This window comes from Peterkaempfera bronchialis (genome assembly GCF_003258605.2).
In the GTDB taxonomy this organism is placed as follows: Bacteria; Actinomycetota; Actinomycetes; order Streptomycetales; family Streptomycetaceae; genus Peterkaempfera; species Peterkaempfera bronchialis.
Genome location: NZ_CP031264.1, coordinates 6,101,701 through 6,217,043 on the forward strand (window position 1 = coordinate 6,101,701; position 115,343 = coordinate 6,217,043).

At 74.4% G+C, this 115,343-nt stretch carries 87 protein-coding genes and 2 pseudogenes (2 of these 89 only partly in view); 35 read left to right on the plus strand and 54 right to left on the minus strand.

From position 1 onward, the window contains the following. Nucleotides 1-448: the 5' portion of a FadR/GntR family transcriptional regulator gene (locus C7M71_RS26220; RefSeq protein WP_229758919.1), read on the minus strand. 341 nt of this gene lie to the left of the window's left edge; only the first 448 of its 789 coding nucleotides appear in the window; the start codon lies at nucleotides 446-448; its stop codon lies beyond the left edge, outside the window. 226 nt (nucleotides 449-674) lie between these two features. Here C7M71_RS26220 and C7M71_RS26225 point away from each other — a divergent pair, with 226 nt between their 5' ends. Continuing rightward, nucleotides 675-2,186 (plus strand): APC family permease, encoded by a 1,512-nt coding sequence (locus C7M71_RS26225; protein ID WP_111494497.1) that lies wholly within the window; start codon nucleotides 675-677, stop codon nucleotides 2,184-2,186. 79 nt (nucleotides 2,187-2,265) lie between these two features. Here C7M71_RS26225 and C7M71_RS26230 read toward each other — a convergent pair whose 3' ends face one another. The 4 genes from C7M71_RS26230 to gabT are packed head-to-tail and all read right to left on the minus strand — an operon-like array spanning nucleotide 2,266 to nucleotide 7,524. After that, the gene (locus C7M71_RS26230; protein WP_111494495.1) at nucleotides 2,266-3,456 is read right to left on the minus strand and encodes an acyl-CoA dehydrogenase family protein; all 1,191 of its coding nucleotides are present in this window, start codon (nucleotides 3,454-3,456) and stop codon (nucleotides 2,266-2,268) included. Beyond that, nucleotides 3,456-4,691, minus strand: coding sequence for a CaiB/BaiF CoA transferase family protein (locus tag C7M71_RS26235; protein WP_111494493.1), 1,236 nt, complete (start codon nucleotides 4,689-4,691; stop codon nucleotides 3,456-3,458). The genes C7M71_RS26230 and C7M71_RS26235 overlap by 1 nt, the downstream gene beginning before the upstream one ends. Then, nucleotides 4,688-6,220 (minus strand): aldehyde dehydrogenase family protein, encoded by a 1,533-nt coding sequence (locus C7M71_RS26240; protein WP_114914583.1) that lies wholly within the window; start codon nucleotides 6,218-6,220, stop codon nucleotides 4,688-4,690. Before C7M71_RS26240 ends, C7M71_RS26235 begins: the two co-directional genes overlap by 4 nt. Next, nucleotides 6,217-7,524, minus strand: a complete 1,308-nt coding sequence (gene gabT / locus C7M71_RS26245) for a 4-aminobutyrate--2-oxoglutarate transaminase (protein WP_111495589.1) — start codon at nucleotides 7,522-7,524, stop codon at nucleotides 6,217-6,219. Before gabT ends, C7M71_RS26240 begins: the two co-directional genes overlap by 4 nt. Nucleotides 7,525-7,776: 252 nt before the next feature. Between gabT and C7M71_RS26250 the strand changes: the two genes are divergently transcribed. Together C7M71_RS26250 and C7M71_RS26255 are read left to right on the plus strand one after the other, a co-directional pair. After that, nucleotides 7,777-9,255, plus strand: a complete 1,479-nt coding sequence (locus C7M71_RS26250) for a PucR family transcriptional regulator (RefSeq protein ID WP_162824386.1) — start codon at nucleotides 7,777-7,779, stop codon at nucleotides 9,253-9,255. Nucleotides 9,256-9,302: 47 nt separating this feature from the next. Next, nucleotides 9,303-10,547 carry a DUF4032 domain-containing protein gene (locus tag C7M71_RS26255; RefSeq protein ID WP_111492639.1) on the plus strand — a complete coding sequence of 415 codons (1,245 nt, stop codon included), beginning with the start codon at nucleotides 9,303-9,305 and terminating at the stop codon, nucleotides 10,545-10,547. Between the two features lie 67 nt (nucleotides 10,548-10,614). On the opposite strand, the gene C7M71_RS26260 is transcribed toward C7M71_RS26255, so the two are convergent. After that, nucleotides 10,615-12,960 carry a glycoside hydrolase family 65 protein gene (locus C7M71_RS26260; RefSeq protein WP_111492637.1) on the minus strand — a complete coding sequence of 782 codons (2,346 nt, stop codon included), beginning with the start codon at nucleotides 12,958-12,960 and terminating at the stop codon, nucleotides 10,615-10,617. Beyond that, nucleotides 12,957-13,700 (minus strand): HAD family hydrolase, encoded by a 744-nt coding sequence (locus C7M71_RS26265; RefSeq protein WP_111492636.1) that lies wholly within the window; start codon nucleotides 13,698-13,700, stop codon nucleotides 12,957-12,959. Before C7M71_RS26265 ends, C7M71_RS26260 begins: the two co-directional genes overlap by 4 nt. A gap of 137 nt (nucleotides 13,701-13,837) precedes the next feature. Between C7M71_RS26265 and C7M71_RS26270 the strand changes: the two genes are divergently transcribed. Genes C7M71_RS26270 through C7M71_RS26280 form a run of 3 tightly spaced genes read left to right on the plus strand, consistent with a single transcriptional unit; the run spans nucleotide 13,838 to nucleotide 18,184 of the window. Beyond that, entirely contained in the window at nucleotides 13,838-14,236 is a 399-nt protein-coding gene (locus C7M71_RS26270; protein WP_111492635.1) for an effector-associated constant component EACC1, read from the plus strand. Between the two features lie 10 nt (nucleotides 14,237-14,246). Then, nucleotides 14,247-16,814: a caspase, EACC1-associated type gene (locus C7M71_RS26275; protein WP_111492634.1), complete on the plus strand. Its 2,568-nt coding sequence runs from the start codon at nucleotides 14,247-14,249 to the stop codon at nucleotides 16,812-16,814. Beyond that, the gene (locus C7M71_RS26280) at nucleotides 16,811-18,184 is read left to right on the plus strand and encodes an extracellular solute-binding protein (protein ID WP_111492633.1); all 1,374 of its coding nucleotides are present in this window, start codon (nucleotides 16,811-16,813) and stop codon (nucleotides 18,182-18,184) included. The genes C7M71_RS26275 and C7M71_RS26280 overlap by 4 nt, the downstream gene beginning before the upstream one ends. A gap of 130 nt (nucleotides 18,185-18,314) precedes the next feature. On the opposite strand, the gene C7M71_RS26285 is transcribed toward C7M71_RS26280, so the two are convergent. The 4 genes from C7M71_RS26285 to C7M71_RS26300 all read right to left on the minus strand — a co-directional run bounded on the left by C7M71_RS26285 (nucleotide 18,315) and on the right by C7M71_RS26300 (nucleotide 22,631). Beyond that, entirely contained in the window at nucleotides 18,315-18,707 is a 393-nt protein-coding gene (locus C7M71_RS26285; protein WP_162824387.1) for a hypothetical protein, read from the minus strand. Nucleotides 18,708-18,737: 30 nt separating this feature from the next. Next, nucleotides 18,738-19,712, minus strand: a complete 975-nt coding sequence (locus C7M71_RS26290) for an RluA family pseudouridine synthase (RefSeq protein WP_111492631.1) — start codon at nucleotides 19,710-19,712, stop codon at nucleotides 18,738-18,740. A 70-nt stretch (nucleotides 19,713-19,782) separates the two neighbouring features. Beyond that, nucleotides 19,783-21,795: a sigma-70 family RNA polymerase sigma factor gene (locus C7M71_RS26295; protein WP_114914586.1), complete on the minus strand. Its 2,013-nt coding sequence runs from the start codon at nucleotides 21,793-21,795 to the stop codon at nucleotides 19,783-19,785. Nucleotides 21,796-21,896: 101 nt separating this feature from the next. After that, nucleotides 21,897-22,631: a TetR/AcrR family transcriptional regulator gene (locus C7M71_RS26300; protein ID WP_111493918.1), complete on the minus strand. Its 735-nt coding sequence runs from the start codon at nucleotides 22,629-22,631 to the stop codon at nucleotides 21,897-21,899. Nucleotides 22,632-22,805: 174 nt separating this feature from the next. Between C7M71_RS26300 and C7M71_RS26305 the strand changes: the two genes are divergently transcribed. The 4 genes from C7M71_RS26305 (at nucleotide 22,806) to C7M71_RS26320 (ending at nucleotide 27,904) form a co-directional block, all read left to right on the plus strand. Beyond that, nucleotides 22,806-24,521 carry an MFS transporter gene (locus C7M71_RS26305; RefSeq protein ID WP_111493916.1) on the plus strand — a complete coding sequence of 572 codons (1,716 nt, stop codon included), beginning with the start codon at nucleotides 22,806-22,808 and terminating at the stop codon, nucleotides 24,519-24,521. A 109-nt stretch (nucleotides 24,522-24,630) separates the two neighbouring features. Then, on the plus strand, nucleotides 24,631-25,575 hold the full coding sequence (locus C7M71_RS26310; protein WP_111493922.1) for a deoxyribonuclease IV: 945 nt from the start codon (nucleotides 24,631-24,633) through the stop codon (nucleotides 25,573-25,575). 75 nt (nucleotides 25,576-25,650) lie between these two features. Next, entirely contained in the window at nucleotides 25,651-26,775 is a 1,125-nt protein-coding gene (locus C7M71_RS26315) for an SPFH domain-containing protein (protein WP_111493914.1), read from the plus strand. Nucleotides 26,776-26,791: 16 nt separating this feature from the next. Further along, on the plus strand, nucleotides 26,792-27,904 hold the full coding sequence (locus tag C7M71_RS26320) for a hypothetical protein (protein ID WP_111493920.1): 1,113 nt from the start codon (nucleotides 26,792-26,794) through the stop codon (nucleotides 27,902-27,904). 78 nt (nucleotides 27,905-27,982) lie between these two features. On the opposite strand, the gene C7M71_RS26325 is transcribed toward C7M71_RS26320, so the two are convergent. The 8 genes and pseudogenes from C7M71_RS26325 to C7M71_RS26355 all read right to left on the minus strand — a co-directional run bounded on the left by C7M71_RS26325 (nucleotide 27,983) and on the right by C7M71_RS26355 (nucleotide 45,151). Then, nucleotides 27,983-29,446 (minus strand): hypothetical protein, encoded by a 1,464-nt coding sequence (locus C7M71_RS26325; RefSeq protein WP_322975202.1) that lies wholly within the window; start codon nucleotides 29,444-29,446, stop codon nucleotides 27,983-27,985. Nucleotides 29,447-29,885: 439 nt separating this feature from the next. Next, nucleotides 29,886-33,320: a DUF5682 family protein gene (locus tag C7M71_RS26330; RefSeq protein ID WP_229758920.1), complete on the minus strand. Its 3,435-nt coding sequence runs from the start codon at nucleotides 33,318-33,320 to the stop codon at nucleotides 29,886-29,888. 53 nt (nucleotides 33,321-33,373) lie between these two features. Beyond that, nucleotides 33,374-33,814, minus strand: a pseudogene (locus C7M71_RS33025) (DUF5682 family protein); the annotation flags it as partial. Beyond that, nucleotides 33,775-34,959, minus strand: coding sequence for an ATP-binding protein (locus tag C7M71_RS26335; RefSeq protein WP_111493171.1), 1,185 nt, complete (start codon nucleotides 34,957-34,959; stop codon nucleotides 33,775-33,777). The gene C7M71_RS26335 and the pseudogene C7M71_RS33025, both read right to left, overlap by 40 nt. Nucleotides 34,960-35,020: 61 nt before the next feature. Then, complete coding sequence (locus tag C7M71_RS26340) at nucleotides 35,021-39,901, minus strand: DNA-binding protein (protein WP_111493173.1); 4,881 nt, start codon at nucleotides 39,899-39,901, stop codon at nucleotides 35,021-35,023. An 8-nt stretch (nucleotides 39,902-39,909) separates the two neighbouring features. Then, on the minus strand, nucleotides 39,910-40,776 hold the full coding sequence (locus C7M71_RS26345; RefSeq protein ID WP_111493172.1) for a DUF4132 domain-containing protein: 867 nt from the start codon (nucleotides 40,774-40,776) through the stop codon (nucleotides 39,910-39,912). A 254-nt stretch (nucleotides 40,777-41,030) separates the two neighbouring features. After that, nucleotides 41,031-41,885: a serine peptidase gene (locus C7M71_RS26350; RefSeq protein ID WP_111493170.1), complete on the minus strand. Its 855-nt coding sequence runs from the start codon at nucleotides 41,883-41,885 to the stop codon at nucleotides 41,031-41,033. After that, the gene (locus C7M71_RS26355; protein ID WP_162824389.1) at nucleotides 41,882-45,151 is read right to left on the minus strand and encodes a WD40 repeat domain-containing protein; all 3,270 of its coding nucleotides are present in this window, start codon (nucleotides 45,149-45,151) and stop codon (nucleotides 41,882-41,884) included. Before C7M71_RS26355 ends, C7M71_RS26350 begins: the two co-directional genes overlap by 4 nt. A gap of 284 nt (nucleotides 45,152-45,435) precedes the next feature. Between C7M71_RS26355 and fxsA the strand changes: the two genes are divergently transcribed. The 5 genes from fxsA (at nucleotide 45,436) to fxsT (ending at nucleotide 53,582) form a co-directional block, all read left to right on the plus strand. Beyond that, nucleotides 45,436-45,588, plus strand: coding sequence for an FxSxx-COOH cyclophane-containing RiPP peptide (fxsA, locus tag C7M71_RS30820; RefSeq protein WP_162824391.1), 153 nt, complete (start codon nucleotides 45,436-45,438; stop codon nucleotides 45,586-45,588). Between the two features lie 16 nt (nucleotides 45,589-45,604). Then, nucleotides 45,605-46,756, plus strand: coding sequence for an FxsB family cyclophane-forming radical SAM/SPASM peptide maturase (locus C7M71_RS26365; protein WP_111494813.1), 1,152 nt, complete (start codon nucleotides 45,605-45,607; stop codon nucleotides 46,754-46,756). Further along, nucleotides 46,753-48,138: an HEXXH motif domain-containing protein gene (locus tag C7M71_RS26370; protein WP_162824392.1), complete on the plus strand. Its 1,386-nt coding sequence runs from the start codon at nucleotides 46,753-46,755 to the stop codon at nucleotides 48,136-48,138. Before C7M71_RS26365 ends, C7M71_RS26370 begins: the two co-directional genes overlap by 4 nt. Nucleotides 48,139-48,423: 285 nt before the next feature. Further along, nucleotides 48,424-49,611, plus strand: a complete 1,188-nt coding sequence (fsxC, locus tag C7M71_RS26375; protein WP_111493395.1) for an FxsC protein — start codon at nucleotides 48,424-48,426, stop codon at nucleotides 49,609-49,611. Next, a complete protein-coding gene (fxsT, locus tag C7M71_RS26380) occupies nucleotides 49,608-53,582 on the plus strand; it encodes an FxSxx-COOH system tetratricopeptide repeat protein (RefSeq protein WP_111493393.1) in 3,975 nt (1,324 codons plus the stop codon). Before fsxC ends, fxsT begins: the two co-directional genes overlap by 4 nt. Before the next feature lie 37 nt (nucleotides 53,583-53,619). On the opposite strand, the gene C7M71_RS26385 is transcribed toward fxsT, so the two are convergent. From C7M71_RS26385 to C7M71_RS26405, 6 genes are all read right to left on the minus strand, one after another. After that, nucleotides 53,620-54,843, minus strand: a complete 1,224-nt coding sequence (locus C7M71_RS26385) for a toll/interleukin-1 receptor domain-containing protein (RefSeq protein WP_111493391.1) — start codon at nucleotides 54,841-54,843, stop codon at nucleotides 53,620-53,622. Between the two features lie 52 nt (nucleotides 54,844-54,895). Beyond that, a complete protein-coding gene (locus C7M71_RS26390; RefSeq protein WP_114914589.1) occupies nucleotides 54,896-57,745 on the minus strand; it encodes a hypothetical protein in 2,850 nt (949 codons plus the stop codon). Continuing rightward, nucleotides 57,742-58,824: a hypothetical protein gene (locus C7M71_RS26395; RefSeq protein ID WP_162824393.1), complete on the minus strand. Its 1,083-nt coding sequence runs from the start codon at nucleotides 58,822-58,824 to the stop codon at nucleotides 57,742-57,744. The genes C7M71_RS26390 and C7M71_RS26395 overlap by 4 nt, the downstream gene beginning before the upstream one ends. Continuing rightward, nucleotides 58,815-59,003: a hypothetical protein gene (locus tag C7M71_RS30825; RefSeq protein ID WP_162824395.1), complete on the minus strand. Its 189-nt coding sequence runs from the start codon at nucleotides 59,001-59,003 to the stop codon at nucleotides 58,815-58,817. The genes C7M71_RS26395 and C7M71_RS30825 overlap by 10 nt, the downstream gene beginning before the upstream one ends. Beyond that, entirely contained in the window at nucleotides 59,000-59,893 is an 894-nt protein-coding gene (locus C7M71_RS26400) for an AAA family ATPase (protein WP_229758921.1), read from the minus strand. The genes C7M71_RS30825 and C7M71_RS26400 overlap by 4 nt, the downstream gene beginning before the upstream one ends. 67 nt (nucleotides 59,894-59,960) lie before the next feature. Continuing rightward, complete coding sequence (locus C7M71_RS26405; protein WP_114914591.1) at nucleotides 59,961-62,576, minus strand: hypothetical protein; 2,616 nt, start codon at nucleotides 62,574-62,576, stop codon at nucleotides 59,961-59,963. Between the two features lie 169 nt (nucleotides 62,577-62,745). On the opposite strand from C7M71_RS26405, the gene C7M71_RS26410 reads away from it, so the two are divergent. After that, nucleotides 62,746-63,930 carry a hypothetical protein gene (locus C7M71_RS26410; protein WP_111491658.1) on the plus strand — a complete coding sequence of 395 codons (1,185 nt, stop codon included), beginning with the start codon at nucleotides 62,746-62,748 and terminating at the stop codon, nucleotides 63,928-63,930. Nucleotides 63,931-63,988: 58 nt separating this feature from the next. Here the strand turns inward: C7M71_RS26410 and C7M71_RS26415 are convergent, their stop codons facing one another. Continuing rightward, nucleotides 63,989-65,467: an SDR family oxidoreductase gene (locus C7M71_RS26415; protein ID WP_111491660.1), complete on the minus strand. Its 1,479-nt coding sequence runs from the start codon at nucleotides 65,465-65,467 to the stop codon at nucleotides 63,989-63,991. 546 nt (nucleotides 65,468-66,013) lie between these two features. Here C7M71_RS26415 and C7M71_RS26420 point away from each other — a divergent pair. From C7M71_RS26420 to hemC, 4 genes are all read left to right on the plus strand, one after another. Further along, a complete protein-coding gene (locus C7M71_RS26420; protein WP_111491662.1) occupies nucleotides 66,014-66,646 on the plus strand; it encodes a CAP domain-containing protein in 633 nt (210 codons plus the stop codon). Nucleotides 66,647-66,842: 196 nt separating this feature from the next. Continuing rightward, nucleotides 66,843-67,199, plus strand: a complete 357-nt coding sequence (locus tag C7M71_RS26425; RefSeq protein ID WP_111491664.1) for a hypothetical protein — start codon at nucleotides 66,843-66,845, stop codon at nucleotides 67,197-67,199. A 219-nt stretch (nucleotides 67,200-67,418) separates the two neighbouring features. Beyond that, a complete protein-coding gene (locus tag C7M71_RS26430) occupies nucleotides 67,419-67,862 on the plus strand; it encodes a DUF5709 domain-containing protein (protein ID WP_111491666.1) in 444 nt (147 codons plus the stop codon). A 48-nt stretch (nucleotides 67,863-67,910) separates the two neighbouring features. Then, on the plus strand, nucleotides 67,911-68,846 hold the full coding sequence (hemC, locus tag C7M71_RS26435; RefSeq protein ID WP_111491668.1) for a hydroxymethylbilane synthase: 936 nt from the start codon (nucleotides 67,911-67,913) through the stop codon (nucleotides 68,844-68,846). A gap of 237 nt (nucleotides 68,847-69,083) precedes the next feature. On the opposite strand, the gene C7M71_RS26440 is transcribed toward hemC, so the two are convergent. Further along, entirely contained in the window at nucleotides 69,084-69,518 is a 435-nt protein-coding gene (locus C7M71_RS26440) for a DUF3040 domain-containing protein (RefSeq protein WP_111491669.1), read from the minus strand. A 212-nt stretch (nucleotides 69,519-69,730) separates the two neighbouring features. Continuing rightward, on the minus strand, nucleotides 69,731-70,342 hold the full coding sequence (locus C7M71_RS26445) for a TetR/AcrR family transcriptional regulator (protein WP_111491671.1): 612 nt from the start codon (nucleotides 70,340-70,342) through the stop codon (nucleotides 69,731-69,733). A gap of 136 nt (nucleotides 70,343-70,478) precedes the next feature. On the opposite strand from C7M71_RS26445, the gene C7M71_RS26450 reads away from it, so the two are divergent. Together C7M71_RS26450 and C7M71_RS26455 are read left to right on the plus strand one after the other, a co-directional pair. Beyond that, nucleotides 70,479-72,116, plus strand: a complete 1,638-nt coding sequence (locus C7M71_RS26450; protein WP_111491673.1) for an amidohydrolase — start codon at nucleotides 70,479-70,481, stop codon at nucleotides 72,114-72,116. Nucleotides 72,117-72,146: 30 nt separating this feature from the next. Further along, nucleotides 72,147-73,646: an APC family permease gene (locus C7M71_RS26455; protein WP_111491675.1), complete on the plus strand. Its 1,500-nt coding sequence runs from the start codon at nucleotides 72,147-72,149 to the stop codon at nucleotides 73,644-73,646. A gap of 26 nt (nucleotides 73,647-73,672) precedes the next feature. Here the strand turns inward: C7M71_RS26455 and C7M71_RS26460 are convergent, their stop codons facing one another. Further along, nucleotides 73,673-74,596 (minus strand): multidrug resistance efflux transporter family protein, encoded by a 924-nt coding sequence (locus tag C7M71_RS26460; protein WP_229758922.1) that lies wholly within the window; start codon nucleotides 74,594-74,596, stop codon nucleotides 73,673-73,675. Nucleotides 74,597-74,643: 47 nt separating this feature from the next. Between C7M71_RS26460 and C7M71_RS26465 the strand changes: the two genes are divergently transcribed. After that, nucleotides 74,644-75,312 carry a GntR family transcriptional regulator gene (locus tag C7M71_RS26465; RefSeq protein WP_111491679.1) on the plus strand — a complete coding sequence of 223 codons (669 nt, stop codon included), beginning with the start codon at nucleotides 74,644-74,646 and terminating at the stop codon, nucleotides 75,310-75,312. Between the two features lie 93 nt (nucleotides 75,313-75,405). Beyond that, complete coding sequence (locus C7M71_RS26470) at nucleotides 75,406-76,287, plus strand: DMT family transporter (RefSeq protein WP_111491681.1); 882 nt, start codon at nucleotides 75,406-75,408, stop codon at nucleotides 76,285-76,287. A 538-nt stretch (nucleotides 76,288-76,825) separates the two neighbouring features. On the opposite strand, the gene C7M71_RS26475 is transcribed toward C7M71_RS26470, so the two are convergent. From C7M71_RS26475 to C7M71_RS26505, 7 genes are all read right to left on the minus strand, one after another. Beyond that, a complete protein-coding gene (locus tag C7M71_RS26475) occupies nucleotides 76,826-78,280 on the minus strand; it encodes a cytochrome P450 (RefSeq protein ID WP_111491683.1) in 1,455 nt (484 codons plus the stop codon). Further along, on the minus strand, nucleotides 78,277-78,900 hold the full coding sequence (locus C7M71_RS26480; RefSeq protein ID WP_111491684.1) for a GTP-binding protein: 624 nt from the start codon (nucleotides 78,898-78,900) through the stop codon (nucleotides 78,277-78,279). The genes C7M71_RS26475 and C7M71_RS26480 overlap by 4 nt, the downstream gene beginning before the upstream one ends. Continuing rightward, nucleotides 78,881-79,237, minus strand: a complete 357-nt coding sequence (locus tag C7M71_RS26485; protein WP_111491685.1) for a DUF742 domain-containing protein — start codon at nucleotides 79,235-79,237, stop codon at nucleotides 78,881-78,883. The genes C7M71_RS26480 and C7M71_RS26485 overlap by 20 nt, the downstream gene beginning before the upstream one ends. After that, nucleotides 79,234-79,647, minus strand: coding sequence for a roadblock/LC7 domain-containing protein (locus tag C7M71_RS26490; protein WP_111491686.1), 414 nt, complete (start codon nucleotides 79,645-79,647; stop codon nucleotides 79,234-79,236). Before C7M71_RS26490 ends, C7M71_RS26485 begins: the two co-directional genes overlap by 4 nt. A gap of 2 nt (nucleotides 79,648-79,649) precedes the next feature. After that, on the minus strand, nucleotides 79,650-81,194 hold the full coding sequence (locus C7M71_RS26495; RefSeq protein WP_229758923.1) for a sensor histidine kinase: 1,545 nt from the start codon (nucleotides 81,192-81,194) through the stop codon (nucleotides 79,650-79,652). A 359-nt stretch (nucleotides 81,195-81,553) separates the two neighbouring features. Beyond that, nucleotides 81,554-83,335, minus strand: coding sequence for a bifunctional metallophosphatase/5'-nucleotidase (locus tag C7M71_RS26500; protein WP_229758924.1), 1,782 nt, complete (start codon nucleotides 83,333-83,335; stop codon nucleotides 81,554-81,556). 52 nt (nucleotides 83,336-83,387) lie between these two features. Then, the gene (locus tag C7M71_RS26505) at nucleotides 83,388-84,017 is read right to left on the minus strand and encodes an NAD(P)-dependent oxidoreductase (protein WP_111492515.1); all 630 of its coding nucleotides are present in this window, start codon (nucleotides 84,015-84,017) and stop codon (nucleotides 83,388-83,390) included. Between the two features lie 317 nt (nucleotides 84,018-84,334). Here C7M71_RS26505 and C7M71_RS26510 point away from each other — a divergent pair, with 317 nt between their 5' ends. Next, nucleotides 84,335-84,568: a hypothetical protein gene (locus C7M71_RS26510; protein ID WP_111492516.1), complete on the plus strand. Its 234-nt coding sequence runs from the start codon at nucleotides 84,335-84,337 to the stop codon at nucleotides 84,566-84,568. 293 nt (nucleotides 84,569-84,861) lie between these two features. Here the strand turns inward: C7M71_RS26510 and C7M71_RS26520 are convergent, their stop codons facing one another. The 9 genes from C7M71_RS26520 to C7M71_RS26560 form a co-directional block, all read right to left on the minus strand. After that, nucleotides 84,862-86,028, minus strand: coding sequence for a pyridoxal phosphate-dependent aminotransferase (locus tag C7M71_RS26520; RefSeq protein ID WP_111492521.1), 1,167 nt, complete (start codon nucleotides 86,026-86,028; stop codon nucleotides 84,862-84,864). Between the two features lie 111 nt (nucleotides 86,029-86,139). Next, nucleotides 86,140-86,352, minus strand: coding sequence for a hypothetical protein (locus C7M71_RS26525; RefSeq protein ID WP_111492517.1), 213 nt, complete (start codon nucleotides 86,350-86,352; stop codon nucleotides 86,140-86,142). A gap of 60 nt (nucleotides 86,353-86,412) precedes the next feature. Next, the gene (locus C7M71_RS26530; RefSeq protein ID WP_111492518.1) at nucleotides 86,413-87,783 is read right to left on the minus strand and encodes a GH1 family beta-glucosidase; all 1,371 of its coding nucleotides are present in this window, start codon (nucleotides 87,781-87,783) and stop codon (nucleotides 86,413-86,415) included. An 84-nt stretch (nucleotides 87,784-87,867) separates the two neighbouring features. After that, a complete protein-coding gene (locus C7M71_RS26535) occupies nucleotides 87,868-88,326 on the minus strand; it encodes an SsgA family sporulation/cell division regulator (RefSeq protein ID WP_111492519.1) in 459 nt (152 codons plus the stop codon). Between the two features lie 177 nt (nucleotides 88,327-88,503). Then, complete coding sequence (locus C7M71_RS26540) at nucleotides 88,504-89,547, minus strand: glycoside hydrolase family 11 protein (RefSeq protein ID WP_111492520.1); 1,044 nt, start codon at nucleotides 89,545-89,547, stop codon at nucleotides 88,504-88,506. A 696-nt stretch (nucleotides 89,548-90,243) separates the two neighbouring features. After that, nucleotides 90,244-92,616 carry a GH92 family glycosyl hydrolase gene (locus tag C7M71_RS26545; RefSeq protein ID WP_114914593.1) on the minus strand — a complete coding sequence of 791 codons (2,373 nt, stop codon included), beginning with the start codon at nucleotides 92,614-92,616 and terminating at the stop codon, nucleotides 90,244-90,246. A 177-nt stretch (nucleotides 92,617-92,793) separates the two neighbouring features. Continuing rightward, nucleotides 92,794-93,651 (minus strand): ABC transporter permease, encoded by an 858-nt coding sequence (locus C7M71_RS26550; RefSeq protein WP_229758925.1) that lies wholly within the window; start codon nucleotides 93,649-93,651, stop codon nucleotides 92,794-92,796. Beyond that, nucleotides 93,648-94,616, minus strand: coding sequence for an ATP-binding cassette domain-containing protein (locus C7M71_RS26555; protein WP_111490747.1), 969 nt, complete (start codon nucleotides 94,614-94,616; stop codon nucleotides 93,648-93,650). The genes C7M71_RS26550 and C7M71_RS26555 overlap by 4 nt, the downstream gene beginning before the upstream one ends. A 233-nt stretch (nucleotides 94,617-94,849) precedes the next feature. Then, on the minus strand, nucleotides 94,850-97,345 hold the full coding sequence (locus C7M71_RS26560) for a SpoIIE family protein phosphatase (RefSeq protein ID WP_114914594.1): 2,496 nt from the start codon (nucleotides 97,343-97,345) through the stop codon (nucleotides 94,850-94,852). Nucleotides 97,346-97,554: 209 nt separating this feature from the next. On the opposite strand from C7M71_RS26560, the gene C7M71_RS26565 reads away from it, so the two are divergent. Beyond that, complete coding sequence (locus tag C7M71_RS26565; protein ID WP_114914595.1) at nucleotides 97,555-98,100, plus strand: hypothetical protein; 546 nt, start codon at nucleotides 97,555-97,557, stop codon at nucleotides 98,098-98,100. A 16-nt stretch (nucleotides 98,101-98,116) separates the two neighbouring features. Here the strand turns inward: C7M71_RS26565 and C7M71_RS26570 are convergent, their stop codons facing one another. Next, nucleotides 98,117-98,593: a PPOX class F420-dependent oxidoreductase gene (locus C7M71_RS26570; protein WP_111491621.1), complete on the minus strand. Its 477-nt coding sequence runs from the start codon at nucleotides 98,591-98,593 to the stop codon at nucleotides 98,117-98,119. Between the two features lie 88 nt (nucleotides 98,594-98,681). Beyond that, nucleotides 98,682-99,140 carry a MarR family winged helix-turn-helix transcriptional regulator gene (locus C7M71_RS26575; protein WP_111491622.1) on the minus strand — a complete coding sequence of 153 codons (459 nt, stop codon included), beginning with the start codon at nucleotides 99,138-99,140 and terminating at the stop codon, nucleotides 98,682-98,684. Nucleotides 99,141-99,220: 80 nt separating this feature from the next. Here C7M71_RS26575 and C7M71_RS26580 point away from each other — a divergent pair, with 80 nt between their 5' ends. Then, a complete protein-coding gene (locus C7M71_RS26580; protein ID WP_111491628.1) occupies nucleotides 99,221-99,727 on the plus strand; it encodes a GNAT family N-acetyltransferase in 507 nt (168 codons plus the stop codon). A 65-nt stretch (nucleotides 99,728-99,792) separates the two neighbouring features. On the opposite strand, the gene C7M71_RS26585 is transcribed toward C7M71_RS26580, so the two are convergent. The 3 genes from C7M71_RS26585 to C7M71_RS26595 form a co-directional block, all read right to left on the minus strand. Next, entirely contained in the window at nucleotides 99,793-101,751 is a 1,959-nt protein-coding gene (locus tag C7M71_RS26585) for a primary-amine oxidase (protein WP_111491623.1), read from the minus strand. Between the two features lie 31 nt (nucleotides 101,752-101,782). After that, nucleotides 101,783-103,321 (minus strand): APC family permease, encoded by a 1,539-nt coding sequence (locus tag C7M71_RS26590; protein ID WP_111491624.1) that lies wholly within the window; start codon nucleotides 103,319-103,321, stop codon nucleotides 101,783-101,785. A gap of 76 nt (nucleotides 103,322-103,397) precedes the next feature. Next, a complete protein-coding gene (locus C7M71_RS26595) occupies nucleotides 103,398-104,354 on the minus strand; it encodes a hypothetical protein (RefSeq protein ID WP_111491625.1) in 957 nt (318 codons plus the stop codon). Between the two features lie 640 nt (nucleotides 104,355-104,994). Between C7M71_RS26595 and C7M71_RS26600 the strand changes: the two genes are divergently transcribed. From C7M71_RS26600 to C7M71_RS26605, 3 genes and pseudogenes are all read left to right on the plus strand, one after another. Further along, entirely contained in the window at nucleotides 104,995-106,434 is a 1,440-nt protein-coding gene (locus C7M71_RS26600; RefSeq protein WP_175607749.1) for a helix-turn-helix transcriptional regulator, read from the plus strand. 353 nt (nucleotides 106,435-106,787) lie between these two features. After that, nucleotides 106,788-107,012, plus strand: a pseudogene (locus C7M71_RS32255) (recombinase family protein); the annotation flags it as partial. A gap of 62 nt (nucleotides 107,013-107,074) precedes the next feature. Then, entirely contained in the window at nucleotides 107,075-108,433 is a 1,359-nt protein-coding gene (locus tag C7M71_RS26605) for a recombinase family protein (protein ID WP_229758926.1), read from the plus strand. 570 nt (nucleotides 108,434-109,003) lie between these two features. Here the strand turns inward: C7M71_RS26605 and C7M71_RS26615 are convergent. Next, nucleotides 109,004-110,227: a helix-turn-helix domain-containing protein gene (locus C7M71_RS26615; RefSeq protein ID WP_111489394.1), complete on the minus strand. Its 1,224-nt coding sequence runs from the start codon at nucleotides 110,225-110,227 to the stop codon at nucleotides 109,004-109,006. A 935-nt stretch (nucleotides 110,228-111,162) separates the two neighbouring features. On the opposite strand from C7M71_RS26615, the gene C7M71_RS26625 reads away from it, so the two are divergent. The 4 genes from C7M71_RS26625 to C7M71_RS26640 all read left to right on the plus strand — a co-directional run bounded on the left by C7M71_RS26625 (nucleotide 111,163) and on the right by C7M71_RS26640 (nucleotide 113,469). Beyond that, on the plus strand, nucleotides 111,163-111,402 hold the full coding sequence (locus tag C7M71_RS26625; protein ID WP_111489392.1) for a hypothetical protein: 240 nt from the start codon (nucleotides 111,163-111,165) through the stop codon (nucleotides 111,400-111,402). 241 nt (nucleotides 111,403-111,643) lie between these two features. Continuing rightward, entirely contained in the window at nucleotides 111,644-111,883 is a 240-nt protein-coding gene (locus tag C7M71_RS26630) for a hypothetical protein (RefSeq protein WP_111489391.1), read from the plus strand. A gap of 88 nt (nucleotides 111,884-111,971) precedes the next feature. Continuing rightward, nucleotides 111,972-112,832, plus strand: coding sequence for a JmjC domain-containing protein (locus C7M71_RS26635; protein ID WP_111489390.1), 861 nt, complete (start codon nucleotides 111,972-111,974; stop codon nucleotides 112,830-112,832). Nucleotides 112,833-113,154: 322 nt separating this feature from the next. Next, complete coding sequence (locus C7M71_RS26640) at nucleotides 113,155-113,469, plus strand: DUF6087 family protein (RefSeq protein WP_111489389.1); 315 nt, start codon at nucleotides 113,155-113,157, stop codon at nucleotides 113,467-113,469. Between the two features lie 100 nt (nucleotides 113,470-113,569). Here the strand turns inward: C7M71_RS26640 and C7M71_RS26645 are convergent, their stop codons facing one another. After that, on the minus strand, nucleotides 113,570-113,815 hold the full coding sequence (locus C7M71_RS26645; RefSeq protein ID WP_229758927.1) for a GntR family transcriptional regulator: 246 nt from the start codon (nucleotides 113,813-113,815) through the stop codon (nucleotides 113,570-113,572). Nucleotides 113,816-114,153: 338 nt separating this feature from the next. Here C7M71_RS26645 and C7M71_RS26650 point away from each other — a divergent pair, with 338 nt between their 5' ends. Beyond that, nucleotides 114,154-114,345, plus strand: a complete 192-nt coding sequence (locus C7M71_RS26650) for a hypothetical protein (protein ID WP_111489387.1) — start codon at nucleotides 114,154-114,156, stop codon at nucleotides 114,343-114,345. Between the two features lie 188 nt (nucleotides 114,346-114,533). On the opposite strand, the gene C7M71_RS26655 is transcribed toward C7M71_RS26650, so the two are convergent. Together C7M71_RS26655 and C7M71_RS26660 are read right to left on the minus strand one after the other, a co-directional pair. Further along, a complete protein-coding gene (locus tag C7M71_RS26655; RefSeq protein ID WP_111489386.1) occupies nucleotides 114,534-114,989 on the minus strand; it encodes a VOC family protein in 456 nt (151 codons plus the stop codon). A 146-nt stretch (nucleotides 114,990-115,135) separates the two neighbouring features. Continuing rightward, on the minus strand, nucleotides 115,136-115,343 hold the final stretch of the coding sequence (locus tag C7M71_RS26660) for a cytochrome P450 family protein (RefSeq protein ID WP_229758928.1). Its footprint extends 941 nt past the window's final position; the window shows 208 of its 1,149 coding nt (coding positions 942-1,149); its start codon lies off the right edge, out of view; the stop codon is at nucleotides 115,136-115,138.

A 115,343-nucleotide genomic window follows, 5' to 3' on the forward strand; every position in this document is an offset into this window, starting at 1 on the left:
CCCGGGACAGCTGCTCCACCAGGCTGAGCAGCCGCCGCAGGCTCGCGGCGGAGGCCCGCTCGGCGGCCAGCCGGGCCGAGGCGCCGGACACCGCGAACTGCTCGTCGGCCAGATCGCGCAGCTCGGAGACGGTGGCGGAGCGGATGCGGTCCTCCAGCAGCGCCAGCGGCGGGTTGGCCGGGCGGCGGACGAAGGTGCCGCCGTTGCGGCCGCGCCGGGTCTCCACCAGCCCCTGCTCACGCAGCACCGCCAGCGCCTCGCGCAGCGTCATCGGCGAGACCCCGAGCTGGGTGGCGAACTCCACCTCGGTGGGCAGCTGCTCGCCGTCCACCACCAGCCCCAGGTGGATGGCCTCGCTGATCCGCTGGACGACCTCGTCGGTGCGGCCGGCCGTGCGCAGCGGCGAGATCAGTGCGGCCCGCATCGCGGAAGCGCCCTGTGCGGCCACGGCCCTCCTCCGCTTGGTGTCCGGCTTGGTCTCCGGCGTGTCTCGGCTTGCCGGAAGGTCTTGTGCGCTAACCCATGGACTTGTAGCTTTTCGCGACAACCCCCGGGTGCCAAGCATCATAGCCAGCAGTGCCGGACGTTCCCCCCGTCGTCCGGCGCCGCCATGACCACGGCCCTCCCCCCACACCTCCGGCCCCTCCACCCCGGTTCGAGACACGGGAGCCCGCATGAGCCCCACCCCCGCCACTCCCACCGCGCCGACCGGCAGCGACACCGACAGCGACGCCGCCCATCTGGCGTCGCTCGGCTACAGCTCCGAGTTCAAGCGGGACATGAGCCCCTGGGCGAACTTCTCGCTCGGCTTCACCTATCTCTCGCCCGTCGTCGGCGTCTACTCGCTCTTCGCCTACGCCCTGGCCACCGGCGGACCGCCGATGATCTGGAGCTTCCTCATCGTGGGCGTCGGCCAGCTGCTGGTCGCGCTGGTCTTCAGCGAGGTGGTCGCCCAGTACCCGGTCGCCGGCGGCGTCTACCCCTGGGCCCGGCGCCTGTGGGGCCGCCGCTGGGCCTGGATGACCGGCTGGATCTATCTGATCGCCCTGCTCTGCACCATCGCCAGCGTGGTCTACGGCGCGGGCCCCTACCTCGCCTCCACCTTCGGCTTCGCCCCCACGGTCAACACCGCCATCGTCTGCTCGCTGGCGATCCTGGCGCTGGCCACCGTGATCAACTTCCTCGGCACCCGGGTGCTGGCCACCGCCGCCGTCATCGGCTTCACCGCCGAGATCGTCGGCGCCCTCGCGGTCGGCGGCTGGCTGCTGGCCACCCACCGGCACCACAACCTCGGCGCGCTCTTCGACACCTTCGGCGCCCAGGGCAGCCACAGCTATCTGTGGGCCTTCGCCGCCGCCGGACTGATCGGCGTCTACCAGTACTACGGCTTCGAGGCATGCGGCGATGTCGCCGAGGAGGTCCCCGACCCGGGGCGGCTGATCCCCAAGGCCATGCGCCGCACCATCTACATCGGCGGCGCCGCCGCCACCTTCGTCTGCCTGGCGCTGGTGCTCTCGGTGGCCGACATCCCGGCGGTGATCTCCGGCAAGGACGCCGACCCGGTCACCACGCTGCTGGACCAGGCGTTCGGCACCGTGGGCTCCAAGGTCGTCCTCGGGATCGTGCTGCTCTCCTTCCTCTCCTGCGCCATGAGCCTCCAGGCGGCGGCCAGCCGGCTGGCGTTCAGCTACGGCCGCGACGACATGATCATGGGCAGCCGGCTGCTGCGGAAGTTCTCCCAGGCCAAGCATGTCCCGCCCTATGCGCTGCTGCTCGCCGCGATCGTCCCCGCCGTGGTCGTGGTGGGCTCCAAGATCTCCACCGACGCCCTGACCAAGGTGATCAGCTTCGCCGCCGTCGGCATCTACCTGGGCTTCCAGATGGTGGTGCTGGCCGCGCTGCGCGCCCGGCTCAAGGGCTGGCAGCCCAGCGGCAAGTACCGGCTCGGCCGCTGGGGCCTGCCGGTGAACATCGCCGCGCTCGCCTACGGCCTGCTGGCCATCGTCAATATGTGCTGGCCGCGCACGCCCGGCACGCCCTGGTACGACAACTGGATCGTGCCGCTCTCCGCCGTGGTCGTGGTCGGCATCGGCCTGCTCTACATGGCCGTCCACCGCAGCCATGGGCGCAGCGACGCCCCGTACGACGACGCCATCCCCAAGGCCGCCGCCCTCCCCGGCAGCTGAGGACGGCTGGACGACCCCATGGCGAAGGGCCCGGCATCGGCCGGGCCCTTCGCCATGCCCCGCAGCGGGGCGGCGGGTGTCAGCGGAAGGCTGCCTGGCCGGTCAGGGCCTGGCCGATGACCAGGGTGTGCATCTCGGGGGTGCCCTCGTAGGTGAGCACCGACTCCAGGTTGTTCATATGCCGGATCACCGGGTACTCCAGCGAGATCCCGTTGGCGCCCAGGATGGTCCGCGAGGTGCGGCAGATCTCCAGCGCCTTGGTGACGTTGTTGAGCTTGCCCAGGCTCACCTGCTCCGGCCGCAGCCCCACGGCGTCCTTGCGGCGGCCCAGGTGGAGCGCCAGCAGGGTGCCGTTGGTCAGCTCCACCGCCATCTGCGCCAGCTTGGCCTGGGTCAGCTGGAAGCCGCCGATCGGCCGGCCGAACTGCGACCGCTCCCCGGCGTACGCCAGCGCCGACCGGAAGGCGCTGCGGGCCGCGCCCATGGCACCCCAGAGGATGCCGTACCGGGCCTCGTTGAGGCAGGAGAGCGGGCCGCCCAGCCCGCGCACCTCCGGCAGCACCGCCGACTCCGGCAGCCGCACCGAGTCCAGCACCAGCTCACTGGTGACCGAGGCACGCAGCGACATCTTGTGCTTGATGGTGTGGGCGGCGAACCCCGGCGTGGCGGTGGGCACCACAAAACCGCGCACCCCCTCGTCGGTCTGCGCCCAGACCACCGCGACCTCCGCCACCGAGCCATTGGTGATCCACAGCTTGGTGCCGTCCAGCACCCAGTCGCCGCCGTCCCGGCGGGCCCGGGTGCGCATCGAGCCCGGGTCGGAGCCATGGTCGGGCTCGGTCAGCCCGAAGCAGCCGATGGCGTCACCCGAGGCCATCCGGGGCAGCCACTCCTGCTTCTGCTCCTCGCTGCCGTGCCGCCAGATCGCGTACATCGCCAGCGAGCCCTGCACGCTCACCAGCGAGCGGATGCCGGAGTCGCTGGCCTCCAGCTCCAGGCAGGCCAGACCGTAGTCGACGGCGCTCATCCCGGCGCAGCCGTAGCCCTCCAGGTGCATGCCGAGCAGTCCCAGCGAGCCCAGCTCCTTGGTCAGCTCGCGGATGACCGGCAGGTCCCCGGACTCGAACCAGTCCGCGACATAGGGGTCGATGGCGGAGTCGCACACCTGGCGGACGGCGGCCCGCACCGCCTTCTCCTCGGGGCTGAGCAGGTCGTCGATACCGGCCAGGTCCAGCGGGTCGGCCTTGGGGGCGGGGGTCTTGGCACTCATCAGGACACCTCTCGGGAGGGACGGGCTTGGGCGGGACGGACTTGGGCGGGACGGGCTTGTACGGGACGGGCTTCGGCGGGATGGACGAGCGGAGGGCTCTGCGGGTCGGTCAGCCAGGCGCGCACGCGGTCGCCGTCCGCGCCCAGCGCGGGCGGCGGCGCGGCCGGGCCGACCATGGCGGTGGAGTAGGTGGCGGGGTGGCGCGGGGCGGGCGTGCCACCCCCGGTCGGCGCCAGGGTGGGGGCCAGCCCCAGCCGCTCGGCCAGCGCGAAGCCGTCGGCGACCGAGCCGACCCGCCCGGCGGGCACGGCCGCAGCGGTGAGGCGGTCCTGCCAGACCCCGGAGTCCTCGGCGGCCAGCAGCTCCTCCAGGGCGGCCACCAGCGCCTCGCGGTTGGCCACCCGGGAGGCATTGGCGGCGAACCGCTCGTCCACCGCCAGCTCCGGCGCACCCAGCACCGCCGCCAGCCGGGCGAACTGGCCGTCGTTGCCGCAGGCCACCGCCAGCAGCCCGTCGCGGCAGCGCAGCGTCTCATAGGGCGCGATCGAGGGGTGGCGGTTGCCCATCCGGCCGGGCGGGCGGCCGGTCTCCAGGAACGACTGGGCCTGGTTCACCAGGGCGCCCAGCAGGCTGGAGAGCAGATTGACCTCCACCCGGCAGCCCCGGCCGGTCCGGGACCGGCCGGCCAGCGCGGCCAGTACGCCCACGGCGGCGTCCTTGCCGGTGAGGACGTCCACCAGGGCGACCCCGGCCTTGGTCGGCTCCCCGTCGGCGTCCCCGGTGATGGACATCAGGCCGCCCACCGCCTGCACCACGAAGTCATAGCCCAGCAGGTCGGCGCCCGCGCCGCTGCCGAAGCCGGTGACCGAGCAGTAGACGACCCCCGGGTTGGCGGCCGACACCTGGTCGTAGCCGAGGCCCAGCCGGTCCAGGGCGCCCGGCCGGAAGTTCTCCACCAGCACATCGGCGCGTCGGGCCAGCTCCTGCGCCAGCGCCCGGTCGCCTCCGTCGGCCAGGTCGAGCGCGACGGAGAGCTTGGAGCGGTTGACGCTCTCGAAGTAGGTGGTGGACGACGCCGACCAGGGCGGCCCCCAGGAGCGGGTGTCGTCACCGGAGCCGGGCCGCTCCACCTTGACCACGGTGGCGCCCAGGTCGGCCAGGGTCATGGTGCAGAGCGGCCCGGCCAGCACCCGGCTGAAGTCGGCGACCAGGACGCCGTCCAGCGGCCCGCTCATCGGGTGGGCCCTTCCAGCGGGCGGCCGGTGCCCGGCTGGAGGACGCCGTCCACCCGGCGCGGCACACCCCATGGGTCGGCGTCCCGCAGCGGCTCCGGCAGGGCGGCCTGCGGGACGTCCTGGAAGGCCACCGGCCGGGTGAAGCGGTCCAGCGCCGCCGCGCCGACGGAGGTGGCCTCCGGGCGGCTGGTCGCCGGCCAGGGGCCGCCGTGCTGCTGCGCCCAGGAGGTCGCCACCCCGGTCGGCCAGCCGTCCACCACCACCCGGCCCGCCCGCCCGGAGAGCCGTGCCACCAGCCACGGCAGATCGGGGTCGGCCGGTCCGGCGGAGGCCACCGCCGCCGCCAGGCTCGGCTGGAGCCGCCCCAGCAGCTCCCGCAGCTGCGCCGGGCCGTCGTACTCCACCACCAGCGCCACCGGGCCGAAGCACTCGGCCAGCAGCCGGGAGCCCGGCCGCAGCGCCTCGGCGGGCGCGGCCAGCACGGTCGGGGCGGCGGCGAAGCCCTGCCCGGCGGCGGCCACCGAGGCGACCGGCTCCGCACCGGCCGCCACCAGGTCGGCGACCCCCTGCCGGTACGCCTCGGCGATGCCCTCGGTGAGCAGCCACCCGGGCTCCACCTCGGCCAGCGCCTTGGCCGCCGCCTCGGCCGCGCCGCTGCCGCGCGGCGCCAGCAGCAGGCCGGGCTTGGTGCAGAACTGCCCTTGGCCCAGGGTGAAGGAGGCGACAAAGCCCGCCGCCGCCCGCGCCGTACCGCCCTCGGCGGCAGCGGCGGCCGGGGTGAGCACCGCCGGGTTGACCGTGCCCATCTCGGCGAAGACCGGGACCGGCACCGGCCGCCGGGCCGCCCGCTCCACCAGGGCCGTCCCGCCGGACTGCGATCCGGTGAACGCCACGGCGGCGACCTCCGGCGCGTCCACCAGGACCAGGCCCGCGTCGAACCCGGTGACCAGCGCGAACGCCCCCTCCGGGGCGCCCGCCGCGCGCAGCGCCGCCGCCACGGTGGCCCCGAGCCGGGCGCTGAGCAGCGGGTGCGCCGGGTGGGCCTTGGCCAGCACCGGGCAGCCGGCGGCCAGCGCGGAGGCGGTGTCATGCCCGGCCACCCCGAAGCCGAACGGGAAGTTGGAGGCGCCGAAGACCGCGACCGGGCCCAGCGGCCGGTTCATCCGCCGCAGGTCCGGCCCGGCGGCCCGGTCGATCCGGACGTCCAGCCAGCTCCCCTCGGCGGCGACCGATCCGTAGAAGCGCGCCTGTGTGGCGGTGCGGCCGACTTCGCCGCGCAGCCGCTCCAGGCCGAGCGCCGTCTCGCTGTCGGCCAGTGCGGCCAGCTCCTCGGCGTCGCGCTCCAGCGCATCCGCGACCGCGTTCAGCCACCCTGCCCGTACGGCGGGCGGGGTCGCGGCGATCCGCTCGGCGTCCCGGGCGGCGACGGCGGCCAGCCGGGCCACCTCCGCCGGTGCGGTGGCGGCGGGCCCGTCGGACGCCGCGCCGGTGCGGGGGTCGCGGCTCAGCTCGGCCGCCCCGGCGCTCACGACGCGCTCCGGACGGCGGCCACCAGCACATCCAGCCCCTCGGCGAGCAGGTCTTCGGGGATCACCAGCGGGGGCAGCAGCCGGATCACATTGCCGTAGGTGCCGCAGACCAGGGCGACCACTCCTTCCGCATGGCAGCGGGCGGCCACCGCCCGCGCCAGTTCGGCGTCCGGCTCCAGCGTTCCCGGCCGGACCAGTTCGATGGCCATCATCGCGCCCCGGCCGCGCACCTCCGCGATGGCCGGGCACTCGGCCGCCAGCGGCTCCAGCCGGTCCCGGACCAGCCGCTCGATCCGCCGGGCCCGCTCCAGCAGCGACCCGTCCGCCAGCATCTCGAAGACGCCCAGCGCCGCCGCGCAGGCCAGCGGGTTGCCCGCATAGGTGCCGCCGAGACCACCGGGCCGCACGGCCTCCATCAGCTCGGCCCGGCCGGTCACCGCCGCCAGCGGCAGTCCGCCACCGAGCGCCTTCGCCGTGCAGACCAGGTCGGGGACGATGCCCTCGTGCTCGCTGGCGAAGACCGTCCCGGTGCGGCCCATCCCGGCCTGCACCTCGTCGGCGACCAGCACGATGCCGTACCGCCGCGCGATGCGCCGCACCCCGGGCAGGAAGCCGGGCGCGGGCACCACAAAGCCGCCCTCGCCCTGCACCGGCTCCACCACCACCGCCGCCACGGTCTCCGGGCCGACCCGCTCCAGCAGCTCCTCCAGCGCGGCGAGCGCCTGCTCGGCGCAGCCCTCAGGGCCGCCCGGCCAGCGCAGCGGATAGGCGTACGGCGCCCGGTGCACCTCGCCGGGGAGCGGGCCGAAGCCGGTCTTGTACGGGACCTCCTTGGCCGTCATCGCCAGCGTCATCATGGACCGCCCGTGGTAGGCGTGGTCGAAGACCACCACGCCGGGGCGGCCGGTCGCGGCGCGGGCGATCTTGACCGCGTTCTCCACGGCCTCGGCGCCGGTGGAGAAGAGCGCGGTCCGCTTGGCGTGGTCGCCGGGGGTGAGCGCATTCAGCCGCTCGGCGACCTCCACATAGCCGTCGTACTCGGTGACCAGGAAGCAGGTGTGGGTGAACCGCGCCGCCTGCTCCTGCACCCGGGAGACCACGGCCGGCGCGCTGGCGCCCACGCTGGTCACCGCTATGCCCGAGGCCAGGTCGATCAGGTGGTTGCCGTCCACGTCCACCAGCACACCGCCGCCGGCCCGCTCCACGAAGACGGGCAGCGTGACGCCCAGCCCGCCGGGCAGCGCGGCCTCGCGGCGCCGCTGGAGCGCCTGCGAGCGGGGGCCGGGCAGCGCGGTGCGCAGAATGCGGCGCTGCTCAGGGGCGGCGGGCGCGGCGGGCGCGGCGAGGGCGGCGGGGTCGGCAGGGTCGGCGGGGTCGGGGGAGGGCGGTACGACGGAGGCGAGATCGCTGGTCACAGAGGGTCCTTCCGAAAGCCGGAGACCGGGTGGTGGCCCACAACCTAGACACCGCGCGCCCGCAGTACCTTGGATGATCCGACCGCATCCGCGCCCACCCGGTGCAGACTGCACAGCACCACCCGGCCCCAGGAGGACCCCGTGCCCACCCTCGATGTCCTGGTGCGGACCCTCGGCGCCGACCTGGCCCCGGTCACCCCCGCCGAGCCGCCGCCCCGCGAGGTCACCGGCGTCCACGTCAGCGAACTCACCGACCCGACCCCGTACCTCTCCGGCGGGGAACTGCTGCTCACGACCGGCATGGGCCTGACCGGCCAGACCGCCCAGGCCCGCGCCTACGCCGCCCGGCTGGCCGGGCACGGCGCCAGCGGGCTCGGCATCGGCCTCGGCCCGGTGCACCAGCAGGTGCCCGCCACCCTGGCCGCCGCCTGCGAGGCCGCCGGGCTGCCGCTGCTGGTGGTGCCCGCGCCCACCCCCTTCCTGGTGGTCGCCCGCACCTACTGGTCGCTGCTGGCCGCCGCCGGGCAGGAGGAGCTGACCGCCACCCTCGGCGCCCACCGCGACCTGGTCCGGGCCGCCGCCGGGCCCGACCCGGTACCGGCCGTGGTCCGCACCCTGGCCGGCGCCGTCGAGGGCTGGGCCGCCCGGCTCGGCCCGGACGGCGAGGTCCTGGAGGTGTGGCCCCGGGGCCGCCGGGCCAGCGCGCACCGGGTCGCCGCCGAGGCCGCCCGGCTGCGGGTCGCCGGACCCCACTCCTCCGCCACCTTCCCGCTCGGCGCGGAGGACGTGGTGCTCCACCCGCTCTCCGGACGCGGCCGGCTCAGCGGCTTTGTCGCCACCGGCTGCCCCCGCCCCATGCAGCCGCCCGACCGGCAGCTGGTCCTCACCGCCTGCGCGCTGCTCGCCCTCCAGAGCGAGCAGCAGCGGCGCGGCATCGCCGCCTCCCGCGCCTCCCGCGCCTGCGTGGCCCGGCTGCTGCTGGCCGGGTACGTGGACGCGGCCCGCGCCCTCGCCGCCGAGCTGGGCCTCTCCGCCGCCCCGCCCCGGGTCCGGGTGCTGGGCCTGGCCGGGCTCACCGGCGCGGGCGCGGACGAGGTGCTCGACGCCCTGGAGCCCGCCGCCGCCCGGGACCGCCGCCAACTGCTGGCCGCGGCCGAACCGGACGAGGTCTGGGCGCTGCTCGGCCCGGCCGACGCGCCCGCCGCCCTGGACGCCGCCCGCCGCCTGGCCACCGAGCGGTGGACCGGAGCCCGTACGCTGCTCGGCGCCGAGGCCGCGCTGCCGGAGCTGCACCGGCAGCTGCCCGCGCTGCGCCGCACCCTGGCCGCGCTGCCCGCCGGCGCCGTACGCGACCTGGGTGCGGACGGGGCGCGCGGCCTGACCGCCGCGCCCTCCCTGGAGCCGCTGCTCCGCTACCGGCGCACCGACCTGGTCCCCACCGTCGCCGCCTATCTGCGCCACCGAGGCCAGTGGGAGCGGGCCGCCGCCGACCTGGGTGTGCACCGCAACACACTGCGGCACCGCATCGCCACCGCCGTCCGGCTGCTCGGCGCCGACCTGGACGACCCGGACGTGGCCAGCCGCACCTGGCTGGCGCTGCGCGAGAACGGTCTCGCCTGACGGGAGGCGGGTGACCCGGGCCCGCCGGATGCCGCACACTCGTGCGCATGACCTTCCAGATCACCGCCGCCGCCCCGGACCACCCGGGCCTGCTCCTTGAACTGCCCTGGCAGATACCCCTGGAGGAGTGGCCGGCACAGCACCTGGTCGCGCTGCCCCGGGGTATCTCCCGCCATGTGGTGCGGTTCGCACGGGCCGGCGGCGAGGTGGTGGCGGTGAAGGAGGTGGGGGAGTACAACGCGGTGCGCGAGTACGGGCTGCTGCGCGACCTGAACCGGCTGAACGTACCGGCGGTGGAGCCGGTCGCGGTGGTCACCGGGCGGGCGGACGGCGCGGGCGAGGCGCTGGAGCCGGTACTGATCACCCACCACCTCAAGGGCTCCATGCCGTACCGGGCGATGTTCGAGACCACCATGCGTCCGCGAACCGTCAACCGGCTGCTGGACGCGCTGGCCGTGCTGCTGGTCCGGCTGCACCTGGTGGGCTTCGCCTGGGGTGACTGCTCGCTCTCCAACACCCTCTTCCGCCGCGACGCCGGGGCCTATGCCGCCTACCTGGTGGACGCCGAGACCGGGCAGCTCCAGCCGCAGCTCTCGGACGGCCAGCGCTCCTATGACATCGAGATCGCCCGGGTGAACGTCGCCGGGGAGCTGATGGACCTGGAGGCCGGCGGCTCGCTGCACCCCTCGGTCGACCCGGTCTCCTTCGGCGACGCGCTGGCCGCCCGGTACGCCGAGCTGTGGCATGAGCTCACCCGGGCCTCGGTCTACTCCCGCAACTTCCGCCACCGCATCGACGACCGCATCCGGCGCCTCAACGACCTGGGCTTCGACGTCGCCGAACTCCAGATCAAGCACTCCCCGGACGGCGCCAGGGTCACCATCCTGCCCAAGGCCGTGGACGCCGGCCACCACCAGCGCCAGCTGCTCCGGCTGACCGGGCTGGACGCCGAGGAGAACCAGGCCCGCAGCCTGCTCAACGACCTGGAGACCTACACCGCGCACCAGGAGGACTACGAGCCGGGCGACCCGCTGAGCGCCAGCCGCGAGGTGGTCGCCCACCGCTGGGTCCGCGAGGTCTTCCGGCCCACCGTGCGGCTGGTCCCCAAGGAGCTGCGGGCCCGGATGGACACCGCGCAGCTCTACCACGAGATCCTGGAGCACCGCTGGTACCTCTCCGAGCGCGAGGCGGGCGATGTGGGGCTGGAGCGGGCGGTCGACGACTATGTCCGCACCGTGCTGGTCCACATCCCCGACCCGGCGGAACCGCTGGAGGACGCCCCGGTGGAGTGACCCAGTGGAGTGACCGGGGTGGAGTGACCGGGGTGGAGTGACCGGGGTGGAGTGACCCGCCCGGCCGTCAGAAGCGGTGCCCCGGCCGGCGGCCCGGCGGCTGCTTGGGCTCCGGCCGGGCGGCCGGGGCCGGCACCGGCAGCGTCTGCGGCGACTTGTCCGAGACGGTGATCGGCCGCCCGTAGTGGGAGACCTCCAGCGGCGCCCCCTCCACCATGGTGTAGGTGGCGACCGAGTCGGTGATCTCCACCCGCAGCCGCCTGCCCCGCACCAGCACCGTGAAGGCCAGCCGGGCCAGCTTCTCCGGCAGCCGGGGCGCGAAGCTCAGCGTCTCCTCGCGGTGCCGCATGCCGCCGAAGCCGCAGACCAGCGCGAGCCAGGTGCCCGCCAGGGAGGCGATGTGCAGGCCGTCGCGGGTGTTGTTCTCCAGGTCCTTGAGGTCCATCAGGGCGGCCTCGCCCAGATAGTCGTAGGCCAGCCGCAGATGGCCGACCTCGGCCGCCATGATCGCCTGGCAGCAGGCCGAGAGCGAGGAGTCCCGCACGGTCAGCGCCTCGTAGTAGGCGAAGTTCCGCGCCTTCTGCTCCTCGTCGAAGGCATCGCCCCGCAGGAACATCGCCAGCACCAGGTCGGCCTGCTTGACCACCTGCTTGCGGTACAGGTCGAAGTACGGGAAGTGCAGCAGCAGCGGGTACTGGTCCGGCCGGGTGCCGGGGAAGTCCCACACCTGGTGGCCGGTGTACCCCGCCGACTGCTCGTGCACCTCCAGGGTGCCGTTGTACGGCACCGTCATCGCCTCGGCCGCGTCCCGCCAGGCGGCGGCCTCCTCGTCGTCCACGCCCAGCGCCGCACCCTGGTCGCCGTGGCGCTCGACGATGTCGGCGGCGGCCCGCAGGTTCGCCTGGGCCATCAGATTGGTGTACGTGTTGTCGTCGGCGACCGCGCTGTACTCGTCCGGGCCGGTCACCCCGTCGATGTGGAACCGGCCGTGGGCGTCGTGGTGGCCGAGCGAGAGCCACAGCCGGGCCGTCTCCACCAGCAGTTCCACCGCCGTCTCCCGCTCGAAGACCTCGTCCCCGGTGGAGGCGACATAGCGCACCACGGCGTCCGCCACATCTGCGTTGACATGGAAGGCCGCTGTCCCGGCCGGCCAGTACGCCGAGCACTCCTGGCCGTCCACCGTCCGCCAGGGGAAGGTGGCGCCCTTCAGGCCCAGTTGGGCGGCCCGCTCCTTGGCGGCGGGCAGCGTGGACTGCCGCCAGCGCAGCGCCTCGGCGACGGCGTCCGGCGAGGTGTAGGTGAGCAGCGGCAGCACAAAGGTCTCGGTGTCCCAGAAGGAGTGCCCGTCGTACCCGGACCCGGTCAGCCCCTTGGCGGGGATGGCCCGCTCCTCCGCGCGGGCACCGGCCTGGAGCACATGGAAGAGGGCGAACCGGACGGCCTGCTGGATCTCCGCGTCCCCCTCGACCTCGACATCCGCCCGGCCCCAGAAGTCGTCCAGGTAGCGGCGCTGCTGCTCGACCAGCCCCTGCCAGCCGGTGGAGCGGGCGGCGGCCAGCGCCGCCTCCACCTGGTCGCGCATGGCGGGCAGCGAGCGGACCCCTGACCAGCCGTAGGAGACCAGCTTCTCCACGCGCAGCGCCTGGCCCGGCTTCAGCACCGAGGTGACGGTCAGCCGGGCCACGTCGGAGCCGCTCTCGGCGGAGGTCTCGGTGGACTTCGGCCCGGTCACGATGTGGTCGGCGGCGGCGGCGACCCGCAGGCCGCTGCGCTCGGTGCAGTGCACCAGCCGCAGCCGCCGGTCCTTGGCGTAGTCCTCCTCCGGTTGCAGCGGCGACTCCAGGGCGGCGGCGACCCGGGGGTCCTCGGCGGCCGTCGGCAGCTGCTCGTTGGCGACCAGCTCGGACTGCACCACCACCCGCACCTCGGCGTCCAGCGGCTCCACCTCGTAGGCGACGGCGGCGATGGCCCGCTGGGTGAAGGAGACCAGCCGGGTGGAGCGGACCTGCACGGTGCACCCGGCGGGGGAGGTCCACACACAGGTGCGGTGCAGCAGCCCGGTACGCAGATCCAGCACCCGCTCATGGGAGCGCAGCCGGCCGTAGCGCAGGTCGAAGGGCTCATCGTCCACCAGCAGCCGGATGATCTTGCCATTGGTGACATTGATGACGGTCTGCCCGGACTCCGGAAAGCCGAACCCGGCCTCCGCGTACGGCAGTGGGCGCAGCTCATGGACGCCGTTGAGGTAGGAGCCGGGCAGGCCGTGCGGCTCGCCCTCGTCCAGGTTGCCGCGCCAGCCGACATGGCCGTTGGAGAGCGCGAAGACCGACTCGCTCTGCGGCAGCACATCCAGGTTGAGCTCGGTCTCGCGCAGCGACCACGGGTCCACGGCGAACGAGGGGTGGGTGATCACCGGCGCTCCTCCAGCAGCTCGGCCAGGTCCTGCACCACGGTGTCGGCGCCGTGCTTGCGCAGCGCGTCGGCCTGCCCGACCCGGTCGACGCCGACGACATACCCGAACCGCCCGGCCCGCCCGGCGTCCATGCCCGCCAGCGCGTCCTCGAAGACCGCCGCCGCGCCCGGCTCCACACCGAGCTCCCGGGCGGCCTCCAGGAAGGTGTCGGGGTGCGGCTTGCCGGGCAGCTTGCGCTCGGCGGCCACCACCCCGTCGATCCGCACCTCGAAGAGGGACTCGATACCGGCCGACACCAGCACATCGCGGCAGTTGGCGCTGGAGGAGACCACGGCGGTGCGCAGCCCCTCGGCGCGCACCGCCTCGGCGAACCGCACCGAGCCCGGGTAGGCGTCCACCCCCTGCTCCCGGATCCTCGCCAGGACCAGGACGTTCTTCCGGTTACCGAGCCCGTGCACCGTCTCCCGCTCCGGCGGGTCGTCGTCCGCCCCCTCCGGCAGCTCGATGCCCCGGGAGGCCAGGAAGGTGCGCACCCCGTCGGCGCGCGGCCGCCCGTCGACGTACTCGTCGTAGTCCGCCACCGGGTCGAACGGCCGGAAGTCGTCGCCGTCGCGGCGCCGCAGGAAGTCGTCGAACATCTCCTTCCACGCGGCGGCATGCACCACGGCGGTCCTGGTCAGGACACCGTCGAGGTCGAACAGGCAGGCCCGGATGTGGTCCGGAAGGCCGAGCTTCGTCATGCATGCACCCCTCCCCCGCCCACGCGCCATGCATGCCCGCGGACCTGACCGACCACCCGGGCGCGGTGTGCGGCACCATGGCCCGATGACAGACCGTCAGCGTAGGATGGAGGCCGCGCGACCGGAGGGGGAGGTCAATGCAGCCCGGTGAGGTGCGGATCGTCGTCGAAGGCGCCGGGGCCCATGCGGACGCCGTCCGGACGCTGGACAAGTGGCTCGCCGGGGAGCGGGACCAGGGGCTCGGCGACCGGCCGCGCCGCATCGTGCCGCGCGAGGACGGCGAGCCCGTCCAGGGCCTGCTCGCGGACATCGTGCTCAACCTCGGCACCGACGGCGTGGTGGCCCTGGTGGGGGTGCTCGTCCGCTCGCTCCACAGCCATCTGCGCAACCAGCCCGACCCCGGCAGATCCGTCACCGTCCGGCTCCCCAACGGCAGCCGGTTCACCGTCCCCAGGGGGGAGATGACGCAGGGGGAGTTCGAGGCCCTGACCCTCCGGATCGTCCGGGCTTTGAACCAGGACGACCAGCCCGGGTAGCGGCAGCGGCATGCCGGGCTACCTTCCGTCGCCCGCCGACTCGCGCGCGCTGCTGATCGGAGCCGGGCTCTACCCGGCCAAGGGGTTCCCCGAGCTGCCGCAGGCGGGTGAGAACCTCGCCGAGCTGCGCTCCGTACTGAGCGACGGCGAGCACGCCCTGCTGCTCCCGCACCGGGTCACCACCCTGCGCGACCCCGACCTGCCCGGCGAGGTCTTCGCAGCCGTGCACCGGGCGGCGGCCGAGACCACCGAACTGCTGCTGGTCTACTACGTGGGCCACGGCTATGTCGACGCCGACGGGGAACTCTTCCTGGCCGTCGGCGGATCGGCCAAGGAGACCGCCCACTTCAGCGCCGTACGCTGCTCCGACCTGCTGGAGCAGCTCGCTGACGCCGACGTGGAGCGGTTCGTCCTCATCCTGGACTGCTGCTACTCCGGCAACCTCCTCGACGGCGCCCTGCCCACCCGGCGGCCCTTCGCGGTGCTCACCTCCTCCCCGCACAACCGCGAGGTCTCCCCCGGACAGGGCCGCCTCACCCCCTTCACCGAGCAGTTGGCCCAGGTGCTGCGGCACGGCGTCTCCACACCGCACGGCCACGCCACCGTGCAGGCCGTCGGCCGCGAACTGGAGGCCCGGGCCCGCCTCCACCAACCCCCCGACACCGTCTACCACTGGGCCCCCACCGAGGTCTCCCACCAGGCCGGCGACACCATGCTCTCGCTCGCCCTCGGCCCCTCCGGCGACCTCGAACGCGCCCTCGGCACCCTGCGCGGCCTGCACCGGCGCGCGATCGGCTACCTGGCCGCCGGCTGGCAGTGGTTCTTCGGCCGGGGCCGCCCCCGCTGGCGCCGCCTGCTCGGCATCGCCCTCTCCCTCGCCCTGCTCGCCGCCGGCGGCGCCACCGGCTACGCCCTCACCCGCCCCGGCACCTGCCCACCGCCGCTGGAGCTGCGGATGCTCACCGCACCCGAGGAGGTCGGCCCGCTCTCCGGCGTCGCCGACAGCTATGAGCGGTCGCCTGCCAACCACCAGGACATCCGCGACGCACGCGACTGCCGCACCACCCATCTCACCGTCTACGGCGCCGGACTGGACGCCATCGCCCAGGCGTTCTCCGACCCCGCCGCCTGGAACACCCCCGGCAGCGACGCCTTCACCCAGGTCGGCCCGCAGCCCGACCTGTGGATCCCGCAGTCCTCCGCCGAACGGCTCTATGTCGTCCAACGGGTGCCCGGCAGCTACGACGGACTGCTCGGCACCGGCATCTCCGTCGCCGGCAGCCGCCCGGTGCTCGCCGTCTCCGACTCGGTACGCGCCGCCCTCCGCCTCGGCCCCAGCGGCACCACCGTGAAGTGGTCCACGCTGCGCGACCGGTGGCTCGGCCTCAAGGACCCGCCGGTCCTGCTGCGCCCCAACCCCACCGTCTCCGGCACCGGCCTGGTGCACACCCTCGGCCTCTACCGCGACCCCGACGGCGACGCCGGAGCGCTGGCCCTCGAAGACAGCGAACCCCTCATCCCCGACGGGGAGATCGGCAGGTTGGAACGCCAGGTGATCGGCCAGGGCCGCTCCGCCCAGGACGGCTACTGGGCGCTCTGCGAGCTGCGGCGCGGCTATGAGCGCGACCGGGCCTACGGCTCCGCCGCCGCGCTGGTCTCGCAGCGCGAACTCGACGCCATGGAGGCGGGGGACCCGCTCGGCGACCAGTGCCCGGACGCCGTCGACTCCGTCCGGCAGGACCCCGGCCGCAGGCTCGGCCGCTACTGGCTGCGCGGCGTCCCCGACCTCGACTATCCGCTGGTCCCGGTGGTCTGGCCCGGTGCGGCCGACACGGAGCAGCGGCAGGCCGCCGTCCGCCGCTTCCGCGACTGGCTCACCGGCCCGGCCGGCAGCGCGCGGATAGCCCAGGCCGGGTACGGCGGCAGCGGCGACGGCCCGCCCGACCAGCTCAGCGCGGGCGGCGTGGACACCCGGCTCGCCCGATACAGCCGGGCCCATCCCAATCTGCGGCTGCTGGTCCTCTTCGACGTCTCCGGGTCGATGGGCGAGGAGGGCCGCATGGAGGAGGCCCGGCGGTCCGTGGAGGCGGCGCTGCGGCGCCTGGCCGACAGCGACGTCTACGGGCTGACCACCTTCCCCACCGGCCACGACCCGGCCGCCGCCCATGAGGTGGTCCCGCTCGGCGCCGCCGTCCCCGACGCCTTCACCCTCCCGGCCCCGCCGCTCGCCGAGACCCGCGAAGCCGACCTCTACACGGTGCTGGGCCACGCCCTCGACCGGCTCGACGCCTTCGACCACGACGGCAGGCAGAGCGCCGTCCTGCTGGTCACCGACGGCGACTGGCTGATCGGCGCCACCGAGGAGGAACGCGCCTCGGCCCGGAAGAAGCTGACCCAGCGGCTGGCGGCCACCGGCGTCCCGCTGATCGTCGCCTCGATGCGCCCCTACGGCTGCGCGAGGGAGGCGGCGGCGCTCGCCGGAGCCTCCGTCGGCGGCACCTGTGTGGCCAGCGACTCCATGGCCACCAGGCTTCCGCAGCTCGTCGCGGCCCTCACCAAGCGGAGGGTGACCCCATGACCGCCCGTACGGTGCCACGCCGCCGCCGACTCGCCGCAGCCGCCGCGTTCCTGGCCGTGCTCGCCGCCGCCACCGCCTGCACCGGCTCTGACCCTGGCAGCCGCAGCGCCGAGCCGGCCGCGCCGACCGCGACGGCCACCGGGGGAGCCGTCCTCACCATCGCCACCGGCAGCGACCTCTCCAGCACCGGCATCCGGCAGCAGCTGATCCGCGACTGGGCCAAGGGCCACCATGTCGAGGTGCGGATCGTCCGGCTCTCCGACGACGCCGACCGCCAGCGCAGCCAACTGGTCGCGGCCCTCCAGTCCCGCACCGGCGGCTATGACGTGGTCAACCTGGACGTCACCTGGACCGCCGAGTTCGCCGACGGCGGGCTCATCCAGCCGCTGCGCGGCAGCCGCTTCACCGACGCCCTGGACCAGGACGTCTGGCCCGCCGCCGCAGACACCGTCCGCCGCCGAGGCAAGGTCTGGGCCATGCCCTGGAACACCGACGTCGGCCTGCTCTACTACCGCAAGGACCTGCTCCCCGCCGCCCAGTACGGCACCCCGCGCAGCTGGGACGACCTGGCCGCCGCCACCGCCCGCTTCGCCGACTCCCCGGCCCGCGCCCTCCCGGCCAACCGGAATGTCAAGGCCGGTCTGCTCACCCAGCTCAAGGAGTACGAGGGCCTCACCGTCAACACCCTGGAGGCCGTCTGGCGCGGCGGCGGCGACGTGGTCGACGGCCATGGCACGGTCGTCGTCGACAGCGCCCCCGCCCAGGCGGGCCTGGACACCCTGCTCTACGCCCGCCGCGGCGGCTCCAGCCTCCCGCTGCTCGGCGCGGACTCGCTGCGCTCCGACGAGATGTCCAGCCTCCGCCACTTCATCGCCGGGGAGTCGCTCTATCTGCGCAACTGGCCCTTCGCATACGGGCGGTTGAAGGACGCGCAGAGCAAGTCCGCCGACCAGCCGGCCGGGCAGCGCCCCGAGTACGGCGTGGACCCGCTGCCCTGGTCCTCCGCCCTCGGCGGCCAGAACCTCGCCGTCGCCGCCGGCAGCCCGCACCGCGCCCTCGCCGAGGACCTCATCGCCCACCTCACCGGCCAGGACGCCGAGCGCCGCCTCTTCGAGGGCGGCTTCGCCCCGGCCCGCCGCTCCGCCCTCACCGGCCGCAGCCCCGGCGCAGCCGCCGCCGACCCCGAGTACCTGGCGGCGCTGCGCAGCTCCCTGGACCGGGCCAGGGCCCGCCCCGCGACCCCCTACTACGCGGCCTTCACCCGCGACGTCCAGGACTCCGTCACCACCATGCTGCACGGCAGCGGCCCCGCCGGGCCCGCCGCCTCCGCCCTCGCCGAACGGCTCCGAGGCTCCCTCGCCGGCCACTGACGGCAGTGCCACCGTGACGCCAGTGCCACCGTGACGGCCGTGCCTCCGTGACGGCAGCGGCACCGGCCCGCGCCGTTCCGCAACGGCGTCGGCCGGTGCCGCACCCAGGGCCCGGTCTGCGATCAGTCGGTCAGCGGCGGGGCTGCGACCCCTTGCCGGAGTGGTCAGCGGACTGCTTGGCGCCGGACTGCTTGGTACCGGACTGCTTGGCGCCGGACTGCTTGGTGGCCGCCGGCTTGGCACCGCCCTTGGCCGCGTGGCTGCCGGACCCCTTGCCGCCGGACCCCTTGGCAGGCCCCTTGGCCGCATGGCCGGCCCCACCCTTGGCGGAATGGCCCGCGCCGCCGTCCGGCCCGGCCTGCTGACCGGAGTGGAGCAGCCCGACCAGGACACCGGCCGGGTCGAGGGCGTTCGCATTGGTGCGGCCTCGGTCGGGCGTCTCGGCATGGGCACTGGGGGCGGTCAGGGAGGCGACCACGCCGACGGCGAGGGACGCGACGGCGAGCATGCTGCGCTTCTTCATGCCCTGAGCAACGCCCGAGCGGCCGATCGGTCACGCGAAAGGAGCAGCAGTCCGATCCGCACGCCCCGCCGCCCAGTCCGGATACGACCCCCAGGCACCGAGCGCGGACCGGCTCTCGAAGCGGCGCGGCTCCCCGGTCACCGGGTCGGTGAACTCCAGTACCCGGGCCAGCAGCTGCAACGGCTGCCCGAAGTCGTCCGGAGCGGGCTCGGGCAGCACCACCGGGTAGACCGGGTCGCCCAGGATCGGCACCCCCAGCGCACTCATATGCAGCCGCAGCTGGTGGGTGCGGCCGGTCGACGGCAGCAGCCGGTAGCGCCCCAGGCCGCCGCGCCGCTCCAGCAGCTCCACCCGGCTCTCCGCGTTGGGCGGGCCAGGCACCTCCCGGGCCGCGATCACGCCGCGCTCCTTCACCATGCGGCTGCGCACCGTGCGCGGCAGCTCCAGCCCCGGCCGGTACGGGGCCACCGCCTCGTACTCCTTGCGCACCAGCCGGTCCCGGAAGAGCGCCTGGTAGGCGCCGCGCAGCTCCGGCCGCACCACGAACATGGCCACCCCGGCGGTCAGCCGGTCCAGCCGGTGCGCCGGGCTCAGCAGCGGCAGGCCCAGATCGCGGCGCAGCCGCACCAGGGCGGTCTCCGCGACATGGCGGCCACGCGGTGTGGTGGCCAGGAAGTGCGGCTTGTCCACCACGAGCAGCTGCTCGTCGCGGTGCAGCACCTGCACGGCGAACGGCACCGGCACCTCGGCGGGCAGCTCCCGGTGGAACCAGAGGAACGCCTCCGGGACGAACGGCGCCTCGGGGCCGATCGGCCCGTCCACGCCGACGAAGGCCCGCTCCCGCAGCATGGCGTCGATCCGCTCCGGGTCGACTGCGGGCAGCCGGTCCACCAGATGGTCCCGGACGGTCGCCCACGCCCCCTCGGCGGGCAGCCGCAGCCGCACCGGGTCGATCCCGTCGCGCTGTGGCAGCGGTGCCGGCGGCACCTTGGGCTTGCGTCTCATCGGAGGCAAGCCTACGGTCGAGCCGGGTCGGACATCGATTCGCCCGACGTCCCCGGGGCAGGCGCCGCCGTCAGCGGGCGGCCTGGAAGGCCCGGCCGGCCTCGGTCGCCACCGGGCCGCTGCGGAAGAGGCCGCTGCTGGGCTCGGTGTCCGAGGCACCGAGCCCGAACCAGGCGTACCGCTGCACATAGGGCAGGCCGTCCAGCATCCGGGTGGCGGCGGTGACAAACGCGGCCTGCTGCTGCGCGGTGGGGAACCGGGTGCCCTGCGAGAAGTCGATCAGCGCGAACTCGGTGAGCCAGATCGGTTTCCCGTACCGGTCGTGCACGGCCTGGAGGTACGACCGCAGCTGGCCCACCGCCGCGTCCGTGGTGAAGTCCCCGCCGTACCAGTGCAGCGTGATGAAGTCGACCCGGTAGCCGCGCGAGGCGGCGCCGGACATGAAGCGGTCCAGCCAACCACCGGGCGTGTCACCCCCGTAGGCGACCGCCGGGCTGCCCAGGATCCGCCCTGCGTCCATCAACTTGGGCCAGAGCGACAGCGCCTGATCCACCGTCATATTGGACTGGGCGCCCATGTCCGGCTCGTTGAACCCCAGCAGGTACGGGCCCGCCGCCTTCGCCTGGGCGAGGGTCGCCGGGTCGGTGGAGGCGGCGCCCCAGACCATCGGTACGAAGCCCACCGAGGCGGGCCCGTTGACGCCCGGGTGCTGCGCCGACCAGGTGTAGTACCAGCCTGCGCCCGACTGGGCGAGCGCCTGGTCGGAGCCGGGGAACGTCCAGACGCCGACCCCCTTCTTCGCGGAGGAGACCACCGGCACGGCGGGTGCGGGGGCCGCCGGCTTCGGCCTGGCGGCGGGCGAGGCGGCGGTCGGCGGCGCGGACGCGGCCGAGGACGAGGTGCGCGCCGAGGGGGAACGGGAGGGCTTGCGGTCGGCCGAGGCCGTGGGTGAGGCGGTCGGGGACGGCGAGGCCGTCGCGGACGCCTGCGCGGAGGTGGCGGCGGCCGGTGCCTCGGCGGCGATCCGAGGCGTCGCGGAGCCGTCGGCAACCGACCGGACTGCCGGGCTCCCGGTCAGGTGACCGGCGACCAGCACCCCCGCGACGGCGGCGGCCACCGCCGCGACGGCCGCCGCGCCCGCCAGTCGGCCGACCCGCCGCGGACCGGCCGCGTGGGTGCCCCTGGAGACACCGCGCCGCCGATGGGAGCGCGGCCCGGCAGGCAGCCCGGCCTGCGGTGCGGCCTGCGGTGCGGTCTGCGGTGTGGGGGAGCCGTACGGGTCCGCCGCGAGCTGCGGCAGGACGGCGCCCACCGGCGGCACCAGCAGCGGCAGCCCGCCCAGCAGGCGGTCCATCGGCAGCAGGTCGCCGCCGAGCCGCCCGCAGTCCCCGCAGCCGCGCACATGCCGGGCGAACCGCTTGCGCCAGAGCGGGCTCGGCACCCCGTCCCAGCTGCGGGCGAGGTCCCGCAGCTCCGGGCAGCCGGACCGCGCCTCCAGCGCCCGCACCACCGTGCGGGCGGTCTCCATCTGCTCCTTCATCCGCTGGACCCGCACCGCTGTGTGGCGCCCCGACAGGCCGAGCGCATGCGCCAGCTCCGCGCGGTCCAGCTCCCCGGTCCCCTCCAGCCACCAGAGCGCCAGCAGCGCCCGGTCGTCGCCGTCCAGCCAGCGGGTGGCCGAGGCGACCTCGCGGCGCTGGTCGGTGAGGCCCAGCCGGAGGATGGTCACCGCGGCGAAGTCGGACGCCGGGTCCGGCACCCGGTCGGCCGTGTCGAGGTCCGCACTGCGCTGCCGTGCCGCCCTGCGGGCCTGCTCATGGTCGCGCACCTGGCGTACCGCGATGGCCACCAGCCAGGACCGGTACGCCGCCGGGTCGCGCAGGTCGCCCAGGCTGCGGACGACCCGGAGCAGCGTCTCCTGCACCACGTCGTCCACATCGCTGTGTCCGTCCAGCGCCCGCCCGACGATGTTGTAGACGAGCGGAAGGGAGTCGGCCACCAGCGCATCGAGCGCCTGCCGGTCGCCGCCCCGGGCGGCGGCCACCGTCCGGACGTCGGGTCCACTGCGACCGGTTCCGCGCATGTCGCTCCACTCTCTCGTTCGGCGTTGCTGGTGCGGTCGCGCGCAGCCGGGCGCGGACCGTCTCCCTAGGAGACGTCCGGGCGCCGGGCGGACAACGGAAATCAGTCGCGGGGTTCGTCCAGGTAGCTGGCGAGGCCACGGACGATGATCTCCAGTCCGAGTTCAAAGCGCTGGTCCTGGGTCTCGTCGGCCATCAGGTGGGCCAGGGCGGTGAGATGGGGGAAGCGGTCCTGGGGGAGGGCGGCGAAGTACTGCTGCATCTCGCTCTTCCGCTGCTGCCAGGAGGCCGTCCCGTCGCCGTCCTCCTCCTGCCGCATCCGGTCGGTCCAGATGCCCTCTTCGAGGGTGAAGCCGTCCAGGTAGGTGGAGAGCACATCGCCGGCGACCGCGGAGATCCGGTCCGGGAGGCCGGCGGTGCGGAACATGGCGAGGAACTGCTCGACGTGGGGGAGCAGTTCGGAGGTGAAGGGCACATGGGCCATGGAGATGCGGGCCATGTCCCGGTGCGCCAGCAGCCGTGCCCGGCCCTGGCGGGCGAAGTCCTTCACCTGCTCCTGCCAGCGCTCGGGGTCGGGCTCGGGCAGCTCGTAGCCGACGAACATCCGGTTGTACATCAGCTCCAGCAGCTCGTCCTTGGCGCTGACATGGGCGTACAGCGCCGAGACGGCCACCTGGAGTTCGGCGGCCACCTGACGCATGGACAGCCCGTCGAGCCCCTCCCGGTCCAGGACGGTGAACGCCGCGTCGACGATCCGGTCACGGGTGAGCGGCACCCTGGCCGGGGTCGGCGGTCGGCGTGCCCGCTCCCAGGGCGCCTGCGGCAGTGCGTCGCTCATGTGCCCCAGTGTAGGGGGCCGGCTGAACGGTGATCAGGGTGGGTGAACGGCGTTCGAGGATGCGATATATCTTGTCCTCACGATTCTTGCGCTATATCGTAAGAACGGTGTTCTCTTGGAGAACGCCGATCAGGTATGGTGAACGCCGTTCATCCGATGGGGGGAGTCCCTTTTATGACCACCACCGGTGTTGCGCCCGCAGAGGCGGCAACCACCGAGCCCGCGCCGTACCGATGGCGCTGGGCCGCACTCTTTGTGATCCTGGCCGCCGAGGTGATGGACCTCCTCGACGCCATGGTCACCAATATCGCCGGCCCCTCCATGCGGGCGGACCTCGGCGGCGGCGCGAACACCATCCAGTGGCTCGGCGCCGCCTACACCCTCTCGATGGCCGTCGGCCTGATCACCGGCGGCCGCCTCGGCGACATCCACGGCCGCAAGCGGATGTTCCTGATCGGCGCCGTCGGCTTCACGGCCGGCTCGCTGCTCTGCGCCGTGGCGCAGTCGCCGGAGATGCTGATCAGCGCCCGGGTCGTGCAGGGGCTCTTCGGCGCGGTGATGCTGCCGCAGGGCCTCGGCATGATCAAGGAGATGTTCCCGCCCAAGGAGATGCAGGCCGCATTCGGCATGTTCGGCCCGGTCATGGGGCTCTCGGCGGTCGGCGGACCGATCCTGGCGGGCTGGCTGGTCGAGGCCGACTACTTCGGCACCGGCTGGCGCATGATCTTCCTGATCAACCTGCCGCTGGGCCTGGCCGCCGTGCTCGGAGCGCTGCGCTTCCTGCCGGACGGCCGATCCCCGCACCCGCTGAAGCTGGACATCCCCGGGATGCTGCTGGTCTCGCTCGCCGGGCTGCTGGTGATCTTCCCGCTGGTGCAGGGCCGCGAGTACGACTGGCCGCTCTGGACGTTCGCGATGATCGCCGCCTCCGCCGTGGTCTTCGCGGTCTTCGGCTGGTACGAGTCGCGCCGCAGCCGGGCCGGCGGCGACCCGCTGGTGGTGCCGAGCCTCTTCCGCAAGCGCGGCTTCAGCGGCGGCATGATCGTCGGGCTGGTCTTCTTCTCCGGCATGAACGGCTTCATGCTGGTCTTCAACCTCTATACGCAGCTGGGCCTCGGCTACTCGACGCTGCGCGCCGGACTGGCCATGGTGCCCTGGTCGGCGGGCATGATCGTGGGCTTCGGCCTGGCCCAGGCGGTGAAGCGGTTCGGCCGCCGGGTGCTGCACGGCGGCGCGCTGGTGATGGCGTCCGGCGTCTTCGGCATCTGGATCACCCTGGAGTCCGTCGGCACCGGCGTCACCCCCTGGCAGCTCACCCCGGCCCTGCTGGTCACCGGCATCGGCATGGGCCTGCTGATGGCCCCCTTCTTCGACATCGTGCTGGCCGGGGTGGAACCCCATGAGACCGGATCGGCCTCCGGCACCATGACGGCGGTGCAGCAGCTCGGCGGCGCCTTCGGCGTGGCCCTGCTCGGCACGGTCTTCCTCGGCCTGCTGGGCGGCGGCGTCGGCTCCGCCGCCGACGACGCCGCCCCCGCGCTCCGCTCGCGGCTGGCGGCGGTGCAGATCACCGGCGCCGCCCAGGACACCCTGGTCCGGGGAGTGCACGACTGCACCCACGACCGCGCGGTGGCCAAGGACCCCGCCGAGACCCCCGCCTCCTGCACCCGGCTGGAGGGCGACGCCCGCGCCGCGTCGACCTCCCCGGAGGCCGCGGCCGTGGTCGGCAAGGCCCTGGAGGGCACCGGCAGGACCGCCTTCCAGGAGGGCTTCGGCTCCGCCATGAAGACGATCCTCTGGGTGGTGGACGGCATGCTGCTGCTCACCTTCCTGGTCGCCTTCCTGCTGCCCAGGAAGGCCCGCGAGGACGAGGACGCCCTCGGCCACTGACGGGCACCGCACCGGGGCCGGGCCGCCGCACGGCGGCCCGGCCCCGGCCGTGCGCCCCCCTGGGGGCCGGGCCGCTGCGGGCACCCGGTGCCGTGGCATGCTCGGGAACATGGACGTACCGCCGCCGACCCCTCAGCTCCCGCCGCCCGCTTCGCCCGCCGCCGCCCGCAACCCGGTGGGGGCGCATGTGCCGGTGGCCGGACGGGGACTGGTGGGAACGGGCCTGGCGTACGCGCGGAAGACCGGTGCCGAGGCGGTGCAGGTCTTCGTCGCCAACCCGCGCGGCTGGGCCACCCCGGCGGGCGACCCGGCGCAGGACGCGGCGTTCCGGGAGAGGTGCGCCCACGAGGGCGTACCGGCCTTTGTGCACGCCCCCTACCTGATCAACTTCGGCTCGGACAATGCGACGACCCGTGAGCGGTCCACCGCCTCGCTGCGCCACTCGCTGCTGCGGGCGCACGCCATCGGCGCGCTCGGCGTCGTGGTGCACACCGGCTCGGCGGTGGGCACCGCACCGGGCGGCGGCTCGCGCTACGCGGAGGCGATGGCGCAGGTCCGGGAGGATGTACGGCCGCTGCTGGACGAGTTGGACCGGCTGGGCGAGGATGCGCCCCGGCTGCTGCTGGAGCCCACTGCGGGCCAGGGGCGCTCGCTCTGCTCCCGGCTGGAGCAACTCGCCGAGTACGCGGACGCGCTGGACCGGCACCCCCGGGTCGGCGTCTGCCTGGACACCTGCCACGCCTTCGCCGCCGGGCACGACCTGGCGGCGCCGGGCGGGGTGAAGGAGGCGCTGGACCTGCTGGTCGCCGCCGTCGGCGAGGGGCGGCTGGGACTGATCCACGCCAATGACTCCAAGGACATCGCCGGCGCCCGCAAGGACCGGCACGCCAACATCGGCGCCGGGCACATCGGCGCCGAGCCCTTCCGGGAGCTGTTCACGCACCCCGCGACGCGCGGCGTCCCGCTGGTCGTGGAGACGCCGGACCACGGGTCCGCAGGGGAGGGCCACGCGGCCGACGTGGCCCGGCTCAAGGCATTGCGGACGGGGCCCTGACCGGCTGTCGGTGCCGGTTGCTATGGTTCGGGTCGCTCGGTCTGTACAGCACGCAAGGAACGGGGGGAGTGGGCCATGGGCCTGATGGACCGCATCCGCGGGGAGTTCATCGACATCGTCGAGTGGACCGACGACAGCAGGGACACCATCGTCTGGCGCTTCCCGCGCTATGAGAACGAGATCAAGATGGGCGCCAAGCTCATCGTGCGGGAGTCCCAGGTCGCGGTCTTCGTCAACGAGGGTCAGATCGCCGACGTCTTCACGCCCGGCACCTACACCCTGGAGACGCAGAACCTGCCGCTGCTGGCCACCCTGAAGGGCTGGAAGTACGGCTTCCACTCGCCCTTCAAGGCCGAGGTGTACTTCGTCACCACCCGGCAGTTCACCGACATGAAGTGGGGCACGCAGAACCCCGTCATCGTCCGCGACGCCGAGTTCGGCATGGTGCGGCTGCGGGCCTTCGGCGCCTTCGCCGCCCGGGTGGTGGACCCCGCCGCGCTGCTGCGCGAACTGGCCGGGACCGATCCGCAGTTCCGCACCGAGGAGGTGCAGGAGTACCTGCGGCAGCTGATCGTCGGCCGGCTCTCCAACGCCCTGGCCACCGCCGGGGTGCCGATGCTGGACCTGGCCACCCGGCAGGACGAGATCGGCGCCCGACTGGCCGGCGTCCTCACCGAGGAGCTGGCCTCGGTCGGCATCGCGGTGCCCAAGTTCATCATCGAGAACATCTCGCTGCCGCCCGAGGTCGAGGCCGCCATCGACACCCGCTCGCGGATGGGCATCGCGGGCAACCTGGACCAGTACACCCAGTTCCAGGCCGCCAATGCGATCGGCGACGCCGCCCGCAACCCCGGCGGTGGCGCGGGCGAGGGCCTGGGGCTGGGCCTCGGCATGGCGATGGGCCAGCGGATGGCGGCCGGTCTCGCCCCGCAGCAGGCACCCGCGCCCGTTCCCGCCCCCGCGCCCGCTGCGGGGCCGCCGCCGCTGCCGCAGCAGGAGCAGTGGTTCATCGGCGTCGGCGGCGCCCAGCAGGGCCCGTACGACAGTGCCGCCCTGGCGGGCCTGGTCGGCGCGGGCACCCTGAACCGGACCACCCTGGTCTGGCAGAACGGCATGTCCGGCTGGCTCCCGGCCGAGCAGGTGCCCGAGGTGAACCGGCTCTTCGGCAGTGTCCCGCCGCCCCTCCCGCCGCAGGCCTGAGGGCGGGGGCCACGCCATGACCGACGAACCGGGCACCCCCGCCGAGACCACCACCTCCCGCTCCTATCCCTGCGAGGCATGCGGGGCCACCGTGGAGTACGCGCCGGGCACCGACGCGCTCCGCTGCCCGTACTGCAAGCACCAGCAGGCGATCGTCCCGCTGCCCCGGCAGGTGCACGAGCACCCGATCGAGGAGCTGGCGACGCTGCCCGCCAAGCCGCAGTCCGCGCCGGGCCGGACCGCCCAGGTCTTCGTCTGCCCCGGCTGCCACGCCCGGACCGAGAGCGACACCCTCTCGGTCCGGTGCCAGTTCTGCGCCACCCCGCTGGTGGCGGACGCGGCGGCCACCGAGCGGGTGGTCCCGGAGGCCGTGGTCCCCTTCGGGCTGGACCGCGACGGAGCCCGCGAGGCGCTGCGCAGCTGGGCCTCCTCCCGCTGGTTCGCCCCCAAGGGGCTGAAGAAGGTCACCGAGGCGGAGACCTTCAAGGGCAGCTACCTGCCGCACTGGACCTATGACGCGTCCACCGTCTCCGACTACCGGGGCCAGCGCGGCGAGCACTACTACGTGACCGAGACCCACACCGTCACCGAGAACGGCGAGACCCGCACCGAGACCCGCCAGGTGCAGCACACCCGCTGGCACGCGGCCTCCGGCACCGTCTCCCGGGACTTCGACGATGTGCTGGTGGCGGCCACCGGGCATGTGGCCGCCAAGCAGCTGGACAAGCTGACACCCTGGCCGCTGGAGGAGGCGAAGCCCTACCAGGAGGAGTACCTGGCCGGGTTCCAGACCGTGCGCTACGACATCGAGCCCGAGGAGGGCCTGGAGACGGCCAAGCAGCGGATGGCGCCGGTCATCGAGTCCGACTGCCGGTCCGACATCGGCGGCGACGAGCAGCGGGTCTCCTCGGTCGACACCCGCTACTTCGACCTCACCTTCAAGCTGATGCTGCTCCCGGTGTGGTTCCTCAGCTATCTGCACGCGGGGAAGACCTGGCAGGTGATGGTGAACGCGCGCACCGGCGAGGTGATCGGTGAGCGTCCGTACAGCGCGGGCAAGATCTTCGCGGCCTCGGTCGCGGCCCTGGCCGTGATCGCGCTGATCGTCTTGCTGGTGGCCCGGAGGTAGCCGGACGGCTGCGTCAGGCCGCCGGGCAGGGCACCCCGCAGGGCACCCCTCGGGGTGCCCTGCGGGGTTTCCCAGGCGTTATGACGGGCCGTCAGCCGACCAGGAGGTGCGGACCACGGCCCGCTCGGCGGTGGTGAGATGGACGGCGGCGGCCAGCCAGGCGCGGGCGTAGCGGTCCGGCCCCGGGTCGGTCAGGCGGCCGAAGACATCGCGGCCCCGGCGGTCCGCCTCGGCGGTCAGGGCGGCGGCCAGCCCGGCCGCGACCGGGAAGCCCGTGCGGCGCAGCGCCGCGCCCTGACCGGCCGCCGCTGAACCTCTGCCCGCCTCGGCCGCCGCGCGGCGGCCCCCGGTGACGGCCAGCTCCACCAGTCGGCGCACCCGCCACAGCGGGGAGTCGGCCAGCGGGTCGAGGCCGGTCGGCGCCTCCGGAGGCGAGGGGCACTCCGCTGCGGGCGGCAACTGGGCGCCCTGGAGCCGGTCGTACCCCAGGTCCGCGCGGCCGAGCCACTCCTCGGGCAGCCGCAGGGTCGCGGTGGACCCCGGGACCGGGCCGACCGCGAGCGGGCGCAGGGTGGCGGTCCGGTCCAGGTCGGGGCGGCCCAGCACCCGGAGGTGCAGGCCCGGCCGGGAGCCGAGCAGCCGCAGATTGGCGGTGTGGGCCAGGTCGGGGTGGTGGGAGGCCGGGGCGAGCCGGACGACGGTGCCGGAGTCGAGCCGGCGGGTGGTCAAGCGGTCGCCGGAGGCGCCGATGACCAGCAGATCGCAGCCGATCAGTTGCTCCGGACCGCCTCTGCCGCCACCGCCACCGCCACTGCCGTCGCCGCCGTCGTCGTCCGCCGCAGCGAGGGCGGCGGCGACCGCCTCGGCGGGGGAGCGGGCGAACAGGGCGGCCACCGGCTCGGCCGACCACGGCACACCGGGCACCGGATGGGCCCGTACCGAGCGGCCCGCGCCCAGCCGCCCGTCGGGCGAGACCGTGGCGCCGGAGATCAGCAGGCCGCCCCGGGCCAGCTGGGCGTGGTTCAGCGCGGTGGAGAGGGCGACCGGCGCGGTTGCCGCGCCACGGGCGCGGGCCGGACCGCCGGGCTTCACATCGGCGACGGTGAACCGGCGGCCGTCCTCCGCCAGCAGATGGGTCACCACGCCGCCATAGCCGGTGGCGCTGATCACCGGCTCCCGGCAGAGGCCGAGCACCCGGAGGGAGCCGCCCGGCCGGTAGTCCCGGCGGCCGGTGCCCAGCAGCGCCGGGTCGGGGTCGGCGGCGGCCAACCTGGCCGAGACCAGCAGCAGTTCGCGTAGCGCCGCGACCAGGTCGGCGGTGCGGTGGCCGTCGTACCGGGCCCGGGCCGCCCGCAGGCCCCGCACCGTGCGCAACGCGGCGGCCTCCGCGCGCAGCAGCCCGGCCAGCCGGGCGGTGTGGGCGGCGCGCAGCAGGTCCGCCTGGAGCACCGCGCCCGCAGCGGGCGCACCGGCGGCGAGGACGGCTGCCGCCGCCGACCAGAGCGCCGAGGCCGCCGCCACCTGGTCGGCGGTGGGTGGCACGGCTGCGGGGGCGTCGGCGGTCGCGGTGTCCGGTTCGGCCGGGGGTGGGTGGCTGCGGGTTCCGGTTCCGAGGCGGCGGCGACCGGGCAGGCACCGAGCACGGCGGCGCGGTGCAGACAGCGGGGCGCCAGCAGGCAACTGCACTGCGCTGCCTCCGCGTCGGTGAGCGCGCCGGACGGGCCGGGCCGCAGGGTGACCACGGCGTCCTCGCCGCAGACGATGCGGACGGTGCCGTCCTCGGCGGCGGTGGGGCTGTCGGCGATGCGCTCGATTGCCGCGTCCAGCCGCTTGCGCAGCCGTGGGGTGAGCTGTTCCACCGCCTCGGCCAGCACCTGCGGAGAGGCGGGCGGAAGCCACTCGGCCGGAGCGACGGCGGTGTCGGTGTCGGTGTCGGGGGCGGGGCCGGGGGCGGGGGCGGGGGAGGTGGTCGGGGAAGAGGTCAACGGGGTTCTCCGCGGAGGCGTTCGCCCACCCAGCGGGCGAGGGCGAGCGGGCTGAGGGCGGCGACCGGCATCCCGGCCGCGACGAGCTGCTGGGCGATGGGTACCGAGTAGCGCGGAGCGCCGCCGTCGTCCAGGGCGGCGCAGCCCAGCAGGTGCACCCCGGAGCCGGCCAGCGAGCGGACCTCGGAGAGCAGCCCGCCCAGCGGGTACCCCTCCTCGAAGTCGCTCACCACCACGACCAGGGTGCGGCTGGGCACGGTCACCAGGGACCGGGCGTGGGCCAGCCCGGCGGCGATATGGGTGCCGCCGCCGACCCGTACCTCAAGCAGCAGCGAGAGCGGGTCCGCCACCTGCTCCGTCAGGTCGATCACCCGGGTGGAGAAGGCCAGGAAGTGCGTGGAGAGCGTCTTCACGCCGCCGAGTACGGCGGCGGTCAGCGCCGACCACACCACGGACGCCTCCATCGAACCCGAGACGTCCACCACCAGGATCAGCCGCCAGTCGGCCTCCGCACGGGCCCGCGAGGAGAACACCGGCCGCTCCGGGACGACGACGGTCCGGCCGTCGCCCAGCCTGCGGGCGTGCGCCAGATTGGCCCGCAGCGTACGGGGCAGGTCGAGCCCGCCCCCGGGGCGGCGGGTCGGCCGGGGCGTGGCCAGCCCGGTGAGGGCGGGGCGCAGCCGGGTGGCCAACTCCCTGGACAGGTCGTCCACCAGACGCCGGACCAGCGGACGCAGCCGGGCGAGCTGCTGCTCGGGCATGCCGCCGACCAGCGAGAGGACGGAGGTCAGCAGCTCGACCGAGGGGCGTACCGAAGCCGGGTCAAGCTCGGCCAGCACATCGGTGCGCCCCCCGTCGGCGGCCCGGCCCAGCACCTCCTCGCGTAGCTCGGTGCCGAACAGGGCGTCCAGTTCGGCGGCCCACTCGCGGGCGGTGGGGAAGGAGTCGTCCTGGCCGCCGCCGGCCCCGGTGGAGCCGCCCGGCCCCTGCCCCAGCTCGGCGGCGCCCTCGCCATGGCCCGTCCCGTAGAGCTCGTCCAGGGCGCGCGCATAGCGGCGGGCACCGGGCGGCAACCGGTCCGTCTGGCGGCCGAGCAGCAGCCGCCACCGGTCGGCGCGGCCGATCCGCCGCGCCGCACCGCCGGGCTCGGCCGGCGCGGCGGGTGTGTCGGGCAGAGCGGTGAGGTCGGTGAGGTCGGGGACGGGCAGGCCGAGTGCGGTGAGGGCGGCCAGCCCGGCGGTGTCTGCGGCGGCCCAGAGGGCGGTCAGCTCCGGCGGGGCGGAGAGGGTCAGGTCCAGCCGGTCGCCCAGACGTTCGGTGACGGTGCGCAGCAGCCGGTCGCGCCCGGCCGGGGGCAGGGCGTCGAACCCGCCGCGCAGCGCCGGCAGCCGGTCCACAAAACCCTGGTCGGGCAGGCCGTCGACGCGGTCCAGCAGCGGATCCAGGGCAGCCGGGGCGGACTCCAGCAGCGGACCGGCGGCGGTGAGCACTCCGCCGAGCAGCCGGGACAGCCGCCGGCGGCTCTCGGGCCCGGTGGCGGCGTCCACCCAGGCGGCGGCGCGGGTCCCCAGGGTGTCCGGGCCGTCCAGGTCGAGCAGCACCCGTACGGCCAGTGCGGCGCCCTGGACGAGCGGCGAGCCCGTATGGGCCAGGTCGGCCAGCGAGCCGTCCAGCCGCAGGCCCAGGCGGTGCTCGCCCGCCCGGATCGCCAGCGCGACCAGGGCTGCGGCGTCCTCGGGGCGGTCGCTGCCGGCCAACCCGGGCAGCGAGCGGACGGCGGCCTCCAGCAGCAGACCGGTCAGCTCGGCCGCCTGCTCCCGCAGCTCGGGCGTGGTCCCGGCCAGCTGCTCGCGGCGCAGCGCCTCCAACAGGTCCAGGGCGTCGAGCAGTTCGCCGAGGGTGGCGGCGGACGGCAGCGCCTCGGCGGCGACGCCGAGCCGGTCGGCGACCAGCTCCGGCAGGTCGCAGCGGGCGGCGGCGCGCAGCCCGTCCAGTACCTGACCGCAGGTGGGGCCGCCCTCGGCGGACTCCCGGCGGAAGGTCTCGCGCAGCGTCCCGGCGGCGGCCTGTGCGGAGGTGACCCCCCGGACACCGGCCAGGTCGAGCAGGGCGGGCACGGACGGGGTCCAGCGGAGCTGCCACCGGGTGGTGAGCGCGGTACCGTCCCCGGTGGCGGCCACCTCCACGGGCCTGCCGTAGCCGACCCCGCAGACCAGCAGCCGCCGGAGCAGGGTCTCCCGGCGGCGGTCCAGCCGGGAGCGCAGCGGGTCCAGCCGCAGTTCACGGGAGTCCGGGTCGTCCGGGCCGGGCAGCCGCAGGTCGGCCAACTCGGCCTCCACCGACGGACCGAGCCCGGACCGGGGCGTACCCGGAGCGGTCCGGCCCCGTTCGGTACCGACCAGCACCGTCTCCAGAGCCTGGGCGAGCGCCCGGCCCCGGCCCAGCAACTCCCCCTGACCCAGCACCATGCCCACCGCCTCCAGCAGCTCGCCGCGACCGGGTGCGGGCAGCTGCCGCAGCCGCGCCAGGTCGCAGGCCAGCCGCAGCGTCTCGGCGGCCTCCCCGGTACCCGCCGTATGCCCGGCGGCCCGCAGCTCCCGGCAGAGGTCGGTCACGGCCCGGGCGGCGGCATTCCGCACCCGCTCGGGGTCGCCGCCCGCCGTGAGCACCGCCTGCTGCCAGCGCGGGTCCCGGATACCGGAGGGGTAGCCGGAGCGGGAGTCCAGCAGGTCGAAGGCATAGGGTACCAGCGACGTGACCACCGGCTCGCCGCCAGCGGCGGGCACGCCGCCCTGCCCGGCGGGCGCGTCGGGGGTCGGCCCCGCCGTCGTGCCGGCTGCGGTGGTCATGGCCCCGGCCGCGCCGCTCCGGCCGTCTGCGGCGGGTCGCGGTTCGGGGGTGTCGTTGCCTGTGAGGCCGTCAGTTGTGGTTTCGGCCGTGGCGGGTGGGGTGCCGTCGGTGGTGGTCTGGTGGTGGCTGTCTGCGGCGGGTCGCGGTTCGGGGGTGTCGTTGCCTGTGAGGCCGTCAGTTGTGGTTTCGGCCGTGGCGGGTGGGGTGCCGTCGGTGGTGGTCTGGTGGTGACCGTCTGTGGTGGGTTGCGGTTCGGGGGTGGGCGTGACGTGGGGTGGGCGGTCTGCCAGGGCCGGGGCGTGGAAGGCGCCGATGACGGCGGCCACCCGGCGGCCGCCTGCGGCGGCGTCGGCGATGGTGCGGCGCATATGCGCCTCGCGGGCCAGGTCGGCGGCGGGGACGCCGCCCCGGCGCTCGGCGTCGCGGCGCAGCGCCCAGCCCACGCCCAGGGCGGCCCTGCGGACCGCCTCGGGCGGGCAGCCCGGGGCGAGGACCTCGACCGCCCGGTCCCACATGTCGTCGCCGTCCCGGCCGGTTCCCGCCGTGGCCAGCGCCTCCCCGAACGAGCGGCCCTCCGCCAAAGCGTCCGCCGCCGGGCCGTCCGCCGCCGGGCCCTCAGCCGCCGGGCCCTCCGCCGCCGGGCCGTCCGGAGCACTGCCCGGGACCAGGCCGGGTCGGCGAGCGGCAGGTCGCAGCAGACCACGGGGACGCCCCGGTCGCGGGCCCAGCGGATGGCGGCCAGCTCGGGGGAGAAGTCGGCGAGCGGGTAGAAGGCGAGCCGCCCGTCGCCACCGGACCCGGCGAGGGCCACCGGCGCCCGGGTGCCCGGGTCGGCCAGGTGGCCGAGCCACCGCTGGAAGTCGGCCGGGAGCTCGACGCAGACCACCTCGGCCCCCGACGCGTCCAGCAGTGCCGGGACGGCGGCGGCCAGCGCCGGGCTGTGGTGGCGTACCCCGAGCAGATGGGGCCGCACCGAGTCGGCCAGGGCGGCGACGGCGGCCCGGGGATCGCCGTCCGTACGGGGAGTGGTTCCGGTCAACGCAGTGTCTCCCGCAGGTCCCAGAGCCGGCGCCACATCGCCGAGCCGTCCTCCGCCCGGCGCCGTACCGGCCCGTCCCAGTAGCCCAGCAGCCGCCCGTGGTCGGCGGGGTCGTCCTTGCGGACCACGCCCAGCAGATGGCCGGGGACCAGGTCGAGTACGTCGCCCGCCGGGAGGTACGCAGCGGCGACCCCGAGGGAGGCGGCGACCTGGACGGCCTCGGCCGTGGAGAGGACGGTGCCCGGCCGCTCCACGTCCCAGCCCTCGGCCGACCGGCCGGACCGCAGGTCGCGGAAGACGGTCACCAAGGCGTCCAGCACCGAGTCGTCCACCGCGAAGGCGGCCCCGGCCCGCTGCACGGCGGCCACCGCCTGACGGCGCACCAGCGCGGTCTCGGTCTCCGCGTCGGCGATCGGCCCCACCGTCTCGAAGTTGAACCGCCGCTTGAGGGCGGCCGACATCTCCGAGACGCCCCGGTCGCGCAGGTTGGCGGTGGCGATCACGGTGAAACCGGGCGCGGCCGCGACCGTACCGTCCGGGGTGTCCGCCAGCTCGGGGACATTGACCCGCCGGTCCGAGAGGAGGGAGACCAGTGCGTCCTGCACCTCGGGCAGGCAGCGGGTGATCTCCTCGATCCGGGCGACCCGGCCGCTGCGCATCGCGGTGAGCACGGGGGAGTCCACCAGCGCCTGCCGGCTGGGCCCCTGGGCAAGCAGCAGGGCGTAGTTCCAGCCGTAGCGGAAGGCGTCCTCGCTGGTGCCGGCGGTGCCCTGCACGGTCAGCGCGCTGGTGCCGCAGACGGCGGCGGCCAGCAGCTCGGACAGCATCGACTTGGCCGTGCCCGGCTCGCCGACCAGCAGCAGACCGCGCTCCCCGGCGAGGGTGACCACGCACCGCTCGACCAGGGCGCGTTCGCCGACGAACTTGGCGCTGACCGCCATCCGGGCGGGCAGTGCGGCGCCGCCGGTCCCGGCCGTGCGGCGGTCCTTGGGAAGTTCCAGCTGCTCCCCCGCGCTGCCGCAGACGAAGGTGACCACGGCGCGCGGGGTGAGTGCCCAGCCGGGCGGCCGGGGGCCGTCGTCGTGGGCGGCGAGGAAGGCCAGCTCGGCGGCGTGGCGCTCCTCGGCGGGCAGTATCTGCCGGGCCGCGGGGGCGGCTGCCCGGGGGTCGGTCAGGGTCATGGGTGGTGGTTCCTCGTCTCTCTCCGGCCGCGCACGGCCGGTCCGTTCAGGTGATGCGGTGTCAGCGACGCTTGGTACGCCGGACCTTGAGCTGCTCGAAGCGCGGTACGTCGCCCTCCCCAAGCCGCTGCCAGGCCCTGCGGTACAGGTCGGCGTGGAGTTCCAGCGGCACCACGGCACCGTCGGGGGAGTGACCCTCCGCCAGGTCGAACAGCGGGAGCTTCCACAGCTCCAGCGGCAGGTGCGGGGACCGCAGCGCCACCCAGCCGCCCGGCAGGAAGAGCGACCTCCCGGCCCGGGCGCGGCTGGCTTCGACCACCAGCCCGGACCCGGCCAGTTCGGCGCGGGCCGCCTTGAGCCGGCGGGGCTTCCAGCCGGTCCAGCGGGCGGTGGCGCGGTCCGTCGGGTCGGGCATCGCCAGCAGCATCAGATAGAGCGCGGCGGCGTCGGCCCCCAGACCGTGTTCCCCGGCTGCCTCGGCGACCAGCTCGGGCACCGACCGGGTCGGGTCCTGCGGCCACCAGGTGCCGTCCGCGTCCCGCTCCCCGGCGGCCGGGTCGCCCGGGTCGGCCAGCAGCGCGGCGAACCGGTCGGAGAGGGCCGTACGCAGCGCCACCTCGACCGGGAACGGCTGCTGGTCGGCACCGCGCAGCGCGGCCAGGTACGGGTCGCCGCCGGCCGCGTCCAGCAGGGCGGTGCGCAGGCCCGGCGCGGGCTGGTCGTCATGGGTGGCCATGATGACGGCGCCGTAGCGCTCCCAGCCGTCGCCGACCTCGGTGGGCGTGCCCGCCACCTTGCGGAACCCTGGCAGGTTGACATAGCGGCCGAGGTCCAGCATCAGGCCGGGGTGGGCCAGCCGGTCGCGGAGCAGACCGGGCACGGCGGGCAGCGCCGCCCGCACCGGGTCCCCGGCGGGCAGCCGGTGGGCCAGCCAGCCGGTCAGGGCGACCACGGTGGTCAGCACGCCCGCGCCGAAGCCGTCGGCGCGCTGGTCCACCGGAGCCACCCGGTCGCGGCGGACGGCCCACTCCAGGTCGCGGGTGAGCTCCGGCGACGAGGCGGGGTCCAGCAGCGCGGGCAGCAGCAGCGCAGGACCCGGGGACGCGGGCACGGCACGCACCGCCTCCACGGTCAGCCACTCGGGCACGGCGACCCGCCGTCCCACCTTCTCGATCCAGACCGCCGCAGCCGCCGCCACGTCCGGGCCGTCCCTCCAGAGCCGGTCCGGGTCGTCCGGCAGCAGCGCGGCGACCACCGCGCGGCGCACCGCCGGGGCGAGGCGGCGCAGCTCGTCCCTGGCCACCGAGGCGTCGGCCGCCTTGAGCCCGAGCGCGGTACGCAGCCCGGAGGGCAGGAAGGCCCGCTCGCGGTTGTCCACGCACGGCATCCCGGCGACCACCAGGCGGGCCATGGTCGGCGAGACCCCGGTGAGCCGGGCGAACTCCTCGGCCGCCTCGGGCCGCCAGGGCGCCGGACCGCGCCCGGACGTGGCGGCCAGGACGGCGGCGAGCCGGTCCGCCCCCAGCCCGTCGAGCACCGGCGCGGTGGAGAGCACGGTGTACGGCCGACCGGGCGCCGCCTGCCCGGACGGGTCGTGCAGCAGGCCGGTGAAGCGGTGCCCCGCCGTGTCCGTGTCGAGCGTGTCCAGCACGGCCAGCAGCGCCCCGCTGTCCAGTGGCAGCAGCCCCCGCCAGGAGGTGGGCCGGTTGCCGCGCGCGGTGAGCACCGCCGCGTCCAGCCGAAGGGTGACCAGCCGCCACGGCACCGCGCCGGAGGCCGGGACGAACCCCAGCCCGTCCAGCTCGCCGAGCAGGTCGCGCAGGGTGTCGCGGTGCTCCTGCGGCGTGGTCTCCACCGCGTACCGGAAGGCCAGCGCCGCGCCTCCGTCCAGCAGTGGCGGCCACCACTGCAACCGGGGGTTGGGCAGCTCGGTGCCGTCCAGGTGCAGACCGCCGTCCGGACCGGGCCGCCCCGCCGCCGGCGGCGCCGCCCGCAGCGCCCGGCCGACCAGCCGCAGCTGGTCGAAGGTGGTGCGCCCGGGCTCCCCCCACCAGTGGCGCGAGGTACCGATGAGACCGCTCAGCGCGGACTCCACCCGCCGGTCGTCGGGGCCGTCCGGCAGCTCCTCCGGCCCCACCCCGGCCAGCGCCTCGGCAAGCCTGACGCCGACCCGGTCCAGGGTGGCCTGCTGCGCGACGGCATACCGGACCACCCCGGCGATCCCGGCGACCAGCGCCTCATCGGCCACCTGCGGCAGCAGCGCGCGGACCTCCTCGGCCAACTCCGCGTCCCCGACCGGGGCGCTCCCCGGGGCGGTCCCCGGGGCGGCGGCCTTGAGCAGCGCGGCGGCGGTCTCCCGGTCGACCCGGCGCAGCGCCGCCGAACCCTCGGGGTCCCGGGGCCGCAGGCAGTGCCAGTACGCGAGGGGCGGCAGCAGCGGACTGCCGGCCGCGAACGGGCCGGGGTCGCCGTCGGGGGTGGCCGTGGCGGTGGCCACGCCGTCCGGGTCGAGCAGGGTGACCGTGCGCCAGGCGGTGGTCAGCGCGCGGGCCCGGTCGTCGCCGGGCAGGGTCAGCGCCAGCTGCGGGGCGCCCTGCTCGCGGCTGGTGGTGACGGTGCGTCCGGCCAGGTCCTGGCCGCGCCATGAGCCGTCGGGCAGCTGCACCGCCCGCCAGCCCAGCAGGCCGCCGACGGGTATGCCCGCCGGGGTCGCGGTGGTGTCGGGGGCGGCAGGCCGCAGCCAGCTCTGCCCGGCGGCGAGGGAGCTGCCCGCCGGGGCGTCCCGCAGCGCGTCCGCGAGGAAGCCCGGCAGGCCCGGGCGGCCGTGCTGTCCGCTCGCCGGGTCGTACTCCCGCCAGCCGGCCGGCTCCTGGCCGTCCCACACCCAGTACGCGCCGGCGTCGGCGATCACATTCCGGCGCAGGGGCACGGCGGTGTCCCCCGGGTGCAGCACGCCCTCGCCGGTGGTCCGGCCGCCGCCGGGCAGCGGCAGGGTCACCGACTGGTCGTGCGTCCGCCAGACGCTGCCCTGCGTCTCCAGGTCCAGCACCCGGCCCGCCGAGCGGTGCCAGTAGCCGCGCAGCCGGTAGTCCTGGTGCCGGGAGTGCCAGTACACCAGCAGTTCGCCGTCGACCCAGTGGAAGGCGGGGTCGCTCCAGGCGTCCCCGGCCGGAATGCGCAGGTCGTGGCTGAGCGCGGTGCCGTCGGCACCGATCACCCGGGCCTGCGCCGGACCGGAGACGACCAGCTGCGGCCAGGCGTCGGAGACGATCAGCTTATGGTGGTCCTTGGCCTTCACCAGGGCGGCGACGGCCTCGTCCCAGGCGGGCCAGCCCAGTTCGTCGAAGATCCCGCCGCGCAGCGTCCGCGCCAGCTCGGCGGCGAGGTCGGCCCCGGCCGCCGCCGCGACCTCGTCGGCGGCCAGCGCCAGCGCCTCGCCGGGCAGCCAGGTCAGCCGGTCCATGGCCTGCGGCAGTTGCGGGAGCCCCGCCCAGGAGCGGCGGGCCACCGCGCGCATCCACCCGGTCAGCAGCGGCCGTCCACCGGGGGAGGAGGCCAGCAGCCGGACGGTCCGCCGGGCGTCCGCGTCGTTGGTGAGCCGGTCGGCGCCCCGGTGGAAGGAGTCCCGGAACCGGTCGTCGGCCGCCAGGGCGCGCAGAGCGCGCTGCCCCTCGCCCTCCGACCACGGCTCCAGCCGCAGCCAGTGGTCCTCCGCCGGGTCGGCCACCGGCAGGTCCAGGGAGAGCAGCAGGTCCAGCAGGTCCAGGTCCAGGCCGGGACGCAGGGCGCCGCCGTCGGCGGCCAGTTCGGCGCGCAGCCGCCCGGCGGCGCGCTCCACCAGCCCGTACAGGGCCGGCAGCCGGCGCGGATAGCCCCAGCGGGGGTTGCGGGCGTCGATGAACCGCTGGAGCCAGCCGACCACGCCATCGGAGGGCCGTGGCTGCTCCGGCGGTGTGCCGTCCACCAGCCCGGCGACGGCACCGGACTCCTCCAGCACCTCCAGCCAGAGCTCCATCAGGTCGGCGCCGCCGCGCGGCATCACCTCCAGCAGCGCGCCGCGCACCGTGGCATCACGCCGGGCCAGGGCCACCAGCGCCGGGCGGTGCGACGTCCACCAGCCCACCGGGGCCCGCAGGGTGGCCGGCAGCTCCAGCAGCTCGGCCAGGTACTCCTGCTCCGCCGCCGCCGGGTCCGCGCCGGCCGCCCGGGCGAGCCGCCGCAGGTCGGTGGCCATCCGCACGGACGGCGGCAGGCCACCGGCGCAGCGCCGCACGCAGAGCAGCCGGAACCGGCGGAACGCCTCCGCCGCCGGGACGCGCGCGGCCAGCTCCTTGGCATGGCCGGCGAGCACCTTCACCGGCAGCGCGCCCGCCAGGGCGAACTCCAGGAAGACCGCGTCCAGCCGGTCCTCGTCCACCGTCAGGCCGTGCTCGGCCTCCGCCCGGCGTGCCCGGGTGAAGAGCTGCGCCGCATAGGTGGCGTTCTCCACCCCGAGGAAGGCGCGGGCGGCCTGCTCATAGAAGGTCGGCAGGAAGTGCGGTACGGCCGCGCCCAACCGGTCGGCCAACTCCAGGTAGGCGTCCAGCGCCGCTTTCGGCTTGGACGTCGCCTGCCGGGCGGCCCGCTCCAGCTCCGGCACCACGGCCAGCGCATGGTGCCCGTCCCCGGGGTGGTGCACCAGCACCCACTCCGGGAAACCGAGGGACTGCCGCAGCCCCAACCCGACCACGGCGGGCTCGGCGGCGGGCTCCAGCCCGAGGAAGCCGGCCGCCAGGTCCTCCGCAGCCCCCAGCTCCCCGGCGACCAGCCGCACCACGGTCCGGCCGTCCAGGCCCGGGTGGCGGTAGCTGCGCGCGGTCAGCTCCACCGCCCGCTCACCGGCGCCCTCCGTACCCGGCGGCAGCACCGCGCCCGCCGTCAGCAGCTCCTCGGCCTGCGTCATCGCGCCGTTCACTGGCTCTTCTCCTCTTCGATCCGGCGCCCGGCATACAGTGCCGCGGCCATCCGCATTCCCTCCGACCAGGCCACCGGCCCGACCTCCCGCAGCGGCAGCGACCGGCCGTCCGGGCCCTGCCAGGTGAGGTTGCCGGGCTCCGCGTCGCCCTCCCAGTACGGCTCCCCGATCCACAGCGCCGCCTCGGCGGTCCGCCCGCCGTCCCGCGCCGCGCAGGTGGCGTAGCCGCCGGAGACCCGGTAGCCCAGCGCGGTGGCCCGCGCGGCGAGCCCGAACCGGGAGGCGAAGGTCGCACCGGCGAACTCGGTGACCTCGGTCGCGCCCGCCGCCAGGTCGTCCGGCTTGCGCCAGGTCGCCCGGTGGATCTGCTCCACCCGCTGGGTGACGCCCAGTTCGGCGGCGAACTCCCGCAGCTCGTCCAGGTCCGGCAGCAGTACGGGGTGCGGCAGGGTCACCGTCTCCGGGGAGAGGCGGACGGTCTCCCCGTCCAGGTTGACCACCCGCAGCTCGCCGCTGTCGGTGGCGTCCCGCAGAAAGCCCACCTCGTCCGGGTCGTCGCCGACCACCGCCAGGTCGCGCAGCGCCGCCTGCCACGCCTCGTCCGGCCAGACCTCGGCCAGAAGGCCGGTCGGGACGGGCAGCGACGACACCATCCAGGCGTCCACCTGCCGGACGCACGCGGCTCCATGCCGGTCCAGCCACTCGGCGAGCCGGCGCAGCCGGTCCACCTCGGGGTGCTCCCGCAGTGCCTTGGGCAGCGACTTCAGCTGCCGCCCCGCCGCCCGGCCCGTTGTGGCCCGCGCCGCCACCCGGCCTTCCATCAGGGCGACTTCATAGCCGTCGCCCGCCGCCAGCCAACCCACCGATGCCGCCTCTCGCCGTTCGGACGCACGCAGCACCGACCGGGGGGTGCTCCCCCGGCCGCACTGCGACGATGTCAGGAACGCTAGCCGCCACCACTGACAACGGAGATCGCCCGGCCCACCGCAGGGCGTCGCCGCCGGCGGCGGTCGGAGCCGGGCCGTGAGCCGAGCCGTGCGGGGGTCTGCGGTTGGGTCGGCGTCGGTGGCCGGTGCGGGGGCGGTGGCCCGTGGTGGCAGCCTCGGCCGAGGGTGTCTCAGGTGGCGTACGCGGCCATGGCGGTGGCGGTCAGACCGGAGCCCAGGTAGCCGCCGAGGGTGTGGAAGTCCATGCGTCCGATGTACGCCTCCTCGTGCCGGTCCACCGGGAACCGGCCGCCCAGCCGGGGCGGCAGCGCCACCAGGTCTCCCGGGTCGGCGAGGTTCACCCAGCGGGCCACTCCCGGCGGGCGGGCGCCCCGGCCGTCCCGGGGCTCGGGCTCCAGCGCTTCGAAGACCGCGCCGGGCAGACCGAGCGGCGAGCCCAGGGTGACCAGGAGGTCGACCTCAAGGTCGGGGTGGGCGTGCAGCGCCTCATAGGCCACCACCGAACCCAGCGAGTGGGCCAGCACCACCCGGGGCCGGTGGGTCCGTACCGCCTCGGCGACGGTGTCGCGGATGCGGCGGCGGCGCTCGGCGCGGCTGAGGTAGACGTACACCTCGCGGGCGAGGGCCACCACGACCCGGCCCAGGGTGTCGGCGGCGACACCGCGCCGGGCGGCCAGCCAGCCCAGCGCCTGGCGCAGCGGCAGGGTGGCCGGCCCTTGCGCCTCTGCCGGGGCGGGCACTCCGGCGGCCAGCAACCAGGCTGCGGCGACGACCGACTGATGGCCGGTCAACTCGTCCAGGTCACCGTCCCAAGCCCCCTGCGCCTGCGGCTCGGCCAGCAGATGCGCGTAGTAGGCGACCTCCAGCCGGGGCACGGGCAGGTGCGGGAGCCCGGCGGCGGCGTATCCGGCGGCCAGCCGGGGCTGCCACTGCGCGGCCAGCAGAGCGGCGGCCTCTGCCGGGGCGCGGCCCGGTTGCAGATTGCCGATGCCGTGGACCGCCACGACCGGTGTCGGGTCCGTCATGGAGTCTCCTCGGGTGCGGGTGCGGGTGCGGGTGCGGGTGCGGGTGCGGGTGCGGGTGCGGTGGTGTCCGTCCAGGAAAGGAAGGCGGTCTCCGTGCCGAAGCCGGCCAGCAGGCCCGTCTCGCAGAGCGCCAGCGCGCCGACCGGCAGCGGGAAGGCCAGCAGGGTTCCGGCGGCGGAGTCCGGGGTGAGGTCCCAGAGCCGCACGGTGCGGTCCTCGCCCGCGACCGCGACCCGCAGGCCACCAGGCAGGGGCGCGGGCGCGGCGGCGAGGGCGGTGACCGGCCCCTGACGGCCGTCCAGGGTGTGCAGCAGGGAACCCTCTGCCAGGTCCCAGACCCGTACCGTGCCGTCCTCGCCGCCGGTCAGCGCATGCGGACGGCCCCGCAGGTCGGCGATGGACACCTCACCGACCGGCCCGTGGTGCCCTTCGAGGGTGTGCAGCAGGGCACCCTCCGCCAGGTCCCAGACCCGTACGGTCCCGTCGTGCCCGGCGGTGACGGCGTGCGGTCGGCCGCCGACGGCGGCGGTGGCGACGGCGGTCGGCCAGGCGCCGCCGTCGAGGGTGCGGCGCGGGGTGCCGTCGGCGAGGTCCCAGACCCGTACGGTGCCGTCGTACCCGGCGGTGACCGCCAGCGGCAGGCCAGGCGGCGCCCCCACGGAGGTCACCGGCCCATGGTGGCCCATCAGGGCGTACCGCAGGGTGCCGTCGGCGAGGTCCCAGACCCGTACCGTGCCGTCGTGCCCGGCCGTGACCGCGTGCGGCCGACCCGCGATGTCGGCCGCCGCCACCGCCGCCGCGCCCCCGCCGAGACCGCCCAGGGTGTGGCGCAGCGCCGGATGGGTCAGGCCGTCGGTGGCCCAGCGCGGCACCGCCGCCATGCCCGGCCCGGCGACCGGGGTGGTGCTCAGCGCCTCGGCCAGCGCCGGCCGCCCCCAGCGGGCGGCGTCGACGGCCAGCAGCGCGCGTCTGGCCTCCGGCCCCCGGTGGCCGGTGGTGGAGGTGCGCAGCACCGCCGCGTTGACCACGGCGGCGGGCGAGGTGGCCCGGTGCAGATGCGGTGCCAGCGCCTCCGGGCTGCTGTGCACCAGGAAGCCCGGGTCCAGCAGCAGGGCGTCGACCGCTGCGGGTCCGGCCTCCGCCGCATGGTCCAGGGCGTGCCGCAGCAGATACGGCGGGGCCAGCTGCCAGGCTGCGGCGGAGCCCGGCGGGCCGAGCAGCCGCTCCAGCACGGCGGGGGCCGCCCCGGGGGAGCAGGCCCGCAGATGGTCGGTGAGGCGCTGGTGGAAGAAGCGGTACAGCTGCCTGCCGTCGGTGTCCGTACTGGTCCGCAGATAGAAGGCGGCGGTGTCCAGCGCCCGCCGGATGTCGCGGCGGGACGGCGGCTCCGGCGCGGCGCCGGGCCGGGCGGTGCGGAACGCCGGGGCGACCGCCTGGACCACGTCGAACGGCATGCCCTGGCCGTGCCCGTGGGCGACGGCCGCCAGGACGGGCCGCAGCCAGCCGTTCTGCTGCTCCAGGGAGTCCAGGTGCAGTTCCAGCATCCCCGGCAGGTCCTCCGGCAGCAGCGCCGCCGCCTCGTCGGGGGTCAGCGGGTGGCCGAGTCCGGCGAGGTGGTCGGCGAAGAGCCCGGCCATCAGGAAGCCGCCGCTGTCGGCGGAGCCCGCGAGCTGTGCGGCCAGCGCCGCGGAGACCTCCCGTCCGGCGTCGCCCGCCGCATAGCCGGGCGCCGTCCACAGCAGCTCCTCCAGATAGCCCGCCAGCTCCTGCTCCAGGCGGTCGCGCTGCACCGCGTCCAGGTCCAGCGGGCCCTCGCCGTCCCCGGCCGCCGCGAAGAGCGTGGGGAACCTGCTCCGCCAGGGGCGGGTGGCGACCGCGACCCGGCAGAGCTGACCGGCGGCGGCCAGCGGGAGCAGCACCCCGTCCACCAGTTCCTCGGGCCGCTCGGCCTCGTCGAGGGCGTCGACCACCACCACGGCGGGCGCCGCCGAGGGCGCCGAGCGGAGCCGGTCCAGCAGCGCCGCCGCCGTCCAGCCGCCGCCCGGGGCCGCGCCCAGGCCCAACTGCCCGGCCACCGATGCCATCACCTGCGCGGGGGTGCGCCGGCGGGCGTGTACGGCGGCCAGCCGCCGGTGCTCCCGGGGCCGCTCGCGCAGCGGGATGCGGCTCCGTACGGTGCCGGTGACCTCGCGTAGCTGAGGGTGGGTCAGGCAGACGGTGACGCCCAGCAGCGCCGACTTGCCGGTACCCGGCCCGCCGGTCACCAGCAGCAGCGGCGGCTCGGTCCCGGCGGGGTCGTCCAGCCAGCGGGTGAACCGGGCGCGCTCCGGCCCCCGCCCGGTGAAGAGGCACCCGGTCAGCGACTGCCCGCCGATCGGCCGCCCCGACGCCCGGGAGAGGAAGTGCATCGGGTCAAGCCCCGGGTCGGCCTCGGTGGCGAACTGCCACAGCGCCCGCTCCACCCGCCCGTGCAGCCGCGCCACCGGGTCGTCGGAGTGCGCGGGATTGGGGAAGAACGGCGGCGGCTCCGCCGTCGCCTCGGTCCGCGAGGTGCGCACCACCGTCTGGGGGAGGGAGCCGTCCCTGCCCGGCGGGTCGCGGCGGGCCAGCTCCCGGTCGATCTCCTCCGCCAGGGTCTCCACCGGTACATGGGAGAGCAGCGGCGAGACATCGAGCCAGCCCTCCCGCAGCCGGTCCAGCACCGCCGCCGTGGCCAGGGTGAACCGCGCCCCGTACGCCCGCTCGTCCTCGGTGGCCGCCGCGATCACCCACGCCTTGCGCTGTCTGGCCCGGACCTGCTGCGCCAGTTGGTGCACCACGGCGCGGCCCGCGCCGCAGACGTCCAGCAGCACCAGGGTCGGCGCGGTGTCGGAGTTGTCCTCCAGCGCGTCCAGCCACCGGTGCACCCCGAGGGCGGTGTCCGGCAGCCGCCGGGGGTCGGTGTCCGGCACCGGGACGTAGAGCGTGGTGCGGGAGGTGGCGGTGACGCCGTGTCCGGTGATGTGGACCACCAGGGACCGGCCCGCCGTGTTCGCCAGGGCCAGCCGCCAGGCGTCGCCGATCTCCTCCAGCGACCGGTCGAGCAGCGGGCCGGTGCCGTGCAGGCTGACGCCGGGGAGGCGGGTGAGCGCCCGGGCCAGCTCGGCGACGGCGGGCGCCACACACGGCAGGTCGGCGAAGCCGGGAGCGGCGGGGGAGCCGGGGTCCCACTCGCCGGCCGGCGCCGCGCGGAACGTCCCGGCTCCCACCACCAAGGCTTGCGTCACCAGACCCCCGAGTCCGCTCCGTGGTCGCGATTCTAGAAGCGGACCCGGTGCGGCGGAACGGAAACCGGCCGCCCGGCCGGGGCCGGGTTCCGGACAGCCGGGTGGCCGGTGAGCCAACCCAGGAGCGCGTTCTGGTCGCGTCCCCGACAATGTGCTTCCCTTGACTGGGAGCCGTGTGCGCGGGTTCCGTATGTCATCGCCACGGGCCGGGATTCTTCCTGTTCGGGCTCACGGCGCAGCTGAGATTCGGGGGCTGGGAGCCGATGCAGACGTCGACGTCCGACGTGTCGTCCGAGATAGCCGATCTGACCGAGGCGGCATGGGCGGATCTGGAGGAGTTGCCCGACACGGTGCTGGCCGCCTCGCTGCGCAGAATCCTGCGCGACGCCCGCGATCCGCAATCCCCCCTCGCGTCCTTCCACTCCGCACTCGACTGAACGCGGGGGCCGGCAGATGGTCGAGGTAGCTCCGTTCCACGAGTTCGTGATCAAACTGCACGGCCTCTGCAACATCGCCTGCGACCACTGCTATGTCTACGAACTTCGTGACACCGGCTGGAAGTCCAGGCCCGCCGTGATGGCGGACCGGACCATGGAGCAGCTGGCCCTGCGGATTGCCGAGCACGCCCGCCGCCACCGGCTGCCGCAGGTCACCCTGGTGCTGCACGGCGGCGAACCCCTGATGGCCGGCCGAGCCAGGGTCGACCGGCTGGTCACCGCCGTACGGCAGGCACTGGACACCACCACCCGGCTGCGGCTCTCCCTCCAGACCAACGGGACCCTGCTGAACGACGCCTGGCTGGACCTCTGCCACCGCCATGGCATCGCCGTCGGGGTCAGCCTCGACGGCGACCGGACCGCCAACGACCGCCACCGCCGCCGGGCCGACGGACGCAGCAGCCACCCCGCCGTCGAACGCGGCCTGCGCCTGCTGCGCAGCCCCCGGCACCGCGACCGCTACGCCGGGCTGCTCTGCACCGTGGACCTGCGCAACCCCCCGCTGGCCACCTATGAGGCGCTGCTGGCCCAGGAGCCGCCCCGGATCGACTTCCTGCTGCCGCACGCCACCTGGCAGTACCCGCCGCCCGGACACGACCCGGCGCGCGCCCCCTACGCGGCCTGGCTGATCACCGTCTTCGACCGCTGGTACCGGTCGGCGGCCCCGCCGGAGACCCGGGTGCGGATCTTCGAGGACCTGGTGGACCTCGCGCTGGGCGGCTCCCCGGCGTCCGAGGCGGTCGGCGGGGCGGCGGCCGGCTTCATCGTGGTGGACACCGACGGCTCGGTGCAGCTGGCCGACGCCTACCGGGCGGTCCATGACGGTGCGTCGGAGACCGGCCTGGACGTCTTCGCCCATGACTTCGACACGGTCGCCCGGGCGCCCCGGGTCGCCGGGGCGCGGCGCGGCCGGTCCGAGCTGGCCCGCCAGTGCACCGACTGCTCGGTGGTGGAGATGTGCGGTGGCGGGATGCGGGCGCATCGCTACCGGCCCGAGAATGCCTTTGACAACCCGAGTGTGTACTGTGCGGATCTCATGGGGGTCGCGGAGCACATCGGACATCGGGTGCGCTCGGATGTCAGGGAGCTCCTGGAGGGGTTGCGGTGAGCGGGGCGGGGCGGGTCCACCGGCTGTCGGCCGAGGACTTCGACGGGTTGGCCATCGGCCGGCCGGGCCCTGCCGCGCTGGAGGTGCTGCGGCATAGCCAGCTGAGCTGGCGGCTGCTCACCCTGCGGGCCGTCGCCGCCCTCGGCCGGGAGCGGGTGCCCCGGCTCTGGCGGGAGTCCGGGGCCGAGCGGGGGTGGGCGCTGCTGGGCGCCGTCCACCGGGCCGACCGGAGCGCCCTGGAACAGGTGCTGCTGCATCCGCCGCTGGGTGTGCTGCTGGCCCGCTGCCTGCGGCAGTTGACCGGCCCGGCCGCCGAATCCCGGCTGGAGGGCGATCTGGCCCGGCTGCCCGAGGTAGCCGTCGCGGCGGCGCTGCGCGCGGGGTTACCGCTCGCCCTCGACCTGCCCGTCCGGGGGGATCTGCTGGCGCTGCCCACCTGGGGGGTGGCCCGGCTGCCGGCCGGTACCGGCTCGGTCCGCGTGCAGGGCCGCACCCTGACCGCCCCCGGGTTCGCCGCCGAGGTGGCGCCACCCGAGCCCGACCCCGGCCCCACCCCCGGCCCCAGCCCCACCCGCACCCCCGGCCCCGGCCCCGGCCCAGCCCCCGGCCGCGCGTCCGCCGCCCAGGCCGATCCGCCGCCCGGCGCCCCCGGCTGGCTGCCCCTGCGCGCACTGGCCCTCCGGCCGTCCGATCCCCTGCGGCACCCGGCCGCACCCGTGCTGCGGGTCACCCTGGAGGACTGCGACCCCGACCGCCACGCCCACGGTGCCCCGGGCGCCACCAGGCTGACGGACCATCAGCTCGCCGTCTGGGAGTCGTCCCTGAGCGGCGCATGGGACCTGCTCTGCACGCACTTCCCGGACCAGGCCGCCGTCTGCTCCGCCCTCTGCCACTGCGTCGTCCCGCTGACGCCGCCCCCCGGCCGGTGGGTGACCTCCGCCTCCCGCGAGGCATTCGGCTGCGTCGGACTCTCCCCGACGACCGACCCGGTGCGCCTGGCCGAGGCGCTGGTCCACGAGGTCAGCCATGTCGCGCTGGGCGCGCTCGGCGACCTGGTCGACCTCTACGACCCCGACTACACCGGCCGCCACCGCGTGGGATGGCGGCCGGACCCCCGGCCGCTGGGCGCGGTGCTCCAGGGCACCTACGCCCATGTGGCGGTCGTGGGGTTCCGCGACCACCACCGCCGGATCGGGCCGCGCGCCGACGCAGCCCGCTCCGAGCTCCGCCACCGGCAGTTGCGGGACCAGGTGCTGGAGGCCCTGGACCTGCTGGACGGCTGTCCCGGGCTCACGGCGCTGGGCAGGCGGTTCTGCGACGGGATGGCGGCAGCGGTGGGGGTCCGACCGGGGCAGGCGACACCGAGATACTCGAACGGGTGATGGCGCGATGGGTGAAGAACTGACTCCTTCCGGGTTATCCCACGTGTCGGGACGGGCGATGCCGGGGAATGCATGGCATCCGCACCGTGGAGGCCGAAGGCAGGGACGCGCTGTGGTGACTGACTCGACGAGCACTGGCGAAGGCGTCCCGGACGGCGGCCGGCTCTGCGAGAGTTGTCCCCGTCCGGCCGCCCTGTGGATCACCGGGACCGCCGTCAGTACCGCGCGTACCGGACACGAAGGGTGTCCGTCGGCAGCACGGACGTCGCCTAACTGGGAGTCACCGTGAAGCGCTACCTGTTCTTCCTGAGCCACGTCAGGGGCGCTGACGAGGAATGGGTCGCGACGTTCTTCCGTGACCTCTGCTCCGCCGTGGCGGCACGCACCGGCCTCAGCCCGGGCATGGTCGGGCTGCGCGGCGACCCCGCCTCCCGCGAACCCTCCCTGGACCTGATGCGGCAGGCCGGCGTACTGATCGCGCTGCGCACCCCGCAGTACGCCACCCGCAGCTACTGCGCGGCCGAGTGGGAGTTCTTCCGGGAGCGCCGGGAGGTCTACTGGTCGCGTACCGGGCAGTCCGCCGACGCCCTCATCCCGGTCACCTGGATCCCGCCCGCGACCGGCACCCGCCCGGCCCCCGACTGGCCGGACCCGCTGCGGGTCCAGGACCCCGCCTACGAACGGGACGGGCTGCTCCACCTGCTCCGCCTGGGCACCCGCTACCGGGCGGTCTACCAGGCGGTCGTCCAGGCACTGGCCGACCGGCTCGCCGTCGTCCAGAAGGACCTGCCCGAGCTGCCCGGCTTCACCTTCAGCGGCAGCGCCGCCGCGCCCACCGGCCCGGCCGCCGCCGCGCGGGCGCGGCTGGAGGTGGTGGTGGCGTCCGCCGCCTCCGACGAACTGCCGTCGGAGCGCCACTCGCGGGAGTTCTACGGCCCCTCGCCGCTGGACTGGTCCCCGTACAGCCCCGACCGACCGCGCTCCCTGGTCACCCTGGTCGAGGAGACGGCGGCCGACCTGGAGTTCCCCTCCCGGGTGGTGCCGCTGGACGGCCCTGCCGAGGACCCGGGCGCCACCCGGGACGAGCGCGAGCGGTTCGTGGTGCTGCTGGTCGACGCCTGGACCGCCACCCTCCAGCGGCAGCAGCGGCTGCTGGCCGAGCTCGACGGCAGATCCCCCGGCTCCACCGCCGTACTGGAACCCCGCAGCAGCGGCGACGCCGAGTCCACCGAGCACGCCCGCGCCCTGGACGCCGCCCTGGACCAGGCGCTGCCCCGCTTCCGGCAGGCCGGCAGCGCCGACCAGCTGCGGCGCTGGCGGCTTCCAGACGCCGAGCAGTTCACCACGGCGCTGCGCCGAGCCCTGGTGGCCGCGCAGAACGACGCCATGAAAACGCCCGCCGACGATCCGCCCGCGGATGTCCCGGTCGGCAGCTTCGACTCGTTTCCCCAGCTCGGAAGGTTCTCCTCATGACGCAGCGCTCGGGCAACCCAGGCGGCGATGGGCCGGGCACCGTGGTGACCTTCTACTCCTTCAAGGGAGGCACCGGGCGGACCATGGCGCTGGCCAATGTGGCCTGGATCCTGGCCAGCAACGGCAAACGGGTCCTCACCATGGACTGGGACCTGGAGGCGCCCGGCCTCTACCGCTACTTCTTCCCGTTCCTCGGCGACCCCGCGCTCGACTCCACGCCCGGCGTGATCGACCTGGTCCGGGACTTCGACGCGCTGGTCCCCAGACCCCCGGCCGACCGCTACCAGGAGTACGCCCGGGTGGAGCGCTACGCCTCCTCCCTGCGCTGGGACTTCCCCGGCCACGGCTACATCGACTTCGTCTCCCCCGGGCGGCAGACCCCCGAGTACTCCCAGGCCGTCAACACCTACGACTGGCGCGGCTTCCACGAGCGGCGGGGCGGCTCGGCCTTCCTCGACGCGCTCCGCCGCGACATGCGGGAGAACTACGACTACGCCCTCATCGACAGCCGCACCGGCTACAGCGACACCTCCGGCATCACCACCCTGCAACTCCCCGACGTCCTGGTGAACTGCTTCACCTTCAACACCCAGGCGATCAAGGGCACCGCGGGCATCGCCCGCGATGTGCAGCGCCAGGCCCCCAAGGTGCGGATCCTCCCGGTGCCGATGCGGGTCGAGGACGCCGAGCAGGGCAAGCTGGAGGTCAGCCGGGACCACGCCCGGGAGCAGTTCCGCGAGGTGCTCCAGGACCTCGGCGAGGCCGAGCAGGAGCGCTACTGGGGCGATGTGGAGATCCCCTACAAGCCCTTCTACGCATACGAGGAGATCCTGGCCACCGTCGGCGACCGGCCCCGCCAGGAGAACACCCTGCTGGCCGCGTACGAGCGCCTCACCGCAATGATCACCGACGGCAAGGTCACCGCGCTGCGGCCGATCGTGGAGGACCAGCGCCGCCAGCTGCTCAGCCGCTTCGAGCGGGTCAAGACCAGCGGACTTGGCCAGCGGAACCGGGTGCGCATCGACTTCGCCGTCCGCGACCGGATGTGGGCGGAGTGGATCTCCGCGCAACTGGCGGCGGTCGGCGTCACCGTGGAGCTGCGCGGCAGCAGCCCCTCCTTCACCCACACCACGGCGGCGCCCGAGGCCCCCGAGGTCGCCGAGACGGTCATCGCCCTGCTGTCACCGGACTTCCGGACCACCCCGCTGCTGGACGGGGTGCGCAGGCTGGTCAACGCCGGGCCCGGCCCCAAGCGCCTGGTCGCCGTCTGCCCGATGGAGTACGTCGTCGAGCACGACCTGGCCGGGCTGCCCAATATCTCCTTCGCCGGGAAGCGGTCGGAGACCGCCCGCCGCGACCTCTTCGCGCTGCTGGGCATGACCGCTCCGACCGAACCGGCGACCGAGGGCGTGCGCTACCCGGGCAGCCCGCGCAAGGCGCAGTCCGCGCCGCCCCGCAATGACTCCTTCACCGGCCGCGACCACATCCTGGAGGAGGTCCGCAGCAGGATGGGCGCCAACGCCCTGCGGGTGGACACCCCCACCGGCCGGGCCGGGCTCTACGGCCTGGGCGGCATGGGCAAGACCCAGATCGCACTGGAGTACGTCCATCGCTACGGCGCCCAGTACGACGTCGTCTGGTGGGTGGAGGCCGACCAGCTGACCACCGTCCCCCGGACCATCGCCGAGCTGGGCGACCGGCTCGGCGTCCCCGGCGACTCGGTCGCCGAGCGGGCGCAGAGCACCCTGGACCAGCTCCAGCGCGGCGACCACGGGCGGTTCCTGCTGGTCTTCGACAACGTCAGCGACGCCGACCGGGCGATCGACACACAGAGCACCGCCGCGGCGGTGGCGCTCCAGGACTACATCCCGACCGAGGGCCCCGGCCATGTGATCATCACCTCCCGGCACGCCGACACGGTCTCCGTCCCCGACATGGTCCATATCGACACCTTCTCCCGGAACGAGTCCATCGCCCTCTTCCGGCGCCGACTGCGCAATATCTCCGAGGCCGACGCCTCCCGGGTCTCCGAGGCCCTGGGCGACCTGCCGATGGCGGTCGAGCTGGCGTCCGCCTGGCTGCGCACCACCGTGATGCCGGTCGACACCTACCTCCAGCTCCTCCGCGAGCAGGGCAGCCGGGCGCTGAGCGATGTCGGCACCGCCGCCCAGCAGGCCAGCTTCACCGCCGCCTGGCAGCTCTCCTTCGACCGCCTGCGGCAGGAGAACCCCGCAGCGGCCCGGATGCTGGAGGTCTGCTCCTTCCTGTCCCCGGAGCCGATCGCCGCCTCGGTGCTCTACGGCGCCGCCATGCGCGAGTACCTCGCCGAGCTGGACCCCGAGGTCGGCAACGCCATGATGGTCGGCCACTGCATCGGGGCGCTCAACCGCTACGGCCTGGCGGGCCCGTACAACTTCACCGAGTCGATCCAGGTGCACCGGCTGCTCCAGGCGACGGTCCGCGAGTGGCTGGCGGAGGACCCGGAGAAGTTCGAGCGGACCCGCCGCCAGGCCCACCGGGTGCTGGCGGCCGTACACGCCTCGCTCTCCGGCATCCGCGACGAGAACAGCAGCGAGGCCCGCCGCCGCTACGCCGAGCTGTGGCCGCACCTGGAGCCGTCCGGCGCCGCCGAGAGCGACGACCCCCACGTCCGCAACTGGATCGTGGAGCAGGTCCGCCACACCTGGCTGATCAGCGACCACTTCGCCGCCGTCGCCCTGGGCTCGCGGGTGCTGGGCATCTGGCAGCAGCGCTTCGGGGACGACGCCCTCACCCTGCGGCTCGCGGCGCAGCTCGCCAACCCGCTGCGCTCGCTGGCCGAGTACCGGCGGGCGCTGGACCTCGACGAGAAGACCCTGGCGCTGCAACGCGCCCACCACGGGCCCGACCACCCCTTCACCCTGGTGACGGCCCGCAACTACGGGGCCGACCTGCGCGGACTGGGCCGCTATCCGGCCGCTTACGAGTCCGACCAGGACACCTACGACCGCTGCGTCCGGATCTTCGGCGAGGAACACGAGGACACCTTCAAGGCCGCCAACAACCTGGCGATCTCGCTCAACGCGGTGGGCCGACCGGCCGAGGGGCTGGTCCTCCATGAGCGGACCTACCAGCAGCGCCGCCAGGTGACCGGGCTGAAGAACCTGCTGACCTGGTCCACCGCCGTCAATGTTGCGCAGGGGCTGCGCGACATGGGCCGGTACCGAGAGTCGCTGGTGCTGCTGCTGGAGACCCGGGAGCGGCTGGTCGAGCTGGTCGGCGAGGGCGCCCCCGACGTGCTGCGCGCCGACCGGTCGCTGGCCGTGTCGCGGCGCCGCATCGGCGAGTTCGACGCCGCCCTGGTGCTCAGCCGCGACACCTGGGGCGCCTACCGGGAGCGCTTCGGCGACCTGCACCCCGACACGCTGGCCTGCCTCACCAACCTGGCCTGCGACCTGTACTACAGCAACGGCGCCCCGGCCGTCTTCGAGGAGGCCCGCCGACTGGGCGAGCAGGTTTACCAGCGCTATGTGGAGATCCTCGGCGAGGAGCACCCGTTCACGCTCGCCGCCGCCTCCAACCTCTCCCTCTTCCTGCGGGGCTGCCAGGAGCCCGGCGCCGCCCTGGACCTGGCGAACTCCGCCCTCTCCCGGCTGGAGCGGCTGCTCGGCCCGGGGCACCCCGCGAGCGCCGTCTGCCGGTCCGCGAGGGCCGGGGCGCTCTCCGCCCTCGACCGGCACGAGGAGGCCGCGTCCGACGACGCGGTGGTACTCGACGCCTTCCGCGCGCTGTTCGGCCCGGACCATCCACGGGTGCTGGCGGCGGAGTACGACACCGCGCTGGAGCAGGTCGCCGCCGGGGTTCCGCAGGCGGAGCGGGCACTGGGCTCCGCGGCCCGGCGGGTGGAGCAGCACCTGGCCCCCGAGTCCCCGATCCGACGGGACGTCACGACCGGCCGCCGCGTCGACTTCGACCTGGAGATGCCCCCGTGACCGGAGCGGCACCCGCCACGGGCGCCCCGGCAGCCGCTCAGACCGGCTGCTGGGGCGCCCGTGGCGTGTACCGCCGGATGAAGGACCGGATCGTCCGGTTCATCTCCTCCTCGCCCTCCCGGGAGAGCCCGGCCAGCAGCCGCTCCTCCTCGATGCCGCCGTGGCAGTCGTCCGGGACCACGAAGAGGAAGAGCAGGCCCACCGGGAAGCGGGTCGTGAGCTGCGCGACCAGGCCAGGGTCGGGCAGGTGCGGCACGATCGCCACCACCGGGCCGAAGTCCTGCTCGTGCTCGCGCAGCGCCGCCTCGTCGTCCAGCCCGCGCTCCCGCAGCTCCTCCTCCACGCCGTCCACCAGGCTCGCCATCGGCCCGGTGGCGGCGGTCACCGGCACCACGAAGTGCTCCCAGGGCAGCGGGTCCTCGCTCGCCCGGTGCACATAGCGCCGCGCCGTCTCGGTACCCGCCGCCACCAGCACCGCGAAGCGCAGCTCCGCCAGGCGGACGATCCGGTTGATCTGCTCGGCGGCGGCGGCCGGGATCCGGGCGTGGATCAGGCTCAGCTCGATCACCTCGCGGGACGGCTCGGCGGCGGGCAGCGGCAGCAGCCGTACCAGGGCGCCGCGCAGCGGGTCGGACTCCTGGACGCTCGGCCGCTCCGCCAGCAGCCCCTCCGCCAGCCGGTGGCGCAGCAGCGCGGGCAGCGGCGCGGGCGGCAGCTCCAGATGGTCGGCGGCCTGCCGCAGCCGGTGGTCGTCGACATCCTCCAGCCGGTGCGCCACATGCTGGTGTACCCGCGCCCCCGTCATGCCCGCGCGCAGCAGCTCCAACTGCGGGCCCAGCTCCCGCCGGACCTCCTCCGGGTCGGTGCCGGTGTTCCAGGCGACCAGCTGGCGCCGGGTGGGGGAGAGCGAACCCAGCCGGCCGTTCTCCAGCTCCTCCCGGCTCACCTCCGGCAGCGTCACCACCATGATCGGGAAGGAGCCGGAGCGGTGCCGGAACTCCGCCATCGCCAGCTCGTTCTGGACGTGCGGGGACGCCAGCGCATGGGCCGACAGGATCAGCAGCAGGCCGTGCGCGGAGGCCATGCCGTCCGTGATGGCCTGCATCCACTCCTGACCGGCCACCAGGGTCTGCTTGTCCACCACCACCGGCTCGCAGCCCTCGCTCTCCAGCAGCTCCACCATCGCCCGCCGGGCGGGCCAGCAGCTACAGCCGCAGTCCTCCGGTTCACTGCGGCTCAGGAAGATACGCGGACGTGACATGCCACTCCTCGCTGCGTCTCGGTGCCGGGCGGCCCCGGTACCCGGCCGCCGGTCACAGCCGTCCGGCGGAGGGGCTTCCGGCGGGGCCACCGCCGGCCAGGCCGTGCGCCTCGGCGACGGCCGCGTCCAGGACCCGGAACCAGCGTGCCCTGCCGGGGCGCACCGGGACCTCGAAACGGCCCGACCGGGGGTGCAGCACCGACGGCTGCGCCACATCCTCCCCGGTGCGGTGCGAGGCGATCTCCAGCAGAGCAGCCTCGCCCGGTCGGCACTCCACCCGTGTGGCGGCTGCCCGGTCCGCCGTGTTCGTCAGGCACAGGACCTCCTCGTCATGGTGGCGCCGCCGCAGCGCGACGACATCCCGGCTGCCGGAGTCGACGGCCTCCGCACCGCCCCGCAGCAGCGCCAACTGCTGGGTGCGGACGGTCAGCAGTCCGCGCAGCCAGCGGGCGTCGGGGAACTCCGCCAGCAGGTCGGACGGCACCTCGCGGCACCCCGGCAGGGAGAGCAGCAGGGCGCCGCGCACCGGCGGGCGGCGACCGCCCGGCGGCTGCGGGGGCAGGGCCCAGCCGGTGCCGGGTGCGGGCGGCCGGAGCGGGCCCCCGGGGTCGGGGGCCGGGCCGACCACCAGGTGGCAGGGGATGGGCTGGGCCCCGGTGGACCGGTCGGCGGAGGCCAGCAGTGCCGCGTCCGGGTAGGCGTCCACCAGGTGCCGTACCTCGCCCACCAGGTCCGGCGGCCAGAGCGGGCCGCGCAGCAGCCGCAGCCCGTCGGCCCACTCCAGCAGGGCGGCGGCGCCCTCCAGGACCTTCACCCGGGCCGCCGCCGCCTCGGAGGCGTCGGTCTCGGTCTGCGCCGGCGGCGGGTGCAGGTCGGCCACCAGGCGCAGGCCCGCCGCTGCGGCCTGCCGGGAGAGCTGCGGGAGCAGCCCGGTCTGCCGCAGCCGTCCGCCGTCCACCAGCAGATGCCCGGCGCCGGTGCCGCGTGCGGTCCGCAGCAGCTGGGCCGCGTCGGCGCCGGAGAGCGCCTCGATGGGCAGCTCGATGCCGATGGAGTCCCGCAGCCAGCCCGGCCCGCTGTCGCTGCCGCCGTCAGCGGCATCGGGTGACGGGTCGAGGGCGGCGATCTGGGTGCGGCCGTCCTCGGAGCGGAGCTCCAGCGGGCCGCCGGAGCCGACCAGCAGCAGGCCGCCGTCGTCCAGCGGATGCAGCTCCCGCACCCGGAAGGGCAGTCTCTGCACCTCGGGGCGGCCGTCCGGCTGCCCGCTGTCCGGCTGTCCGCTGTCCGGCTGCCCGCTGTTCGGCTCGGTGGCCAGCCGCCGCAGCCGGGTGCCGCCGTCGGCCGCCCACAGGGTGTGCCCGCCGGGTGCCGGGGCCAGCCCGGTGGCCGGGCGGGGCAGCGGGCCGAGGGCCCGTACGGTGTCCGACGACGGCTCCCACAGCCGCACCCCGCCGTCCGCCAGGGCCCAGCAGACCCGGCCCGACCGGGCGTCGGCGGAGAGCGCGGTCACCCGGCCCTCCGGCTCGCAGACCCGCACCGGGGCCACCGCCCCGGCCTGGTCCGACCGCCAGATGTGCACCCGGCCCGCCGCGTCCGCGGTGGCCAGCCGACCGGTGGCGGTGGAGCACCACAGGCGGACCACCTGGTCGGGATGGTCCAGCGCCGTGGCCGGACCGCCGTCCGGCAGCAGCAGCAGCCGGCGCCCCGAGGCGGCGCAGAGCAGCGGGCCGTCGGAGGTCCGCAGCCAGCCGAGGGCGGTGGGCTGCCGCTCCAGCTCCCGGTCGGCCGTCTCCACCACTCCCTGACGTAGCGTCACCACCTTCACCGTGCGGCCCATCGAGAGTGCAGCGGTCGCCCCGTCGTCCGTCACCGCCAGCAACTCGGGCGTACCGTCGAACCCGGCCTCCGCCGTCCGCGCACCGCCGCCCTCCAGCCGGAGCACCGTCAGACCGCCCGAGACCACCGCCACCGCCCGCGCGCCGCCTTCGCCGCCGTGCGCGCACAGCATGGCGCCGCCCATCTCCACCCGGGCCTCCGCGACCGCCCCGCCACGCAGCAGGGCGACCACGTCGAGCCGTACGGCCGCCTGCTGACCGTCGTACAGGTCCACCCCGTACGGTTCGGCGCCCGGCAGCGCCCCGCGCAGCGCCAGCCGGGCCCGGGCCGCCCCCGCCACCGTGCAGACCCGGGCGTCCCGGGCCGGTGGACGGCTCAGTACCACCCCGTCCGCCGACAGCCGCACCCCGACGGCCACTTGGCCGCGCGCCAGCACCCGGGCCGCCAGCAGTTCCTCGGGGTCGCGGCCGACCGCCATCTCCTCCGGAAGGTCGACGCCCAGCCGCTCGGCCGCCGCCACCCGCAGCCGCCACGCCGCCTCGCTCTCCCGGACCGGGCCGGGCAGCCGGGGCAGGAAGTGCAGAATCCAGCGGCCGATCTCCTCGGCCGACCCGTCCTCCCGGGCGAGCGCCTTCTCGAAGGGCTCCAGCTCCCGGCGTACGGTCTGCTCCGGCAGCTCCCGGCCGGCCGCCGACGCCCAGAGCAGCCGCTCGAAGGCGCGCACCGCCGCCGGCGCCTCCCGATGCTGGACCTCGGTGAACGCCCGCACCCGGGCGGGCAGCGGCGGCGGACGCAGCGCCAGATCGCGGCGCAGCTCAGCCGCCACCCCCGGTTCCAGGACCAGCGCCCGGCTGTCGGCCGCCTCCACCAGCGGCGAGAACCACAGCTGCGCCTCCAGACCGAGGCCGCTCGACGGCAGGAACACCAACCGGGCCCGGCGCACCATCTCCGGCTCCGCGTGCGCGGCCAGGCAGAGGGCCTGGGCGAGGCGCACCACCTCCGGCCGGTCCTGGCGCACCTCCTCGATCAGCGCGGCAGCGGCCCGCCGCGCATGGCTCCCCGTCATCCGCGCGGCCCCCGGTCATGGAACCGCCGTGTCTCGGCGTGTGCGAAGCGGATCGAGGTACGGCGGTCCAGCGGGACCAGCGGCACGGCCTGCCGCACCACCGCCGGGTAGGACTCCGGGGGGAACGGGGTCAGGCAGGTCACCGGGCTGCCCGAGCGGCGCAGCCGCCGCAGCCAGGGCAGCCACTCCACCGGCGTGGTGGCGGTGCGGTCGGCGAAGGGCACCGCCAGCACGCCCAGGTCCGACAGCAGCAGCACGGGTCGCCCCGGGGACGGCGGCCGGTACGGCTGCCAGCTGCGCCCGCCGTCGCCGCTGACCCCGCGCCGCAGCAGCAGGTCCAGCACCTGTACCCGGTCCCGGCGCAGCACCCGGCCGGCGAGTTCGGCCAGCCACGCCTGGTCGTGCCGGAACGGCTGCATCGACGTCGCCCGGTCCAGCAGCAGCACCGCCCCCTCCCGGGTGGTGGGGCGGACCCGGCGGGGCACCCGCACCCCCCGGCGCGGCGCCTGCCCGGCCAGCGAGCGGACCGCCAGGTCCACCAGGCGGTCGCGGTCGACCTCCCGGCCCGGCACATCGGTCGAGGCTGCGGCCAGCATCACCCCGCGCTGGGTGCGCGGGTCCCACGGCGGCGGCGGTCGGCGGACCGCCGGGTGCCGCTGCTCCAGCAGCGGCAGCGTCGGCGGGTCTGCGGGCGGTCGGGGCCGCATCCCGGGGTCGGGGCCGCGCAGCATGGTCAGCGAACCGGTCGAGGGCTCCGCCACGGTATCGGCGTCCCCCGGCCCGACCGTGCGGGCGGACGGCAGCCGGGGCGCGGGCGACGGGCGCGGGCCGCGCGGCCGCCCGGGGGCGGGGCCCGGCTCCCGGTCCCGCACGGCGGGGTCCGGGCGTGCGGGCTGCCGTGCCTGGACGGGTACCTCCACCGCGCGTGGCTGCTGCGGGGCGCCGGCGGCGGGCGGTTCGGGGAGCGGCAGGCCCAGCGTACGGGCGAGCAGCCGCAGGCCGTCCGGCGACTCCAGCCGCAGCACCCGGGCGGCGGTCAGCAGGTCGCCCAGGTGCATCGGGCCGCGCGTCACCGCCACCCCCCGGCACCGGGCACGCCCCCGGCACCGGGCACGCCCCCGGCGGCGAGCCGCCGGCCACGGCGGGTGCGGTGGCGGCCGGGTGCGGGGTGCGGGGCTGCCCGGTGGCTGCGGGCCGGTGCGGCGGTGCGGCTCGGGTCGGGGCCGCGCCCCGGGGGCGGCGCCGGGGCGCGGGTCACGGGTGCTCCTCGGCGTCGAAGCCGCTCTTGACCATGGCCAGATCGGCCACGCTGCGCCAGAGCGGGGAGTCGGCCCCGACCCCCAGCCGACGGCAGGCCCGCAGCGTGTCCAGGTACTCCGCCGTGCTGGCCACCCCCGAGCGGTGCTGGGAGAACGACCCCAGCAGATGGTCGGCCAACTGCTCGGCCAGCGCCCGGTCGTAGCCGTCGCCCAGGTGGAGTTCGGCCACCCGCAGCAGATGGTCCCGGCCGGGCGGCTCCAGCCGCAGGGCGATGCAGCGGCGCAGGAAGGGGCCGGACAGCGACCGCTCCTCGTTGGTGGTGACCACCACCAGCGGCGGCCGCGCCTCCGGGTCGGCGGTCACCACCGTGCCGCCCGGCCCCGGGAACCGCAGCTCGCCCAGCGGGACCAGCAGCGCATTGGGGAAGTCCGGATCGGCCTTGTCGATCTCGTCGATCAGCACCACGGCGGGCCGCTCCCGCTGCTCCGGCCGCAGCTCCGGGTCCCTGGACGGGTCCAGCGCCATCCACAGCGCGCCGGGCCGGTGGTACTCCTGCGCCGTCGGCCCGCCGAACCGGCCCTCCCGGGCGTCGCTCAGCTGGCGGAACATCTCCTCCCGCCACAGCAGGTCCTGGTCCTCGGTGCGGGCGGTGACCACCTCGCAGTAGTAGCGGTACCCCATCACCCGGGCGACATTGGGCGCCAGGGTGGACTTCCCGGAGCCGGGCGGCCCGGAGACCAGCAGCGGACGCCCGGTGGCCAGGGCGACGTTCACGGCGAGGACCGTGTGGTCGTCGAAGACATAGACCCGCTCGTCGGAGCTGCCACCGGACCCGCCCGGCGCGTCCTCCGACACCCCCTCCGGATCGAACTGCTTGGCATAGTCCATCGAGCCCCCCGCTCCCCTTCGGTCCATCCGGGCCCCGCGTCCCCGGGGCCGCCGTCCGCAGCGATGCTCACACCGGCACGGGCCGGTCGACAACCCCGCCTCGGGCATGCACCCGTACCTCCACCCGTCCGAGGTACCACACGGACACCGGGGCACCCCGATCCCTCACCAGATCCACTCGGCGCAGCCATGGCGCCCGGCGCAGCGGATCGAGGTCGAGGTGCGGCGTGCCGGGTTCCAGCTCGGCGAAGACCACCTCGGAGGCGGCCAGCGCGGTCAGGTCCCGCAACTCCGGGCAGCCGCGCACGGTGAGGGTGCGCAGCGTACGGCAGCCGGACAGGTCGGGCAGGGCGGTCAGCCCCGGGTCGCCGTCGATCAGCAGCGAGCGCAGGCCCCGGACGGAGCCCAGCAGCGGGCCCGGGTCCCCGATCGGGCCGAGCCAGTGGACCTCGCCCGAGTGCCCCAGCCCGGTGAGCCCCTCCAGGTCGCCCCGGGAGCGCACCTCACGCGGGCCGGGGTGCCGCAGTGCGGGCACCGGCCGGGCCGGGAGGCGCCGCACCGGCCGGACCGCACCGGCGGCCGCCCGTACCGGCGGGGCTGCCCCGCCGCCGGTGCCCGTACCGGCGGCGGGCGGCAGTGCGGCAGCGCCGCCCGGCGGCAGCAGGTCGCGCATGCCGGAGCCGCCCCGGGCCACCAGGGGCAGATCGGCGGACTCCAGCGGGCCGAGCCCGCGCAGTGCGGCCCGCAGCCGGTCGGCCACCGCCTCGCCGCACCCGGCCATGGCGGCGGCGGCCGCCGTGGTGAGCAGCAGCGCCCGGCCGCCGGTTCCGGCGCCATGGTGGTCCAGCAGCCCGGTCAGGAAGGCGTCGCGGTCGCCGGGCGGCAGCATCCCCACCACCAGCAGGGCGAGTTCGGGAGAGCCGCCGCCGGTCTGCTGCGCCACGGCCGCGTCGACCGCCTCCGCCGCCCCCCGTCGGGCCAACTCGGCTGCGGCCAGGCAGTCCCGCAGAGCCGCGTGGGCGAAGGCCAACCGGCTCGGTTCCGGCTGGTACATCACTCCGGGGTGCTCCGCCAGCTCCTCCAGCAGATCCCAGCTCTGCTCCCCGGTCGGTCGTCGGTCCGCCGCCCCGGCGACCGCCTCCCAGGGCAGCGAGGTCCGGTCGGCCCGCGCTGCCACGACGGCCAGGCGGCCTACGGCGGCCCGCAGTGCGCTCTCCGCCGCCTGCCCGGACGGCCGGGGCCCGGCGCTCTCGGCTGTCTCGGCCGGGCCGCCGTCCGGCAGCCAGGCCGCCGACACCGCCGCGTCCAGCAGCCGCTGCCGGTCGGGCGGGCCGGGGTCGGCGGTGCGCGCCGCCGACCAGATCCCGGTGGCGGAGGCCGGCCAGGCCATCAGGTCGCGCAGCACCGGATCGTGTTCCAGCAGCGCGGCCAGCCCGCGCGCGGCGCGGTCGTGGCCGTCGCGGTCGCCCGGCGCGGAGCGGGCGGCCAGCCCCAGGAAGGCCCGGCTCTCCTCGGCGGTCCAGGGCTCCAGCCGCACCAGCGCATAGGAGCCGTCCAGGCGGTGCCAGGGCAGCCGGACGCCGTCCGAGGCGACGACGCACGGTGTCCGGGGGTACTCCTCCAGCAGCCGCAGCAGCCACTCCCAGACGGCCCCCCGGTCCCGCGCCGGGATCGCCTCCAGGCCGCCCAGGGCCATCAGGGCCCGCCCGGACCGCAGTTGACGCGCCGCCCAGCCGGCCGGCTCCAGGGCGCGCAGCCGAGGGGCCACCGCCTGCACCAGGTCCACCACGGCGGGCATCCCGCCCGGCCGTACGACCGGCGGCAGCACCACCTCGCAGCCCCACGGGCCGCAGCCCGGCTCCTCCTCCAGGACCGCCCGGGCGAGCCAGCCGAGCTCCCGGCGCCGCCCGCTGCCGCGCGGCCCGAGCAGGACGATCCGCCGTCCCAGGTCGGGCAGTTGCTCCCGCAGCAGCGCCGCGCCGCTCCCCGCGCCGACCGGTGCCGCGCGCCGGGGCACATCCACCGGCGGACCGCCGTCGGACAGGGTCAGCGCATCCCGCAGATGGGCGCGGAACCGCCGGGTGAAGGCGGCGTCGTCGGCGGCGAAGACGTCCGGCAGTCCGGCGGCGGTGTGGTCCGGCGGCAGCGGGGGCGCCACCGGGCCGGTCGCGGCGGTGAGCAGCTGCCCGGCGACGGCGGCGACCACCTCGCCGTACGCGGTGCGCAGCCGCGGCGCCTGCATGGTCAGCTGCGCCAAGCCGTCCTGCCGGTAGGCGGCGGGCAGATCGCGGGCGGAGAGCGGGTCGGCCTCCGCCGCTGCGGAGGGCAGCCGCTGCGGCAGCGGCTCCCAGCGGACCGGCAGCACCGTCTGCGGGGCGACCCCGGTCCTGGCCCGGCCCAGGGTGCGGCGCTGGACGGCGACGGCCCACTCCCGGCCCACCCGGGGGTCGCCGAAGTACCCGGGGGAGCAGAGGGCCAGCAGCACATCTGCGGTCCGCGCGCCGTGCAGCCCGTCCTCGTCGGCGTCCCCTGCGGTCCGTCCGTCCCGTCCATTCGGGGCATCACCCAGCCGGGTGAATATGCCAGGGGCCAGACGGTCGAGTTCCCGCTGGAGATCGGCCAGGAATTGCGCCACCCAGGCTTCGCTGTCGCCCTCGACATAGCTGACGGCATATGTGGCCACGCCCCGCGACCCCCTTCGCGCCGCCCGATGGGAGCAGCAGATTACCCGGATGCGGTGTGCAACAATCCTCGTCGGTGATATTTCCGGCTCCCTGTCACCCCGTACTTGACGGAGCGTCAACCCTTTGTCCAGCGAACCGCCCTCCGCCTCACCGGCCTGCACAACGGCCATGGCGGACGCGGGGGGCGGGACGTTCGGCCGCACGGCCACCGAGGAGATCCACCGGCTGACCGCCACGGTCGCCGCCCCCCTCCCCGGCATCACCGTGCACGGCGACGCCGCCCTCCGCCCCCACCCCCCCTTCGAACTCGGCCGCCGCCAGCAGAACCTGCTGGCCGGTGTGCTGCGCCAGGTCCCCGTGGTACGCGACGGCACGGCGGCGCCGCCGCCCGCCGCCGAGGTCCAGCAGGCGCTGAGCCGCTTCCGCCCCGCCGCGCCGGGCGAGCTGGAAGGCGCCGCCAACCAGTTCCGCCCCCGGCTGCTGGAGGCCCTGGTCGGCCCGGAGGCGCGGCGGACCGGCTACATCCGGGGCCTGCCCCCGGGGGTGCTGCCGCAACTGCTCTCGGCGGCCGGCCGTGGCGCCGAGCGGCCGATCGCCCTCCGGGTGGTCTACGGCGCCACCCGCAGGCTGCCGCTCCGCGCGCTCAGCTATGTGATCCCCGCAGTCCACATGGCCCAGCGCATCCAGCGCATCACCCAGCGCACTCCGCATCTGGAGATCGTCCTGATGGGCCACATCGGCTCCGGCGTCAACCAGCTGCCCGAGGACGAGGTGGCCGACGAACTGCGGCTGCTGGGCCGGACCCTGGCGCGGCTGCTCCCCCTGCTCGGCGTGAAGGATGGTTTCGGCATCCTCACCGACCGCCGGGCGGACGCCGCCGCCGACCTCGCCGACCTGGCGGGCCGGTTGGACGCGGAGAACCGGGCCGAGGTGCTGCGGCTGCTGGCCGGCCGGGGCGGCAGCCAGAGCGAGGACCAGACGCTCCGCTACGCCGCGGCCCATGTGCTGCTGCACGACCGCGACGGCGTCGCCCTGGAGGCGGAGCACGGGCGCACCGCGCCGCCCGGCGCGGTCCGGATCGACGTGGGCGGGCTCCAGGAGCGCCACTTCCACGAGGTGCGCATCCTCTTCGGGACGCAGCGCAGCACCGCGCCGTCGTCCCCGCTGATCCTCACCCGCCACTCGGTGCCGCCCTACACCATGGCCCGTGGCGGCGACATCGCGCTGCGGGACTACCTCGCCGGGACGGCGCCGGAGGAGGCGGTGATGCCGCCCGCCGTCCGGCACGACCTGCGCTATCTGGGCATGCACCTCACCCCCGGGCAGGTGGCGTCGGCCGCCGGCGCGGACTGACCCCGGCCGCCGGCGCGGACTGACCCCGGCCGCCGCCTGCAGCCGGGGCCCCCGAAGGTCACCAGGGGGAGGGCGCGTAGTCCTTCAGGAAGCAGCCGTGGAGGTCCTCGCCCTGCTCGCCCCGGACGATCGGGTCATAGACCCGGGCCGCCCCGTCCACCAGGTCGAGGGGGGCGTGGAAGCCCGCGTCGGCGAGCCGCATCTTGTCCGGGTGCGGGCGCTCGTCGGTGATCCAGCCGGTGTCCACGCTGGTCATCAGGATGCCGTCGGTGAGCATCTCCTGGGCGCTGGTGCGGGTGAGCATGTTCAGCGCGGCCTTGGCCATATTGGTGTGCGGGTGCCCCGGGCCCTTGTAGCCCCGGCTGAACTGGCCCTCCATGGCGGAGACGTTCACCACGTACTTGCGCCGCGCCGGTGACGCCGCCATCGCCGGACGCAACCGGCTGACCAGCACAAACGGCGCGGTGACATTGCAGAGCTGGACCTCCAGCAGCTCCAGCGGGTCCACCTCGTGCACCCGCTGGCTCCAGCTGTTCACCGGGTCCAGGTCCGGCACCAGGCCGCCCGCGTCCACGGCGGTGCCCGCCTCGATCCGGGCGGGCGAGGCGGACCCGCTGGTCAGCGCCAGCGCGGTGATCGCCTGCGGGGTCAGCGTGCCCTGCCCCGGGCGGCGCGGACCGGGCAGCGCCGGGTGGTTGCCGGCACCGAAGCGGCCGATCACCAGCGACTCCGGCAGCTCACCGGCCGGCAGCGGCGCGGACTCGGCCGCGATCAGTTCCTCGTACGCCTGCGGGGAGCGGCGCACGGTCTGCGCCGCGTTGTTGATCAGGATGTCCAGCGGGCCCTGGGCGCTCACCGAGTCGGCCAGCGCGATCACCTGCGCGGGGTCGCGCAGGTCGATGCCGACGATCCGCAGCCGGTGCAGCCACTCCGCGCTGTCGGGCATCGCCGTGAAGCGGCGCACCGCGTCGTTGGGGAAGCGGGTGGTGATGGTGGTGTGGGCGCCGTCGCGCAGCAGCCGCAGCGCGATGTACATCCCGATCTTGGCGCGGCCGCCGGTGAGCAGCGCCCGGCGCCCGGTCAGGTCGGTCCGCGCGTCGCGGCGGCTGCGGTTCTCGGCGGCGCAGGTCCGGCAGAGCTGGTGGTAGAAGGCGTCGACCTCGGTGTACCGGCTCTTGCAGATGTAGCAGGAGCGGGGCCGCCGCAGCACCCCGGCGACCTCGCCGCTGGTGCTGGTGGTGAGCGGCAGGCCCTGCGTCTCGTCGTCGATCCGGCCCGCCGCGCCGGTGGCGGTGGCCTCGGTCACCGCCCGGTCATGGGCGGTCTTGGAGGCGCGGCGCTCCTGCCGGCGGCGCTGCTTCACCTCCCGGTAGATGCCGGCGGTGGCCTGGCGCACGGCGACCGCGTCCGGATGGTCCAGCGGCAGGTGCTCCAGCTCCGCCAGCACGCCGAGGCAGATCGCCATGCGCTCCGGGTCGATGCCCGCAGGCTCCTGCTGCGGCGCCGCCGCGCTCCGGACGTCCTCGCTCGCTGTCATCCCCGCTGCCGCTTCCCTCACTCGTCTGGACCACCGGGCTCGTCTGTACCAGCGGCTTCCGGCGGAACTCTACGTACCGGGGGAGCGGCCTCCAAACCGGGACCGGCGCCCTGACCGCCGGGGGGCGCGCTGCGCCGCGCTCGGCCGGACGCGGTTGGGTGGCAGCGGGCGCCACCCTGCCCGCACCCATGTGACGTGCGTCACTGGAGGGCGTCCGGCAACGAAGCGCCGTAGTGGACGACGGAAGGTGACATTCATCAGCGTTCCCGTGCGAATCGGACATCCGGTGAGCGCCCCCGCTCTCGCCGGTCCCGGTGGTCCGTGGCGGACCCGCGCACCTCCGGCCGGGGCGGGTTCCTGACGTCCGTTCGGGTGCCCGCCGGGCCTCCGCCGGGTGCGGTCTGCATGCCCGCGCGCCCGCCGCAAGACCCTTTCCCGGCTACGGAGCGGCGTAGTATCCGGCGCCTTTGCCGCTGGTCAGGGCCGTTCACACAATGGCCGGGCCCGAGGGCCGAACACCGGACCGGACATCGAATGAGGTCACCCATGACGAAGCATCGCCGGAGCACCCTTCGCCGCAAGATAGTCATCGCCGTCGTCACAGCGGTGGCGGTGGGCACTCCCACGGTCGCGGTCGCGTCCGACAGCTGGGGTGGCGGCCATCCCTGGCACGGCCGGTGGCAGGACCACTCCCCGGCCGGCTGGGGCAAGGGCCGGCCGAGCCCCCGGCCCACGGCCCCGCCGTCCAGCGCGCCGACCCCCGCTCCCACGCCCACTCCCGCTCCCACGGGTACGGCCTCCTCCGAGCCCGCCGCGCGGGTGGTCGCCCTGGTCAACGCCGAGCGGCAGAAGGCCGGCTGCGGCGCGCTGACCGTGAACGCCAAGCTCACCGCCGCCGCCCAGGCGCACAGCAAGGACATGGCCGACCACCGGTCCATGTCCCACACCGGTTCCGACGGCTCCTCCCCGGGCGACCGGATCACCCGGGCCGGGTACAGCTGGTCCTCGTACGGCGAGAACATCGCCTATGGCTACAACACCCCCGAGAGCGTGATGGCCGGCTGGATGTCCAGCCCCGGCCACAAGCGGAACATCCTGGACTGCTCCTTCAAGGAGATCGGTGTCGGTCTGGCACAGCCGGGCGACTACTGGACGCAGGACTTCGGCTCCACCCGATAGCAGCCGGGGATCGGCCGGGGATCGGCCGGGGACCCGCCGGGGATCGGTCGGTGGCGGGCGGATGTCAGTGGCTCGTGCGAACCTTCGACTGTCGCGATCTTGTGACCGGAATGCGTGTGCGAGCAGTACGGGAGTGGGCAAGAGTCCTGTGAACGGCATCCATCCGCCACCGACCGATTCGGGAGTCCGCCACGCCATGAACCTCCTGCACGCCGGCCAGACCCGCCACCGGGTCCGCCCCGTTCCCACCCTGCCCGCCGGCACCGAGGAGGTGCTGGCCGTGGTCGCCGATCCGCAGCGGCCGGTCCACCTGGTGGTCACCGCCGGGCGGGCGGCCTGCCGCCGCTTTGTCTCCTGGCAGCCGTGGGATCCGGTGACCCGCACCGGCAACTGCTACCACGCCCTGTCGGCTCCCGTCTGCGACGCCCTGCTGGAAGCCGGGCTGATCACGCTCGGTCCGGTGGTGCAGGATCCGCAGCGCCAGGTGCAGACCATCGGGCTGACCGAGACAGGCCGTTGCTGCTGGGCCCGCCCGGCGGTCCACGCCGCCTGATGCACCGTCAGTGAGTCGACCGGCCGGTCCGTCCGGTCGGCTTCCGGCACCGGCCCGTGGTGGTTGCGCGGGCCCGGGGCCGACGGCGGGCGCACCGGCCGCCTTGCTCCGGACCGGTCGCCTTGCCCCAGCCGCCGAGCGGGGACATGATCGAAGTGGGCTGTCCGTGCGGATCGACGCCAGGTGCGTGAACGAGGTGCAGCTGTGAGTGAGAACACGATGGGCGACGAGGTCTACCAGCCGCAGGGCGACGACGTGGTCGAGGACGCGGGTCCCCTGGAACCCGAGGACACCCTGATGAACCGGGGCGTCGGGCAGGTCCTGGACGAGGGCTACTCACCGCCGGAGCGCCCCCTCGCCGTGGACGAGTGGGGCACCACCGCCGAGGAGCAGCGCAGCGGCGAGACCCTGGACCGGCGGCTCGCCCGCGAGGTCCCCGAGGTGGCGGCCCCCAACGGGGACGGCCTCGGCGACACCGTCGGCACCGACGGTGAGCTGCTGGACGAGGAGGTCGGCGACCTGCGCGCCGGCCGGCTGGTCGCCCAGGACGAGGGCGCCCACCCCGACACCGACTCGGAGCTGTTCGCCAGCGACGTCGGCATCGACGGCGCGGCGGCCTCCGCCGAGGAGGCCGCGGTCCACGTCGTCCCCGACGAGGAGTAGCCGCGCGCCGCCCGCATGGCGCGGGCCGACCGCTCTAGGGTGTGGCGCATGCCCTCCGCCGAGCTGATCCGCATCGTCTCCCGCTCCTCCCCGATGGCGCTGGCCCAGGTGGAGCGGGTCCGCTCCGAGCTGGCCGCCCGGCACCCCGGGATCCGTACCGAGGTGGTGCCGGTCACCACCTCCGGCGACCGCTGGACGGGCGACCTCGCGGCGCTCGGCGGCAAGGGCGCCTTCACCAAGGAGGTCGACGCGGCGCTGCTGGCGGGTGAGGCCGACCTGGCGGTGCACTGCGTCAAGGACATCCCCGCCGACCGGCCGCTCCCCGCCGGTACGGTCTTCGCCGCCTTCCTGCGGCGCGACGACGTACGCGACGCGCTGGTGCACCCGGGCGGACTGACCCTGGACGAGCTGCCGGCGGGCACCCGGGTCGGTACCTCGTCGGTGCGGCGGATCGCCCAGCTCGCGGTCTCCCATCCGCAGCTGGACTGCGTGCCGATCCGGGGCAACGCCAACCGCCGCCTGGAGAAGCTGGACGCGGGGGAGGCCGATGCGCTGCTGCTGGCGGTCGCCGGGCTGCGGCGGATCGGCCGGGAGGACCGGATCAGCGAGATCCTGCCGGTGGAGACGATGTGCCCGCCGGTCGGCGCGGGCGTGCTCGCCCTCCAGTGCCGGGAGGCGGACACCGCCACCATCGACCTGGTCTCCGGCCTCGGCGACCCCGACGCCTGGCGGGAGACCACGGCGGAGCGGATGCTGCTGCACGTCCTGCAAGGCCACTGCAACTCGCCCATCGCGGGGCTGGCCCGGGCCGAGCGCGACGGCCGCCTCTCGCTGCGGGCCCGGGTCTTCAGCCCGGACGGCAAGACGGTGCTGGACGCCCATGAGTGGGCCGGTCCGCTGGACTCCGCCACCCTCGGCACCTCCGTGGCGGTGGCCCTGCTGCGCCAGGGCGCCCGGGAAGTGATCGACGCCATCCCGCACTGAGCCGCCGCGAGCCCCGCACGGGAAGCCGTCGCCGTCGGGGGTGCCCGGTTCCGGGTTGCGCATGGAGCCGTTGGGCGGTGGGCCGGTGCAGGCAGGCAGCCAAATCCTCGCGCTCGACCGCATCCCACCGCGTGGGGGTCGGAGTCGGGGGGTCGGGTAGTCCGGGGTGTGGTCGGCTTCGTCGTGCGGGGCCGTTGAGGTGGGGTGGCCCGGGGTGGTCGGCGCTGTCGCGTGGGGTCAGTGTCGTGGGCAGCCGGCCCCGTTGCCGTCGAGGTCGCCGTCCCGGTCGCCGTCGGCGCTGCTGCTGCTGCTCGCGCCGCCATCCGGCCCGCCGCCCCGCCATGCGGGCCCGCGCCGGTCGGGGTTGCGGGCGGGGATGTGGTCGGCGCTGCCGCGCCGGGTCGGTGCGGGGGCCGGGTCGCGTCTGCGGTCGTACAGGCGCATGGCGAGCCCGGAGAGGATGACACCGCCCGACAGCGGCAGGGCGTGCTCCAGGGCGAGCCCCACGGCCAGCAGGGCGAGCGCCGCGCCCAGCAGCAGCCAGGTCCTGCCGTGCCGGTACTCGCGGGGGCGGCGGGGGCGGCCGGTCGCCAGACCGTGCGCGAAGCGCGGATCCTCGCGCTCCCACTCCCGTTCCAGGTCGTCCAGGGGGCCTTCGTCGAAGCGGGCCATGACACCTCCGTCGCGATGCCGACCGCGGGCGGGACGCGCCTTCCTGACCCCTCGTCAGGGACGCCCGCTCGTGCGGGAGTACCGGCGCCCGTCAGTGTCACCGCCCGCGGTCTCCCCCAGCCTCGTCGGTGCCCAGGGGAGCCGCCATGGGGCGCGGCACCCATATTGACCGGCGGCGGACCCGCACTCCCGGTCCGCCGCCACCCGGGGCCTCAGCCGCCCAGCAGCTCCCGGTAGCCCGCGATCATCGCCCGCAGGCCGATCTCGAACGCCTGGTCGGCCCGCCCCCGGTCGGCGGGCACCGCGGCCAGGGCGGCGGCCAGCCGGGGGGTGGTCTCGGTGGTGACGGCGTCGACCATGACCGGCGGGGCGGCCAGGTCGAGCGCCGACCCCAGCAGGAAGCTCTCCAGCGCGGTGATGACGCCCATCACCTGGTCCGGCGCGAAGCCCGCCTGCTCCAGGACGGCCACGGCCCGCTCGTAGATGGCGTGCATGAACGGTTCGGAGAGCGGGGCGGTGGCCAGCAGCCGGACGATGCCGGGGTGTGCGGCGAAGGCGTCGCGGTAGGCGTGCGCCCAGGCGGCGAGGGCCTGGTCCCAGGGCAGGTCCCAGACGTGCTCGTCGCCGATCTGCCGTACCAGCTCCTGCCGCATCATGGCGACGATCTCCGCCCGGCCCGCCACATGGTGGTACAGCGCGGAGGGGCTGACCCGCAGGGTGCCGGCCAGCGCCGGGATGGTGAGGTCCCCCGAGTCGTCCACCAGCCGCATCGCGGCCTCCACGATCCGCTGCCGGTCCAGCAGCGGTGTCCTCGGCCTTGCCACGTCTGCCCCCTTCGCCCCGTTATGGAAAAGTAACCGAATGTCTTTCAATAAAACTCTTCCGCATCCTGCGGCCGTCCGCCTAACTTAACCGAATCCGATTCAGTAGCAGCCAGTAGCAGCAGGAGGTCGACCGTCCATGCGGGCCGACACGCTCTTCACCGGGGGTCCGATCCACACCGGAGACCCCGGCAACCCCCTCACCGACGCCCTCGCCGTCGCCGCCGGCCGGATCACCGCCCTCGGCGCGGACGCGCTCGCCCAGCGCGATACCGGCACCGAGGTCGTCGACCTGGCCGGCGGCGCCCTGCTGCCCTCCTGGGGCGACGGCCACATCCACCCGCTGATGGGCGGCCTCGGTCTGAGCGGCGTCCCCGTACGCGACTGCACCACCCTGGACCAGGTCGTGGAGGCCGTGCGGCGCTGGGCGGCCGAGCACCCCGAGGCCGAGTGGATCCGCGGCGACGCCTTCGACCCCTGGCTGGCCGAGGGCGGACTCTTCGACGCGCGCCTGCTGGACGCGGTCGTACCCGACCGGCCCGTGCTGCTGCGCACCATGGACCACCACACCGGCTGGGCCAACAGCGAGGCCCTGCGCCGCGCCGACTACACCGCCGACACCCCCGACCCGGCGCACGGCGAGATCGTCCGCCGCGCCGACGGCACGCCGCTGGGCACCCTGCGCGAGTTCGGCGCCCTCGACCCGCTGCTGGCCCTGGTGCCCGCACCGGACCTGGACCGGCAACTGGCCGCCCTCGCCGAGGTCACCAGCCTGCTCGCCGCCGCCGGACTCACCTGGGTACAGGACGCCTGGGTGGAGTCCGGCCAGGTGGCGGCCTGGACCACCGCCGCCCGGCAGGGACTGCTCCGGGTCCGGGCCGACCTCGCCCTGCTGCTCGGCCCCGACGGCTGGCGCGACCGGCTGCCCGCGCTGGCCGAGGACCGGGACCGGATCGAGGCCGACGGCGCGGGCCGGCTCACCGCCCGCAGCGTGAAGTTCTTCGCCGACGGCGTCATCGAGTCCGGCACCGCCGCGCTGCTTGAGCCCTACACCGACTGCCCGCACTCGCACGGCGCCGCCAACTGGACCGGCGCCGACCTCGCCGACGCCGTCACCGCCGTGGACGCGCTCGGCTTCCGGCCGCACATCCACGCCATCGGCGACCGGGGCGTCCGCCTCGCCCTGGACGCCCTGGAGGCCGCCGCCCGCCGCAACGGCCCGCGCGACCGGCGGCCGGTGATCGCCCATGTCCAACTGGTCGACCCGGCCGACCTGCCGCGCTTCGCCGAACTCGGCGTCATCGCCAACTTCGAGCCGCTCTGGGCGCAGACCGACCCGCTGATGACCGAGCTCACCCTGCCCCGGATCGGCGACCTGCGCGGCAGCCGCCAGTACCAGATCGCCGCACTGCTCCGCAGCGGCGCCCGGGTATCCTTCGGCAGCGACTGGCCGGTCACCCCCTACCCGCCGCTGGCCGGCCTCGCCACCGCCGTCACCCGGCAGACCCCCGACGGGCTGCCCGCCGACGGCTGGGTCCCCGAGGAGCGGATCGGCCTCGCCGACGCCCTCGCCGCCTACTCGGCGGGCGTCGCCCACCAGGCGTTCGAGGACGACCAGTGGGGCGTGCTGCGCCCCGGCATGCGCGCCGACCTGGTCCACCTCGCCGCCGACCCGTACCGGGTGCCCCCGCTGGAGCTGCCCGGGACCCCGGTGCTCGGCACCTGGCTGGGCGGTGTCCGCACCCACGGCCCGGCCGCCGCCGCGCCCGGCTGCTGAATCCTGTCCCGTACCCTCCAAGGGAGACCCATGAGCCTGTCCTCCCCCGACTCCACCGCCCCTCCGGCCGCAGGTGCACCCGACCGCGCCGCCGCCGGAGAGCCCGGCGGTGCCCGGCTGGAGCGCGGCGTCCTCGGCGTCGGAGACATCGTCTTCTTCGTGGTGGCCGCCGCCGCCCCGCTGACCGTGATGGCCGGTGTGGCGCCCTTCGCCATCTCCTTCGGCGGCGTCGGAGCGCCCGCCGCCTACCTCGCCACCGGCGTGGTGCTGGCGGTCTTCGCCCTCGGCTTCACCGCGATGACCGCCCACATCAGAAACGCCGGGGCGTTCTACGCCTATGTCACCCGGGGCCTCGGCAGGCCCGCCGGGCTGGGCGCCGCCCTGCTGGCGGTCTTCTCGTACAACGCCATCCAGATCGGCATGTTCGGCGCCTTCGGCTACTTCGCCAAGGTCACCATGGACGACCTGTTCGGCCTGGACCTGCCCTGGCCGGTGTGGGCACTCATCGGCGTCGCCGCCGTCTGGTTCCTCGGCTACCGCTCGATCAACCTCGGCGCCAAGGTGCTCGGCGCGCTGCTGATCGCCGAGACCGGCATCCTGGCGGTGCTCGCCGTCGCCGTGCTGGCCAAGGGCGGCGCACATGGGCTGGGCTTCTCCTCGTTCGCCCCGTCCCATGTCTTCCAGGGCGGTATGGGCGGCGTCCTCGGCCTCTCCTTCGCCGCCTTCATCGGCTTCGAGGCGACCGCCATCTACCGCGAGGAGGCCCGCGACCCCGGCCGCACCGTGCCCCGCGCCACCTATGCGGCCATCGCCTTCCTCGGCCTCTTCTACACCTTCATCACCTGGGCCATCGTGCAGGCGTTCGGCGACGAGGAGGCGGTGAAGGCCGCCACCGCCGACCCGTCCGGGATGTTCTTCACCGCGATGACCCGCTACGTCGGCGGCTGGGCCACCGATGTGCAACGGGTGCTGATCGTCACCAGCCTGCTCGCCGCCCTGCTGGCCTTCCACAACACCATCACCCGCTACGGCTACACCCTCGCCCGCGAGCAGGTGGCCCCCGCCGCCCTCGGCCGCATCCACCCCCGCCACCGCTCCCCGTGGATCGGCGGCGCGGTGCAGTCCGTCCTCGCCGCCGTGGCCGTCCTGGTCGCCGCCGCGATCGGGGCCGACCCGTACAACCAGTTCTTCCTCTGGGTGAACTCGCCCGGCGTGGTCGGCATCCTGCTGCTCCAGGCACTGGCCGCCTTCGCCGTGTACGCCTTCTTCGCCCGCCACACCGGGGAGACCTCGGCCGGGCCGCTGCGCACCGTGGTCGCCCCGCTGGCCGCCACCGTGCTGCTCTGCGGCGCGACCGCGCTGGTCTGCTGGCGGATGGACCTCTTCACCGGGGCCGGTCCGGGCGTCAACTGGGCGCTGGTCGCGATCGTGCCAGTGGTCTTCCTGGCCGGTGTCGCCATCGCCCTGCGGCTGCGCGCCCGGCGGCCCGAGGTGTACGCCCGCCTGGGCACCACCGAGGTCGAGGGATAACGCGGGGCAAGCGGCGGACGGCCTGGTCATCCGGCCGCGTGGCGGGGCGGGCGCAGCGCATGGAAGCAGAGCCCGGTGACCACCAGGCCGAGCCCCGCCCAGCCCGCCCCATCCGGCGCGGCCACGCCCACCAGCAGCGCCTCGCCGAGCAGCGTGAACGGGACCTCCGCCGCCTGGGTGGCCTCCACGGCCCCCAGCGCGGCGGAGTCCCCCCGCACCCGGTCGGTGGCGCGGAAGAAGAGCGTGGTCGCCACCACCCCCGACAGCAGCGCCACGGCCAGACAGCGCAGCAGCTGCGACATGGGCGGCGGCCCGGCCGTCGCCCCCGCCACCGCCGCCATGGCCAGCCAGAGCGGCAGCGAGCCCACCGTCATCGCCAAGGTCCGCTGCGCACCGTCCAGCCCGTCCAGACCCAGCAGCCGCCGGTTGCCCAGCGGATAGGCGACCGCCGCCACCAGCACCGGCAGCACCACCCGCAGCGCGGTGCGCCACCCGGTCCCCTCGGCGTGCTGCACCTGGGCGAGGGCCACCCCCGCCACGATCAGCAGCGAGGCGGCGAGCGTACGGCGCGGCAGCCCGCCGCCGCCCAGCGCGCCGATCACGATGCCCGCCACGATGGTCAGCTGCCAGGTGGAGGCGACCAGCCAGCCCGCGCCCGCGTCGCCGGCCCAGGTCACCGGTGCGTAGAAGAGGCCGAACCCCACCGTCGACCAGAGCAGCCAGACCCCCGGGCGGGCCCGCAGGCTCGCCGCCACCCCCGGCAGCCCGCCGCGCACCCACACCAGCGCCGTCATCGGCGCCACCATGAGCAGAAACCGCAGGCAGGCGCTCCACAGCCACGACCCGCCGGCCACGCTCATCCAGCGGTTGAGCACAAAGGTGGAGGCGAAGCAGGCCGCCGCCGCCACCCCCAGCAGCATCGGCCCCCGTATCGCCGCACCGACCGCCACCCGCAGCCTCCTCACCGTCGCGCTGACTGACATCTAAGATGTTAGTCATGACGACCTGGGAGCCCGTACGCAGGAGGCTGCTGCGCGACGAGGCGTACGACGCCCTGCTGGAGGCCATCGTCTCCGGCGAACTCCCCCCGGGGGAGCGCCTCAATGACGCCGAACTCGCCGACCGCCTCGGCCTCTCCCGCGCCCCCGTCCGCCAGGCGCTCGCCCGGCTGGCCGGCGAGCGGCTGGTGGTCTCCAAACCGCAGAGCTACACCCGCGTCGCCCCGGTCGACGCCCGGGAGGTCGCCGACGCCCTGACCGTCGTCCGCACCCTGCACGAACTCGCCGTCCGCGAAGCGCTGCCCCGTATGGAGGCCCAGCACATCGCCCGGATGACCGAGGCCAACGACCGCTTCGTCCGGGCACTGGACGCCGGCGACCCGATGGCCGCCATCGCCGCCGACGACGACCTGCACGCCGTCCCCCTCCAGGTCTGCGGCAACCGCGCCCTCACCGAGACCGTCCAGCGGTACACCCCGCTGCTCCGCCGCCTGGAGCGCCGCCGCTTCTCCACCGAGGCGGCCCGCGCCTCGGTCACCCGCCACCAGGAGCTGATCGCCGCCTGCGCCGCCGGACAGGGCGACCGGGCCGCAGCGCTGACCCGCGCCATCTGGAGCGACCTCGCCGCCCTCGTCGAGGCGGCCTCCGAGGCGCCCGAGCCGGAGTAGGAAGACCCTGGCCGCCACGGTGGCGCTGCGGCTGCTGCCGGGAGATGTCACGTAGCGTGAAGTCCGCAGCACCGCCGTCCGAAGGAGCCACCGGTGCAGACGACCGTACTCGCCGTGCTGTTCGCGCTGCTCGCGGCCGGCAGCAACGCTCTGGCCACGGTCCTCCAGCGGTATGCGGCGCGTGCCGTGCCCCTCTCCATGGGCTTCCGCCCGTCACTGATCATCGAGCTGCTGCACCAGCCGGTCTGGCTCGGCGGCTTCGGGGCGGTGATCGCGGCGGCCTGCTTCCAGGCGCTCGCCCTGCTCAACGGCGAACTCTCGCTGGTACAGCCGCTCTTTGTGCTGGAGCTGCCGTTCGCGCTGCTGCTCGGCGGGTTGGTGCTGGGGCGGCGGATGCCCCGCCGGGGGTGGGCGGCGGTGGCCTGTGTCGTGGTCGGGCTGGGCGTCGCCCTCTGGGCGGCTGCGCCGTCGCCCGGTACCGCCAGTCCGCCCACGCACCGCTGGATCGCCGTGCTCGTCTGCTGTGTGGCCGCCGTCGCGGTGCTGGTCGCCGTTGCGCTGCCCCGGCCGGAGAGCGGTCTGCGGGCGGCCTGCTTCGGCGCGGCGGCGGCCATCGGCTATGCGCTCACCGCCGCGCTGATGAAGGACGCCACCCAGGTGTGGTCGCACTACGGCCCCGGCGGTTTCTTCACGGCCTGGCAGACCTATGGCTTCGCCGCCGCCGGGGTGGGCGCCGTCTTCCTGCTGGAGAACGCCATGCAGTCGGGCCCGCTGGTGGCGTCCCAGCCGGCCCTCACCCTGGGGGACGCCCTGGTGAGCCTCTCCCTGGGGGTGACCCTCTTCCACGAGGACGTCCGCTCCGGCTGGTGGCTGCTGCCGGAGGTGGCGGGGGCGCTGCTGGTGCTCTGCGGCGCAGTGGTCCTCGCCCGAGTCCCGCTCACCCGAACCCTCGCCGGCCGCTCGGACACCCCCTGACCCCCAGCGGCCAAACGCGGCCCACCACAACGCCCGACCCGGGGTCCCCAGCCTCCTGCTCCGGCCTCCGGCCTCGGGTCATTGGCCTCGGGTCATTGGCCCTGACCTCCGGCCCCGGGTCTCCGACCCTGGCCCCGGCCTCCGGCCCCAGCCTCGCCTTTGGCCTCGGGCCTCGGGCCTCGGGGCATTGGCTCCGGGTCATTGGCCCGGACCTCCGGCCCTGGGTCGTTGGCCTCGGGTCTCCGACCCTGATCCCCGGCCCTCGGCCCCCGGCCCCGGTCACAGCCCATGACCGCCTCTGACCACCGGTCCCTGGTCACCGGCCCTGACCACCGGTCCCTGGTCACCGGCCCGGGTCACCGGTCCCTGGTCACCGGCCCGGGTCACCGGTCCCTGGTCACCGGCCCGGGTCACCGGCCCTGGTCACCGGTCCCGGGTCACCGGCCCGGGTCACCGGTCCCTGGTCACCGGCCCTGACCACCGGTCCCGGATCACCGGCCCTGACCACCGGTCACCGCCCCCCCGCCCTCATCCCCGGTCACCGGCCCAGCAGCAGGCGGACGAGGGCTCGCAGGCGGGACGGCGGCGGGGCGGGGGAGGGGCTGCCGGCGGTGGGGACCGGCAGGGGGGCCGTACGCGGCTCGGGGGAGAGTCCCTGTGGATCGGACGGCTCCGGTTCGGGCTCGGGCCGCCGAGGCGCGAACGCCACGGGCAGCCCCTCCAGGTGGCGGGCCCAGATCGAGGAGCGCCAGCTCAGGTCGTCCTCGGGTATGGCCAGGTGCAGGTCGGGCAGCCGGATCAGCAGGGTGTCGACGGCCGCGTCGGTGATGGCCCGGCCGATCTCCTGCCCCGGGCACATATGCGCCCCGCCACTGAATGCCAGATGCGAGCGGTTGCCCCGCATCGGCGCGGAGACATCGGGCCGGATCGCCTCGTCGGTGTTGGCGGCGGCCAGCCCCAGCAGCACCATGTCGCCCGCCCGGATGCTGCGCCCCGCCAGCTCGGTGTCACCGGTGGCCCAGCCCCCCGGGCAGGCGGTCAGCGGCGGCTCGTTCCACAGCACCTGCTCCACCGCGTCGGCCACGGTCATCCGGACGCCGGCCAGCGACGCCCGGAAGCGCTTGTCGGTGAGGACCACCCGCAGGGTGTTGGCGATCAGGTTGGTGGTGGTCTCGTTGGCGGCGACCAGCACCAGCCGCAGATGGTTCTGCACCTCCTCGTCGGTGAGCCCCGAGCGGTGGGCGAGCAGCCAGGAGGTGAAGTCGTGGTCGGGCGTGGCCTTCTTCTGCTCCACCAGCTGCCGCAGGGTCTCCAGGATGAGGTCGTTGGCCGCCGCCGCCCGCTCGCTGCCGGTCATCAGGTCCGCACTCGCCCGGACCAGCCGTGGACCGTCCTCCTCCGGGAGCCCCAGCAGATGGGTCAGCACCAGCATCGGCACATGCTGGGCGTACTGCGCCAGCAGCTCCGCCCTGCCGTCGGTGGCGAAGTCGTCGATCAGCCGGTTGGCGATGCGGTGGATGTGGCGGCGGATGCCCCGGTGGTCGAAGCGGTCCAGGCTCTCGGTGACCGCCCCGCGCAGCCGCTGGTGCTCCTTGCCGTCGGCGGAGAGGCAGTCCGGCCGCCAGCTCACCATCGGCAGCAGAGGGGAGTCCTCGGGGATCTTCCCCTCCCGCAGGTCCCGCCAGATCCGGGAGTCGCGGGAGAACCGCTTGGGCGCCCGTGCCACCTCCAGGGTCTCCCGGTAGCCGAGCACCAGCCAGGCCGGGACGTCGCCGTCCAGCAGCACCGGCGCCACCGGTCCGTGCCGCTTGCGCAGTTGCTCGTAGAGCCCGATGGGATCGGCCTCGGCCGCCGGGCCGTAGAACCGGACCGGCTCGTCGGCGCCCGCACCGGCGCCCCCGCCCGGGGCGGCGCCGGGCGCGGCGTGGACATGGGCGGGGCAGCCCGGCGGAGGGGCGGCGCTGCGGGCGTGGTCGGGGGAGGAGGCGGTCACAGCGGCTCCGGGGTGGCGGTGAGGGTGTACAGGTAGCGCATCAGCGTCAGCAGGACGTCCCTGCTGGAGGTCCGTCGGCGGGCGTCGCAGTCGACCAGCGGTACCGACTCGTCCAGGTCCAGCGCCGCCCGCAGCTCCGACACCGGGTGCGCCGGCGCGTCCGGGAAGGCGTTGACCGCGACCACGAAGGGCACACCGCGCTCCTCCAGCCGGCCGATCACATCGAAGCTGACCTCCAGTCGGCGGGTGTCGACCAGGACCACGGCGCCCAGGGCGCCGTCGAAGAGCCGGTTCCAGAGGAACCAGAAGCGCTCCTGGCCGGGTGTGCCGAAGAGGTACAGCACCAGCTGGTCGTTGAGGCTGATCCGGCCGAAGTCCATGGCCACGGTGGTGGAGGTCTTGCGCTCCACCCCGGCGGTGTCGTCCACCCCCACCCCGGCCTGGGTCATGGTCTCCTCGGTGGTCAGCGGGCGGATCTCGCTCACCGAGCCGACCAGGGTCGTCTTGCCGACCCCGAAGCCGCCGACGATCACCACCTTGACGGCGGCGGTGGCCGAGGCGGGCAGGGTGTCCTCCTGCCGGGGGCCGGGCAGGACCGTCTCAGAGCTTCTGGAGTCCATGCATCACCGCCTCCAAGAGTTCGATGTCGGGGAGCGAGGCGGCGGGGATCGGTGCCCTGGCCTCCACCCGCCCCCCGGCCAGCAGATCCGCCAGCAGCACCTTGACCGCGCTCACCGGCAGCTCCAGATAGGCGGAGATCTCCGCCACCGAGAGCGGGTAGTGGCACATCCGCACGATGGCGGTGTGCTCGGGCGGCATGCCCGGCTCCGGCATCGACCGGGCCACCACCAGGGTGACCAGGTCGAGCCGTTCCTGGTCGCCCGCCTGGCTGCGACCGCCGGTGATCACATACATCCGCTCCGGGCCGTCGTCCGTGTCCTCGCCGGCACTGCTCACGGGGCGGGCCTGTCGACGCGCGGCGGACTGGTCAGGTGCTCGCCGATCCGCAGCACCAGGTCTCTCATCCGCTGGCCCATCAGCCCGGCGTCCACCCCGTCGTCGGCCAGTACCGCGAGATAGGCCCCGGCCCCGGCCGCCATCAGATAGAAGAAGCCGCCGTCGATCTCGATCACCACCAGCCTCATCCGCCCGTCGCCGTGCGGGAACTCGGCGGCCACCGCCGCCGACAGGCTCTGCAACCCGGCACAGGCCGCGGCGAGTCGGTCGGCGGTGTCCGCGTCGGTGCCGTACTGGGCCATCCGCAGGCCGTCCGCCGAGAGGACCACCACCTGGCGGGTGCACGGCACGCTGGTCGCCAGGTCCTGGAGCATCCAGTCCATGTTGGGTCGCTGCTGCTGCTGCAACATTGCTACTCCCCCTCGTCCGATGAGTCGTCACCCTGCCCTCGGGACGGCACCGCAGTGGGCAGTGCCTCCCCGTTGATCCCTGCCTGGAAGGCGGCCAGCCAGATCCCCGGCTGCACGGGCCGCTCGGCCGACGCGGGCGCCGGGGCCGGGGCCGGGGCCGGGGCCTGCATCCTGGCCCGGGCGGGGGAGGCCGGGATCGCCCCTCCAGGCCGGGGCCGGGGCGCCGCCGAGGTACGGCGGCGCCGCTGCGGCAGGCCGTACGCGTTCTGCTCCACCGCGACCGGCTCCTCCTCCTGGTGCCGTACCGCCGCCGGAGCCTGCGCCCCGGGCCGGGGCTGCGCCGGCCGGGTCGGCATCGGCCGGGGCGGCGGCATGGTGCCCGGCCGGGGTACGGCGCGGGGCGGCGGCACGGAGGTCAGCACATCGCCGGGGATCACCATGACCGCCCGCACGCCCGCGTACGCGGACGGCCGCAGCGAGACCTGGAAGCCGTACGCGTGGGCAAGCCGGCCGACCACCGCCAGCCCCAGCCTGGGCGTCTCGCCCAGGTCGGTCAGGTCCATGCCGCTGGACCCCAGGTTGAGCATCGCCTCGGCCCGGTTGCGGGCCTCCTCGCCCATGCCCAGCCCGCCGTCCTCGATCTCCACGGCCACCCCGGACTGCACCTCGGTGGCGCTCAGATGCACCCGGGTCTGCGGCGGCGAGTAGCGGGTGGCGTTGTCCAGCAGTTCGGCCAGGGCGTGGATCAGCGGCTCCGCCGCCGGGCCCACCACCGCCACCTCGGCCACCGAGTGCAGGTCCACCCGCTGGTAGTCGAGGATTCGCGACATCGCCCCGCGCAGCACGCTGAACATCGCCACGGGCTGGCTCCACTGCCGGCCCGGCCGGGCGCCGCCCAGCACCGCGATGGAGTCGGCCAGACGGCCGATCAGGGCCGTGCCGTGGTCGATGTGCAGCAGGTCGCCGAAGACCTCGGGGTCCTCGCCGTGCCGGTGCTCCATCTCCCGCAGATCCTGGGCCTGCTGGTGGACGATCGCCTGCACCCGGCGGGCGATGTTGACGAACGCCCGCTGTGCGGAGTCCCGCAGGTCCTCCTCCGCCACCACGGCCTCCACCACCGTGCGCAGCACGGCGTGGTGGGCGGGGGTGAAGTCGGGGTCCTTGCCCGCCTCGTAGGCGGCGGCCTTCAGCACCCCGGCCGCCGACTCGCCGCGTTGCAGCCGGATCACCGCCTCCGGCAGCAGCACCTCGGCCAGCCGGGCCGTCCCGGCCTCCTGCTCGGCCAGCCTGCGGTGCAGGGCGGCCTCCTGGTCGGCATGCCGGCGGCGCAGTGCGGTGATCGTCCACCCCCGGCGGGCGGTCTCGCCGGCGATCAGCAGCACCGCCGCGGTCGCCACGGCACCGCACCACGCGACCGGCACCCGGGCCGCCGCCGACACCGTCGCCACCGCAGCGGCGGCGCAGACGGCCATCACCACGGGGGGCAGTATCCAGACGAGCGCGGATGCGGGCCGTGGGCCTGCGGATGGCGTTCCAGTACGAACCATCGGCATCCTCAAGCAGTTGAAAGGAAGGAACGACAATCGGGACAACGACCGAACGGGGAGCGGGATACGGCCGATCGGGTGAATCAGCCGTGCGCCCGGCGCTTGCGGCGCTCCGTGCGCAGAGATCCTGCGCCCGCGTCTGACCTGGAGTAATCGTGTCGGTGCGGTGAGCAATCAGGAGCATAGCCGTCCGGTTGCCGCCCGAGGGGGCCCTCTTGACAACCCTGGGTGGGCTGTGGGCGGCTCACTGGTTGTGCGTCCATTCGGGGAGGCGCGCGTAACCGCCCCGCACGCCCCCCTATGTCTGCCCCGGGGCGGTCCTCGGCCTGTCCTCGGTCTGTCCTCGTCCGGTCCGGTGCTCAGGCCGTGCGGCGCACCCGGTCCAGCGGCGCCGGAGAGATCACCGGATGCGCCCTCAGATAGTCCACCAGCACCTCATGGTCGGTACCGCACCGGACCGGGTCGGTGTACCCGGAGAAGGCCGGATACCCGTCGCCGCCCACCACCGTGTACGCCAGCGCGGCCACCCGGTAGGTCCGCCGGAGGTCCAGCGGCTTGCCGCCGATCAGCACCTCCGCCGGGTCGATCCGCCGTCCGACCGGCCGCTGCGGGTCGTAGCGGTAGGAGACGTTGCCCGAGACGGCCAGCGGCGCGAACCGCACCGAGCCGTCCGACCGGGACTGCCACTGCTGCTCCAGTACGGCCTTCAGCCGACTGCCCGTCAGCTTCACCGAGAGCACCGGGTTCCCATAGCCGTAGGCGTCCCAGGACTCGCCCAGCAGCACCCGCCCGTCGGCGTCACCCGGGGTGTCGCCCCGGTCGTACGGCAGGTCGCCGCGCACCGCCGTGGCGCCGACGGCCGGGCGGGCGGCGAGCAGAGCCAGGTCGGCGTGGCCGCCCGGGGTCCGCGCGGCGTCCCAGAGCTGCACATCGGCGAAGAAGTCGGCGGCGGTGGACTCGCCGTCCGCGTCCTCGGCCCGGGTGAAGGAGCCGGTCTGCCGGGCGAGCGGCTCCGACCGGCGTTCGGCGGCCCGGTCCACCCAGTAGTCGGTGATCCGCTGCACCGCCGGGTCCGGCGGCAGGTCCCGGGTGACCGGATGGTTGACCGAGGTGGTCCGGTCGCGGATCACCTCGCCGGTGCGCGGGTCCAGCGCGAGGTCGATCTCGCTGACCACCCCGCCATGGTGGCCGGCCTCCAGCACCGGGCGCGGATTGCCGGCCGGGTCGGGCAGCACACAGCGGAACGCATGGTGCCAGTGCCCGGTCGTGATCGCGTCGATGTCGGGGGAGACCCGGGCGGCGAGGTCGATCGCAGGCCCCCACGCCGAGCCGCAGCCGTCGTACCCGGCCGCCGGATCGCGCTGCGCCCCGCCGTCGTGCACATTGAGCACGATCGCCCGGACACCCTTGCGGCGCAGCTCTGCGGCGTACCGGTCGGCCGTCCGCAGCTCGTCCAGCGCCCGCAGCCCCGGTTGGAAGGAGGTGGAGCCGGTGGGGGTGTCCGGGATGGTGAGCCCGATGAAGCCGACCGGGAGGCGGGTGCCGCCGGGGCCGTCGAACCATTCCACCCGGTACGGGGCCAGCACCGGGCGGCCGGTCGCGGCGTCCACCAGGTTGGCGGACTGGAAGTCGAAGTCGGCGCCGTGGAAGCGGCGGCCGGTGGAATCGGTGAAGCAGCTGTCCCGGTCCACGGTGCCGAAGCAGCGGCCGTGCTCCATGTGGTCCACCAGGAAGCCGGGCGAGACGTCCAGTTCGTGGTTGCCCGCCGCCGAGAAGCGCAGTCCCAGCCGGTTGAGCACCTCCACCGTGGGCTCGTCGCGGAAGGCGTCCACCTCGAACGGCCACCCCGAGAAGCTGTCCCCGGTGGCGAAGGTGACGGTGTTGCGGTGCCCGGCCCGCAGCCGCTCCAACTGGGCCGCCAGATACGCGGCGCCGCCCACCGTGACGGTGCGCCCGTCCGGCCCGGTGACCGTGCCGCCGTCGCCCGGGGCGGGCGGCTGGAGGTGGCCGTGGAAGTCCGTGATATCCAGCAACTGGACGGTCACGGGGGGCGGTTGGGCCGCCGCCGCCGGGGCGGCGGCGAGGCCGCAGAGCAGCGCTCCGATGGCGAGGGGGACGGTCCGGCGCAGCAGGTTCCGCACGGGGGCAGCTTCTTCCTCACGGCTCACGGCTGGGGGTACAGCGCAGTGGTGCTCAGCCCGCCAGCACGGCCGTACGCCCGCTCCACGCGGTGTCACCGATCTGGGCCAGCATGAAGTCGGCCACATCGGCCCGGCTGATCCGTGGCACCCCCCGGGCGCGCAGCGCGGGCACCGCCCGGTAGGTGCCGGTCCGTGGGCCGTTGGTCAGCGTCACCGGGTACACCAGCGTCCAGTCCAGGCCGCTCGCCCGCCAGGCCGCGTCGGCCTTGGCCTTGTCCGCGAAGAGCTGCCGCATCACCGTCCGGTAGGCCGACCGCATCAGCAGGCCCGCCTGCCGCTCGGTCTCCCCGACGCCGAAGGCGGAGAGCACCACCACCCGGTCCACGCCCTGCGCCCGCAGCGCCGGGATCAGCGCGGCGGCGGAGCGGCTGGCGATCTGCGATCTGACGGACCGTCCGGACCCCAGCGCCACCAGTGCCGCATCGGCCCCCATCGCCGCCCGGGAGACATCCGCGTCCGACGTGGCATCACCGGAGACCACGGTCAGCCGTGGATCGCTCCGGGTGAGCCGCGCCGGGTCGCGCACCAGCGCGGTCACCTCATGGCCGGCGGCCAGGGCCCGGTCGAGGAGCAGGGCGCCGGTCGGGCCGGTGGCGCCCAGGATCAGCAGTCGCGTGGTCATCGCGCCTCACCGTAGCGGCGGCACCGCGCCCACCCCGGCAACCGCGCCCGCCGGTGGACGCACCGCCCCTCGTACGGGGCATGGCCCCGGCGCCTCCTTGACGCTGGCAGTTCTTCGCACCGCCATCTCTTCGCACCGCCATCTCTTCGCACGGCCATCTCTTCGCACAGTCATCCGGTCGGACCGCTCGGCGTGCCGCCGCGCCCCTTCCGGCTTAACGTTCCCCTGTAGGCATGGTTGGCGGCGCGGCGCCCGGCCTGGCCCGATCGGCGTGCGGCCCGCGCTCGCGCTGCGGCCCGATGCCCTGGAGGCAGGCAATGCACGAGATGAGAGCGGAACACGGCCCGGCCGAGCCCGGCGGCGACCGGCCGGTCGACTTCTGGCACGTCGTCGCCAGCGGCGCGGATGTCGCCCTCTGCGGCCGCGTACTCCACCGCGACGCCGCGGTCCAACCCGTCCAGGACGGCGAGCCCGCCGCCGAGCAGTACTGCGAACCCTGCCTGGCAGCGTTCCGCGAGAAGGTCACCCCGGTCACCCCGGCCACCCCCTGACCCCACCCCGCCCCGACCCCAGCGAGCCCCGGCCCACCCGCCCCCGCGAGCGAGCCGGGGCTCGCTGGTTCCCCGGCGCATCAACGCCGATCCCGAGCAGCTCAGGGAATCGCTGCGCCCTCTCGATGGCGATGACCTCGGCCAGGTCGAGGTGCGTGCGTGAGCTCCATCCAACTGGAACCGCCAGCATCAGCTCCGAGGCAGGCTTGCGACCAAGGATCCTCGTGTACGCCTCGCCACGGCATGCGAAGGACACGGAGTGAACCCTGGCGGATCGGGTGGCCCGGCGTCCGTCAGGGCGCGAGCCGCTTGAGGCGGGTTACTGCTTCATCCAGAGTTTCCTTCCGCTTGCAGAAGGTGAAGCGGACGAGGGAGCGGCCCGCGTCGGTGTTGTCGTAGAAGACGACGTTGGGGATGGCTACGACGCCGCAGCGTGCGGGGAGGGTGCGGCAGAACTCCAGGCCGTCCTTTTCGCCGAGGGGGGTGATGTCGGTGGTGATGAAGTAGGTGCCCTCGGGGCGGAAGACCTCGAAGCCTGCGGCCGACAGGCCGTCGGCGAGCAGGTCGCGCTTGCGGGACAGGTCGGTGCGCAGGGTCTCGAAGTAGGTGTCCGGCAGCCGCAGGGCCTCGGCGACGGCGTACTGGAACGGGCCGGCGCTGACATACGTCAGGTACTGCTTGGCGGTGCGGACGGCGGCGACCAGGTCGGGGGAGGCGGTCACCCAGCCGACCTTCCAGCCCGTGAAGGAGAAGGTCTTGCCGGCGGAGGAGATGGAGACGGTGCGTTCGCGCATGCCGGGGAGGGCGGCGATGGGGTGGTGGCTGCCGCCGAAGACCAGGTGCTCATAGACCTCGTCGGTGACGACGAGCAGGTCGTGGGCGACGGCGAGGTCGGCGATGGCGGTGAGTTCGGCGGGGGTGAGGACGGCGCCGGTGGGGTTGTGGGGGGTGTTGAGCAGCAGCAGGCGGGTGCGGGGGGTGATGAGGTCGCGCAGCCGGTCGAGGTCGGGGCGGAAGGACGGCGCCCGGAGGGTGAGCGGGACGCGGACGGCTCCGGCCATGGCGATACAGGCGGCGTAGGAGTCGTAGAAGGGTTCGAGGGCGATGACCTCGTCGCCGGGTTCGAGCAGGGCGAGCAGGGCGGCGGCGATGGCCTCGGTGGCACCGGCGGTGACCAGCACCTCGGTGTCGGGGTCATAGGCGAGGCCGTGGAAGCGCTGCTGGTGCTCGGCGATGGCGGTGCGCAGTTCGGGGACGCCGGGGCCGGGCGGGTACTGGTTGCCGTGGCCCGCGCGGATCGCCCGCACCGCCGCCTCGGCGACCTCGGCGGGCCCGTCGGTGTCGGGGAACCCCTGGCCGAGGTTGATCGAGCCGGTGGCGGTGGCCAGCGCCGACATCTCGGCGAAGATCGTCGTACCCAGTCCGTCCAGCCTGCGGTTCAGCAGTGGCCTCGCGCCCATGCGGTCACCCTTCCCGGTGCGTCGCCTGTCGTCGCGGGCCATCCTCCGCCCGGCCGCCGGGGCGCGGCAAATCCCGTGCCGGGGCCGGTCCGTCGGACGGCGGGCAGGATGTCATGACGGCCGCTGGCCGTGGCCCGGCGGTCTGCGGGTCAGATTGCTCCACTCGGTGTCGGGCAGACCGGGGACGGCGCGGCCGATGGCACGCCACTGCTCGGCGAGCGAGGCGAAGAGCGGGGTGTCACCCCAGGCGGCGGGCGGGGCGGAGCGGGGACGGGGGGCTTCCGCGAGGGGCGGGAGCTGGCGGGGGATGCGCGTGGTCTCCACGACGCCTACAACGACCGCTCCCGTCCGGGGTGACGCACCGTGTCCGCCGTCCGGGTCCGGTCAGTCCCGGCGGCTGTCCCGGCGGTGGTTGCGGCCGGTCAGCGCGGTACGCAGCCAGTGGTAGGAGTCCTTGGGGGTGCGGCGCTGGGTGGCGTAGTCGACGTGGACCAGGCCGAACCGCTGGTGGTAGCCCTCGGCCCATTCGAAGTTGTCCAGCAGCGACCAGACGAAGTAGCCGCGTACGTCCACGCCCGCCTTCGCCGCCCGGTGCAGGGCCCGCAGATGGCCGTCCAGGAAGTCGATGCGGGCGGTGTCGCGGACGCGGCCGTCCTCGTCGACCGCGTCCTCGGTGGAGCAGCCGTTCTCGGTGATGTGGATCGGCGGCAGGGCGGCTCCGTAGCGTGCGCGCAACCCGGTCAGCAGGTCGTACAGGCCCTCGGGCACCACCGGCCAGCCGAACGCGGTGGTCGGTACCCCCTCGATCGGCACCAGGTCGAAGGGCAGCCCGGAGCCGGGAGCGGCGGCGGCGACGCGGGTGGGGTTGTAGTAGTTGACGCCCAGCGCGTCCAGCGGAGCGCCGATGGTCTCCAGGTCGCCGTCGCGGAGGTACGGCGGGTCGGCGGGCAGCCCCACCGCCGACAGGTCGGGGTACCTGCCCAGCAGCACCGGGTCGTTGAAGAACCGGTCGTGGAAGGCGTCGTAGACATCGGCCGCCGCCGTGTCCTCGGGGGAGTCGCTCGCGGGCCGCACGGGGGTGCAGTTGTTGGTGACCATCACCTCGCGGGCGCCGTGCGCCCGCAGCGCGGCGGTGGCCAGCCCGTGGCCGAGCAGTTGGTGGTGGCCGACGGGCAGGGCGTCGAGGAGCAGCGCCCGGCCGGGGGCGTGGCTGCCGAAGGCATAGCCCTCGGCCATGTGCACCAGCGGCTCATTGAGGGTGATCCAGGCGGGGATTCGGTCGGCGAGGCGTTCGGCGACCAGTGCGGCGTACTCGGCGAAGCGGTGCGCGGTGTCGCGGTCCAGCCAGCCGCCCCGGTCCTCCAGGGCTTGCGGCAGGTCCCAGTGGAAGAGGGTGGGGACGGGGGCGATGGAGCGTGCGGCGAGGGCGTCGACCAGCCGGTCGTAGAAGTCCAGCCCTTTGGGGTTGGCGGGGCCCGCGCCGTCGGGCTGGACGCGCGGCCAGGCGAGGGAGAACCGGTAGGCGTTCACCCCGAGGTCGCCGAGCAGCGCCAGGTCCTCCGGCCAGCGGTGGTAGTGGTCGCAGGCGGTGTCCCCGGTGTGGCCGTCGCGGACCCGGCCGGGCGTATGCGCGAAGGTGTCCCAGATGGACGGCCCCCGGCCGTCCTCGACCACCGCGCCCTCGATCTGGTACGCGGCGGTGGACACACCCCACAGGAAGCCCTCGGGGAACGCGGGCAGCGGCGTGCTGGTCATCCTGCCTCCTCGCCTGATCCGGCTTCCGCCCAGGCTAGGGGTGCCGTGGCACATTGGATACGTGGTACGCACATTGACGGTCACTCAGGCCAGGGGACGGCCGGCGTGGCCCGTGCCGCCCTGCTGCCACGGCAGCGGCACGGGGTAGAGCAGTTGGTCCCAGTCCGGGGCGGGCCGCTCCCGGGGGCGCCGGGTGGACGGGAGCGGGGAGTGCCGCAGCGCCCGCTCCAGCCAGGCACCGAGCGGCGCGGCCGGGGCCTCCAGCAGCACATCGCCGATGTCGGAGGGCAGGGTGATCCGGATGCCGCGCCGGGTGTCCAGCCCGATCGGCCTGATCCGGGTGCCGCCCTGCCGGCAGGGACGGAACAGCCCCTCGCCGAGCAGCCTGCGGGGAAGCGACCACAGGGCGGGGTGCGGGTCGCCGAGCGACACGGTGACCAGGTGCGGGGCGTCCGCCCGGAGGGCGAAGCGGGCGGTGGTCCGGGCGCCGCCCTCGGGGGCGGTCAGCAGCACGGTCAGGTCGAAGTCCATCGGGTCGCGCATGGTGCGGTGCTCCTTGCTGTGCGGGGGACTGTCTCCGATGGAGAGCGCACAGGTACGGAGGTCTTACACATGTTCGTACGACGCGTGAGGGATGACGGCAATGAAGGGTCGGCAGCAGCATGGCGCGGCGGCCGAGGGCCGCCGCGCCACAGGTGCGGTGTATCGGGTGTGCGGTGATCAGCTGGCGCTGCAGGAGACTGTGGGCCAGGTCCAGGTGCCGTTGGTCTGGATGGTGACGCCCCAGTTGTTGCCGCTGCCGTTGGGCTTGGCGGTGAGTACCTGGCTGCTGGGGTAGGTGGCGTTGATGTTCCAGGACGCGATGATCTTCTCGGGGGAGGGGACGTTCATGGTGACGGTCCAGTTGTTGGAGCCGCTGACCGAGACGTTGAGGTTGTAGCGGTCGCTCCACTGCTGGCCGGCGGAGAGCGTCGCGGTGCAGCCGCCGCCACCGCCGCCGGTGGTGCCACCGTTGGTGGAGCCGCCGGTCGTGGAGCCGCCGGTGGTGCCGCCGGTGGTGGTGCCGCCGCCGTTGCCGCCGTCGCTCACCGTGATGTTGGAGTTGCCGCTGCTCTGGTAGCCCTCGGTGGCGAGGATCATGTAGTTGAAGCTGCCCAGGTTCATGCCGTACTTGGACCAGGCGTCAAAGTGGTTGCCGGTGGTGATGGTGCCGCCGGTCTTCTTCGACTGCCGGACGCTCCAGTACTGGTTGAACGTCTTGGTGCCCTCGATCGACGGGGCGTTGGTCCGCGTCGTCTGGTAGATGTCGTAGGTGCCGCCGTCAGTGGTGACGGTGCCCTTGAAGGTACCCGTGGGCCGGTAGGTGCCCCAGTTGTCGACGACGTAGTACTCGACGAGCGGGTTGGTGGTCCAGCCGTAGAGAGCCAGGTACGCGTTGCCGGACGGGTTGAAGCTGCCCGAGTAGTTCACGCTCTTGCGTCCGCCGGTGCTCCAGCCCTTGCCGGCGACGAAGTTGCCGACATTGCTCCAGGTGGTGCTGTAGTTGCCACCCGCGCCCAGGTCCATGTTGACGGACCCGCCGCCATCGGTCCAGAACGAGTAGTAGTAGCCATTGTTGGTACCGGTCTGGTTCGAGGAGATGGCGCTGGCGGTGCCGGGCAGAGCCATCGCGGCCACGACCATGACCACGGAGATGAGGCTGCCGACGAGCAGCCTGACGCGGCCGCGTGTGCGGCGCTTCGGGTGGATGCGGGCGTTGTTCATGGGGTGCTTCCTCCTGGTGAAGGGCGGGTGGCGGCGCCGGGCAGCCTGATGCGGCCCGGTGGGAATGCCGATGGCCGGCCGGGTGGTGGCCAGGGTGGGGATGACCGCGCATCAGCGTCATGCAACGCGGGCGGCGTGGGGGGCCGGTCGTCGTGTGATCGACAACCGGAGGACCAGGTCGCAGCGGGTCACCCGGATCGACGCTGGCTCAGGCCTGTCGATAGCGACAGCACCCGGATCGACAGTGGTTGAGGTCTGTCGATGGCGAAAGGTTGGTCTGACTCCGTCAAGTTGTCAACAGCCCCGGAGGTTCAGGGACTGTCGACGGTCGGGGTGGCCTCAGCCGGCCGGCAGGCCTGCCGAGGGTGGGGGAGGCGGGGGGTGCGCGCGGGCTTTGACGATCATTGCGACCTCTGCTCTCCGGTGAGTCCGTAGGGAGTCGCCTGCGTTACAGGGAGGTTTCGATCGCTGGAGAGTATGCGCCCGGCTCAAAGGGGCAGTCAATGACTGAGTTTCCGAAAGTTCACCGAAACTCATCACTGTTCACGTGCAGGGTAGATCGAAAAATTTCGAGGTCTTCTGCCGTTGCTGCCAAACATCTTGACGCAGCATCAGTGCGCCCCTACGGTCCGCTGGAATCGTTCGTAAACTCGGCGAAACTTTCGAATGGAGAGCGGGGTCAGGGTTGAGTCCCAATCAGCTCCTGGGCCAGGGCAGTTGGCCGGTGGCGTCCGACGGCGGCGCCGACGTGGGCCCGGCGCCCCATGACTTGGCGGGGACGGTGCCCAGGGTGAAGTCCAGTGTCCGCCCGGGCAGTTCGCGGTAGCGCAGCCAGGGCGCGGTGTGCGTCCGGCCGCCCAGGGTGAGGGACTGGATGTACGGCGCGTCCGCCGTCGCCCCGCGCCCGCGCACGGTGAACGGCCTGGCGCCCGGCGTGGAGACGATCGCCAGCGGGAAGGCCGGGCTGCCCAGCACCAGCAGGTCGGACCCGGGCACGGCGGGGTAGAGGCCGAGCATCGACCAGACGTACCAGGAGGACATCGCGCCCAGGTCGTCGTTGCCGAACTGCCCCTCCGGAGAGTCGGACCAGAGCGTCTGCTGCACCTCGCGCACGGCCCGCTGGGTCTTCCATGGCTCGCCGGTCCAGTCGTACTGCCACGGGATGCCGATGCTGGGCTCGTTGTTGAGGTCGGCCAGGGTGGGCGCGGGGGTGCGGATGTCCTCCAGCAGGCCGTCCAGATAGCGGCTCCAGGCCCGGGCGCCGCCTCGGCCCTCGATCAGCCGCCGCAGGTTGAACGCCACCATCGGCGTGTACTGGGCGGAGGTGCCCTCCACAAAGCCCCGGGTGGCGCCCGGGGTGAAGCCCGGCGCGAAGCCGCCCGCCGCGAGCCGGGGCTGGAGGTAGCCGCTGGCCGTGTTGAAGAGGTTCTGCCAGTCCTGCGCCCGGCTCGCGAACCGGGTGTAGGTGGCCCGGTCGCCGAGGCTCCTGGCGAAGGCGGCGATGGCATAGTCCGCGTTGTCGTACTCCAACTGCGTGGAGACCGTGCCGTAGAAGTGGCAGCAGCTCCAGTTGCGGCCGTCCACCGGCAGATAGCCCAGCCGGTCGCGGACCGCCTGGCCGGGCCGCGCGTGGTTGGGTCCGACGGCCTCGCGGACCATCACCTCCAGCGCCCGCCGGGTATCGAAGGAGCGCGCTCCAAAGGCGTGCGCCCCCGCGATGATGCCGTCCGCCGGGTCGCCGACCATGACCCAGCTCTCGCCGTTGTTCTGCGCCCACTTGGGCAGCGAGCCGCCCTCGTCGTAGTCGCGCAGCATGGCGGTCACCATGTCGCTCGCCACCGCCGGGTCCACCAGCGCCATCAGCTCGGCCTGGGTGCGGTAGGTGTCCCAGCCGGAGAAGTTGGCGTACTGGGCGTGGCCGCGTGGCACCGTGTGCACCCGCTTGTCCATGCCCGCGTAGCGGCCGTCGACGTCGCTGAAGACATTGGGGTGCAGCAGCGCGTGGTAGAGCGCGGTGTAGAACTGCACCTGCTCCTCACGGGTGCCGCCGGCCACCGCGATCCGGCCGAGCAGCCGGTTCCACGCGGTGTGGGCGTCGTCCTCCAGCGCGTCGACGTCCTTGGCCGCCACCTCCCGGTCCAGATTGCGCCGGGCCCCCTCCTGGCTGGTGTACGAGATGCCGATCCGGGCGGTGACGGTGCGCCCGGCGGCGGTGTCGAAGAGCGCATATGCCCCGTCCCGGCCGGACAGCTCGGGGCTCACCGGTCGGGACAGGGCGGTCCTGGTGGAGCCGCGCCAGGTGCCGCCGCCGACCAGCGGCCGGTCGAAGACGATGGCGAAGTGCAGGGTGTAGGTGTTGCCCGCGCGGCAGAAGTGGCCGCTCTCCACCGACCCGGTGATCTCGTGGTCGGAGACGAACCGGACCCGCGTCCCGTCCACCTGGGTGGCGCCGCCGCGCAGCTTCAGCAGCAGCCGGGCGTCCTGGCCCGCCGGGAAGGTGAACCGGGCGATCCCGGCCCGCGTCGCACTGGCCAGCTCGGTGGTGACGCCGCTGTCGTCCGTGACCCCGTAGAAGCCCGCCCGTACACTCTCCCGGCCGTGCGAGAAGCCCACCGACGCCTTGCCCGGGGAGGTCGGCATCGCCCCTGCCACCGGAAGCAGCGGAACGTCCCCGGCGGCGGCGCAGCCCGGCCCGCTCAGATGGGTCAGGCTGAAGCCGGAGAGCCGCTTCGCCCGGTAGGCGTACCCGCCGCCGTAGGGGCGGTCCGGCGTGGTGTCGGGCCCCAGCTGCATCATGCCGAACGGGACCACCGGGCCGGGGAAGGTGTGCACCACCCCGCCCGTGCCGATCAGGGGGTCGACCAGCGACGCCGGATCGGCCACCAGGTGCGGCCCGCGCGGTCCGGCCGGGCCGTACGCGGGCGCGGGCGCCGCGGCCAGCAGCGCCAGGGCAGCGGCACCGGCGCCGAAGGCCCGCCCCGCGCCGGGCAGCAGCAGCGGCAGCGACGGCAGCGAGGGAAGCGACGGCAGGCGCCGCTTCCGGGCGGCGGCGAGCGGTGCAGCGGACATGGGTGGTCCCTCCCCTGACGCGACGGCCGTCCCGTCGACGGGCGAGGCGGCCACCGGAACGGAGGCGCTGCTGGCACGCCTCGCCAGCACCGTAGGGGTGCTGCGGGCCCACCGGCCCGGCACGCTCCGGGGCCGCCACGCGGCTCACCCGGACGGCCCATCGCCCGACCCGCCGGATCAGGCGTCGCGTCTCCGCAGCAGTACGGCGCCGGCGGCCAGCGCCGCCGCCGCGTACCCGCAGAGCACGGCGAAGCCGGTCCACGGAGCGAGCAGCGGCGGCACGGGAAGGAGGGTGGTCAGCGACTGGCCCGCCACGCTGGGCAGGTACGGGAGGATGTGGTCGCGCCAGGAGCCCGGCAGCACCTCGGCCAGGCCCGGGACCACCAGCAGCAGCCCGAGGACGGCGGCGATGGACCCGGCGGTACTGCGGATCAGAGCGCCGACGCCGACGGCCAGCAGCCCGACCACGGTGAGGTAGAGGGCGGTGCCCAGCACCACCCGGACGACCCCGGGGGCGGACAGCGCGGTCTCCAGGCCCCGGCCGGCCAGCAGCCGCTGCCCGAGCAGAAAGGCCACCGGGCAGGCGGCGCCGGTGAGGACCAGGGTGGCGGCGCCGAAGACCGCGGCCTTGGCCCAGAGCACCGGCAGCCGCCGGGGCACGGCCGCCAGGGTGGTGCGGATCAGACCGGTCGCGTACTCGCCGGTGACCACCAGGACGCCGAGCACCCCGACCGCCAGCTGGGCCAGGAAGAACCCCTTGAGGCTCTGCTCGGCGGGGCTGAAGCGAAGCCGCTCCTCCACCGGCAGCCGGTCCCAGCGGTTGACGGTCACCCAGCAGACCAGCGCGCCGAAGCCGACGATCGCGGCCACCGCCGCCAGCAGGGTGGCCCAACTGGAGCGCAGCGAGCCGAACTTGATCCACTCGGAGCGGACCACGCGGGCCAGGGTCACCGGACCGGTGCCCGTCCCGGTGCCCGCTCCGGGTCCCCCACCGGGTGCGGCGGGGGAGCGCAGGGCGGTGGCGGCGGTGCTCATGCAGGCTCCTCGACGGGTTCGGGCCGGGATTCGGGCCGGGATTCGGGCCGGGGTCGGCGCGGGGGCGACTGGTACTCCACGGCGTCGCGGGTCAGCTCCATGAACGCCTCCTCCAGGGACGCCTGCTGCGGTGTCAGCTCGCAGAGCGGCACCCCGTGGTCGGCGGCCAGCCGGCCGATCCGCTCGCTGTCCGCCCCGGCGACCTCGATGACGTCGGGGCGGTCGCCCCCGGAGATCCGGGCGCCCAGCTCGGCCAGCAGCCGGCCGAGCCGGGCGGCCTCCGGGGTGCGTACCCGCACCGTGCGGCCGGACGCCCCCCGGGTGAACTCCTCGACCGAGGTGTCGGCGATCAGCCGCCCCCGGCCGATCACGATCAGCCGCTCGGCGGTCAGCGCCATCTCGCTCATCAGGTGCGAGGAGACCAGCACCGTGCGCCCCTCGGCCGCGAGGGAGGTCAGCAGGGTGCGGATCCACAGCACGCCCTCCGGGTCGAGTCCATTGACCGGCTCGTCCAGCACCAGCGTGGCCGGGTCGCCCAGCAGCGCGTTGGCGATGCCCAGCCGCTGGCCCATGCCCAGAGAGAAGCCGCCGACCCGGCGGTGTGCGACCGCGCGCAGACCGACCAGGTCGACCACCTCCTCGACCCGGGCCCGGGGGATGCCGTGGGTCGCGGCCAGCGCGGACAGGTGGTGGAAGGCGCTGCGCCCGCCGTGGGCCGCGCGGGCCTCCAGCATCGCGCCGACCTCGCGCAGCGGCGCCGGATGGTCGGCGTAGCGGCGGCCGTTCACGGTGACCGCCCCCGCGCTGGGGGCGTCCAGGCCGAGGATCATCCGCATCGTGGTGGACTTCCCGGCGCCGTTGGGGCCGAGGAATCCGGTGACCACGCCGGGGCGGACGGTGAAGGAGAGGTCCTCGACGGCGGTGCTGGGGCCGTAGCGCTTGGTCAGGCCGACGGCTTCGATCATGGCGGTCCCTCGGAGCGGCGTACGGAGATGACGGTCCCACGCTAGGCCGGGCCCGCAGCCGCCGCACGGCTACCGCACGGCCGCCGCAGGGGCGGGGTGGGGGCCGGGGTGGACGACGGGCGGGCGGGCCCCGGGGTCCGACGGCGCGGCGGGGAACCATCGCCCCGTTGGGCCGTTCGGGTCCCCGGCCGTGGGGCCGGGCGCCGGGCGGCTCCGGCGCACGCCCGGGTGCGCTACGGCTGACGCCGCGTCACTCCGGCGCCCGGCTGCGGATCGCGCGCCCGTACCGCGAGTTCGCTCCAGACCTGCTTGCCGCCGCCCATCGGCAGCGAGCCGAAGGCGGCGGAGACCGCCTCGACCAGCAGGATGCCCCGGCCGCCGGTGGCCTCCCAGCCGATGCCGGTCGGCTTGAACGGGGAGCGGGGCGAGGCATCCGTCACCGCGATCCGCAGCCGGTCGGCGACATGGGTGAGGTCCAGCCGTACCGGACCCTGGGTGTGCACCAGGGCGTTGGTGACCAGCTCGGAGACGACCAGCAGGGCGGTGTCCCGCTCCTCGGCGAGCCCCCAGGAGGCCAGGGTGCGGGCGACAAAGCGGCGCGCATGGGAGACGGCCTCGGGCAGCCGCCACACCGTCCAGCCGGAGCGCACCGGCAGCGACCCCATCCCGTCGTAGCGCAGCAGCAGCACCGCGACATCGTCGTCGCGCCGCTTGGTGCCGCCCAGCAGGGCGTCGGCGACCAGCTCCACATCGCCCGGTTCGGTACGGCCGAGCACCTCGCAGAGCCGGGCCAGCCCGTCGTCCAGGGTGAGGGTGCGGGACTCCACCAGGCCGTCCGTGGTGAGCACCAGCACCGTGCCGGGGGTCAAAGCCAGCGGGGTGACCGGGTAGTAGGCGTCACCGTCCACGCCCAGCGGCGGGCCGCCCTCCGCGACCACCACCTCGGTGGTGCCGTCGGGCAGGCGCAGCACCGGCGGGATGTGCCCGGCCCGCGCGCACCAGGCGGCGCCCTCCTCCATGTCGACCACGACATAGCAGCAGGTGGCGAAGAGGTCGGTGCCCATGCCGACCAGCAGTCGGTTGGCGTGCGAGACCACCACGTCCGCCGGGTGCCCCTCCACCGCATAGGCGCGGATCGCCGTCCGCATCTGGCCCATCAGGGTCGCCGCCCCGGCGTTGTGCCCCTGGACGTCGCCGATCACCAGCGCCACCCGGCCGTCGGTCAGCGGGATCACGTCGTACCAGTCGCCGCCCACCTCAAGCCCGGCCGCCGCCGGGAGGTAGCGGGCGACGGCGGTGCCGCCGGGCAGCTCCGGCAGCCGGCGCGGCAGCAGGCTCCGTTGCAGGGTGGCGACCAGCTCATGCTCGGCGTCCAGCGTCCGGGCCCGGTCCAGGGCCTGGCCGGCCAGTGTGGCGGTGGCGGTGAGCAGGGTCCGCTCGTCGGCGCTGACCTCGTGCGGCTCCGCCCAACCCACCAGGCAGGCGCCGACCACCCGGCCGGCCGACGGCAGCGGCAGCAGGGCCAGGCCGCCGGGCCCCACGCCGGCGAGCGCCGGTTCCAGCGGGGCGCCGGCCGGCCAGACCGAGGCGCGGCCCTCGCGGAGTGCGGCCTCCAGGGTGGGCATGGCGCGGACCGGGGCGTCGGGCCACTCGGAGCGCCACTCCGAGCGCCACAGGTCCGGCCAGGCGTCCGGCTCCGGCGGGTCGAGCATGGTGACCACCAGCCGTTCCGCCTCCAGCTCGGCCAGCGCCACCCGGGCGGCGCCCAGCGGGTGCCGGATCGCGGAGACGACGGCCCGGCCGACGTCCTGGACGGTGACGGCGGTCGCCAGCGTGGCGGCCAGCCGCTGCACCCGGGCGGTGTCGTCCACGCCGGGCCGCAGATGGGAGGCGTCGGCGACGGTGCCCAGCAGCCGGGTGGGGCAGCCCTCGGTGCCGAGGGAGACCTCGCTGCGCATCCGCAGCCAGGCCAGTTCGCCGGTCCGGCGGCGGATCCGGAACTCCAGGTCGCGGCCGACCGCGCGGCGGCCCGGGTCCAGGGTGGACATCAGGGCGGGCAGGTCCTCCGGCACGGCGAGCGCCAGCAGCGTCTCCACCTGCCCGTCGAACTCGGCGGCAGCCAGGCCGAAGAGCTCCAGCACCCGCGCGTCGACCTCCAGGTGCCCGGTGGTGAGGGTCAGCGAGAAGTTGCCGACGCCGTTGCCACGGGCCGTCCGGCCAGGCGCGGGGAGGGTGCGATGGGCGGCGATCCGGTCGGCGAAGAGGTTCAGCACCTGGCGGTACTCGGCGTCGAAGCCCTCCGGGCACTCGTCCACCACCAGCAGGCAGCCCCGGCTCCGCCCGTCGCCGTCCAGCGGCAGCACGGCCAGCGACACCCCGTCGTCGGACAGCATCGGCTCATGGAGGTCGCCGACCGCGTCCTCGGACGCCAGCCAGAGCGGTCGGCCGGAGGCATGGGCGGCGGAGAGCGGGGAGCGGCCGGGTACGGGGTAGGTGCGGCGCAGCCCGTAGAGCGCGCGTGGGACTCCGGCCTCCTCGACCAGGGTCAGTTCGTCGGCGCGCTCGCGGGTCGCGTACACCGTGGCCAGGGTCGCGCCGGTCGACACCAGCACCTGCTCGATGAGGGCCCGCAGCGGGATCGCGGAGTCCGGACCGGCTTCGATCAGCCTGAGGGCGAGATCCGCACGGAGCGTCCTCGTCCCGCGTCTCTTGGTCTCCTCGACGGCCATCTGGTCATTACACCGTCTCCGTGCGGCCTGCGCAGCCGGATGCACGGGTTCTGCCGGACCCGGTTGCCGGGCCCGTTTCCGGCATCGTATGCGGGGCGGGCGGCGCGGGACATGGATCGGCATGGATCGGCGGGGGCGGCGGGGGTGAACCGGGGGCGCGCGGGGCGCGTAGTCGCTCTGCCAGGGCCGCGCACCCAAGGAGAGCCGTCATGACCGTCAGCCGGGCGACCCCCCAGCCCGAACCCGACCGTGCCCCTGCCCCGGACCTCGGCCGGGCGCCCGACTGGGCGCCCGGCCGGGCGCCCGGGCTGCGGGGCGGGCCGCGCCGGTTCCAGGTCGGGCTGCTGGCCGCCTCGACGCTCGCCGCCGCGCTGGCGGCGGTGGCCTTCACCGGTGGGGCACGGCCGCCGGGCACCGCCGAGGTCGCGCTGGCGGCCCCGGCGCCGTCCCGGTCGCCCGCCCCGGCCGACCTGGCGCGGCTGGCGTCGCTCTCCGGCTGCACCCTGCGCCTGGCCACCAGCAACGCCGACTTCCGGCAGGGGGTCTGCACCGCGCCCGCCGGGCGGGTCGTCCTGGTCACCTTCACCAGTGAGGCGGGGCGGCGGCAGTGGACGACCGAGGCGGAGAGCTACGGCCAGTACCTGGTGGGCCCGCGCTGGGCGGTGGGCGGCGATCCGGCGCTGCTGGTGCGCTTGCAGTTCCGGCTGGGGGGCGTGGTGGAGGGGTCCACCGCGCACCAGGGCCACCCGGCGTGAGGGGTGCGGCGGGCGGTCAGACCTGCCCGGCATGCTCGGGCGGCGGCGGGAAGCCGCCGGTGGCGATCGGGCCCCAGCGCTCCGGGGTGACCCGGATCAGGCACTTGCCCTGGCGGCGCATGGCCTCCCGGTACTCGTCCCAGTCCGGGTGCTCACCCGCGATGCAGCGGTAGTAGTCGACCAGCGGCTCCAGAGCCTCCGGCAGGTCCAGCACCTCGGCCCGGCCGTCCACCTGGACATAGGGGCCGTCCCAGTCGTCGGAGAGGACGCAGAGCGACACCCGGGGGTCGCGGCGGGCATTGCGGGACTTGACCCGCTCGGGGTAGGTGGAGACCACGACCCGGCCTTCCTCGTCCACCCCGCAGGCCACGGGGGAGGTCTGCGGGCGGCCGTCGGCGCGGGTGGTGATCAGCAGCGCCCGGTGGCGGGGCCGCAGGAAGTCCACGAGTTCGGCGAGGTCGGGGCGGTGCGCGGTAGCGAATCGGGGTGCCATGGCGAGCACGCTACCGGCATCGGGCCGACCGTGCCCCGCCGGAGGGTCCGGCGGGGCTCGGCGGGGTGTGACGGGGCTTGACGGAGTGTCAGGCGGTGGGCTCGGGCTGCCGGGGCAGTCCGGTGCCGCCCAGTCGGGTCAGGTATCCGGCCAGCGCGGACACCTCGCCCGCCGCCCACTCCTCCCCGGTGAAGACGGCGGCGGCCAGCTGTCCGGCGGCCTTCTCGGCGTGGCGCAGCCGTTCCCGCCCGGCGTCGGTCAGCGAGGCGTACGCCACCCGGGCGTCGCGCGGGTCGGGCTCACGCTCGACCAGGCCGATCCGCTCCAGCGGGCCGAGCGACCGGGTGACGCCCGAGGCGGTCAGCCCCAGGGCGGTGGCGAGGTCCACCCGCCGCAGCCGGCCGCCGGGGGCGCTGCCGAGCTGCTGGAGCAGCAGGAAGTCCGCGAAGCTCAGGCCGTGCAGCCCGCCGAGCTGGTGGTCGAACCGCTTGACCAGCAGGGCCTGCGCCCGGGCGAGCCGCAGGCAGGCGTCCAGGTACTCACTCATCACTACCTCCTTGAGGGCTCAAGTATGCCACAACTATTGAGTGCTCAAGGATATTCTCCGGGGCGGGCATAATGGCCGCCATGCATCCGCAGCCCGCCCCGCACGCCCTCACCACCGCCCGGCTGGTGCTCCATGAGGTCCTCCCCGCCGAGGCCGCCGAACTGGCGGTGGGCCGCACCGCCGGCCGGGAGTGGCTCGGCGGCGTACCCGGGGAGGGCACCCGGGAGGCCGCAGGGCTGCTGACGCTCGCCGCCGAAGCCGGCTGCCACACCCCGCGCTGGGCCCTGTACCGGATCGCCCGCCGACCGGACGGCGTCTCGGTGGGCGGCATCGGCTTCCATGGACCGCCCGCCGACGGGGGCACCGAGATCGGCTTCGCCCTCGCCCCCGGCGCCCGCGGCCTCGGCTACGCCACCGAGGCCCTGCGGGCGCTGTCCGGCTGGGCGCTGCGGCAGCCCGGGGTCCACCGCGTCACCACCACCACGGCACCCGCCAACCAGCCCTCCCAGCGGGTGATGGACCGCGCCGGGTTCACCCGCCTCGCCGATGCGGACGGGCTCCACACCTATGAGCTGACCCGCTGCTGAGGGCCCCGTGCCGCCCACCTGCACGGTGGCGGCGCGGGGCCCTCGACAGCGGGTCGGTCGTGGCCTCAGCTGTGGCAGTGCCCGCCCGGGGCGGTGGCCGGCAGGTCCAGCGCCGGGTTGCGGTCGAAGAAGCCGGTCGGACGCAGGGTGAAGCCGGCCAGGTCGACCGGCATCACCGGCCAGTCCTCCAGCCGGGGCAGGTGGGTGGGGCCGAAGACATGCCAGAGGGTCAGCGCGGTGTCCTCCAGCGGCTCCTCCTCGGCCAGCCACTCGGGTATGCCGGCGCCGCCCTGGTGCTGGTTGGGGTAGTCCCCGTCCGGGTAGCGGCGCTCCGGGCGGTACGGCGTCACCCACAGGTGGCGGGTGCCGAAGGCGACCCGGCGGGCCACCGACGAGCCGGGCTGGGAGAGCAGCACCGGGCCGGGCTGCGGTACCAGGGTGTAGGAGACCGGCTCGCCCATGCGGTTGCGCGAGCCGGGGTTGGAGATCCGCCAGCGGCGCCCCACCGACGGGTCGGCGAGCCGCCCCGCCTGGGAGGTGTCGGCGAGCACCGTGGCGCGGGCGGTGAAGGCGTTGCCGTGCGGGTTCTCCGGCCCGATGGGGATCGGCACCACGTCCACCTCCTCCACGGTGTTGTGCTGGCCGTCCACCGCCATGTCCAGCCGGGCGCAGAAGAGATGCTGGTGGTACGGGGCCAGCAGCCCGGGGGCGATCTCGGTGCCGTACGGGGAGCCCGCGCCCGGCTCGATCCCCGAGGTCTGCACCAGGCCGGTGGACTTCGCCTCGAAGGCGATGGTGCCGTCCTGGTAGAGGTACCAGTAGAAGCCGTAGTCGTAGTTGCCCAGGGTGGCGATGTAGGAGACCACCAGCCGCCGGGAGCGCCGGCTCTGCACCGCCATGTCGTCGAAGATGTTGGTGTGCTTCCAGAGCAGGCCGACGTCCTCCTCATGGATGCAGATGGCGTTGGGCGCGGTGTACGGGCGGCCGTGGTCGTCGGTCAGCACCGCGTCCAGGTAGCGGATCTCGCCCAGGCAGTCGCAGCCCAGCCGCAGCGCGTTGGCGTTCCGCCCCAGCAGGTACTCGCCGGCGTCCAGGTAGCAGACCCAGTTGCGGGTCGGGCTGGGCTCCGCGTACGGCACGGCCATCTCGGCCAGCGACGCCCGGTGCAGCACCGGGCGGTCGCGGTCACCGTCGCGGTGCGAGACCTGGTGCAGCACCAGGCCCTCACGGGCGTTGAAGCCCACCCGCAGGGACCAGTTCTGCCAGCGCAGCAGGGTGCCCTCCAGGGTGAAGGAGGGGCCCTCCGGCTGGGTGATCTCCAGCGGCCGCAGATCGGTGCGCGGCGGCCCGGTGAACTCCGCCTCGTACCGGCCGCACTCGGCGGGCACCGGCACCACGCCGGTGTCCAGCAGCCGGACCACCCGCTGCTCGATCAGGTCCACATCGGCCAGCAGCCCGGCCACCGGGTGCGCGAAGGGGTTGTCGCCCTCGTCGCAGCGGAGGAAGGTCAGCGAGCGCAGCATCCGCCGCCCCGCCTCCCCGGGGATGTCGAAGCTGCCCGCCGCCAGCGGCGCCGCCACCACCAGGTCCAGGTCGGTGATGCCCCGGTCGGCCATGGCCTTGCGCCAGCCCGGGTCGGCCTTCACCACCCGGTCGCAGATCTCGTAGTCCTCGAAGAGCAGCGGCGGCTGCCCATAAGGGGCCTGATCGGTCCTCAGGTCCCGCCACGCCACCACGGCCCCGGCGGTGACATCCACCAGCGCCTCGCCCGCCGCACCGGTCGCCGTGTCCAGCAGGGTGGCCCGCACCCGCCGCCGCACCGGGTCGCCGGAGCGGTACGCGGCCACCTCCGCCCGGTCCGGCTCGTCCAGCAGCACCAGCGGGAACCGGGTGGTCTCGGCGACCCGCCCGGCCTCCTCCAGGATGCGGCGCACGGCGGTGATCTCCGCCGCCGTCAGGTCGTCCAGCGGATGGGCGGCCGACTCGGCTGCCGTGCCGTGGGCCGTGGTGTCGTGGCAGTCCATGCATCTCACCTGTTCTCGTACGAAACCGGGGCTATTCGGCGCCCTGCCGCTGGGCGGCGACCTCCAGCTGGAACGCCTCGTGGCCCAGCCCGATCCGGGCATGCGTCTCGGGCTTGCGGATCCGCAGCACCACTCCGTAGGCCGTACCGGCCACCGCCGCCACGGCCACCAGGCCCGGAAGCACCCAGCGCAGCGAGGAGTTCGGGTCCGAGCCGAGCAGCATGTCGAAGTCGACGACCGCGTACACCATGATCACCGTCAGCGCGATCCCGGCCACCGAAGCGGCGGCCAGCCGCCATCCCTGGGCGGCGATGGCACCGCGCCGGACGAAGAAGACCACCACCGCCAGCGAGGAGGCCGCCATCAGCAGCAGCACCCCGAGCGCCCCGACATTGCCCATCCAGATGAAGAGGTTGTCCACCGGGTCCTTGCCGGTGGCGGCGAAGGCCACCACCACGCAGAGCGCGATCACGGTCTGGAGCAGCGAGCCCAGCGCCGGGGCGCCGCTGGTCCTGGAGGCCCGTCCCACCCCGGCGGGCAGCAGGCCCTCGCGGCCCATCGCGAACGCATAGCGGGCGACCACATTGTGGAAGCTCAGCATCGAGGCGAAGATCCCGGTGGCGAAGAACACGCCCAGCACATCGGAGAAGCCGTTGCCCAGCCGGTCGGCGCTGAGCCCGAAGATCAGCCCGGCGCTGGCCTCCTGCGAGGCCCCCACGATCTTGGACGGACCGGTGGCCACGCCCATCGCCCAGGAGCTGAGGGCGAAGAAGACCGCGGTGAAGCCGATCGCGGAGAACATCACCCGGCTGACCACCACATGCGGACGGCTGGTCTCCTCCGCGTACACCGGCGCCTGCTCGAACCCGGTGAACCCGGCGATCACAAAGCAGAGCGCCGTGCCCAGGCCGGCGCCGGTCAGCGTCGTCGGGTTCAGGGCGTGGAAGGTGACCCCCTCCGGCCCGGGGTCGGAGACGAACGCGATGTCCACGACGAACACCGACAGGCACTCCAGCATCAGCAGCACGCCCAGCACCCGGGCGTTGAGGTCGATCTTCAGCGCACCGAGCACCGCCACCAGCGCCACCGCGGCCAGCGACGGCACCCACCAGACGACCTCGGTGTGGAAGAAGGTCTGGATCAGCGAGGAGACCTGGAAGCCGAAGATGCCGTAGATGCCCACCTGGAGCGAGGCATAGGCGAGGAGGGCCACAAAGGCCGCGCCCGTCCCGGCGGTGCCGCCCAGGCCGCGCGAGATGTAGGCGTAGAAGGCGCCCGCATTGTGGACATGGCGGCTCATCTCCGCGTAGCCCACGCTGAAGAGCGCCAGCACCACGCCCAGGATGACGTAGAGCAGCGGCTGCCCCACGATGCCCATCACCGCGTAGGTGGTCGGCATCACGCCGGCGACCACCATCATCGGCGCGCTGGCGGCCAGGACGGAGAGCAGCAGGCCGGGCATGCCGATCCGGTCGGCCCGCAGGGCCCGCTCCTCGCCCCGGTAGGTTCTGATCGCGGCCGGCTTGGGCGCCGATACCGGCCGTGGATCGGGTTCGCTGTCCGTCAGCATGGGGGGACTTCCTTCCGGTGGGGTGTGGGCCCTGGGGGAGTGGGCCGGGGGGAGGGTGGTGCGGCTCGGTCCGGGGTCAGCCGGACGGCGGGGGAGCGAGGCCGACCGCCTGGTCCCGGGCAGCCCGGAAGGCCTTGCGGGGGTCGCGGCCGCCGTAGCACCAGGGCTCCTCGGTCGCATGCGGGCCGATGGCGTGGAAGAGGGCGGCGGCCTCGACCAGCCGGCCCTCCAGGACCTTGGCGTACGCCAGGTGGTTGAGGTCGGCCTTCAGCCGGGCGTGGGTGCCCTGGCCGCCCTCCAGCCACCAGGCGAAGGCCGCGTCCAGGCCGCGCCGCGCGCGAGGTGAGGACCAGTACGGCAGCCGCGCCGGGTCGGTCGGCAGCACACCGCCGGCGGCCAGCACCCGGTACCGCTCCAGATGCGCCACCAGCGGCAGCAGCGCCAGCGGCGACCCGGCCGGGCAGTCCTCCGCCGCCTGGTCGGCGAACCCGTACACCGGATGCCCGGGGTCGTCCGCCGACGGGCCGGACGACTGCTCCGCCAGGTGCGCCACCAGCAGGTGGTGGGCGTCGCGGTGCCACGGGTCCAGGCCACGGACCTGCTCGAAGCAGCTGAAGAGCAGGTCCTCCTCCAGCCCCGGGGAGCGGCCGAGCGTCAGCAGTGCCACCCAGGGAGTGGGGTCCTCCGGGGCCTGCCGGGCCGCCGCCAGGCAGGCGGCCTGCGCCGTGGCGGGCTGCGCCTTGCCACGGCCGGCGAGCAGCACGGTGGCGTAGGCGTCCAGGACGGCCGCGTCGGCGCTGTCGGGCTCGGCCAGCAGCCAGTCCTTCGCCCAGCCGGCGGTGGCCGGCTCGGCGAGCACGGCCAGCCGGTGCGAGCGGCGGTCCCAGTCCTGGCCGGTCCCGGCGAGCAGCTCGCGGGCGGTCGTCCAGCGGCCCTGGGCCATGTCGTCGCGGGCGACGGCGAGGGCGCTGTCGTCGAGCGCCGGGTCCATGGGGAGGTCGTTGCGGGAGCGGGAGAATCCGAAGGGGGTCATCGCCTGCCCGCGGTGTCGCTGCCCAGCGGGCAGGGGGCGTCCACGGCATGCGTCACGTCCGGCTCCGAGTCTTCTGGTGTCGATACCACCTGTGCGCCACCCCGGGCAGAGAGCCCGGCGGTCGGTCAGCGGGCGCCGTCCACGGCCCCGCGGCGCTGATCACGCGCACAAGCCAAGCAATCCGCAGGTGTCGCCTTCAAGGTCACCCTTGTTGTCTCGGTGTAGTCCCATGCCCGGTTTCGGCCCGTGGAGGGGCGGTCGGAGGGCGGTTCGAGCCGGGATGGGACGGGGCGCCAGGCCAGGTCGGGGAGCGAAACGGTGTTTCCTACGCACGAATCGGCGGCGTACGGGCGGTGGAGCGGCGGTCACCGGGTGCGTGGCCGTGGAAGCCGTCCCCGATGCCGGTCGCGCCCCGTCCCGGGAGTCCCGCACACCCCATCCGCACCACATGGGCACCTCCGGCATACCTCTGATGCCTTTTCTGGCCACCTGTTGAACGTGCTCTTCTGCTGTCCGTGCGGTCTTGGACACAAAACGGCACCGGTTGTCCGGATCGGGCTGCGAGCGGCGACCGGACTTGGTAATCGATTCCTGGCATGTCCTCGCGAAGGCGGTGGACGCGGCGAGGAGGAGACAGCTCATGGACCGTGGCGGCAACCCGGCCCCGGCGCACCCGCTGGCCCGGGTCAGACAGGCCCGGGGCTGGAGCTACCAGGACGTCGCCCGGCTCGTCGCCGAGCATGCGCTGGCGCTCGGCGTACCCATGGCCGCCCGCCGTGAGAAGGTCTGGCGCTGGGAGCACTGGGGCGTCATCCCCGAGCGCGACAGCCAGCGCGCCCTGGCCCGCGCCCTCGGCGTCCCGTTCGCCGACCTGGACACCCGTCCCTGGCCCGCCTGGCTCACCGCCGACCCGGCGCCGGCTGCCGGTCTGCCCTGGGACCAGAGCGGCAGCATCGCCGCCCTCACCGCCCTGCTGGAGGGGACCGGCGACGAGGACCACGGCCACCCCGCCCCCGGCGGCCCCGAGTTGGACCGGGCGCTCACGGAGTGGGCCGCAGCTCCGGCCGCCGCCTCGGCCGCCGCCGATGACCCGCCGTCCGGTGCCGCGCGCGTCGGCCGGCCCTCGGACGCGGCCGACGACGGCGACGCCGGCGCCGACGAGGCTGACGACGCCGACGATGCCGTCGGCTGGCTGGAACGCGGCGTCCCGGTGCTGCGCCGACTCGACGACCGGTTCGGCGGCGAGGTCGTACGCCGCCGGGTCGAGGCCGACCTGGCCCTCACCACCGATCTGCTGCGGCGTGGCGCCCAGGGGCCGCACACCCGCCGCAGGCTCTACCGGGTCGCCGCCGACCTGACCCAGCTCGGCGGCTGGGCCTGCGCCGACGCCGGTCGCCACACGGCGGCGCAGCGCCACCATCTGACGGGATTAAGGCTCGCCCACACCGCGCTGGACCCGCTGCTGACCGTCGGCATCCTGGCCGGTCTCAGCCTGCACGCGGTGCTCGCCGGGCACCCTGCCGACGCCCTGGCCGCCGCCGACGCGGCGGCCCGTGCCACCCCCGGCGGCGGCCCCCGCCGGGTACGGGCGCTGCTCGCGGTGCGGCGGGCCCGCGCCCATGCGCTGCTACGGGAGGAGGCCGCCTGCCGCCGCTCGCTGGCCGACGCCGAACAGCTGCTGGACGCGGCGGCCGACGAGGAGACGCCCTCCTGGCTCTACTACTTCGACGGTGCCGAACTCGCCGCCCAGTCCGGCACCGCCCTGCTCGACCTGGGCATGCCCGACCACGCCCGGACCCTGCTGGACCGTGCGCTGGCCGACCAGGACCCGTCCTGCGTCCGCGACCGGGCGCTGTACGCGATCCGGGCCGCCACCGCCCATCTGCTCGTCGGCGACACCGACCGGGCCCGCGCGCTGACCCAGGAGGCCGAGCGGCTGGCCCCGCACTGCACCTCCCCCCGGGTGACCACCGCCCTGGCCGATCTCCGCCACCGCCTCTCGGTCCTCCCCACCACCGCCCGCCCACCGGCCTCGGCCCCCCTCGACACCGACCGGCGCCGCCCCCAGCCGTTCCGCTGAGCGGAGGTGCGATGGCGTCACCGCCTTGGCGTGCGGGCGCGGCCGGGCCGCCGACCGCCCGGCCGGGGCCGTCCCCGGCCGTTCCGCTGAGCGGCCCGCCTCCGCCTCCGGCGCGGCCGGGCCGCCACCGGCCGGGGCCGTTGGCGCGGTCCTGTCCAACTCGGCTGCCGGGCCGCTCAGTTGACGCAGAACTCATTGCCCTCCGGGTCTCCCAACACACAGAACTGGATGTTCTGGAGTGTGAGAGATGGCAGCGGCATCTGTGCTGGTCAGGGGCTCGGAAGCGGACAGCGGGCGAGCCTTGCTCCCCATGTGGGGTATGAGAAGATGCACGCAACCCACTGTCCGGAACGGTGTTCACCGAGACCCTTCGGGGCGTCCGGTGCATCCGACTGTCCGTCCTGACGGACGAGACGACCAGCCCCGAGCGTCAGCGGGAAGCCTGCGACCACGTAGCCGGAGAGCTGCGGGTCACCTTCGGCGCGGGTGACGCGCTGCGCGAAGCGGTGGACCTTGACGTCAGCGCGTCCAAGACGTCCCCGTGGGAGCGCCCGCAACTTCTCCGCTGGCTCAGCAACCCGCAGGCGTACGACGCGCTTGTGTTCTGGCGGTTCGACCGTGCCATCCGGTCCATGGGCACATGTACGCCCTCGCCAACTGGGCGCGCGAGCACCGCAAGGTACTCATCTTCGCCGAGGGTCTGGGCGGGGGACGGCAGGTGTTCGACTTCCGCAACCCCATGGACCCCATGGCAGAACTCCGACTGTTCATGCTGGCTTTCGCCGCACAGTTCGAGTCGCAGTCCATCAGTGACCGCGTGAGCGGTGCGCAGGCCGCCATGCGCAGGATGCCGCTTCGCTGGCGCGGCGGGGGTCGTCCGCCGTACGGCTACATGCCTGCCCCGATGCCCGAGGAGTTCGGCGGCAAGGGCTGGACGCTGGTGCCTGATCCGGACGCCGTGGCGGTCATCGAGCGCATCGTCCGTGAGCTGCTGGAGGGTGCCACGGTGTCCGCCATCGCTGCGGGGCTCAACGCCGATGGCGTGCTCAGCCCGCGTGACTACTGGGCCGACAAGATGGGCCGCGAGCGGGGCGGCAAGACCGGCGGGGCCAAGGGACAGCACGTCGTGCGGGAGACGTTCCAGTGGACTCCCGCCGTGATCACGCGGCTTCTGCGCAGTGAGACGCTGATCGGTTGGAAGCTGCACAAGGGCGTGCCCGTGCGCGACGACCAGGGCAACCCGGTCATGTGCACCGAGACGCCGATTCTCACCCGCGAGGAGTTCGACCAGATCGGCGCCGTTCTGGACGAGCGCAGCATCAACAACGGGGAGCGGTCCGACACCGAAGCGCTGTTGCTGCGGGTCATCCACTGCGACTCGTGCGGCGGGCGCATGTACTTGAACAGGCAGGAGAGCAAGAAGAATCAGGCGCCTGTCTACAAGTGCAATTACCATGCCCGGGGCGACAAGTGCGAAGCGCCCGCGAACATCCGGGGAGACTGGGCGGACGAGTACGTGATAGCCGAGTTCCTGCGCCTGGTCGGTGGAATCCAGACCAGGACAACCGTGGTGGTGCTCGGCTACGACCCCGAGCCCGAGTTGAACGCCACCGTGGCCGAGTTCACCGCACACCTGAAAATCCAGGGACAGCAGAAGTCCAAGCACGCCGCGCAGGAGTGGCAGAAGCGGCATGACGGGCTGGACAGCCGGATTGCCGAGCTGGAGTCCCGCGAGAAGACCGAGCCGCAACGCATCACCACGGCGACCGGACGCACCTTCGCCGACGACTGGGAAGCGGCCGACACCGCGAAGCGGCGCGGCATGCTCGTTGACGCCGGAGTCCGTCTGAACGTCCGCCGGGGCACCCGTGGCGGGTGGCGCACGCTCGACGCACGGCGGGTGGAATTCACCATGAACGGCGAACTCGATGAGGCCGCCGAGGAGCTTTCCGCATGGGATACCGCCACTGTTCCCGAGTTGGTGCCCGCAGCCGCGTAACGGTCCCATAGAGCCCCGTACAGCCCTGGTCGGCCCCCCGTTGGTCGGCCGGGGCTCTCTGCCGCCCGCAGACGGGCGTCTATGGCCTCGGCCCGTCGGCTCGGCCCCGGGGCCTACAGCCGTGGTGGTGGGGTGGTGGCACCACCGGCGACGCTTGCCCCCCATAACTGGTAGAGGCACCGACCGCAGGCGCTGCGAAGGTCCGGCAAGGCCCGCTCCCCACTCATTCCGGAACAGCCTCACCGTGGGTGCCGCAGGAGAGTCCAGGCAAGGTCTGCTCCCCACTACTAGTAGGAGCCCGTTTCAACGCCAGGAAGTGCCCCCATGCCCCGTAGACCCCGCCCCCCCGTGCTCCGTGCCCGGGTGTCCCGAGCTGACGGCCCGTGGTGGCCGCTGTGCCGCTCACGAGCGGGAGGCGACGGCACTGCGCGAGACGCCGGGCACGTCCGCGTACGGGAAGCGGTGGGGAAGAACGGCGCTGCCGCCATCGCGGCACAAATCGGAATTGCAAAGGCCCCGTCCTGTTTCCCTCAGCGGGAGCCAGGGCGGGGCCTTTTTGTGTTTGCTTTGCTAATCGCTTGACGGTGCTATCTGTAGGCGCATTCCTTCATAGACCTCTCTGAGGTCCCGCGCGTCGGAAATCTTTCGCATTTCCACTGCCTTGACAACTTCGAGGGCGCGCCAATGGTTAGAGGGTGCCACTCGGCCAGATAGCATGGCGCGCTGTGCCGAATCACATGCTTCATCCAATCGATTAGTGGCTACCAAAGAGAGCGCCAGGTCAATATGGGCAGATGCCGCCCGGCGAGGCCATTTGCTGACGTCCTCCGAGGGCGAGAGCCGCGAAATAACTTCTCGCGCATACGCTTCGGCTGCCGGATCGCCGAGCCACGCAAGCGTGGTTGCCGCATAGGCGAGTGACTTGGCTGGATCGTATTGGAAATGGTGCTCTGGTCGATCTGGAGTGCCCATTGCAGCGGAAAGCGCTTGCACTCGATCTATTACAGCGTAGGTCTCGGTCGATTGCCCTAGGCGTGCAAATGCTCGCCCCTGCTGTGCAAGGGACTGGATTTCAACCGAGCTTCCGGCCGGTGCCAATTGTTGAGCAGTCGAGCTAAGTTCTGCCGCCTTGGAGTAGTCGCCATCAGTGAGAACCCGCCAAGCGTCTGTTTCAAAGCACCAAGCCTGAATTTCTGAATTCTCGGCATGCTGTGCCAGAGTCATCGCCGTTCGCAGCCTCGCCGTCGCTGCGTCTTGCTGATTGAGATCAATGTGCAGAGTTGCACCAAGAAGAGAGAACCAGCCGCCTATCACGAGTAGCTGTCGGTGCTCGGCGAGAGTCTTCTTTGCATCCATGAGCTTGGCTACATAAAGTGCATATTTCCGCACCTGCCCCAGAAGCTCTTGGGGGGCTACGGTCGGATATTTGATTGCCAAGTCATGAAAAGTCAGCTCAAGGCGTTCAAGCGTTTCCTTACCTACGTCGCTGGCAGAGACCCTACGCGCGAGATCCAACGCTTCGATCTCATCATCATATTCCGGCGCAATGACGGGGCCACTTTCGTCCCGTGTGGGCGTCGGAGCTACTGCGGTGTACAGGAGAGAGTCAAGCTCAATCAGTGTGACGCGCAAGACCTTGGCCAGGGTCGGGCGCTGCCAATCCTGGGGGTCTACCTTTCCACTTTCCCATCTCGCCACAGTAGAGCGATCCACACCCAGATCCTGAGCCAAGGACTCTTGAGTGAATCCAAGGGCCTTTCGCCTTTCAACAAGGGCCCTACGCCGCTCTGCCATGCCGCCTCCCGGTCTCTGACTACCCGTTCTAGCAGGTCAGAGCACACGATGCAGAGACTATGAGACTTGGATGCCACGCGGATGCGTCATCCCTGCTCTGTCGAAGTGCGAACGGCAGCCCTGTACTGGTGAATCACACAGTCCGGCGCTGATCGGAGGGACAGTAGTGAAACGCCCAAGCATCGTGACGGGCGCCCTGGCGGTGGTGGTCGGGCTCGGACCGGCCGTCCTGGTGTTCACCCTCGGCAGGCTCGACCCGCAGTCCGGCCGCCGTAGCGTGTGGCTGTTCTTCGCCCTGGCGGTCGCCATGCTCGGCATCGTGTACGGCGGAGACTGGGAGACGTGGTTCCGACGCCGAAGACGGGCGAGGGCGCGCGTCCGTTCGGCGCTTCGGCAGGGGTCGGCACTGTGCCGCGAGGCAGGGCAAAGGCGGGCGGGTAGGTGATCCTGGAAACCGGGATGCTTCCCGAGGTCCCGAACGGCCTGCCGTGGACGGCTGGTTGGTGCTTCCCGTGCGGGGTAGAGCGCGACGTGACCGTGATACCGGCGGTCGGTCGGCGAACGTCCATCACGGTGTGCCGCTGGCACTACGGCCGGTACGCCAAGCGGCACCGCCGTTCGCTCCAACTCGCGCCGTGGCACCGAGTGTTGGCCGCTCGTCGGCCCCACTCGCTTGCCGCTTGATCTCCCGGAGCGCTTCGACACCCCTGGTGCTCCGGGTGTCCCGCTGGTCCCCCACGGCGGGAAAGTGCGCGTCCGGGGCAGCGCGCGCCGGTCGTCCTGGTTCGGTCCCTCGGCGTGAACCAGGACGACCCCTTGACCCCGGCGGACCTGCGAGATGCCGGGAAGCACAACTCCTGCACCGGTGACGGGACTTGGACGGCCAGGACGACCGGGGCTGGGCACAGACCAAACTCAGCTTTGGAGATCGGCACATGAACGAGTGCCCCGAGGGCCCCGGCCACGAGATCGAGCGGGACGCGGGGCCCGGTGCCGTACAGAGCGGCCCCGGCGGACCGGTCTGGCGGTGTAAGACCTGCGGCCAGTGGGGCGGCATCCTCACCGCCGAGTGGGCCGCGCTGTTCCCCGGTGAGCCGGTGCTGTTCCCCCTCGGGTGGACGCGCCCCGGCGGGCCGACCCCGATCCGCAAGACCCGTTACGCCAAGAGTGCCTAGCCGCGCTCCGTGAACTCCCGTCCTGGCGGACGGAAAGGGAATCACCCGCCAGGACGGGGCCCAACTCCCGCTCCGGGCGCACACCAACCCCCGTGCCCGGAGCGGGCCCTAGGTTCCCGTCCCGGGCTTTGGTTGAGGTCCATTCCGCCCGGGACGGGGCACGAACCGCACGCCCATGGCGCAGCGGCAGCACGACCGGGAACGGCAGGTGCCGTTCCCGCCAACAAGAGGAGGTAGGCACGTGAACAAGTCCGTGGAGTTCAACCCGGCGTCGCACCCGGGCCTGGAGTGGTCGGTGGCGTCGTACTCCCACCTGGACGACAAGGTGGAGTGCTTCGCGGTCGCCGACGCCGGTAACGGCCTGGTGGTGCTCGCCAACATCAACAACGACGGTGCCGTGATCACCGGCACCCCCGGTGAGCTGCGCAAGCTGCGCGACGCCTTCGCCGCCGGCCAGTACGACCACCTGATCGGCGCCTGACACATCAGCGAGTGAACGAGAGGCGACCGCCCCAACTCAACTGGGGCGGTCGCCCCTCTCACCTACCCTACGAGAAGGGAGCGCCACCGTGCAGACTGCACTCTCGAGGCTGGTCACCGACCCGGATACCTTCCGCGCCGCCTGGCCCTCGGTGCCCACGGTGTACGACCGTAATGCGACGGACCTGCAACAGCTCGCCACCAGGCAGGCGGCCCGCGAGATCTTGGCCGACCCGGATATCCGTCCGGGCGGGTTCGGCATGGTCCGTGACGGCGTGCTGACTGCCGAGCGGCCGTCCGCCGACCACCCGACCGACACCCTGGTTCTCAACGGCCTGCACCGGTCCTACCCGCCGATCATGCAGTTCTGCAAGGAACTGTCGTCCATGCTCGGCCACCCCGTGACGGGGAACTTCTACCTCACCCCGGCCGGGAAGGCGCAGGGGTTCGGGTGGCACTGGGACTGCCACCATGTCTTCATCGCGCAGACCGAGGGGGCGAAGGACTGGCGACTGTTCGCCCCGACGTTCGTCAACCCGCTGGAACACCACAACTGGTCGAAGATCGGGTTCTCTCCGGAGGACAAGCTCCGCTTCGCGGCGAATGCCCCGGACTTCTCGGTCACGCTGCGGGCCGGGCAAGTGCTGTTCATCCCGCGCGGGTGGGTGCACGCCGGACAGAGCACCGAGAAGCACAGTCTTCACATCACCTTCGGCGTACAACTCCTCACGAAGCATTGGGCGTTGCGGAAGCTCTGGGAACTGGGCGAGGACAGCGAGGCGCTGCGCGACGCACTTCCGCCGAACCTCGGTGGGCAGGACTTCACCAAGCTAGCCGGCGAACTGGTCGAGCTGTTCCGGGGTTCGCTCGCCGAGCTTCCGGCCGATACGGTCGCGCTGCGGCTCCGTTCGGGACAGCGGCTCTCGGTGCTCGGCCAGGAACCCAAGTAGGGAGGGCTGGACAGCTCAGCATGGCGCGGAGACGGACAACCGGGGGACGGCACCGCCGGATGTGCCAGTGGTCCGGCTGTCAGCGATACGCGAACCTTCGGGATTTGGATACGGGTAAGGACTTCTGTCTGACCTGCGCCGTTGCCATGCTGCACGCTGCGGATGACCCGATCACCAACTTTCGCGAGTTCGACGGCTCGACCGAGTACGCAGAGGCGCTGCGGAACCGCCCGATCCTCGGACTGTTCGGTTGGCCCGGCACCATCCCGCCAGACGACGCTGGCGGATAACCTCGTGGTGACGCCGAGCGAGAGGATCAGCCGTGCTCGAACCCGACGACGAACCCGTAAGCGACTGGTACGCCGCGCGTGCCGGTGGCACCCGCCCGCCGGGCACACGAGACGCGCTGGTGCTCGCTTCGGACGTACGACGGGGCCACTTGTTCCAAGACACCCCGCGCTTGGTGGTCGAGTGGGACGGGCAGGAGTGGCAGCCGCTGGGGGTGGCTGACACCTATGCCGATGCCTATCCGGTGATTGTCCGGAGGGGTTCGGGGTTCGCCGCCCCGCAGGACGACACTCCGGTGCCGTTGCTCCGCAAGGGAAGCGGCCGACACCGCAAGCCGCACGACAAGTAGGCCGAAAGTCAGGGGGCGCGGGCGCTGCGACAGCGAGACGGCCGCCCCACCCCGTGCCCCTCTGGCCCCGTCCTGTTGGTGAACTCCGGTGGGGCGGGGCCTAGTTGTCTCCGCGCTCGGCGGGGCCTGTCACGTACGACCCCATGCCGAACTCCGTGCGTACCAGGTTGCGGCGACGAAGCTCCGCGAGCGCCTTCCCCGCCGTCACCTTGGCCACGCCGAACTCTTCCTCCACGGAGCGGCTGGAGATCAGACGGCCAGGGGCGTACTGCCCGCCCTCGATGCGGTCGGCCAGCCTTTCGGCAATCTGCGGCCACTTCGGGCGGGTCGGGTCAAGGTCAGTCACGGAACCACCGTAGCCGGGCATGCGGGGCTGCACCGGCCTACGGAAAGAAATAGGCGGCTATAGACAGCTATAGGGAGGTTCATTATTTTCGGGAAACAAGACGCCCCCGGCCGCCGATTAGGCCCGGCCGCCGGGGGCAACGCCGAACAGCTTTCGAGGAGCTGCCAGCAATGCGAAACCTTATCCTTTCCGCGCTACTCCGAGCCCTGCGCATGGTCCTTCCCGCCACCGGAAGGCGCCGAGCAGCACAAGCACCCATCACCCCCACTCCGGCCCCCGCTCCCGAGGCGGCCCGCCCCGCCCGACTCCACCCGAGCGACCCGCCCGAGGATCTGCCCATGGGGCCGCTGGTGCGCCCGTACATCGACCACGCCGCATGGCGCGCCGAACTGGACGAGATGCAGCGCCAGTACGAGGAACAGCAGCGCCAGAAGGAGCGACGCGAAGCACTGCGCGCAGTCGCCGAGGGACTTCCCGATACCGGGTACAGCTACCCGGGCGCGCACTGTCTCGCCGGGGCGGTGGCGTGATGGCCAAGCCGTACATCAGGGAGCAGCCTGACGGTACCCGCAGGGGCAACACGCCCGGCACTGGTCGCGCGACTGCTGGGCCGTCCTGCACCACCGAGCTAACCGCCCCGAGTAGGTCTCTCCAGACAGCAAAACGCCCCGTTCGGCCAAGTGCCGGGCGGGGCTCTGTCGTTGGCGCTGACCTGCGGCTATGCTGCACAGAACTGGTAGTCGCGTGTGTTGGGGTCCCGCATCAGCACCGCGTAGTGGTCCAGCCCCGGCTCGGCCAGCTCCCTGACCCGGGTCGCACCGGCGGCCAGCAACCGGTCCACCTCAGCGTCGACCTGCCGGCGGCGCGTCTCCAGCGGGACGCTGCGACCGCCGCTCACGCCCAGGTCGAAGTGGAGCCGGTTCTTGACCACCTTGCCCTCGGGCACCTGCTGGAACCAGAGGCGCGGACCGACCCCGTCCGGGTCCACCACCGAGTCCGGGCCGTCCAGGTCGCCCAACTCGTCCTCCGGCACACCCATGCCGAGCCAGTACGCCCGCCAGCTGTCGTAGCCGGACGGGGGCGGCTCCGGTCGGTAGCCCAGGGCCTCGGCCCAGAAGCGCACCAGCCGTGCCGGGTCCGCACAGTCGATCGTGACTTGAAGTCGGGGTTTCACGGCGCCTCCCGTCGGTACACGGACGTTCTCCGACGATCGTGCCCCATGGGTCTGACAACCGGGTCCGGAAACCGGGCAGCCGTGGCCGACAAGGCCGCAGGGCGGGCGCCGACCGACGGCCCCGCCCTGCGCCCCGGTGGCGGTGGTCAGACCGCGGCCATCGGCCTGAGCAGCGCGGGCACCGCCTTGTGCCCGTTGGCGAGCATCGTGCCCAGCGACTCCAGCCGGTCGGCCGGCACGGCGAGCGTGAGGTCGGGGAACCGCTCGAAGAGGGCGGGCAGCACGATCGCCGCCTCCAGCCGGGCCAGCGAGACGCCCAGGCAGTAGTGGGCGCCGTAGCCGAAGGCCAGGTGG

What these genes read in the sequence shown, in the direction of transcription:
- C7M71_RS26225 (WP_111494497.1), top strand. Translation starts at nt 675, where the DNA reads ATGAGCCCCACCCCCGCCACTCCCACCGCGCCGACCGGCAGCGACACC.
- C7M71_RS26230 (WP_111494495.1), bottom strand. Translation starts at nt 3,456, where the DNA reads ATGAGTGCCAAGACCCCCGCCCCCAAGGCCGACCCGCTGGACCTGGCC.
- C7M71_RS26235 (WP_111494493.1), bottom strand. Translation starts at nt 4,691, where the DNA reads ATGAGCGGGCCGCTGGACGGCGTCCTGGTCGCCGACTTCAGCCGGGTG.
- C7M71_RS26255 (WP_111492639.1), top strand. Translation starts at nt 9,303, where the DNA reads ATGACCTTCCAGATCACCGCCGCCGCCCCGGACCACCCGGGCCTGCTC.
- C7M71_RS26265 (WP_111492636.1), bottom strand. Translation starts at nt 13,700, where the DNA reads ATGACGAAGCTCGGCCTTCCGGACCACATCCGGGCCTGCCTGTTCGAC.
- C7M71_RS26270 (WP_111492635.1), top strand. Translation starts at nt 13,838, where the DNA reads ATGCAGCCCGGTGAGGTGCGGATCGTCGTCGAAGGCGCCGGGGCCCAT.
- C7M71_RS26275 (WP_111492634.1), top strand. Translation starts at nt 14,247, where the DNA reads ATGCCGGGCTACCTTCCGTCGCCCGCCGACTCGCGCGCGCTGCTGATC.
- C7M71_RS26280 (WP_111492633.1), top strand. Translation starts at nt 16,811, where the DNA reads ATGACCGCCCGTACGGTGCCACGCCGCCGCCGACTCGCCGCAGCCGCC.
- C7M71_RS26285 (WP_162824387.1), bottom strand. Translation starts at nt 18,707, where the DNA reads ATGAAGAAGCGCAGCATGCTCGCCGTCGCGTCCCTCGCCGTCGGCGTG.
- C7M71_RS26290 (WP_111492631.1), bottom strand. Translation starts at nt 19,712, where the DNA reads ATGAGACGCAAGCCCAAGGTGCCGCCGGCACCGCTGCCACAGCGCGAC.
- C7M71_RS26295 (WP_114914586.1), bottom strand. Translation starts at nt 21,795, where the DNA reads ATGCGCGGAACCGGTCGCAGTGGACCCGACGTCCGGACGGTGGCCGCC.
- C7M71_RS26300 (WP_111493918.1), bottom strand. Translation starts at nt 22,631, where the DNA reads ATGAGCGACGCACTGCCGCAGGCGCCCTGGGAGCGGGCACGCCGACCG.
- C7M71_RS26305 (WP_111493916.1), top strand. Translation starts at nt 22,806, where the DNA reads ATGACCACCACCGGTGTTGCGCCCGCAGAGGCGGCAACCACCGAGCCC.
- C7M71_RS26310 (WP_111493922.1), top strand. Translation starts at nt 24,631, where the DNA reads ATGGACGTACCGCCGCCGACCCCTCAGCTCCCGCCGCCCGCTTCGCCC.
- C7M71_RS26315 (WP_111493914.1), top strand. Translation starts at nt 25,651, where the DNA reads ATGGGCCTGATGGACCGCATCCGCGGGGAGTTCATCGACATCGTCGAG.
- C7M71_RS26320 (WP_111493920.1), top strand. Translation starts at nt 26,792, where the DNA reads ATGACCGACGAACCGGGCACCCCCGCCGAGACCACCACCTCCCGCTCC.
- C7M71_RS26335 (WP_111493171.1), bottom strand. Translation starts at nt 34,959, where the DNA reads ATGACCCTGACCGACCCCCGGGCAGCCGCCCCCGCGGCCCGGCAGATA.
- C7M71_RS26340 (WP_111493173.1), bottom strand. Translation starts at nt 39,901, where the DNA reads ATGACGCAGGCCGAGGAGCTGCTGACGGCGGGCGCGGTGCTGCCGCCG.
- C7M71_RS26350 (WP_111493170.1), bottom strand. Translation starts at nt 41,885, where the DNA reads ATGACGGACCCGACACCGGTCGTGGCGGTCCACGGCATCGGCAATCTG.
- C7M71_RS26365 (WP_111494813.1), top strand. Translation starts at nt 45,605, where the DNA reads ATGGTCGAGGTAGCTCCGTTCCACGAGTTCGTGATCAAACTGCACGGC.
- fxsT (WP_111493393.1), top strand. Translation starts at nt 49,608, where the DNA reads ATGACGCAGCGCTCGGGCAACCCAGGCGGCGATGGGCCGGGCACCGTG.
- C7M71_RS26385 (WP_111493391.1), bottom strand. Translation starts at nt 54,843, where the DNA reads ATGTCACGTCCGCGTATCTTCCTGAGCCGCAGTGAACCGGAGGACTGC.
- C7M71_RS26390 (WP_114914589.1), bottom strand. Translation starts at nt 57,745, where the DNA reads ATGACGGGGAGCCATGCGCGGCGGGCCGCTGCCGCGCTGATCGAGGAG.
- C7M71_RS26400 (WP_229758921.1), bottom strand. Translation starts at nt 59,893, where the DNA reads ATGGACTATGCCAAGCAGTTCGATCCGGAGGGGGTGTCGGAGGACGCG.
- C7M71_RS26410 (WP_111491658.1), top strand. Translation starts at nt 62,746, where the DNA reads ATGGCGGACGCGGGGGGCGGGACGTTCGGCCGCACGGCCACCGAGGAG.
- C7M71_RS26415 (WP_111491660.1), bottom strand. Translation starts at nt 65,467, where the DNA reads ATGACAGCGAGCGAGGACGTCCGGAGCGCGGCGGCGCCGCAGCAGGAG.
- C7M71_RS26420 (WP_111491662.1), top strand. Translation starts at nt 66,014, where the DNA reads ATGACGAAGCATCGCCGGAGCACCCTTCGCCGCAAGATAGTCATCGCC.
- C7M71_RS26425 (WP_111491664.1), top strand. Translation starts at nt 66,843, where the DNA reads ATGAACCTCCTGCACGCCGGCCAGACCCGCCACCGGGTCCGCCCCGTT.
- C7M71_RS26430 (WP_111491666.1), top strand. Translation starts at nt 67,419, where the DNA reads ATGGGCGACGAGGTCTACCAGCCGCAGGGCGACGACGTGGTCGAGGAC.
- hemC (WP_111491668.1), top strand. Translation starts at nt 67,911, where the DNA reads ATGCCCTCCGCCGAGCTGATCCGCATCGTCTCCCGCTCCTCCCCGATG.
- C7M71_RS26440 (WP_111491669.1), bottom strand. Translation starts at nt 69,518, where the DNA reads ATGGCCCGCTTCGACGAAGGCCCCCTGGACGACCTGGAACGGGAGTGG.
- C7M71_RS26450 (WP_111491673.1), top strand. Translation starts at nt 70,479, where the DNA reads ATGCGGGCCGACACGCTCTTCACCGGGGGTCCGATCCACACCGGAGAC.
- C7M71_RS26455 (WP_111491675.1), top strand. Translation starts at nt 72,147, where the DNA reads ATGAGCCTGTCCTCCCCCGACTCCACCGCCCCTCCGGCCGCAGGTGCA.
- C7M71_RS26465 (WP_111491679.1), top strand. Translation starts at nt 74,644, where the DNA reads ATGACGACCTGGGAGCCCGTACGCAGGAGGCTGCTGCGCGACGAGGCG.
- C7M71_RS26480 (WP_111491684.1), bottom strand. Translation starts at nt 78,900, where the DNA reads ATGGACTCCAGAAGCTCTGAGACGGTCCTGCCCGGCCCCCGGCAGGAG.
- C7M71_RS26490 (WP_111491686.1), bottom strand. Translation starts at nt 79,647, where the DNA reads ATGTTGCAGCAGCAGCAGCGACCCAACATGGACTGGATGCTCCAGGAC.
- C7M71_RS26495 (WP_229758923.1), bottom strand. Translation starts at nt 81,194, where the DNA reads ATGGTTCGTACTGGAACGCCATCCGCAGGCCCACGGCCCGCATCCGCG.
- C7M71_RS26505 (WP_111492515.1), bottom strand. Translation starts at nt 84,017, where the DNA reads ATGACCACGCGACTGCTGATCCTGGGCGCCACCGGCCCGACCGGCGCC.
- C7M71_RS26510 (WP_111492516.1), top strand. Translation starts at nt 84,335, where the DNA reads ATGCACGAGATGAGAGCGGAACACGGCCCGGCCGAGCCCGGCGGCGAC.
- C7M71_RS26520 (WP_111492521.1), bottom strand. Translation starts at nt 86,028, where the DNA reads ATGGGCGCGAGGCCACTGCTGAACCGCAGGCTGGACGGACTGGGTACG.
- C7M71_RS26530 (WP_111492518.1), bottom strand. Translation starts at nt 87,783, where the DNA reads ATGACCAGCACGCCGCTGCCCGCGTTCCCCGAGGGCTTCCTGTGGGGT.
- C7M71_RS26535 (WP_111492519.1), bottom strand. Translation starts at nt 88,326, where the DNA reads ATGCGCGACCCGATGGACTTCGACCTGACCGTGCTGCTGACCGCCCCC.
- C7M71_RS26540 (WP_111492520.1), bottom strand. Translation starts at nt 89,547, where the DNA reads ATGAACAACGCCCGCATCCACCCGAAGCGCCGCACACGCGGCCGCGTC.
- C7M71_RS26545 (WP_114914593.1), bottom strand. Translation starts at nt 92,616, where the DNA reads ATGTCCGCTGCACCGCTCGCCGCCGCCCGGAAGCGGCGCCTGCCGTCG.
- C7M71_RS26550 (WP_229758925.1), bottom strand. Translation starts at nt 93,651, where the DNA reads ATGAGCACCGCCGCCACCGCCCTGCGCTCCCCCGCCGCACCCGGTGGG.
- C7M71_RS26555 (WP_111490747.1), bottom strand. Translation starts at nt 94,616, where the DNA reads ATGATCGAAGCCGTCGGCCTGACCAAGCGCTACGGCCCCAGCACCGCC.
- C7M71_RS26560 (WP_114914594.1), bottom strand. Translation starts at nt 97,345, where the DNA reads ATGGCCGTCGAGGAGACCAAGAGACGCGGGACGAGGACGCTCCGTGCG.
- C7M71_RS26565 (WP_114914595.1), top strand. Translation starts at nt 97,555, where the DNA reads ATGACCGTCAGCCGGGCGACCCCCCAGCCCGAACCCGACCGTGCCCCT.
- C7M71_RS26570 (WP_111491621.1), bottom strand. Translation starts at nt 98,593, where the DNA reads ATGGCACCCCGATTCGCTACCGCGCACCGCCCCGACCTCGCCGAACTC.
- C7M71_RS26575 (WP_111491622.1), bottom strand. Translation starts at nt 99,140, where the DNA reads ATGAGTGAGTACCTGGACGCCTGCCTGCGGCTCGCCCGGGCGCAGGCC.
- C7M71_RS26580 (WP_111491628.1), top strand. Translation starts at nt 99,221, where the DNA reads ATGCATCCGCAGCCCGCCCCGCACGCCCTCACCACCGCCCGGCTGGTG.
- C7M71_RS26585 (WP_111491623.1), bottom strand. Translation starts at nt 101,751, where the DNA reads ATGGACTGCCACGACACCACGGCCCACGGCACGGCAGCCGAGTCGGCC.
- C7M71_RS26590 (WP_111491624.1), bottom strand. Translation starts at nt 103,321, where the DNA reads ATGCTGACGGACAGCGAACCCGATCCACGGCCGGTATCGGCGCCCAAG.
- C7M71_RS26595 (WP_111491625.1), bottom strand. Translation starts at nt 104,354, where the DNA reads ATGACCCCCTTCGGATTCTCCCGCTCCCGCAACGACCTCCCCATGGAC.
- C7M71_RS26600 (WP_175607749.1), top strand. Translation starts at nt 104,995, where the DNA reads ATGGACCGTGGCGGCAACCCGGCCCCGGCGCACCCGCTGGCCCGGGTC.
- C7M71_RS26605 (WP_229758926.1), top strand. Translation starts at nt 107,075, where the DNA reads ATGTACGCCCTCGCCAACTGGGCGCGCGAGCACCGCAAGGTACTCATC.
- C7M71_RS26615 (WP_111489394.1), bottom strand. Translation starts at nt 110,227, where the DNA reads ATGGCAGAGCGGCGTAGGGCCCTTGTTGAAAGGCGAAAGGCCCTTGGA.
- C7M71_RS26625 (WP_111489392.1), top strand. Translation starts at nt 111,163, where the DNA reads ATGAACGAGTGCCCCGAGGGCCCCGGCCACGAGATCGAGCGGGACGCG.
- C7M71_RS26650 (WP_111489387.1), top strand. Translation starts at nt 114,154, where the DNA reads ATGGGGCCGCTGGTGCGCCCGTACATCGACCACGCCGCATGGCGCGCC.